Source organism: Mycobacterium sp. DL, assembly GCF_039729195.1.
GTDB classification, from domain to species: domain Bacteria; phylum Actinomycetota; class Actinomycetes; order Mycobacteriales; family Mycobacteriaceae; genus Mycobacterium; species Mycobacterium hippocampi_A.
Genome location: NZ_CP155796.1, coordinates 689016 through 803294, shown reverse-complemented (window position 1 = coordinate 803294; position 114279 = coordinate 689016). Strand labels below are relative to the sequence as shown.

Below are 114279 nucleotides of genomic sequence, written 5' to 3'. Positions count from 1 at the left end.
CGGCTCATGGGCGCCATCGACAGATCGGGTCAGCCGACGCCCGCGTAGGAGTGCAGGCCGACGGTGACCAAGTTGATGAAGAACAGGTTGAACACCATCGCCACAAAACCGGCGACGTTGATCCACGCGGCCTTCTTGTCGCGCCACCCCGCTGTCGAGCGCGCATGCAGGTAGGCGGCATAAATGACCCAGGCGATGAACGACACCGTCTCCTTGGGATCCCAGCCCCAGTACCGACCCCACGCCTCCTCGGCCCAGATGGCACCGAAGATCACTCCGAAACCGAACACCGGGAACGCAAAAATCGTTGTGCGATAGGCGATTCTGTCCAGCAGCTGCGCATCCGGAAGCTTCGCCGCGATGCGGCCCAGCGCATCGGTGCGGTCCGGATCGCCGAACCGTGACATCTTGAGCAGGAACAGGATGCTGGCCACGCCGGCGACCAGGAAAACCCCGGAACCGATGCTGACCACCGACACGTGGATCGGCAGCCAGTACGACTGCAGCGCGGGCATCACCGGTGCCGCATGCGAGTACAGCCAGCGACCCGAGACGGTCAGCAGGATCAGCACCGGGAGCAGGACGAACACCCACAGCGACCGGTACTGCGGTCGGCGCAACACCACGGCGGCGGCCACCAGACCGCAGAAACACGTGAGGTTGATGAACTCGTACATGTTGCCCCACGGCACCCGCGAGGTGGACAGCCCGCGCAACACGATGCACGCCAGCAACAGCACGATGCCGACATAGGCCAGCGCGAGTCCGGCCGCTCCGATGCGCTCGTCGAACGGGCGCCGCGGCGCGTCCACGACGACGCCCGGTGTCGCGCTGTTCACCGCAACCCTGTCCGGTGTCGCCGCTGCCGAGACCAGCTCGCGGGATTCGACCTTGCGGCTGCGGCTGTAGGCGAGCTCGATGGCGAGCAGCAGCAGCGCTCCCAGCAACACCAGCACCGACGACGTGAACGCCAGGTCCGAGTAGCGGGCCAGCCCGAGATCGATGTCGGTGTTCATGCGCGATCCGCTTTCTTGTCTTCTCTGCGATCCGATGCGGCAGCAGTGGTGTCCGATTCGGCGAGCAGCCGCGCCGTCAGCCGCTCGAACTCCTCGCCCCACCCCGAATTGTCGGTGCGGGCCAAGCCGCCCAGCTCGACGTTCACCGTACCCGCAGCGCCTGGCGTCAACCTCACCCAGACGCGGCGGCGCCGGACGATCAGCGACACCAGCAGGCCGGCCATCATCGTCATCGCGAACACCAGCACCCAGATCTGGGCGGGGTCGTGCGAGACCTGGAGGTTCACGAACGGCACGGCGCCGTCGAACCGCACCACGGTGCCGTCGTCGAGGCGGGTGTCCTCGCCGGCACGCAGGTTGACCCGCGTCTCCTTGGTCAGGCGGCCCTGGTCGATCATCCGGGTGTCCAGCGCGAACAGAGACTGCGGCCGACCCGTGTCCAGGCCGGTGTCGCCCTGGTAGATGTCGACCGCGACGGCCGGGTCGTTCAACTCGGGAAAGCTGGACGCCAGCAGGGTGCCGTCGAGCTCGGCGGTCGGCGCGAACAGGCCCTGGATCGCGATCTGGTTCTTGCGCCGTTCACCCTCGTCGGCGTAGGTGCCCCCGGGCGGATCGAACCGCATCACACCCGACGACAGGAACGTGATCTGGTCGTCGGGCCGCCACTGCAACGTCTGGGTGCGGGTCTGGCCGTCCGGGAACGTCACGGTGAAGGTCGGGGCGTACCCGTGGCCCTGCAGGTAGACCCGGTCACCACCGACGCGCAGTGGCTCGTTGACCTTGAGCAGGTACGGCTGCCAGGTGCCGGTCTCGAGATCCTCCCCCGCCTGGTAGTCGATATCGGCCTGGAATCCCACCGCCTGCCCGTTGGGCAGATACGTGGCTTCGAAGTCGTTGACGCGCACACACATCGGGTACAGCGAGGTCCCGTCGACGGTGTTGCCCGCCCGGAAGGAGTCGAACGCCGCCGGGGACGCCGAACAGAATCCGGGTCCGCCGTTGGCGACGACGATGACGTTGCCCTCGTAGCTGAACAGCTTTCCGGCGGCGATGGCCACCAGCAGACCGAGAAGCGAGAAGTGGAAGACGATGTTGCCGAACTCGCGCAGGTAGCCCTTCTCCGCGGAAATCTCGGCAGTTTCGGTGGTCTCACCGTCGCCGTCGTGGCGGGTGGCGCGCCGCCAGCCACGGAACCGTTCGTCGACCACCGCGGCCACTGCGCCGACACTGTCCGCGCGCACCTCGGCGCTGTGATGTTTGGGCAGTCGGCCCAGGTTGCGGGGCGCCGGCACCGGCGTGGCGCGCAGACTGCGGAAGTGCTCGAACAGTCGCGGGGTCAGACAGCCCACCAGCGAGATGAACAGCAGAACGTAGATCGCGGTGAACCAGAAACTGGAGAACACGTCGAATGCCTGGAGGCGGTCCAGCCACGGCCCGATGGTCGGATAGGCGGCGATGTACTCGGCGACCTTGGACTCGTTGAGATTCCGCTGCGGCAGCAATGCGCCGGGAATCGCCGCCAGCGCGAGCAGGAACAGCAGCACCAGCGCGGTTCCCATGGACGTCAGGGTGCGCCAGGTGTTACGCACCAGGGCCAGCGCGCGCATCAGATCGGCAGCCTCACGTCGCTGACGAACGCGTCGCGAATCCACGACACGAACTCATTCCACAATCCGGTGACCAGGGCCGTACCCACCAGGATCAGCAGTACGCCGCCGATGATCTGGATGGTCCGGGTGTGGCGCCGCAGCCAGCCGAGGCCGGCCACCGCCCGCGCCGAGCCGAAAGCCAGCAGCACGAACGGGATTCCCAGCCCGAGGCAGTAGGCGACGACGAGCACGACACCGCGTACGACGTTGCTGCCCTCGGTCGCCGAAGCCACGGCGATGACACCGGTCAACGTCGGCCCCAGGCACGGTGTCCACCCCAATGCGAACACCGCACCCAGCAGCGGGGCACCCGCCAGCGTGGAGATCCGCTTCGGAGTGAACCGGGTATCGCGCTGCAGCACCGGGACCAGACCGATGAAGACCAGGCCCATCAGGATGGTGACCACGCCGCCGATACGTTGCAGCAGGAGCTGATTGGTGATCAGCGAGGTCGTCATTCCCAGCACTGCGACGGTGCCCAGCACGAAGACCACGGTGAAGCCCGCGACGAAGAGTGCGGCTGCCCCCGCGACTCGCAGACGCGCACCACGAACCGCCAGCTGTCCGGGCTGATCGTGCCCTCCGGGCTGATCCTGCACACCGACCACCGCTGCCAGATAGGACAGGTAGCCGGGCACCAGCGGCACCACACACGGGGAGGCGAAGGACACCACCCCGGCCGCCGCGCTGAGCAGCATGGCCAGCAGCAGTGGACCGCTGGCGGTCAATTGGTCGACCTGGTCGAGGTTCATGACTCGGCGGCCAGCCGCTCGACCACCGGTTGCAGGTCCTCGGCGAGGAGTTCACGCAGGAACACCGCAGCGACCCGGTGCTCGCGGTCGAGCACCACCGTCGACGGGATGACGGTCGTCGGATAGCGGCCGCCGAACGCGATCATGGTGCGCATCGACGGGTCATAGATCGACGGGAATGTGATCCCGCGGTCGATGATGAAGTCGCGCGGGGCATCGATGTTGTTGTCCCGCACATCGATTCCCAGAAATGCCACGCCCTGGTCGCGGGTCGCGTCGTACACCTTCTGCAGCTGGGTGATCTCGGTGCGGCAGGGACCACACCACTGACCCCAGACGTTGATCACCACGACCTCGCCCGCGAAGTTCGTCAGCGCGACTGTCTTGTCGGTGTCCATCAGGTCCGGGCCTGCCAGCGGTCCGGGACGGCCGCGACTCTCCGGCGGGTCGTAGAAGATGTCGGTCTTCCCGCCCGGTGCGACGAACTCGAAGGTGCCGCCCTGGGCGACCGCATCGTCACCGGTGGAGCATCCGGTCAGTCCGATCATCGCCACGCACGTGATGAGCGCGACGAGTCGACCGCTGCGTCGGATGCGTTGGCGGACCGAACGTTTCACTGCCCGGCCAACTCCGCGTACCCCCAACCCACGCAGACGTCATCGTGGAAGTAGAACGAGGTGACGGAAGCCAGGTTGCACATCCGATGGGTCGGGAAATGGTGCAGCTTCTTGTCGGTCATCGCGCGGCGCAGCGTCTCGACAGGCAACTGGTGGCTGACGCACACACCTTCGTGCCCGGTGGCCTGCGCTCTGGCGCGGTGCAGCGCACCCTTCATCCGGCCGGCGATCTCGGCGTAGGGCTCACCCCAGGACGGGGTGCGTGGGTTGCGCAGGTGCCACCAGTTGCGCGGGTCACGCAGCGCCCCGTCTCCCGGTGAAACCCGTTCTCCCTGAAACACATTGGTCGACTCGATCAACTCGCCATCGGTGTCGACGGCGAGGCCGTGTCGGGCCGCGATCGGCGCGGCGGTCTCCTGGGCTCGCTCCAGCGGCGAGGCGACCACGTAGGTGATGTCCCTTTGGGCGAGCCAATCGGCCACCGCCCGGGCCTGCGCCTGTCCCCGCTCGGAGAGGTGGAAGTCGGGCAGTCGGCCGTAGAGGATCTTGTCCGGGTTGTGCACCTCACCGTGCCGCATCACGTGCACGATGGTCGTCTCGGCGCCCGCAGTGTCGGTCATGCCGGCTCCGTGGCCTCAGCCGCCGCGCGCGCCGCACCGGGCAGCGCAGCGGCGATGCTGCCGAAGGCGTCGTCGTCGAGCGCGGTCGAGACGAACCAGGACTCGTAGGCACTCGGCGGCGGGTACACCCCCGCGTCGAGCAGGCTGTGGAAGAACGCCGGGTAGCGCCATGTCTCGGTGGCCCGCGCCGCGGCGAAGTCGGTGACCGGCTCCTCGCCGAAGAACACGCTGAACATGTTGCCTGCCCGCGAAATCTGATGTGCGACACCGGCATCGGTGAGTGCGTCACCGATGAGACCGGTCAACCGGTCGGCGTTGGCGTCCAGCGATGCATAGGCGGCGTCGTCTGCAGCGCGCAGCGTGGCCAGGCCGGCGGCCATCGCCACCGGGTTTCCCGACAGCGTGCCCGCCTGATACACCGGGCCCAGCGGCGCCAACCGACCCATCACCTCGGCGTTGCCACCGAATGCCGCGGCGGGTAGTCCGCCGCTCATCACCTTGCCGAACGCGAAGAGGTCGGCGTCCACCGGATCCAGCCCGTACCAACCTGATCGGCTGACGCGGAAACCCGTCATCACCTCGTCGCTGATGAGCAGCGCGCCGTGCTCGGCGGTGATACGGCGCAGCGCGGCGTTGAACCCGGGAAGCGGTGGCACCACCCCCATGTTGCCCGGGCTGGCTTCGGTGATCACGCAGGCGATCTCGTCACCGAAGCGGGCGAAGACCTCCTCGACCGCGGGAACGTTGTTGTAGGGCAGCACGATCGTGTCGGCCGCGGCGGCGCCCGTCACACCGGGCGACGACGGCAACCCCAGCGTCGCGACGCCCGACCCGGCGTCGGCCAACAGCGCGTCGCTGTGCCCGTGGTAACACCCCGAGAACTTGATGATCTTCGCCCTGCCGGTGTAGCCGCGCGCCAACCGGATCGCGCTCATGGTGGCCTCGGTGCCGGAGTTCACCAGCCTCAGCAGTTCGACCGGGGCGACCCGGCCGACGATCTCGCGGGCGAGTTCGGACTCCGACGGGGTCGGAGCGCCGAACGACAGCCCGTCGGAGGCGGCCCGCTGCACTGCTTCGACCACCGCGGGGTGGGCGTGACCGAGGATCATCGGCCCCCACGAGCACACCAGGTCGACGTAACGGTTCCCGTCGGCGTCGGTCAGTCGGCAACCCTGGGCGGAGGTGATGAACCGCGGGGTGCCCCCGACCGCGGAGAATGCCCGCACCGGCGAGTTCACTCCACCGGGAATCACGGTGCACGCGTCGGCGAACAGCTTCGCGGACATGTCGGTACTGCTCATGGCACCAGTGTCCCAGCCGGACCCGCCGCGTCAACTACAGGGTGTAGTGGTCAGGCCAGGGGGGTCAGCGCGAACACCGGATGATCGGCGTCGTCGGGCAGCTTGCGCCAGTAGCCCTCGACCACCCTGCCGGCCTTCGGCTTGTAGGCAGCCAGGATCGGCGCCCGCTGGTCGACAGGAACTTCGGTGGCGAGGTACCTCACCGCGCCGACGCTGACCCGCGGTTCGGCCCGCACGTTTTTCACCCACTGCGACTCGCCACGGGTCGAGACCAGGTACTTCACGCCGTCGACCTCCGGTATGACCACCGGGATGTGCTGCGGTTGCCCGCTGCCCCGCTTCGTCACCGTCAGCGTCTCGCTGTTGCCGACGCCGGTGGCCATCGCGAACCTGTTGAACACCGTCGCCACAAACCAGGGGGGCTTGAGATAGGCCATGGGGTGAGAGTGTGATGGCTCACATGCAACTCCCGCAATGGCTGGCCCGGTTCAACCGCCACGTGACCAATCCGATCCAACGCATGTGGGCGGGCTGGGCTCCCACGATGGGGATCCTCGAGCACGTCGGGCGCAGATCAGGCACCCGGTACCGGACCCCGTTGACGGTGTTCGGCACCCGCGACGGGGTGGCGGTGCTGCTGACCTACGGACCCGACCGCGACTGGCTGAAGAATGTCACCGCGGCCGGTGAGGGCACCATGCGCCGATACGGCAGGTCTTTCCGGGTGATCGATCCACAGGTTCTGCCCAAGGCCGAGGCGGCGGCGTCGGTGACGGGTCCGATGCGGGTCCTCTTCACGCTCCTGCCGTTCGAATCCGCGGTGCTCTTCCGACGGGGCTGAAACCGGTCAGCGTCGCGGCGTGACGCGGGCCCTGATCGGCCCCCGCGCAACCGTGGTGAACGGCACATCGACGGGGAAGTCGTCGTCGCGCGATCTGATCTCGAGACTGCGCACGATCGTCGCCAGCGCGAGCGTGGTCTCCAGCCGTGCGAAGTGTTCGCCGATGCAGGAGCGCGCTCCGCCGGCGAACGGGACGAAGTGCCAGCGATCGCGAGCGGCGGACCTCTCCGGGCTGAACCGGTCGGGGTCGAATGCCTGCGGGTCGTCCCAGATCGCCGGATCGCGATGCAGCGCGTAGATGCCGACTGCCAGCAGACTGCCCGCTTCGACGCGATAACCGCCGACCGCGATGTCACGCACCGCCAGCCGTCCGACACCGGCGGCCGGCGGGCACAGCCGCAACGCCTCGTTGAGCACCTGGACCGTGTAACCCAGCTGCGACACGTCCCCCGGGACCAGCGCCCGGTCACCGATCTGGCGCGCCTCCGCAGCGACACGGTCCTGGATGTCGGGATGGTGTCCCAGAGCCCACAGCGCGTAGGTGAGCGCCGTGGCGGTCGTGTCATGGCCGGCCAGCATGAAGATCAGCAGATCGTTGCAGATGTCCTCGTCGGAGAGCGGTCGGTCCGTCTCCGGATCGGTGGCCCTGATCAGCGCGTGCACCAGGGGTGCGTCGCGGCTGGGATCGGTCCGACAGGCGCGCAGGATGTCGCCGGTGACCTTCTGCATCGCCGCGACCGCGGCCCTCGCGCGCCGCCGCGCCGGCGTGGGCAGCCATCGCGGGGCGCGGACCGGTCGCAGGGCACGATCGGCGGTGTAGGACGACGCGACGTGCATGTGTTCGGCGATCACGTCGGCCTGCTCGTTGAGATCGACGCCGAGCACCGAACGCCCCAGCGACTGCATGGTGATCCGCCGGCACTCCAGGTTCAGGTCGACGTCGCCGCCGCGACACCAGGTGTCGACGAACAACCGAGCGGCCCGAGACATGTGGCCGCCGAACAATCGGACGTTCTGGCGGGTGAACACGGGTTGCAGGGCCCGCTTGCGCGGCCGCCACGGCTCGTTGGGCAGCACGAACAGGCTGTCCCCGGCCATGTCCCGGACTTCCTCGTGGACGATGCACCGTTCAGCGAAGGCGTCGTTGCGGCCGAGCACGTCGCGGATGGCCTCCGCCGAGAACACCGCGACCAGCGGCGGGAACAGCCGTTTGGGGCCTAGTTGCACCCGGGTGACGGGACCTCCGGCATCGCGGATCAGTTCCTGACCGGTGTCCAGCGTCCGGACCAGCTTGACCAGACGTCGATAGGGCAGGGGATTTCTAGGGGCCAACGGCAGCAGCGTGACGTCTGTCGTACTCGTTGTCATGATGCGTGCCAGCCCAGCACCTCACCGCGCCCCTCGGTCATCATCGTCCCGGGCATGACGCGCAGTCGATAGGGCGACAGCCGGAGTACGGCGAACTCCTCGGAGGTGGGGCCGTCCCGCCACATCGGGATGATGCGGGGGTCGTAGCCGACCGGTTCGGGCCCGGTCGCGAACTTCTCCCACACCGCCGCACGGGTCTCGTCGTCGGTGTACCACTCGACCAGGCAATCGGCGCTGCACGTGTCCTGCGTGGTGGTCCAGTAGCTCACCGAGACATCCGGGTGCACCGCGAGGTGCGCGCGCTTGAGTGGTGTCGGCACCGTCGCGATCCACCCGAGCAGGTCGGTTCCGTCCCACTCCCAGATCGGGTGCAGGATGCGTGAGCGTGGTTTGCTGTCGGCGTCGACGGTGGCCACCGACGCCCACACGATCGAATGCGCCATGCGCACGAAGGCCGGGGCGATCTGATCGAGTGGGGTCACAAGATCAGAGCCTAGGTGTCGGCGACCGCCCGCGAGCAGCGTCTCACCCCTCGAGTTTTTTGCGGAACTCCTCGGTGTTGCGGTATTCGACGTTGCCCTCGTCCGCGGACGTCTCGATCTTGCCTTTGTCCTTGTCGTCGACCCAGTCGGTGACCGAGGTGCCGGACACGGTGCCGTTGCTACCGGGCAGGGTCGTGGTCTCGAGTTCCTCGTTGTAGGACTTCGCCATCTCCTTGGCCTGCGCTTTGTGCTCGTCGGTGATCTCGGGCTTCTCGGTGAGTTGCTGGCTGCTGGTCTCTTCGTTCTGGTCCATGGCTGTCGGGCTGCCCGAAAGTGTGACCTGCGAAACACCCGACCCGTCAGGCCGGCACCGTCCGCAGCGCCGCGGGCAGGCTCGGCAGGAAGTGGCGACGCGCGAACTCGCGGATGTCGTCGGCGCTGTCCAGCGGCTGCGCGCTGGGCAGCAGCAACACCATGGCGGCGTACCGCAGAATGCAATCTGCGAGTTCGTCGACGGCATCTGGGCCGATGCGCTCGGCGAAGCCCGGCGGGAAGATGATCCGCAGCGCGTCGGCCATGCGGTCGATCGCCGCCCGGTGATATCGGCCCGCGAGCTCGAGAACCAAGCCGGGCTCATCGGTGATCATCTGGTGCAGCACCCGGTGTCTGCGGAATTTCAGGATCGACAGGGTGAACGCTTCGACGTAGTAATTCGACTGCGGGCCAGACTGTTTGAGCTCGCTGGCGATGTCGGCGAAGAGGCCGACGTTCTCCCGTTCGATGACCGCACCGACCAGCTCGTCCTTGTTCGCGAAGCGCCGGTAGATCGTCGTCCGGCTGACGCCCGCACGGCGGGCCACGTCGTCGAGGGCGACTCGCCGGAAACCGTGTCGCTCGAACTCGACGACGGCGGCGTCGAGGATCTGTTGGGTGGCCGTCGCAGGGTCAGGCGCGGGCATAACCCTTGACCGCGTAACCGCTGTAGCGCACCCGCATCGGCAACCGGTCCCAGATCCAGTTCACCGGGCGCGATCGGCACAGCGCGGCGAATCGCTGGTAGCGCCGCTCCTGCTTCTCGGTCCACGGCAGCTGCAGCAGGTCCCGGGCGCGCGGCGGCAGGCCGCCGGTGGTCAGGAATGCGGCCAGCGGGTTGAAGACGGGCGCGACGAGCCGCCACACCAGGGGATGGACCGCCTTGGGTCGCGGGAAGCCCTTGGTGACGTAGCCGACGCCGTACCTCGCGGTGGGGTGCGCGACGACAACCCGGTCCATCATGCGGTCCCAGTACTGCTCGAAGTCGGCGTAGGTCGCCGGCATCGGACGGTCGCTGACGCCGTAGCGCCGGTACCACGTCTTGGACTCCAGGTAGATCCGCTCTCGGTCCGCAGGCGTCAACCTGGTGACGAATGTGTCGGCGAAGTAGAAGACCTGCTCGACGAAGGTGGCGTGCGCCCAGAAGTAGGTGTCGGGGTCCAGCGCGTGGTAGCGACCACCTTCGGTGCCCGGCATGTCGCCCTTGACGTGGTGGTGGAAGTCGCGGACCGCAAGGCCGGCGTTGTCGGCCTCGGAGCCGTAGACGGTGTTGAAGATCGGCGGGATGGTCCGCCGCAACCGCTCCGCGGTGTCGGCGAAGAACGTGGAGTGGTCGTAGACGCCCTGACCGAGCTCGGCCAGCATGTTCTGCAGCACTGCGGGCCGCGGACCGATCAGGTACATCCGGTTGTCGCCGAAGTACCGCCAGACCAATGACTGCGGCCCGAGCGGCAGCGCGTCGAGGTGCGTGCCGCCGAGATGTTCGTCCTTGTCCGCCAACTCCGTCATGGGGAACAGTGTTACAGATTTTGCACTTTGTACCAAGGGCCGTGTGGCGACGGTTACAGCGGCGGGTGCCGCGAGAGTGAACTCAGGGCTGTGGATCAGCCGTCGACAGCAGCCCGGAATGCTGTTCCGCGGCGGCGGTGCCGCGGCGCAGACGGGTCACGCCCAGCACTACGAGCACCCCGGCCGCGGTCGCGAGCAGCAGTGACAACGTCATCATGGGTGGGTAGTAGACCAGCGAGATGGTCGTCGGCTCCCCCTCGGTCACGGGTGCGACGGTCACCGGGGAACTGGCGGCCAGCCAACTCAGCACACAGCCCACCGCGGCGCATCCGGCCAGCACCAACAAGACCACCGCCCTCCGCGACGTCACGGCGTCGGCTCCGGCGGAATGCGCTCCTCCACCAGGTTCGTCAGCGCGGCCCGCAACCGCTCATGCTTGCGCGCCCAGGCCTGCGCCGTGCGGTCGTTGGTCAACCGCACGCCGATCCCGGTGCGGCCCCGCGGGACCCCGGTGAGCTCGCCGAGCGCCCGCGCGTACTGCCACTTCGGCGTCTCCCTACCGGCGGCCTCCGGATAGATCCGGATGATGTCGTCCGTCCGGATCGTCTCGGCGCCCTGCCGCAACGTGTCGACGGTCAACTCGACCGAGGTGTGGATCCTCGCGGCCTTGACCTGGATCGCCAGGAAACCGGAGACGAGCACGAAGAAGATGCCCGGCACCACCAGCTGAATCCCGTACCCGGCCGAGAGCTGGATCATCGCCATCGCCACCCCCGCTGCGGGGCCGGCCAGCAGCCACAGCCAGCTGGCGCCCGGTTCGGAGAAGATCACCTCGGGCGTCGCCACCGGGCGCTGGACAGGCTCGGTCACAGGTGCCCCTCCGACTCGAACCAGGTGCGCGCCGCCGGCATGGTGAGCAGGGCCGACCCGACGAGAACGGGAAGCAGCGACAGCAGCACCACCGGCTGTGCGACTCCGAACCCGAGCGCCAGCATCACGACCACCACGAACGTCGCGAACACCAGTCCGAGCAACGCGAGTCGGAACCGACCGTCCCCCCGGCGAGTGCGACCAGCCAGGAACGCGAGGGCAACTCCGGCCACCGCGGAACCGATCCCGCTCGCGCGATACAGGGTCAGATAGTTCTGCACCTGGTCATCGGAGAAAGTGCTGGGCAGAACGGCGCGGGCGGTGTCGTAGTCCGTGGCCCCGGCCATCAACCCGCCGACGATCATGATGACCGCGCCGACGATGAAGCACCAGAACGCGATGTCGACCAGACGCGGCCGCCGTGACGGCGCGGCTTGTGGGTCGGTCATGGTCGGGTCAGCCTAGCGAATCAGCGGGTGAAGAATTCGTGGGCGTCCTTGCGGTGCAGCAGGAACACGCCACCGGCGATGGCAACGGAGCCGACGATCACCGCGACGGCATAGCCGACGGCCGCGGCCGCGTGACGTTCGGCGGTGAACAGACCGGAGGCCGAGAACACCAGCGCCGCGATCGCGCCACCGGTCAGCAGCGTGCGCACCCAGCGGTACCCCTGCCTCATCAACACCAGGAAGGTGGCGACGACGATCACGACGACCACCAGGAACACGATGGAGATGGCCAGCATCGGGCCGGTCGGGCGCAGCGGGCTGGTGATCAGGTCGATGACGTAACCGATCGCCATCAACGGAAGTGCCGCCACCCACAACCAGAATCCGGTGTCGACGTCAGGGGGCCGGGCGGGGGGCGACCCGTCTGGGCCTGTCGCGTCGGGTTCTGTCACGACAGCCAGCCGGCCGCATCAACTGCCCAGTAGGTGAGCACGATGTCGGCGCCGGCACGCCGGATCCCGATCAGCGTCTCCAACGCCACGGTCCGCAGATCGATCCAGCCGTTGGCCGCCGCCGCGCTGATCATCGAGTACTCGCCGGAAACCTGGTATGCGGCAACCGGAACGGGCGAGATGTCGGCGGCGGCGCGCACCACGTCGAGGTAGGACATCGCCGGCTTCACCATCACGATGTCGGCGCCCTCGTCGATGTCGAGCTGCACTTCGTGCAACGCCTCGCGCGCGTTGCCGGCATCCTGCTGGTAGGTGCGACGGTCCCCGTTGAGACTGGAGCCCACTGCCTCCCGGAAGGGTCCGTAGAAACCCGACGCGAACTTCGCGGCGTAAGCCAGGATCGCGATGTCGGAATGACCGGCGGTGTCGAGGCCGTCGCGGATCGCGGCCACCTGACCGTCCATCATGCCGCTGGGCCCGACCACATGTGCACCCGAATTCGCCTGCGCCACAGCAAGATCGACATAGCGTCGGTTGGTGGCATCGTTGTCGACGCGACCACGGTCGTCCAGCACCCCACAGTGACCGTGGTCGGTGAACTCGTCGAGGCAGGTGTCGGCCATCAGCACGGTGTCGTCGCCGAGATCGCCGGACAGATCCCGCAACGCGACGTTGAGGATGCCGTCTGGATCCGTGCCGGCTGTACCGACGGGATCCTTGTGCTCGTCACCGGGCACCCCGAACAGCATCAGCCCACCGACGCCGGCCCGCACCGCATCCGCGGCAGCGCGGCGCAGCGAGTCCCGGGTGTGCTGAACGACACCGGGCATGGAAGAAATCGGTCGTGGTTCGTCGATGCCGTCGGCGACGAACATCGGCAGCACCAGATGCCTTGGCTCCAAAGAGGTCTGCGCGACCAACCGACGCATGGCCGGGGTGGATCGAAGCCTTCGCGGCCGGTGGCTCGGATAAGGCATGTAAAGCCATTCCTCCCGGACTACCGGCGTCGACTCTTCTTCCGCGGCGGCGGCAGCGCACCCTCGGCCCGCAACCGGGCGGCGTGCTCGGCCAGTGCCTCCACCAGCGGACCGACAGCAGCCACTTCCGGCTGCACGTCGACACGAAGGCCGAATTCGGCTGCGGTCTCAGCGGTCTTGGGCCCGATGCAGGCGACGATCGTGCGGGCGTGCGGCTTCCCGGCGATCCCGACGAGGTTGCGCACCGTCGAGCTCGACGTGAAGCACACCGCGTCGAAGCCACCGGTCTTGATCATCTCGCGGGTGTGCGCCGGGGGCGGAGCCGCGCGGACCGTGCGGTAGGCGGTGACATCCTCGATCTCCCAACCGCGGTCGCGAAGACCTTCGGCCAGCGTCTCGGTGGCGATGTCGGCCCGAGGCAGCAGAACCCGGTTGACCGGGTCGAAAACGTCGTCGTAGGGCGGGAACTCGTCGAGCAGTCCGAGCGACGACTGCTCGCCGGTCGGAACCAACTCGGGGTTGATGCCGAAGGCGCGCACCCGGTCGGCCGTGGCCTGCCCGACGCACGCGATCTTCACCCCGGAGAACGCACGGGCATCCAGACCGAACTCGTTGAACTTCTCCCACACCGCGCGCACCGCGTTGGTGGAGGTGAACACCACCCACTGGAAGCGGCCGTCCACCAAACCCTTGACCGCCCTTTCCATCTGGGCGGGGCTTCGCGGAGGCTCGACAGCGATTGTCGGCACCTCGATGGGCAACGCGCCGTGGCCGACGAGCCGATCGCTCATCTCGCCCGCCTGATCCTTGGTGCGCGGCACGAGCACGGTCCAGCCGTACAGCGCGCGACTCTCCCACCAGTTCAGCTTGGCGCGGTTGGTCACGGTCCGGCCGATCGTCACGACCAGCGGGCCTGCCAACGGTCCCGCGGGGTCGGTTCCGGCAAGGGTGGACTTGTCGAGCAGACCCGCCAGCGTCGTCTCGACGGAGCGCTGCTGGCAGGTGGTGCCGTTGGCGGTCACCACCGTGGGCGTGGATTCGGCCAGGCCGTACTCGACGAGGGTGCGCGCCGCATCGGGCAGATGCGACACCGTCGCGTGCAGGATCAGCGGCCCCGGCGCGGCGGCCAGCGCCGCCCAGTCGACATCACCGCGGACGTCGGCGACCGTGTGGGCCGAACCCAGCGGGAGTCCGGCGTAGGTGGGCACCGCCGTGGTGTCGGGCAGTCCGGGCACGATCTCGAAAGTCAGTTGGGTGCGCGCAAGCGCATTCACCTCGGTGATCACCGCGTCGATCGACAACGGATCGCCGGCGACCAGGCGCACGACGTCGACGCCTGTGCGGGCTTCGGCGGCCAGCGTCTTGGCGACCTCGGCCGGGTCGCCCAGTGCGGGACGCACATCGGGGCCACCGGGGATGACGGGGGCCGGTTCGGGAGCGTCGGCCGGCTTGGCTGCGTCACCGGCCGGGTCGACGCCCTCGGGGGTGGCCGACTTGGCCGCATCGGTCTTCGGAGCCGCGTCGGCGGCGACGAACGGCAGCGGTCCCGACGGCGGCGGCAGCTCACACCCCACGAGGGCGAGCACCGCCTGAGGAACGTCCGGGTCGGTGAACACCAGGGCGGCGTTCGCCAACACGGTGCGGGCACGTGTCGTCAGCAGGCCTGGATCACCGGGCCCGGAGCCGACGAACGTGATGTGGCCGGGCTTGTTCTTGCGTCCTCGCAAGCTCATGCATCTCTCCCGCGTTCGTCCAACAGATCCCGCGCTCCCAGCTCGAACAACTCCGCGGCCACCGAGAGCCCAAGCTCTCGTGCCCGACCGGGTGTCCCGATACCGGACGCACGGATCACGTCGGATCCGTCTAGCGTCGCCACGCAGCCGCGCAGCGACAGCTCTTCGAAGATCCGGCCGTCCTCATCGATCGACTCGACCACTTCTGCGATCGCGCCCACCGGTGCGGAGCAGCCCGCCTCCAGTTCGGCCAGCAGGGCTCGCTCTGCGGTGACCGATGCCCGGGTGTCGGCGTCGTCGAACTCCGCCAACAGTTCCGCGAGCGCCGTATCACCGGCACGACACTCGACTGCCAATGCCCCCTGAGCCGGCGCCGGCAACATCTGTACCGGTTCCAGCGTCTCGGTGACAGCGTCGAGGCGACCGATGCGGGCCAATCCCGCCCGGGCCACGACGACGGCGTCGAGATCACCGCTGCTTACCCTGTTCAACCTGGTGTCTAGGTTGCCTCGTAGGGGGCGGATTTCCAAACCGAGACCCAGTGCTCTAAGCTGCGCGGCCCGCCGCGGGGCCGATGTGCCGATCGTCGACCCGTTCGGCAGCTCCCCGAGCACCAGTCCGTCGCGGGCGACCAGCGCGTCGCGGGCGTCCGCGCGCGTCGGGATCGCGGCGATCACGAACCGCGGGTCCGCGGCAGTGGGCAGATCCTTGTAGGAGTGCACCGCCATGTCGACGGTGTTGTCGGCGATCGCCTCACGCAGCGCCGCGGTGAACACCCCGACACCGATCTCGGCGATCGGCGCGTCCGAGCGATCCCCGGCCGTGGACACGATCACCAGTTCGGCGGACTGTCCGCGGTCGATCAGGGCATCTCTGATGACGCCGGCCTGGGTTGTCGCCAGCAGGCTTCCCCGGGTCCCTATACGGATCACTTGGTGTCTTTCATGGAGCTGGGGCACCTCCCGCGTGCGGGGAGTCGAGTTACTCGGTCTTGTCGAGATCGGTTGTCATGAGAGGTAACTCACCCGCGGCCACCGCGTCGACGGCTTGCTGATCGAGTTCGAAGAGCTCACGCAGAGCCTCGGCGTAGCTGTCTCCGCCGGGCGCGCTGGCCAACTGCTTCACCCGCACCGTCGGCGCGTGCAGCAGCTTGTCGACGACGCGGCGCACGGTCTTGGCCACCTCGTCGCGGTGAGCGGTGTCCAGGCCGGGCAGTCGATTGTCCAGCCTCAGCAACTCGGCTTCGACCACGTCCGCGGCCCGTTGGCGCAGCGCGGTGACGGTCGGCGTGACCTCCGCCATGCGCTGTCCGGCCAGATAGTTGGCGACCTCGGCAGCGACGATCGCGCGGGCCGCTTCGGCGTCGGAGGCGGCCGCGCGCGCCGACGGCTCCCGTTGGATCCGCTCCATGTCGACCAGGGTGACGCCGGGCAGGCCGGCGACGGCCTGGTCGACGTCACGGGGCATCCCGAGATCACACACCACCAGATGCCGAGGTTCCTGGCCGTGAGCGAGGCCGCGGTGCACGTCGGCGAGCGACACCACGGGTCGCACAGCGCCGGTGCACGAGACGACGACGTCTGCGTCGGCGAGCACCGGCGGCAGATGGTCGAACGGGAACGCGTGGGCGTCGACGCCCTGAGCCCGCAGGTTCTGCACCAGCCGCTCGGCGCGCGGCAGCGTGCGGTTCACCACGTGGATGCGGCCGATGCCCGCCCGGACGAGGTGCGCGGCCGACAGCGCGCCCATCGATCCCGCGCCGATCACCGTCGCAGATCGTCCGGCCAGGCCGCCGTCGAACTTGGTCTCGGCCAGGTCGAGCGCCACAGAGACCACCGAGGCGCCCGCGGCGTCGATACCGGTCTCGGAGTGCACGCGCTTGCCCACCGACAGGGCCCGCTGTGACAGCTCGTGCAGGGTGCGGCCGACGGTGTGGTTCGACTCGGCCGAGGCGTAGGCACGCCGGAGCTGCCCGAGTACCTGCTGCTCACCGATCACCGCGGAGTCCAGGCCACTGGCGACCGCGAACATGTGCTCCACAGCGGCCTCGGCATAGCGGACATAGGCGTACTTGGTCAGATCCTGCAGCGACATCCCACAGTGCTCGGAAAGCGCCTGACCGATCACGGAGAGCCCGCCGTGGAATGCGTCGACAACGGCGTAGATCTCCACGCGGTTGCAGGTGGACAGCACCATGGCTTCTGTGACCAGCGAAGATCGGAGCACGTCGTCGACGATCTTTGCCTGATCGGACTCATCGGTGCTCAGTTGCTCGAGGACTGACACCGGCGCACTGCGGTGCGAAACCCCGAAAAGCAATACGCTCATGGCCTCGTCACCACGTCGTCCAAGGTAGTCGTTAACCAGCTGGCCTACCAAATTTGCCCGCGTCGCCCCGGAATCGCATTCCCGCCGTCGGCTACTCGCGCTTTCGCTGCTGGAACCCAGTCCGGCGGCTCATCCGCCGAGGTCGGCGCGCAACCTGACTTCGTCGACCTCCCAGTAACTGTGCTCGACACCGTCGAGCAGCACCACCGGCAGCCGATCGCCGAACTCCGCTCGCAGGGCGGGTTCGCCGGCGTCGGCAGCCACATCGACGTCGCTGACCTGCAGTATGAAGCCGAGTTCGTCGGCCAACTCGGCCAATTGTGTCGCCGCGGCCAGACACATCGGGCATCCCTCGCGGGTGAGCAACTTCACCTGTCGGTCCACCCCGCCAGTATCGCCGTGGGGTGTCCTAATGTTGTCAACGTGTCCGGTAGCGGAGAGGGCGACGTCGGCAGCAGCGCCGACAGCCCGGCCCAGCAGCTCGCCGGGGAGGCCAGCGCCGAGGTCGCCGCCGACGGTCTGTTGGAGCCTGAGCCCACATCGAGTCCTGCCCCGCCGCCCGACCTGACCGCAGCGGCGTTCTTCGACGTCGACAACACCCTGGTGCACGGCTCCTCGCTGGTGCACTTCGCCCGCGGCCTGGCTGCGCGCGAGTACTTCACCTACAAGGACCTGGCACGATTCGCGCTCGCCCAGGCCAAGTTCCAGCTCACCGGCCGGGAGAACAGCCAGGACGTCGCAGCGGGCCGCACCAAGGCACTGGCTTTCATCGAGGGACGCTCCACAGCCGAGCTCGTCGCGCTGGGCGAGGAGATCTACGACGAGATCATCGCCGACAAGATCTGGCCCGGCACCCAGGTGCTTGCCCAGATGCACCTCGATGCGGGCCAGCAGGTGTGGCTGGTCACCGCGACGCCCTACGAACTGGCGGCGACGATCGCGCGGCGGCTCGGGTTGACGGGTGCGCTGGGAACGGTGGCCGAATCGGTCGACGGCGTGTTCACCGGCAGGCTGGTCGGCGACATCCTGCACGGCAGCGGTAAGGCCCACGCCGTGCGCTCGCTGGCCATCCGCGAGGGCCTGAACCTGCGCCGCTGTACCGCCTATTCGGACAGTTTCAACGACGTGCCGATGCTGTCGCTGGTCGGCACCCCGGTGGCCATCAATCCCGATGCCGACCTGCGCGATCTGGCCCGTCAGCGGGGATGGGAGATCCGCGACTTCCGCACCGCCCGCAAGGCCGCGCGGATCGGGGTCCCGTCCGCCCTGGCACTGGGTGCCGCCGGCGGTGCCCTGGCCGCCGCTGTGTCGCGCCGCGAGAAACGCTGACCCCGAACCGCGGATCCCGCGCTGATAGGCTCGCGCCGCTACCCGAGGGAACGGAAGACAATCGCCATGGGCATCAGCGAGGAGCGAAGGATCGCGCATGGGCATCGCTGACGACATCATCGGAACCCACTACCGGTATCCGGACCACTTCGAGGTCGACCGCGAGAAGATCCGCGAGTTCGCCCGCGCCGTGAAGGACGACCATCCGGCTCACTTCACCGAGGAGGCGGCCGGCGAGTGTGGCCAGGACGCCCTCATCGCGTCGGTGACATTCCTCGCCGTGGCGGGACGGCGCGTGCAGGCGGAGATCTTCAACCAGTTCGATCTGCCGTTCAACATGGAGCGCATCCTGCACCGCGATCAGAAGCTGGTCTTCCACCGGCCGATCCTGGCCGGCGACAAGTTGTTCTTCGACTCCTACCTCGACTCGGTGACCGAGTCCCACGGCGCGGTGCTCACCGAGATCCGCGGTGAAGTGACCGATGCCGAGGGCAAGCCGGTGATCACCAGCATCGTCACCGTGATGGGTGAAGCCGCGTCCGACGTCGAAGCCGACGAGATCACCGACAAGGTCGCTGCCGGACGCGAGGCCGCCCTGTCAAAATTTGTTGCTGGGCAAAAGTAGCGCCGCTACCCCAGGAACATGTTGCGGCGATTCGCCAGCAGCTGATAGAGCGTCTGCTGGATGGTCTCGCGCACCTGGTCGGTCAACTCGAAGGTGACCATCGGATCGTCGGCAGCGGACTCGTCGTAGCCGGCGGTGTCGATGGGCTCGCCGAACTGGATGTGCCACTTCGACGGCAGCGGTACCAGACCGAGCGGACCTGTCAGCGGGAAAAGCGGAGTGATCGGGAAGTAGGGCAGACCCAGCAGGCGCGCCAACAACTTGACGTCGGCGACCATCGGGTAGATCTCCTCGGAACCGACGATGGAACACGGCACGATCGGCGCCTTCGTCCGCAACGCCGCCGACACGAACCCGCCGCGGCCGAAACGCTGCAGCTTGTAGCGGTCTTTGAAGTGTTTACCGAGACCTTTGTAGCCCTCGGGGAAGACGGCGGTGAGCTCACCGGCGGCCAGCAGGCGGTGCGCGTCGTCGGTGCACGCCATCGTGTGGCCGGCCTTGCGGGCGGCCTGTCCGACCATCGGCATGTCGAACACCATGTCGGCGGCCAGCAGGCGCAGATCCCGGTGCGCGGGGTGCTTGTCGCGGACCGCGACCGACGTCATCAGCCCATCGAACGGCAGGACCCCGGCGTGGTTGGCCACCACCAGTCCGGCGCCGGACTCCGGCAGGTTCTCGATGCCGCTGACCTCGACCCGGAACCAGGAGTTGAAGAAGACTCTCAGCAAAGGCAGGAAGATAGCGTCGTTGAGGTGCGGATCGAAGCCGAACTCGTCGACGTTGTAGTCGCCCGTCATCCGTTTACGCACAAAATCGGCGACGGCGGCGATGCGCTGGGCGAGCTCGTTAGGAGTTTCGTCCTCTGCGGGCGCTCCGGCAGCGGTAGTGCGATGTTGGTCGATCTCACGGACGACGGCCGCGATCTGTTCGGCCGATGCGTGGTTGCCAGGGTCGCCCAGGAGCGAGGGATGACGACGCGAACTGTCCACCCGCTGCGCGGCCGCGCGACGTTGAGCCGCGCTGCGTCCCGAATTGGAATGCAGCGGAATCACTTTCGCTCTTGGTTCACCCGCCACCGGCACATCCTCTCCCCACCCCGCCCTAAGTAGTGAAGTCTAGCGCCCCCAGCGCTGCGCCGCCGCCACCGCGCGACCCTCCGCCGCCTGGACCCACCGTGGGTCGACGATCGGCGTCAGGCCGCGGCCGCGCACATAATCGTCGAAAGCCTCCGCGGTCGTCCATTTTGTGGCGAACCCGAGTTCGCTGCGCATCCTCGTGGTGTCCATGACGCGGCCATAACTCAGATAGTCGAGTTGCTCGCGATCGAGTTCCGAGTTGCGGGCGGCCCGCCACAGCGAATCCACGGCCACCAGCGCGGGGCGCGGCACCGGCAGCGCCAGCCGTCCCGACCTGCGGATGGCCTGGCTCATCATGATGATCCCCGACGCCCCGACGTTGAAGGTGCCCGCTTTGCCGGCCATCGTCGCGCGTTCGAGCGCACCGAGCGCGTCCTGCTCGTGCAGGAGTTGCAGACGCGAGTCGTGCCCGATCACCGTCGGCACCACCGGGCCGGCGAGGTACCGGGACAACGCGGTGTCCATGGCCGGGCCGATCATGTTGGCCAAGCGCAGAATGGTCACCGCGATGTCAGGCCGGCGCCGTCCGAGGCCGCGCGCATAACCTTCGATGTCGATGCTGTCGCGGGCGAAACCCTCACCTGGCGGCCTGCGGCGGCTGCTGCTCTCGGCGAACAGCACCGGGTCACGTGCACTGGAGCCGTACACCTCGGAGGTGGACTTGAGGATGACGCGACGCACCGACGGCGCCTTCTGGCAGGCGGCGAACAGCTGGATCGCGCCCATCACGTTCAGTTCCTTGAGCGTGGCCCGCCCACCGGAACGAGGCGAGTACGACGCGGCGGCCGCGTGCACCACGGTGTCCACGTCGCCGTTTCGGATGACCTTGGCGATGAAGGGGTTGCGGATGTCGGCGCGGACGAACTCGGCCCGGCCCATCCTGCGCAGCAGATCCTTGCTGGGCGCGATCGCGTCCACCGCGATCACGCGGTTGATCAGCGGGTTTTGCGCCAATCGTGCAATCAGGTAGCCGCCCAGGAACCGGCACGCGCCGGTGACCAGTACGACTTTCGGATAGTCCAAGCCGCCACGGGAATCAGACCCGTCGAAGTTGCCCCCGGAATGACCCGCAGAGTCCATCGGGACAGCCTAGCGACCGGGCAGCAGTACTACTTGCCCAGTTTTCTGCGCTGCACCCGGGTGCGACGAAGCAGCTTGCGGTGCTTCTTCTTCGACATGCGCTTGCGCCGCTTCTTGATGACAGAACCCATGAACTCCGCTACCTAAAGTTGTCTTGAAGATCTTTCGGACACCGAACGCGGTCGGCGTCAGCCTCGACCGATCACCTTACCTGGGCGGCGCAGCACGTCGAAATCGACCTTGGGCAGGCCAACTGCGAGAGCATGCCTGCGTACGTTCGGGTGAGCGCTCGCGCGAAGAGCACTCAGCCTGCGTCGAAGTACGAACTCTCGAGCATGTCGTGGACTGCCTTGGCGTGCACCCGGAACGAGCGGCCCACCCGCACTGCGGGCAGCTCACCGTTGTGCACCAGCCGGTACACGGTCATCTTGCTGACCCGCATGAGGCTTGCCACCTCCGCCACGGTGAGAAACTGAGCTCGAGGCTGTTGGCCTTCGGACTGTCCGGCGTCGCGCGCCGCCTTTCCGCTGGCCGCATCCCGCGCCGACGGGCCGTTCATAGACGTCATCGCAACCCAATCCATCAGGCACGGGCAGTTCCAGCGGCTTCCCCACCGCTGGCACCAAACCCGTGCTTACCACTGGGAGAATAGCGTGGCAGGTGGGGTTACTGCGACGGGTGTGGGCTAATCAGTTTGAAATTGGTTAACTACTCCGTTGTAATTCCGAGCTGCTCAGAGCGTATTTTTGCGGCCGCCACCGCGTTGGCGACCGCCGACCGCAACCCACCCCGTTCGAGTTCGCGCAGACCAGCAGCGGTGGTGCCGCCCGGCGAGGTGACCGTGGCCCGCAGTTGCGCGGGCGAGGTGTCCACTGTCAGCCCCAAGCCCGAGTCGCCGTTCGGTGAGGCGTCGTCGAGCCGCTCGAGCAGCATTGCCGCCGACCCCGCCATCGTCTGCACCGCCAGTTCGGTGGCCGTCGACCGCGCCAGGCCCGCGTCCACGGCGGCGTCGACGAGCGCTTCGACCATCAGGAAGAAGTACGCGGGACCGGAACCGGACACCGCGGTGACGGCGTCGAGTTGGGACTCGGCGACGGTGAGCACGCCGCCGACGGCGTCGAACAGCGCAGAGACCTCCTTGAGGTGTTCGGCGGTGGCGAACCGACCCGGCGCGAGCGCGCTCACTGCACCGCCGACCAGCATCGGCGCATTGGGCATGACCCGCACGACCGGTGATCCTGCCGGCAGCTTGGCCTCGTAGTAGGCCGAGGTGACCCCCGCGGCGACGGTCACAAAAACCTGTTCGGCCGCATTGCTTTCCGCCTTGGCCGCGGTGTCGGCGATGTCACCGATGACATGCTGCACGTCGGCGGGTTTGACCGCGACGATGACGTAGGTGGCGGCGTCGACAGCGTCCGCGACCGTCGTCACCCTCACCGCGTACTTGTCGGCGACGTACTTGGCACGCTTGACATCCCGCTCGGCGACGACGAGGTCCTTGACCTGCTTTCCCGAGCGCAGCAGCCCCGCCAAGAGCGCCTCGCCGATACTTCCACCGCCGATGATCGCGATTCTGGGCATGCCGGAAAGCATCCCACGGCGCCGGGATCGGACGCTCGGCGGCGTCACTGCTCCGGCGGCTACTCGGCGGGCACCATCGCCAACTGTCGGCTCTGCACGATGATCCGGCCTTCACAATCGACCACGATGTGGTCCTCGTCGAACCAGTCCTGCCCGATCTGGGTCGCCGTACACATCACCCGCAGCCAGCCGTCGGCCGGCCGCGCCCGCAGATAGGCCGTCAGCTGCACCGTCGGCGCCCAGCCGAACCTGTTGACGCCGAAGGTCACCGGTGCCGACACATCGCCGCACAGCAGCGCGAACAACACGTCGGGGGCGACTCCCTTGGGTCGCACCCAGTACTCGATGACGGGCATCCCGCCGTCGCCCCGAGGCGTGAACGACGTCAGCGACGGCCGGATGTCACAGCCGTGCGCAAGGTGGACGACGTCGGCCATCGAATGGCCCGGGCCGATCGGTTCCAGACCGGGAGGCGGTTCGGGCGTCATGAGCGGCACCACCGGATTGACCGACAGCAACGGCGGTACATGGTGCTCAGGGGTTCCCATCGTGATGACGGCGCGCAGCGCGGTTCGCTCCCCCTGCTTCAGCTCGACGTCGACCAGGCTGACCCGGCGTCCCCGCTTCCGCACCGTGGTGACCACCTGCATGGGGCCCGGATCGGGCGCCCACAGAAAGCTTCCCGACACCGCGATCGGTTCGACTCCGTCGAGCTCCGTGCGGGCGGCGTTGGCGCACAGCGCCAGCATCGCACCACCGTGGACCTTGGGCCCGATCGTCCAGTGTTCGTTCAGCACACCGTCGTACACGCCGTCACCGGAGGCGGTCAGCAACATGGCGTCGGTGAACAGGGTGGAACTGGTCATGGGCGTCCTGAGTTGTCAGCGCAGCAGGTGCGCGCGGGCGTACTGCAGCGATTCGGAGAGCAGCGCCTCGCGTTCGGCAGCGGTGCGCGCACCGGAAGTGGTCACCTCGAGGATGACATGGCCGGCGAAGTCGCTCGCGGCCAGTGCCTCGCAGATCTCCGCCGTCGGCTGGGTGCCGCGGCCGGGCACCAGATGTTCGTCGGCTGACGCGCCACTGCCGTCGCACAGGTGCAGATGCACCAGCCCCTCACCCATCCGGCGGGCCATGTCGATGGCATCGGTGCCGGCTGTGGCGGTGTGCGACAGGTCGAGGGTGTAGTGCGCATGGCCGCCGTCGAGGGGATCGTAGGAGGGCGCGAACGCCGAGATCCCCGGACCCGGGTTGCCGCCGCGCTTGCGCATCCGCTCGATCGACGTCTGCCCCGCTCCGAAGAATCTGTCGGCACGGAACGGGAACATGTTCTCCACCGCGACCAGGATGTCGCTGGTGGCTTCGAGTTCGGCCACCTGATCGGCGAACCCGTCGGCGTAGCGACGCTGCCAGCGAAACGGTGGGTGGACCACCACCGTCTGCGCCCCGAGTTGCTCAGCGGCCCGCACGCTGCGTTCCAGCTTCGGGATCGGGTTGGCGCCCCAGACGCGCTGCGAGATCAGCAGGCATGGAGCGTGCACCGACAGCACGGGCACCTGGTAGCGCTCGACCAGCTCGGCAACGGCGTCAACATCTTGGCTGACCGCCTCCGCCCAGACCATCAGCTCGACGCCGTCGTAGCCCAGACGGGCGGCGTACTCGAATGCGGCCTCGGTCCTCAGCGGGTAAACCGAAGCCGTCGACAGGCCGACCTTGATGGCGGGGCGCACAGTCCGTGGGCCGTCAGCCCGATTGCAGCAACGCCAGCGGGCCGAGTGTCACCAGCGCGCCGACCGCCACCGCGATCAGGGTGCTGCCGATGTCCTCGGTCTTGCGGACCACCCGAACGCCGACCACCAACCCGAGGATCACCAGGACCGACAACACCAACGCGACGATGTTGTTCCACTTCCAGAGCTGGTCGAAGGCCACGAACAGGCCTGCGCCGAGCACCACCGCGATGACGCTCTGGCCCACGATCCACAGGCCGTGCACAAACGTCGACATCTGACGAGGTTCAGCGGTCTCGGTGTCGTCCTCGTCGTCGAGATCCTCGTCGAGATCGGCCTCGTCACCCAGGTTGATGTCTTCCGGTGACGGCCGGGTCCCCCGCCTGGCGAGGTCGTCGGCGACGGTCTGCCCGCCGAACAGCGGGTCCTGGGTCGAGCGCAGGTAGGACGGTAACTCCTCGCTGTCGTCGGTGTCGAGCGCGGCTTCGTCGTCCAGATCCTCGATGTCGTCCGGCACCTCCAGATCGAGAGACGAGTCGACCAGATCGGTCTTGTCGCCGTCGTCGAGGGGGTCCGGGCTCATGAGCTCGGCGTCGACTGCCGCAGACTCGTCGGTCTTCGTCGCGGACTGACGTCCGAAGCCGAATCGGCGCGGCGGCGGCGCCACGAAGCCGACCGGGTCCGGATCCGTATCGCGGTGCTCGAGATGTGCGGCGTACTCGGCGACCGCGTCGGCGTAGTCGTCGTCGGTGCTGTCCGGGTCGGCGCCCGATTCGACGTCGGTGGCCTCTGCGGGCTCTACATCCTCGGCGACCGCGTCCTCGGCAATGTCGTCCCCGGCAACTTCGTCCTCGGCGACCGCGTCCTCGGCAACGTCGTCCTCGGCAACGTCGTCTTCGGCAACGTCGTCCTCGACGACCTCTGCCTCGGACTCAGGCTCGACCTCTGCCTCGACCTCTGCCTCGGGCTCGGGCTCGGGCTCTACAGCTTCAGGTTCGACAGCTTCAGGTTCGACAGTCTCGGGCTCGACCGCGGTGTCGTCGGGCTCGGCCTGCTCCTTCACTGCAGCAGCGGGAGCCTCGGCCGGATCGGTGTCCGTGGGCCGGATGATCGGGATCTCACCGGTGAGTTCGGCGACGGTGACGGCATCGGCGTTGCCGCGCCGGCGACGGCGCCTGCCGCCGACCGGGGGTGCGCCGATCGTGCCGTTCTTCGCCAGCAACTCGGCGACCGAGATCGGCCGGGTGTCGCTGTGGTTGTCATCTGATCGAGTCATCGCCTGTCGCCTTTGAGCGTCGTTGCTTCACCGTCCAGCATTACGTACGGACATCCTTCGTGAGACCGATTCTCCGGCGCCGCCGACGAGGGCTGTTCCGTCGGCTTCGCTGTCGAGTTTCCGCAGGATCAGCCCCTCTCGCAATGCCCAGGGACAGATATCGACGCTCTCGATACCCAGTGCCTTCATGCTCGCCTCCGCCACCAGAGCGCCTGCGACGATCTGCGGCGCGCGATCGGCGCTCACCCCTTCCAGTTCCGCACGGTCGGACGCGGTCATCCTAGAGATGAAATTTATGAGTTGGCGAAGACCGGGCGCTGTCAGCGTCCGTTTGACCCGCGGTCCGGCCCCCGACGGCGCCGCGCCGGTCAACCTGGCCAGGGAGCGGAACGTCTTCGACGTCGCCACGGCCAGGTCGGGACTGCCCGCCTCGGCGATCACCACCCCGGCCTCCGACAGTTCGTTGGCCAGCCAGTCGCGGAGCATCGCAACCCGCCGGCGGCCGGGCGGATCCTCGGGCAACCATTCGCGCGTCATCCGGCCCGCCCCGAGCGGCAGTGACAGCGCGACGTCGGGTTCCTCGTCGACGCCGCTGGACAGCTCGAGCGATCCGCCGCCGATGTCGATGTTGATGATGCGTCCGGCGCTCCAGCCGTACCAGCGGCGCACCGCCAGGAATGTCAACCGGGATTCGTCGACGCCGCTGAGGACGCGAAGCGCAACGCCGGTCTCGGACTTCACCCGGGCCAGCACATCCTCGGAATTCTTCGCGTCGCGCACCGCGGAGGTGGCGAACGCCATCAGCTCCGAACACCCAGAGCTGGTGGCGATCTTGGCCAGTTCGTCGATGGTACCCACCAACTTGTCGGCGCCGCGGCGGGTCAGCTTGCCCGAGTTGTCGATAGCCTCGGCGAGCCGAAGCGAGGCCTTGGTCGAACTCATCGGCGTCGGGTGGCCGCCGCGGCGTGCGTCGACCACAAGCAGATGGACAGTGTTGCTGCCCACGTCGAGCACGCCTAATCGCACTCACCCAACCTAATGGGTCTACCGTGGAAAACCGTGACCGGATCGCATCATGGTGAGGTCGAACCGGATTTCGCCCGTGAATGGGTGGAGTTCTATGACCCGGACAATCCCGAACATCTGATCGCCGCGGACATGACGTGGCTGCTGTCGCGCTGGACCTGTGTGTTCGGCACCCCTGCCTGCCAGGGGACCGTCGAGGGCAGACCTGACGACGGATGCTGTTCGCACGGCGCGTTTCTGTCCGACGACGACGACCGCGCGCAACTCGACGACGCCGTCAAGCTGCTCACCGACGAGGACTGGCAGTACCGCGAGAAGGGCCTGGGCCGGAAGGGCTATCTCGAAATGGACACCTACGACGACAAACCCAACCTGCGGACGCGAAAGTACAAGGGCGCCTGCATCTTTCTGAATCGCCCCGGCTGGCCCGGCGGAATCGGGTGTGCGCTGCACAGCAAGGCGCTCAAGATCGGCGTGGAGCCGCTGACCCTCAAACCCGAAGTGTGCTGGCAACTGCCGATCCGCCGCACCCAGGAGTGGATCACCCGGCCCGACGACACCCAGGTGCTCAAGACGACGATCACCGAGTACGACCGACGCGGCTGGGGTGAAGGGGGCGCCGATCTGCACTGGTACTGCACCGGCGACCCGGCCGCCCACGTCGGCGCCAAACAGGTCTGGCAGTCCTACGCACCGGAACTCACCGAACTTCTCGGCGAGAAGACCTATGCGGAGCTGGCGGCAATGTGCAAGCGCCGCAGCGGTTTGGGCCTCATCGCCATCCACCCCGCAACCCGGGCCGCCGAGTGATCTCGGAGGCGCTCAGCCTTCCAGCTTGTAGCCCAGACCGCGCACCGTCACCAGATGCACCGGGTTCGCCGGGTCGGCCTCGATCTTGCTGCGCAACCTCTTGACGTGCACGTCGAGGGTCTTGGTGTCGCCGACATAGTCGGCGCCCCACACCCGGTCGATCAACTGACCGCGGGTCAGGACCCGGCCGCTGTTGCGCATCAGGTACTCGAGTAGATCGAATTCCTTGAGCGGCAGCGTGATCGGGCTGCCGTTGACACTGACCACATGCCGCTCCACATCCATGCGGACCGGCCCCGCCTCGAGCACCCCGTCACCGATGCCGATGTCGTCGGCCTCGACACCGCGGCGCAGCACGGCCCGGATCCGGGCGATCAACTCACGAGCGGAGTACGGCTTGGTGACGTAGTCGTCGGCGCCGAGTTCGAGGCCCACCACCTTGTCGATCTCGCTGTCGCGGGCGGTCACCATGATGACCGGGACGCTCGAGCGTGACCGCAACTGCTTGCAGACATCAGTGCCGCTCATCCCGGGCAGCATCAGATCCAACAACACGATGTCAGCGCCTGCGCGCTCGAATTCAGCCAGGGCCGAGGGCCCGTCGGTCACCACGGTGGCCTCGAAGCCCTCCTTGCGGAGGAGAAAGGCCAGGGGATCGGCCAAGGACTCCTCGTCCTCCACGATCAGCACGCTGGTCATCTATGTACTAGTCCTCTCGGTCGTCTTGGTCGTCGGCATCGTCGCCGACATCACCGTCTAGGTAGGCGGGAATCGACAACGTGAACGTCGACCCCGTCCCGGGTTGGCTCCACAATCGAATGGAGCCATTGTGATTGGCGGCGACGTGCTTGACGATCGCCAGCCCCAGTCCCGTGCCTCCGGTGGCACGCGACCGCGCCTTGTCGACGCGGAAGAACCGTTCGAACACCCGCTCCTGATCGGGGCGGGCGATGCCGATACCGCGGTCGGTGACCGCGATCTCGATGTTGTCACCGCGTCGGCGACGACTGATCGACACCGAAGATCCGTTGGGCGAGTAGGCAATTGCATTGGACACCAGGTTGGCGATGGCAGTCACCAGCAAGGTCTGGTCTCCGAGCACCCGGAAGCCCGTCGGTGGGTCGGTGGTGATCGCGATGTCAGCGTTGTCCGCGGCGACCTTGTGCCGCGACAGCGCCTCGGCGACAACGCTGTCCACGTCGACGCCCTCCAGATCGGGTAGCCGTTCGGCGCCCTGCAATCGGGACAGTTCGATCAGCTCGCCCACCATGTCGGCCAACCGGTGGGACTCGGTGAGCATCTTGCCTGCGAAGTGCCGGATCGTCTCGGGTTCGTCGCCCGAGGCCAGGATCGCCTCGGCCAGCACCCCCATCGCGCCCACCGGCGTCTTGAGCTCGTGGCTGACGTTGGCCACGAAATCCCTGCGCGTGGCCTCCATCCGGGCGTGCTCGGACTGGTCGTCGACATAAACCACCGCGAACCGCTTGTCGTCTTCGGTCAGCAGTCGCACATGGCCACGCACCGAGAGCCCGGACCGTCCCGGTCTGCTGCGTTTGCGCGGCGACAGGTCGACCTCGCCGTCCTCACCGGTGATCAGCGTGCGCTCGGCAGCCAGCCAGGCCCGATCGTCGAGCAACCGGTCACGGACCAGGCCGAGTTCCTTGGCGCGTTCATTGGTGTAGACCACGTCACGGTAGGTGTCGACGACCACGATCCCCACAGGCGACTGCGCCACCACGTGCCGGAGCATCTGGGAGACGGTGATGCCTGACTGCTCGGCGGATCGCCGGTAACGGCGTTCGCGGAGACGGGGCACCACCACCAACCCGAACGCGACACCGATCGACAATGCGAGCAGTGCCACGATCGCTGCGAGCAGCAGCGCCGATACGACACTCACGCGAAAAGCGTACGCACTCGGTGAACGTCATCCCAGCAGCGTGCGGCCAAATCGGGACAAGTCACAGAGTCAGACACGGATGTTCGGGTCCGTGTCCGCCATTGTTCACCCGTTGTTCGCCCGGTGACGACGCGTGCGCTGATCGGCCCTCTACTTGGCGCCCTGGGCGGCGACCGCGGCGGCGCCGGCCGCTGCCGCCTCGGGGTCGAGGTAGAGCCCCCCGGGCCGGGTCGGCTTGAGGTCCGAGTCCAGGTCGTAGCGAAGCGGGATTCCGGTCGGGATGTTCAGACCCACGACATCCTCGTCGGACATTCCGTCCAGGTACTTGACCAGCGCTCGAAGCGAGTTGCCGTGGGCAGCGATGAGCACCGTCTTACCCGCCTCCAGGTCGGGGACGATCACCTCCGTGAAGTAGGGCACGAACCGGTCGACCACGTCCTTGAGACATTCGGTCAGCGGCGGACCGCCGTCGATGTCGGCGTAGCGCGGGTCGCTGTCCTGGCTGAACTCGCTGCCCGGTTCGATCGCCGGCGGCGGGGTGTCATAGCTACGCCGCCAGGCCATGAACTGCTCGTCGCCGTACTTGGCTTTCGTCTCGGCCTTGTCCAGCCCCTGCAACGCTCCGTAGTGACGCTCGTTGAGCCGCCAGTCGCGGTGCACCGGGATCCAGTGCCGATCGGCGTTGTCGAGCGCGACGTTGGCCGTGGTGATGGCGCGTCTCAGCAGCGAGGTGTAGAGCACGTCGGGAAGCCGGTCCTGCTCTTTGATCAGCTTGCCGGCGCGGACCGCTTCCGCCATCCCCTTTTCGGTGAGGTCGACGTCGACCCAGCCGGTGAACAAATTCAGCGCGTTCCACTCGCTCTCGCCGTGGCGGAGAAGGATCAGCGTCGCGGTATCTGCCATGCGCTCGATCCTCTCATGGCAGCGATCAGTCGTCGTCTTGATCGTCGATGAGATGTTCAAACGCCCGCAGATTGCTCAGCGACTCACCGCGCGACACCCGCCATTCCCACTCCCTCTGGATGGAAGTGCGAAATCCCAACTCCAACAACGTATTGAAGTCCGTGTCGACTGCCTCGAGCACCTGCCCGAGCACCCGGTCGATCTCGTCGGCGCACACCGACGCCAATGCCATCCGGCCGACGAGGTAGATGTCGCCGGTGTTGTCCAGCGTGTAGGCGACGCCGTAGAGCCTGCGGTTGCGCTTGAGCAGGAACTTGTAGACGCCCTGGTGGTTCTCGTCGGGCTGGCGGCACACGAATGCCTCGACGCGCACGGAGTGCTCGCCGATGGTCAGGATCGTGTTGGTCTTGAGTCTGCGCTCCCCCGGCAGTTCCACCACCAGCCCTGGCAGTCCACCGCGGGCTCCTGCGTGGCGGAGGTACGTCAGATCGTGTTCCTGCAGGGTTTTCTCGATCAGATCCTGGACCTGCTGCGGCTGATCGCTCATGCCCTCACCCCTCGCCGCATCGAGAACCTGCGCCCGCGACGGGGCGCAGGGGGACCCTGTTCACCGGCACGGTGATCGGCGATCGCGCGCCCGTAGCTGCTCAGCAGTGCATCGACGGTGTGCCCCCAGGAGAACTCGGCGGCATGCTCGACGGCGGCGCGTCGCATGCCCGCCGGGTCCCGCAAGAAGATGTCGCCGAGCGCTTTGGCCCAGTCGTCGGTGTCGTGCCCGTTCACCAGGGCACCGGTGACGCCGTCGCGGACCGCCACCGGGAGTCCGCCGACTGCGGCCGCGACCACCGGAGTGCCGCACGCCTGGGCTTCCACGGCCACCAGACCGAAGGACTCCGAGTAACTCGGGACCGCGACGACGTCGGCGGCCCGGTAGACCAGGACCAGGTCGTCGCGCGACTGCGGCGGTAGGAACGTCACCCGGTCGGTGATACCCAACTCGTCGGCAAGCTGAACAAGGCCGTCGGGGGTCGACATGCCATTGCCCGACGGACCGCCCGCGATCACGACGTGGATCCCCGGAAGTTCGGCGGCGGCGCGCAGCAGGACGTCGGGCGCCTTGAGCGGCTGGATGCGGCCGACAAAAGCCACGATCGAGGCATCGGGATCCAGCCCCAGCGCTGTGCGCGCGGCCTGGCGGTCACCGGGGGTGAAGGTGTCGAGGTCTACCCCCGGGTGCACCACATCGATGCGGGCCGGATCTGCCTGGTGCATCGAAATCAGCTGCTGCGCTTCATGTTCGGTGTTGACAATCAGCCGATCCGCCTCGTCGACCACCTGCTGTTCGCCGATCGACCGCATCGGCGGTTCCGGTGAATCCTCGGCGGCCAGCGCCGCGTTCTTCACCGCGGCGAGCGTGTGCGCAGTGTGCACCAGCGGCACCGCCCACCGATCCGCGGCCAGCCACCCGACCTGCCCGGAGAGCCAGTAGTGCGAGTGCACGACGTCGTAGTAACCGGGCTCGTGGGTGGCTTCGGCGCGCAGCACGCCCGCGGTGAACGCGCACAGCTGGGTGGGCAGATCGTTCTTGTCCAGCCCCTCGAAAGGGCCGGCCACCACGTTGCGCACCAGCACACCGGGCGCCACCGGGACGATCGGCTGATCGGTCGACGACGTGGCCCTGGTGAAGATCTCCACCTCCACGCCGCGCCGGGCCAGTTCCAGCGCGGTCTGCAGGACGTAGACGTTCATGCCGCCCGCGTCGCCGGTGCCGGGTTGCGCCAGCGGGGACGTGTGCACCGACAGCACCGCTACCCGGCGTGGCACGGGCAGTCGGGATGACGGGCCGGCCAGGTCGGTTGCTAGACGCACACCGTCATGTCTACACCGCGGCCCGACGGGCCTGCGCGCGGCGCATTGCACCGATCGGGTCGGCGTAGAGACCACTCAGCGACACCACGCCGGCTCCGGCCTCCTGGACCCGGTTGCCGAACGCCGTGACGCGCAGGTCCCGCCGCGGCAGCACCGATCGTCCGACGAATGCGGCCTCGACGGTGCCCATGGCCTCCGGGTACTCGGTGAACGCCTGGCCGCCGACCACAAGATCGTCCGGGTTGAGCATGTCCCGCAGCAGTGCGACGGCCTCGCCGAGGACCCGCGCCCGTTCGGTCACCAGCGCGACGGCCCGCTCGTCGCCCCGGCGCGCCGCCTTCAGTACGGCCGTCACCGTCGCCGCCGGACCCCCGGTGGGGATGAACCCGGCCGCGCGGGCCGCCGTCAGCACCGCCTCGTCACTGACCGTCGACTCCAGCGCCCCGGTGCCGCCCAGCAGGTCGGAGTGCGCGGGTAGGCCGGCGATCGTGCCGGGGCCGCTTGCCGGCGAGTGGACCTGGCCGCCGATGGACAGCGCGTAACCGACCGTCTCACGGGCGTAGACGTAGAGGCTGGTCGTTGTGCGGGTGGGTTGCCGGCGCACCCCGAGCAGCAGTTCGGCACCGGCCATGGCGTCGACGTGCGAGGCCAGCGACACCGGCAAGCCGAGAGACTCGGCCAGCACCGACCCGACGGGGGCGTCCGACCAGCCCAGTCGCGGATGGTCGAGGTAACCCGTGGTGCTGTCGACGACGCCACCCGACGCGACGCCGACCCACAGCGGGCGGCGCCGGTGCCAGCGCCTCAGGTACGTGCGGGCGCTGCCTGCGATCGCTGCCAGCGCGGCGGTCTGGCTGCCGTGCGGCGTCGGTGTCTCGACGACGTCGAGGGTTCGGCCGAGCAGGTCGGTGGCCACGATGCTGGTGGTGCGGGCACCGAGGTGGATACCCAGGGTCAGGTAGGGCTCGTGATCGACCTCGACCGGCACCCGAGGCCTGCCGATCGCCCCCGAGACCGCAAGGTCGGCGCGCTCGCGCAGCAATCCGGCGTCCAGCAGGGCGGTGACCTGACGGTTCACCGTGGCGATGCTGAGTCCGGTGGCCTGCGCGATGACGTCGCGGGCGATCGGACCCCGCAGCCTCGCCGCGCTGAACACCGCGGCGGCGGCGGCTTCCGGAATGCGCAACGGCGGCGCGACGATGTGGTGCAGAAGGGCCTGCGGGTAACGCCCGCCGGAGGTGCGGGGGCGCGTGCCGCGGGTGGTCGTGGCCGGCGTGAGAAGGGTGCTCATGGGATGTCCTCGGGAGGTCGGTCGGGTGGGGTCGAGGCCACACCAGGCGACTCAGCAGGACGTGATCAGTCCGGGTCGGTCAGGCGCGGCGGGGTGCGCAACAACAACACGCACGCCGCGCGGCAGCGCGGGCTGCCTGACCATTCGGGGACACGCGGCCAAATTAGCACGGCGACTAGGGTTGCGTACATGACGACTCCTTCAGACCCCCGCCGGGTCGCGGTGGTCACCGGAGCCAGCGCCGGAATCGGTGAAGCAATCGCGAGAACCCTTGCTGCACAAGGATTCCACGTGATCTGCGTCGCCCGGCGCGAGGCTCCGCTCATCGCTCTGGCCGCCGAGATCGACGGGACGCCGATTGTGGCGGACGTCACCGACAGCGAGGCGGTCGCGGCGTTCGCCGGCCGACTGGACCGGGTGGACGTGCTCGTCAACAACGCCGGCGGCGCCCGTGGGCTGGAGTCAGTGGCCGACGCCGACGTCGATCACTGGCGCTGGATGTGGGAGTCCAACGTGATGGGCACCCTGCATGTCACCCGGGCACTGCTGCCGAAGCTGATCGAGTCCGGTGACGGTCTGATCATCACGATCACCTCCATCGCAGCGCTGGAGACCTATGACAACGGCGCCGGCTACACCACGGCCAAGCACGCCCAGGGTGTCCTGCATCGCACGCTGCGTAGCGAGTTGCTCGGAAAACCGGTGCGGCTCACCGAGGTCGCGCCCGGCATGGTCCAGACCGACTTCTCGCTGCGCCGGTTCGACGGCGACTCAGAGCGCGCCGAGAAGGTCTACGAGGGTCTCACCCCGCTCGTGGCCGAGGACATCGCCGAGGTGGTCGGGTTCGTCGCGTCGCGCCCGTCGCACGTCGACCTGGACCTCATCGTGGTCCGGCCGCGCGATCAGGTCAGCGGCGCCATCGGGTCGCGCTTGAACCGGCGCACCTGACCCGCTAGCCGCCCGGGCTGCCCGCCGGTTGCGGCGCGCCCGAGGGGGTCACCGGCGCATTGCTGGGGATGTCGTTCGACACCTGCTGATCGGACAACGCCGACATCGAGGTCCATTCGTCCCACGGCACGGTCCAGTCCCAGATGTCACCGTCGCTGTAGGACAGCTGGATCCGGGTGCCGGTGACCTCGACCGGGTCGCCGTACATCGCGGTGTTGAAGTACTGCTGCGCATCCTCGGTGGACAGGTTGATGCAGCCGTTGGTGACGTTGCTGTTGCCCTGAGCGCCCGAACTGGCCGGGTTGGCGTGGATGAACTCGCCGTTGTTCGAGATCCGCACGGCGAACCGCTCGCGGACGTTGGCGTAGCCGGCCGCGGGGTTGGTCATGTAGAAGTCCTCGTACTTCTCGGTGACCACGTGGATGCCACTGCGGGTGACGTTGCGGTCCAGGTCGCCTTCGCCGTAGCTGCACGGCAGGGTCATGATGACGCCGGCGTCGGTGAGCACCTCGATCTGGTGCGACGATGCTTCGGCCCTGACGAGCTGGTAGCGCCCGACGGTGAAGTCCAGGGTCGAGTCGGCCGCACCGTACGCGCCGTCGCCGAAGGGGACACCGTAGAAGTTGGCGTCGACATGCACGGTGGTGCCCGCCGGGTAGTACTCGCGGGTGCGCCAGTGCACCCGGGAACCGCCGACTTCATCGGGCAGCCAGGCCCAGCCGCCCTCGACCTCCGGTGTCGTGGTGACGTTGAGCGCCTTCTCCACCGCGGCCCGGTCTTCCTCGGCGATCGCGGCATCGAACTGCATGATGATCGGCGCGGCGACGCCGACCGTCTGACCGTCGGCGAGCTGGAATCGGCCGTTGACCTGGTTCACCGGGTTCACCGTGGTGAACGATCCGGCGACCGGGACAGCCTTGCCGTCGTGCCCGACGACGGTGCCGCCCCAGGTGTAGGAGACCCCGTAGCCCAGCGGTTCGGTGACGGTGAAGGCGGTGCGGTCACGGTTGAGCGTGCCCGCGACGACCTTGCCGTCCGGGTTGGTCAGGTTGATCTTCTGGAACCACCCGTCGGAGACGTCGACGCCGACCCGCGCGGTGGGCATCACGTCGACCGACGAGTCGGAGGGTTCGAAGGCCAGCGATGGCTCAGCGGGTGCCTCCGCAGCCTCTCCGGCGGAGGTGCTGGTGTTGCGCATACAGGCCGCCAGGGCGCCTGGTGCGACAACGCCGACCGCCAGTGCGGTCAGGGCGCGACGTCGGGTGACCGACGGCACCGGGTGTCTAGGGCTCACGTTCACCCAGGGTACCTAGAGAAAACACCCGATCAGCACAGGCTCGGGTGTGAGTTCGATCCCGAATGCGGTTTCCACCCCGTCGCGTACCGCCCTGGCCAGCGCGAGGACGTCGGCGGTGGTCGCATGGCCGCGGTTGGTGAGCGCCAGAGCATGCTTGGTGGACAGGCGGGCGGGTGCCCCGGGGTCGGGATAACCCTTTCCGAAGCCGGCGCGCTCGACGAGCCAGCCCGCTGCCAACTTCACCCCGTCCGGCGCCGGATAGTTCGGCACCGGCCCCTCGACCGCGGCGGCGAGGCGGTCGAACTCGGCGTGCGTGACCACGGGGTTGGTGAAGAACGACCCCACGCTCCAGGTGTCGTGGTCGTGGTCGTCGAGCACCATGCCCTTGCCTGCTCGCAGCGACAGCACCGCCGCGCGCACCAGCGCCGGGTCCGCGCGCTGTCCCGGGGTGGTGTTCAGTGCGGCGGCCAGTTCGCCGTAGCGCAGCGGCGCGCTCAGTCCTGCCGGGTCCAGGGTGAACTCGACCTCCAACACCACCGAGGCCGACGAGTTCTTCAGAATGCTTGTGCGGTAACCGAACTGGAGATGATCCGGTGAGACCCAACGTTCGTCGCCGGTGCGCCGGTCCAACAGTCTGACCCGGCTGATGGTGTCGGCGACCTCGGCTCCGTAGGCGCCCACGTTCTGCACCGGAGTCGCACCCGTCGAACCCGGAATCCCCGACAGGCATTCCAGCCCGCCCAGGCCGTGCGCCAGCGACGCGACGACGACGTCATCCCATACCGCCCCGGCCTCGGCCCGCAGTACCGCGCCGTCGACGACGATCCCGGTGTTCGCCAACTTGACGACGGTCAGGCCGTCGAGGTCATCGGCGAGCAGCACGTTCGAACCGCCGGCCAGCACCAGTGCATCCGGACCGACGGCCCGCAGCACCTCGATGACCTGCTCGGTGGTCGTGCAGGTGAAGAGGCGACGGGCGACCGGCCCGACACGCAGGGTGGTCAACGGTGCCAGCGGCACGTTCTCGGCTACCGCCACGCCCCCTGTCGACGAAGAGACCACGGGCGGTAACGGTAGCGTGGTTTTTCATGCCGCGTTCATTCGACATGGCCGCCGAATACGACGGCACGGTCGAGCAGGTCCACCGCGCGTTCAGCGACGAGCAGTACTGGCTGGTGCGCCTGAGCGACTCCGGCACCGACCACGCCACGCTCGACGAACTCGCGGTCGGCACCGACGGCGGGATCCGCATCCGGACCACCCAGACGCTGCGCGCCGACAGGCTGCCCGCACTGGTGAGTCAATTCCACCGCGGCGACCTGAGTCTCGTGCGGGAGGAGACCTGGACGCCGTTGGTCGACGGGCGGGCGTCCGGGGTCGTCGTCGGCACCATCCCGGGGGCGCCGGCCAGCCTCAACGGCGATGCGGTGCTGGCGCCGACGGCCTCCCGGCCCGGTTCGCGGATGGATTTCTCCGCCACCGTGGAGGTCCGGGTTCCGCTCGTGGGCGGCAAGATCGAGAACTTCATCGGTGGCCAGCTGGTCGAGCTGCTCATCGCAGAGCAACGCTTCACCACGGTGTGGATCACGGAAAACTCCTGATCGGGAACTAGAATCAGGGCCCATGGCTCAGCGTGGGCAGGTCGCGCCGATCGGCGCGATCACCCGGGGCACCACGGGCCACAATCGGCTCCGGCGCAGCGATCGCTGGCTGGTGCACTCACCGCGGGTCCGCAACGCACTGCAGTCCGCTGCCGACCCGCTCGTCGTGGACCTCGGCTACGGCGCGCTCCCGGTGACGACGTTGGAGCTCGCGATGCGACTGCGGTGGGTCCGCTCCGACATCCGGGTGCTCGGACTCGAGATCGAACCGGACCGGGTGCGCGTCGGCCAGGCCGCCGTGCAGGACGGGTCGGTACCCGGGGTCGAATTCGCGCGGGGCGGTTTCGAGTTGGCCGGCCACCGACCGGCGCTGGTGCGCGCGTTCAACGTGCTGCGGCAGTACCCCGAGGACGCCGTGACCGAGGCATGGACGGCGATGCGGCGGGCCTTGGCGCCGGGCGGGCTGATCATCGACGGCACGTGCGACGAGCTCGGCCGGCGATGCTGCTGGGTGCTGCTCGACTCGACCTCGGTGGTGAGCCTGACGTTGGCGTGCGACCCGTTCGCCATCGAGCGGCCGTCGGATCTGGCCGAGCGGTTGCCCAAGGTCCTGATCCACCACAACGTCGCCGGCCGGCCGATCCACACACTGCTACAGGCCGCCGACCGGGCATGGGCCAGCGTCGCCGGCCACGGCGTGTTCGGACCCCGGGTGCGGTGGCGCGCGATGATGGAACTTCTTGTCGCCGAGGGATTCCCGGTGAAGTCACCGCGTCGGAGCCTTCGGGACGGCATCCTCACGGTGCCGTGGTCGGCCGTCGCCCCCGACTGAGCGGGATGGGCCGGCCGCCCTCGCACGTGCGCTACGTCGCTTCAGCCACGGCCTTGGCGGGAACGAGTGCGTCGTCCCCGTCCTTGCGGTCGACATCCTCAAGAGCGTCGTCGAGGTCCTGCGCCACTTGGATGTCGAGGCCGCGCAGATGCGCAGGCGGTGTCACCAGCGCCACGACGAGGTAGGTGATCAGCGACGCTCCAAATGCGATGAACGTCGGCCAACCGTCGAAGGACGGTCCGATCAGGTCGTTGGGGATGTAGAGGATGGTGTTGTCGACGCCGAACATCGTCGGGGTCATCACGAAGAGGACCAGCCTGACCGACAGACCCACCACGATCGCCGCCATCGCCGCCACACTGGTCCCCCGGCGCCACACCAGCCCGAGTACGAACGGCACGATCAGGCAGGCCAGCAAGAGGTCGAAAGCGAGTGTGAGCAGGATGCCGGTCTGCTTGACGTAGATCGCGAATCCCACCGAACCCAATGTCATCGGAATCATCATCAGTCGGGTGGCCCGCAGCAACGGATCGGCCTTGCCTTCGACATGCACCCGGCGCACCTGCCCGATGTTGCGGACGGCGACGGACGCGGTGGCCAGGATGGCGCCGTTGGCGGTGCTCATCGACGCCCCGACGATGCCGCAGAGCACGACGATGGTCAGCGCCACGGGCGCGTATTGATCGAGCAGGACGAACAGCACCGGTCCGTCGATCTCCGCCGGCAGGATCGCCGTCGAGGCCAATGCGATCAGTGCGAACGGAATGCCAATCGCGGCTGCGCCCCCGGCACCTACAAAGCATGCGCGCCTGGCGATCTCGGGACTACGGGCAGCAAAGATGCGCTGCATGAAGTCGATGGCCACGATGTCACCGATGCCCAGCGCGATCAGCGTCGCCCAGTTGATGGTGGCGCCCTGGGCCGGGTCTGTGAGTTGGCCGAAGTCGAACGGGTTCATACCCTGCGGGATGGTCAGACCGTAGGCGACGGTCACCCAGATCAGGGTGGCGACGGAGCCGACCAGGATCAGGGTCATCTGGATGATTGCGGTGTAGGCGTCGGCGATCATTCCGCCTGCACCGGTGTAGGCCACCACGATCAGGGCGATGGCGACGACACCCACCCAGTAGGGGATGCCGGCGAAGTAATTGAACAGGTAGCCACCGGCCACCAGGTTGCCCGCCACCAGGATGCAGAAAGCGGCGATCAGGAGGATCGACGACGAGATCTCCACCTTCCTGCCGAAGCGCAACCGGAAGTAGTCGGGAAAGGTCGTCAGCCCCATCCGGTTCATCGGCTTGGCGAAGAAGATGCCGGTCAGCACCAAGCACAGTGCCAGGCCGAGCGGTAGCGACGCCCCGGCCCAGAACCCGAATTCCGCTGCCAGATCAGTATTTCCAAGCGTGGCGTTGGTGTCGACGGCCTGACCCATCAACGCCGCGCCAACGAGCGGTAGCGGCAGCATGCGACCTGCCACCAGGAAGTTGGTGCTGTCGCCGCCGACCTTTCGGGCGACGTAGAAGCCGACAAATGCGACGAGGGCGATGCTGACGCCGATTCCGAAGAGAATCATCGAGGAGCCTCCTGCTAAATCGCCGGACGCAGAGCGCCCACACCCGGCAATGGAGCCTCCCGGGCTTTTATCCCGCCGTGGAACGGTCCGGCATCGCCGCCGGAGTCGCCTGCGTCTCTCGGACCAGACCCGCGAACGGCGGAACCCTAGACGCGCCCCACATGCCGATGTGAGTCCCGATCAGGAAAAACCCGCTTCGTTACGCCTTGTCGCGTGAGGTGTTAACGCCACGTTTCCGTTAGCGCTGGACAGCAATTCGCGACTGTGCCAACAATGAACCGCAGGGGGCCGCGTGAACCGGTTCCCCCGGACGAGGTGCGTCGTACCCGGTCAGCGACAAGACGGCGCGTGAAGGAGCGCTCGTGCCCGATTCTGGACATCCCGACCCGTCCCTGCCCAACGCCGAGGGGGCCTGGGCCCAGCAGGCGGAGGCGAATCTGTCGGACCGGCGACTCCGCGAGGAGATCGACCGCGGTCTGAGTTTCGGCCTGCAGGCCGCCCCCACGATCAACGACCGCACCATCTCGACGTTCGTCCGAGGCGAGAAACCGCACTTCGCCGGCGAGCGCGGCACCTTCCTCAAATGTCCGTTCATCGAGGACGTCAACGAGGTCGACGACGCCGAGGTCGCCATCTTCGGGGTGCCGCTCGACGCGGGTGCCACCTACCGCCCCGGAACACGGTTCGGACCGCAGGGCATCCGGCGCTCGACGAACCTGTTCGGCACCTACAACTACGAGTCCGGCGTCGACCTGCGCGAGCAACTCAACATGGTCGACATCGGTGACGTGTTCACCATCCCGGGCAACCTGGAGAAGTCGTTCGACCAGATCAGCCAGGCGATGGCACACGTCGCACAGAAGGGCGTGATGCCGATCGTGCTCGGTGGAGACCACTCCATCGGCTTCCCGACCATCCGCGGTCTGGCGCCCTACATGGACGGCAACATCGGCATCATCCATTTCGACCGCCATGTCGACACCCAGGAAACCGACCTCGACGAGCGGATGCACACCACGCCGTGGTTCCACGCGACCAACATCAAGAACGCTCCCGCGACGAACCTGGTGCAGATCGGCATCGGCGGGTGGCAGAGCCCGCGTGAGGGCGTCAAGGTGGGCCGCGACCGCAAGTCCACGGTGATCACCGTCGGCGACGTGGAGCGGGTCGGCATCGAAAAAATTGCGGAGACGGCCCTCGAGATCGCCTGGAAGGGCGCCAAGGCGGTGTACCTGTCGTTCGACATCGACGTCATCGACGCCGGCTTCGTGCCGGGAACGGGCTGGCCGGAACCGGGTGGTCTGCTGCCGCGGGAGGCGCTCAACCTGGTCAAGATGGTCTCCGAGCCGGGACTGGCCGGTATCGAGGTCGTCGAATGCTCGCCGCCCTACGACTGGGCCGAGCAGACCGCGCTGCTGAGTTCACGGGTGATCCTCGACAGCCTCGCCGCGCAGGTGCGTTCCGGCAAGCTCGGCAAGAAGTCGGCCGCTCTCAGCCGACCGGCCTGGGGACCGTAACGGTGCACTGACCTGTCGGCGGGTTCCTCTAGAATCGAACATGTGTTCGAAGTTCTACCTTTGGATCCCGCCGATCTCGCGGTGGCGTCTGATGCCGACGTGGTGGACGCCATCGCAGGGTGGGCGCGCGTGGCTACGCAAGCCGAGGCGTTCAAAGTGGCCGCGATCGGAGAGTGGCAGCACCGCAACTGTGCTGATCCCGTCGGCCCGAGATGGGCCTGTGATGACTGGGACAACGCGGCCGCCCAGATCGGGTCTGCGTTGAACATCAGCCCGGGACGCGCATCGGGGCAGATGGATCTGGCGGTCGCACTGCGCGATCGGTTCCCGAAGCTGGGGCGCCGGTTCATGGCCGGGCAGGTCCCTGTCTGGATGGTGTCGATGGTCGTATGGCGCACCGCCCTGGTCGTCGACGGACAGGCCCTGGCTCAGCTCGATTCCGCATTCACCGACGCGATCGACGGGTGGGGCGTGCTGTCGATGGCCAAACTCGAACACGCCATCGACATGTGGATCGACAAGTACGATCCCGACGCGGTTCGCCGAGTCCGCGATCGGATCCGCGGCCGCTCGTTCACAGTCGGCAAACGCGACGACGCCACGGGGACAACCAGCGTCTTCGGGCGGTTGTCTGCTGTGGATGCCGCACTTGTGGAAGAGCGACTGACCGCGATGGTGCGCGGGGTGTGTGACGACGATCCGCGCACCACCGCACAGCGCCGCGCCGACGCGGTGGGCGCGCTGGCGGCAGGGTCCCTGGTGCTGACCTGCCGCTGTGACAACCCCGACTGCGCGGCCGCCACGATCGACGACGGCCGCGCGTCGAGTCTGACCATCCACGCTGTGGCCGACAAGGCATCCCTCGACGCGCCACCCGACCCGGGCTTCAACGGACCCGAACCCGAGCATGCCGTGCCGACCACCGCCGAAGCCCGGGCCAAGCCTGCTGTCAAACTCACCCCAGGTGTCATCGCCGGGACGCGCGGCGCGATCCTGCCCGCGTCCTTGCTGGCCGAGTTGATCGCCCACGGCGCGAAAGTCCGCTTCGTCGGCGGGCCCGACACCATCACCGGCAGCGACGGGTATCGCCCCTCGGTCGCGCTGGCCGAATTCGTGCGCGCCCGCGATCTGACATGCCGCGCTCCCGGTTGTGACCGTCCAGCTGTACACGCCGAGATCGACCACACCCGACCCTGGCCGACTGGTCCGACACATCCGTCAAACCTCAAGTGCTACTGCAAATTTCATCACTTGATCAAAACTTTCTGGGACGGCTGGTCGGACATGCAGTTGCCCGACGGCACCGTGCAGGTGACCACGCCGACCGGTCGCACCTACGTCACCAAACCCTTTTCCAGACTGCTGTTCCCGGGCTGGGAGACCACCACCGCCCCCTCACCCGGGCACGACGAACCCTTGCCGCCGCGCATTCCGGGACGGGAGGTGATGATGCCCAGCCGCCGGTACCCTCGAGAACAGGCACGCCGCTACCGCATCACCGCCGAGCGACGCCTCAATGCCCTTCAACGTGAGCGCGACGTCCAAGCCGCCGCCGGAGCCGCCGCCCGTAAGGCCAAACGGAAGGCGGAAGAACGCCCCGCGCAGCCTGCGGACTACTCCGGGTACTTCGCCCACCCCCGCGATCACCAACCCGACTACGGCGACGACCCACCACCCTTCTGAGATCGGATGCTCGACCTATCCTGGTCGGCATGCGCCAGAACATGCGTGTGGCGTTGGCTCAGATCCGCGCCAGCACCGACCCGACGGCCAACCTCGGCCTGGTCGAGGAGTACACCCTGCGGGCCGCGGAGCAGGGTGCGTCGCTCGTGCTCTTCCCCGAGGCGACCATGTGCCGCTTCGGGATTCCGCTCGGCCCGGTCGCCGAACCGTTGGACGGACCGTGGGCCGGCGCGGTCCGGGGCCTCGCCCGGCGTGCAGGTGTGGCCGTCGTCGCGGGCATGTTCGTCCCGGCCGACGACGGCCGCGTCACCAATACGCTGCTCGCGACCGGTCCGGGGGTGGACGCCCACTACGACAAGATCCACCTCTACGACGCGTTCGGGTTCGCCGAATCCACGACGGTCGCACCCGGTCGGGAGCCCGTCGTGATCGAGGTCGACGGCGTGACGGTCGGCCTGACGCTGTGTTACGACATCCGCTTCCCCGAGCTGTACGTCGAGTTGGCCGAACGCGGCGCCGAGGTGATCACCGCCCACGCGTCGTGGGGCACCGGGCCGGGCAAGCTCGACCAGTGGACGCTGCTCGCCCGCGCCCGCGCCATCGACACGAACAGCATCGTCGCCGCGGTCGGCCAGGCCTATCCCGGCGACGAGATCGCCGCGCTCGGACCTACCGGTGTGGGCGGCAGCGTGGTGGCCTCGGCACTGGGCGAGGTGCTGGCATCCGCAGGTACCGACCCACAGTTGTTGGTCTGCGACGTCGACCTCGACGCGGCACGCAAGGCCCGCAAGACCGTCGCGGTGATGACCAACCGCTCAGGATTCGCTCATCGCAATAGGGCACAATCGCTGACGTGACCGATCCCTGGGCCCCTCGGCCACAGCAGCAACCCGGCCCACCGCAGCCGCAGTTCTCGCAGAACCCACCGCCCGGCTACGGCCCCGGGCCGACATCCGGCGTCCCCCCGGAGGAGGATTCCTCGTTGCCGGCAAAAATCAAGAGGATCTTCAGCGATCCGCTCTCGGTCGTCCTGGCCGTCGTGATCGTGCTGGCGCTGGTCTTCGCCGGCCTGCTCGGCGGTGAGCTCTATGCCCGCAACCGCGCCGACACGGTGGTCGCCTCGGTCGTCGAATGCGTCGTGCAGGACGACGCCACCGCATCGTTCGGGGTGCTGCCCCCCTTCCTGATGCAGCACGTGTCGGGTCACTACACGAACATCAGGATCGAAACCGCGGGCAACCAGCTTCGTGACGCGCAGGGGATGAAGCTCAATCTCGACATCAACGACGTCCGTCTCGAAGACACCCCCACATCGGGTGGCACGGTCGGCTCCCTGGTGGCCAACATCGACTGGTCCGCCGACGGCATCAAACAGACCATTCAGGGCGCGATCCCGCTGATCGGCAGCTTCGTCACCGGGGTGACCACCAACCCGACCGACGGGACGATCGAACTCGAAGGGGCGCTGGGCAGCATCACCACACGCCCCGAGGTCGTCGACGGCAACATCGCGCTGCAGGTCACCAATGTGACCGGGCTGGGCTTCACGCTGCCGCGTGAAGTGGTGCAGCCGGCGCTGGACGCGTTCACGTCCGAGCTGGTCCAGGACTACCCGATGAACATCCGCGCCGACTCGATCCAGGTCACCGATACCGGTGTGGTGAGCCAGTTCTCGACGAGCAACGCCTCGATCCCGAAGCAGAACGACGACCCCTGCTTCGCAGGCCTGTAGGCGTCAGCCGAGACCGTCGAGAACCGCGCGGGTCCCGGAAAGTCCCAACCGCGTCGCGCCCGCATCGAGCATCGCCGAAGCGTCCGCCGCCGTGCGGATTCCACCACTGGCCTTGATGCCGAGACGGCCTCCGACCGTGCCCGCCATCAGCTCGACCGCGCGGGGCGATGCGCCGCCGGCGGGATGAAAGCCGGTGGAGGTCTTGACGAAATCGGCCCCCGCATCCTCTGCGATCCGGCATACGTCGACCAGCAGCGGCGACCCGCTGAACTCCAGCAGCGCCGCCGATTCGACGATGACCTTCAGGACGGTGTCGCCGGGGATCGCCGCACGCACCGCCGCAATGTCGGCAAGCACAGCGTCGAGATCGCCGGCGAGGGCCGCACCAACGTCGATCACCATGTCGATCTCGGCCGCACCGGCGGCCACGGCCAACCGGGACTCCTCTGCCTTGATCGCCGAGAAGTGTTTACCTGACGGGAAACCCACGACCGACGCCACGGGACGATCGGTTGCCAGCGCGGCGGCAACCGACACCATCGTGGGCGACACGCAGAGGGCGAAGACCTCGAACTCGGCGGCCTCGGCGACCAGTCCGACGACATCCGCGTCGGTGGCCTCCGGTTTCAGCAGAGTGTGATCAACGAGCGCCGCGACGTGGTCGCGGGTGTAGGAACCCATCAGAAGGGCTCTTCGGTGCCACCCGGGTTGCATCCGGCAGCGACCATCTGGTCTTCACTGACCTCGGGACGCCACGGCTCGAGGTTCCAGCTGACCTTGCCGGGTTCGACCAGCTCGGCGAACTGCCAGTGGCACATGAACTGTTCTCGCATACCGGGAATCGCCGCGTCGGGCGACAGTGTCAGCACCTCGGCCCAGGCCACGTCGGCCTGCGGCGCAGTGCCCGGGCGCCCCGAGGTGTCCCGGCCGGACGCGGTCGGATAGACCCGCAGGCTGGACAGGTCGCCCCACTTGGCCCACTCGGCATGGTCGACGTACGGCGGCGGTGCGACGGCGGGCGCGGCAGACGCGACGGGAACGACCGCGAGGGGAAACACACACATCGCCGCGGCGGCCGCGAAGGCTCGTCGCACTACCGCGACTTCCCTTGGATCTCAAGGATCTTGGGCCGGACGTCGACGAGGTAGACACCGGATGCCACCGCGGCGATCGCCACACCCATGATGCCCAGCACCAGCGCCAGCAGCACCGCGACACCGAGGATCACCAACCACACCGGCTTGGTCAGCTTGTCGGCCGCGGTGTAGGCGTCGGGCCGCTGCATAGCGGCGTGCACGAATGCGTAGACCGCTGCCACCAGGACAGCGACCTGCAAAACGAAAAGGACGTAACCCACAAGGCCTTGAAGCTCCACGAGCTACAGACTATGCGGGTTACGTCCCTCGGTCGACTCACCCCGTGAGGGGTTCATCGAACTACTTCTGGGTGACCTTCTTGGCCGGAGCCTTCTTGGCCGGCGCCTTCTTGGCGGGGGCCTTCTTGGCTGGAGCCTTCTTCGCGGCCTTCTTCACCGGAGCGGCGGCCTCTTCGGTCTTCTTCGGCAGCTCGACACCGACCAGCTTGGCGGCACGCTCGCCGACCGCGCGGGTCTGCGTCGCGACGGTGCCCAACGCGTCCTGGGTCAGCTCGACGGCCTGATCGGTGTACCCCTCGACCCGGCTGGCAGCCTCCTCCAGCGCAGGCTGGCTGCGCAGGCGCTCCAGGGCGGCCTCGCCGCGCTCGATCAGGCTGTTGTAGGTCGTCTGCGCGGCCTCGGCGTAACCCTCGGCGAACTTACGCAGCTCGTCGGAGTTCAGCCGCTCACGGATGTCGCCGACCTGCGAGGGCAGCTCTTCCTGCAGCTTGTTGATGCGCGCACGGCGCTCGGCGACACGGGTCTCTGCGTCGCTGCGAACCTCGTCGGCACGCTCGCGCAGGGTCGCGACGATCTCGTTGACGCGCTCCAGCGCCAGGTCGGCAGCGCCGACTGCGGCGAGCAGCGGGGCCTTGAGGTCGTCGATCTCGATCTGATTCTTCTCAGCCATGATGATGTCCTTTCGTCTCACTGGGAGTCGGTTGTTGGTGATTGGGTGAGTTGCAGGGGGCTTTGGACGGGACTCGTGTCTGGTTCAGTCGTCGGCTCCTCATCTGCTTCGCTTACGTGGTCTGCCGGCGCCCCAGCGGCCAGTGCAGCTTCGAGAAGGGCGGCCTCGTTCTGCTGACAGAACGAGGTGTAGATGTCGAGCAGCACCTGCTTCTGCCGCTCGTTGATCGCGGTGTCGGTCACGATGGCGTCACGAATCTCGCTGCCCTCCGAAGGCTCGAGGATTCCGGCCCTGATGTAGAGAACCTCTGCGGACACCCGGAGCGCTTTCGCGATCTGGTTGAGCACGTCCGCCGAGGGTTTCCGCAATCCCCGCTCGATCTGACTGAGGTAGGGATTACTGACGCCGGCCTTCTCGGCCAGCTGGCGCACCGACACCTGCGCAGCCTCGCGCTGGGATCGGATGAAGCTCCCGATGTCCTGCGCAGCGTTGGTCACGACCGCGGCAAGATTTTCGTCTTGCGTCATGGCGTGGCCCCCTTCGATGCGATGGGTATCAGGTTGGTAGCGATTTCCACCGTACGACGGGGTGCTAACTTTTGCAAGCACTAGTTAGCGCAGGTCAGAAGAGTATCTGCGCCAGCGAGTAGATGACCAAGCCCGCCAGGGCGCCGACGACGGTGCCGTTGATGCGGATGAACTGCAGGTCGCGGCCCACATGGAGTTCGATTCGGCGGCTCGCCTCCTCGGCGTCCCAGCGCTCGATGGTCTCGGTGATGATCGCTGTGATCTCCGTCCCATACTGACCGACGAGGTGCTGCGCGGCCCGAACGATCCAGTTGTCGACCTTGGCCCGCAGTTCGGCGTCGTCGCGCAGCGATTCGCCGATGTTGACCACCGAGTCGGCGATGCGGGCCCGCAGCGTCGAACTCGGGTCGTCGACGGATTCCAGCAGGATGCGCTTGGCGGCGGTCCAGGCGGTCTCGGCCGCCTTGGTCACCTCGTCGCGGGCCATGATCTGCTCCTTGACGTTCTCGGCGCGCTGGATCGTCGCCTCGTCGTTCTGCAGGTCGGCGGCGAACTCGAACAGGAACTTGGTGGCCGAGCGGCGAAGCTCGTGATCGGGATTGCGACGGACCTTGTCGGTGAAGTCCATCAACTCGCGATGAATCCGATCGCCGATCAGGCCATCGACCCACCGGGGCGACCACGACGGTGAATCGCGTTCGATGACGCGCTCGATGACCTCACCGGAGTTCAGCGACCATTCGAACGCCCGGTCGGCGAGCAGTTGGATCAGCGCTTCCTGCCGCCCCTCCTCCAGCAGCGAGGCCAGCACCCGACCGATCGGCGGACCCCACTGCGGTTCGGCGACCCGCTTGACGATCATCCGGTCCAGCACCTGCTGGATGTCCTCGTCGCGCAGCATCTCCACCAGCACCCGCAGCGCCGTCGACGCCTCGGGCGCGACCCGTTCGGCATTGGTCGGGTGCGCCAGCCACCTGCCGAGCCGACTCGCGACCTCGGCGTCGCGCAGCTTCGTCGACACCACGTCCGGAGACATGAAGTTCTCCCGGACGAAGTCGCCCAGACCTTCGCCCAACTGGTCTTTCTTCCGGCGGATGATCGCCGTGTGCGGGATCGGGATGCCCAGCGGATGCTTGAACAGCGCAGTGACCGCGAACCAGTCCGCGAGTCCGCCGATCATGCCGGCCTCGGCGGCGGCTCGCACGTATCCGACCCAGGGCGCAGCACCGTGGGACTGCGCCCACGAGCAGACGAGGAAGACGATCGCGGCGCCGAGAAGGAAGCTCAGCGCCACGACTTTCATTCGCCGCAGGCCGCGAAGGCGTTCGGCGTCGGCGGCCGAGTCGGCCCCGGCGAGCGTTTCAGCGAAGCTGGGACGCTCTTTGACGTCAGGTCTGTGTGCCACGCCTACATCATCCGCTACGCCAGCAACTGCCCGTCGTGACGTTCCCGCCGTCGTCGTCCCGTGATCCTGCGCCCAGGGGCCGGCGCCGTATCATCGACACGGACTACGGAATGGACTACCGCGAACGTGGCACAACAATCCCCGCCGGTGGCGGTCAAGACCGATGGACGAAAGCGACGCTGGCATAAGCACAAGGTCGAGCGACGCAACGAGTTGGTCGACGGCACCCTGGAGGCGATCCGCCGCCTCGGCAGCAACGTCAGCATGGACGAGATCGCCGCGGAGATCGGCGTGTCCAAAACAGTCCTCTACCGCTACTTCGTCGACAAGAACGACCTCACCACCGCGGTGATGATGCGCTTCGCGCAGACCACCCTGATCCCGAACATGGCCGCAGCCCTGTCGTCGAACCTGGACGGCTACGACCTCACCCGCGAAATCATCCGGGTGTACGTCGAGACCGTCGCCAACGAACCGGAGCCGTACCGGTTCGTGATGGCCAACAACTCGGCCAGCAAGAGCAAGGCCGTCGCCGATTCCGAGCAGATCATCGCCCGGATGCTGGCCGTGATGTTCCGGCGGCGCATGGTCGAGGCCGGGATGGACACCGGCGGGATCGGGCCGTGGGCCTTCCAGATCGTCGGAGGCGTGCAACTGGCGACGCACTCGTGGATGTCGAATCCGCGGATGACCTCCGAGGAGCTGATCGACTACCTGACGATGCTGTCGTGGAGCGCGCTGTGCGGAATCGTCGAGGTGGGCGGGTCCCTGGAGAAATTCCGGCAGAAGCCTCATCCTTCGCCTGTTCTGCCGCCGCGACTGCTTGACTAGGAGCATGAGCGAGCTCTCCGATCTGCCGTCGCTGTGGTCCCACGATCCGCGCGAGGAGCTGATGTTCCGCCGCGGCGACAAGGTGAGCGACATCGACGCCGAAGCCACCCCCGGCTTCCGCGGCAACAAGGCCGATGCGCCCACGCTTCAGGAAGAGCGCAATGTGCGCTTCGCCGAACTGCAGGAGATGCTCTACGCCAACAGCCGCTCCGGCGACACCCGGTCGGTGTTGCTGGTGCTTCAGGGAATGGACACCGCGGGCAAGGGTGGAATCGTCAAACATGTTGTGGGCGGCGCCAATCCGCAGGGCATCAAATACACGAGCTTCGGCAAGCCGACGGCCGAGGAACTGTCACACCACTATCTGTGGCGCATCCGCAACGCCTTGCCGACCGCGGGACACATCGGCGTGTTCGACCGTTCGCACTACGAGGACGTGCTGATCGTGCGCGTGCACAACCTGGTGCCGCAGGACGTATGGGAGCCTCGTTACGACGAGATCAATGCGTTCGAACGCGAACTCGTCGACAGCGGCACCACATTGGTGAAGGTCGCGATGTTCGTCTCCCTCACCGAACAGAAGAAGCGCCTCGCCGCGCGACTCGACCGCCCGGACAAGTACTGGAAGTACAACCCCGCCGATATCGACGAACGGCTCAAATGGCCTCTCTACGAACAGGCTTACCAGGCGATGCTGGACCGGACGTCGACGGATTACGCGCCGTGGCACATCGTGCCGTGCAACCGGAAGTGGTACAGCCGACTGGCGGTCACCGAGTTGCTCATCGACGCCATGAAGCGCCTCAACATGTCCTGGCCGCCACCGGATTTCGACGTCGAAGCCGAGAAGAACCGTTTGGCGTCAGCCTGATCGCCGCGCCGTTCGCCGAGCGCACGGTTTGTGACGATTCTCGGCCGATTTTCATCAGAAACCGTACGTTCGGGTCCCGGTTCAGGCGGCGCCAGCCCAACCGCGCTGGCGTAGCCCGGTTTCAGCGCGCTGCGCTATGTCGTCTGGCCCGTAACGCAGATGGCGTGCGCTGACCCGGACGATGATCCACCCTCGGGCTGCGAGGAACTCCAGTCGAGTGATGTCCTCGGCATGGGCCTCCGGGTCGGTCCAGTGGTGCTCACCGTCGTACTCGACACCGACACAGTATTCGGGCCACCCCATGTCGATGCGGCGCACGACTCGGCCGTCCGCGTTCCTGATCGGGATCTGAGTCACGGGCCTCGGCAGTCCCTTACGTATCAGTAGCAGTCGCACTCGGGTCTCCTGCGGTGACTCAGCACCTCCGTCGACGAGGTCCAGAACCTTTCGCAGGCCGCGGACACCTCTCGCCCCGGGGTGACGCCTACTGATCGCCAGCACGTCAGACACCGGACATCGGGTAGCGTTCAGCAGCGCGTCGATGCGAATGATCGCTTCGTCAGCCGGATCTCGCCGACCCAGGTCGTAGGCCGTTCGAGCGGCCGTCGTGCAATCGATGCGTTGGACCAGACACACCTCGTCGTCAAACAGGTTTTCGCGATGAATCAGGATGCCCGGCACCGTCCCTGATCGGACGCGAATCAGCTCGGCCGGACCGTCTTTCGGCAGCCAGCGGGCACCGTGCATCGCCGCTGCCGAAACTCCGGCCAAAGTGGCCTTGCGCTGCGACCACAGCCACGCGGCCACCGCACGATCCCGCGCCGCCAACACCACGCCCTGTGGGGCGTAGACGTTGTGATGCACTTTGACGAATTGCCGCCGGAGGTCTTGTCGGGTCAACTCTCCGGCCGCGAGGGATTCCGACGCTACGACGAGTTCCTGCACATCGTGTTAGGCGCACTCGAGCGCCGAACGGTTCCCGAATGCACGGATTCTGATGGGAATCCGCGAAGATTCGTCAGAAACCGTGCGCTCGGCGGGAACTCAGTACGTGTAGAAGCCCCTGCCCGACTTCTTGCCGAGCTGGCCGGCCTCGACCATCCGCTGCAGCAGCGGTGGCGGCGCATAGTGTGCGTCCTTGTACTCGTCGTACATCGAGTCGGCGATCAGCTTCATGGTGTCCAGCCCGATGAGGTCGGACAGCCGCAGCGGGCCCATCGGATGCGACAGCCCGGCGACGACGGCCGTGTCGATGTCCTCGACTGTAGCCACCCCGGCCTCGGCCATCCGGATGGCCGACAGCAGGTAGGGAACCAGCAGCGCGTTAACGACGAAGCCGGAGCGGTCGCCGCAGCGCACCACCTTCTTGCCCAGCACCTCGCTCGCGAACTGCTCCACCCGCGCGATCGCGTCATCGGAGGTGACCAGCGTGTTGACCAGCTCCACCAGCGGCAGTACCGGCACCGGGTTGAAGAAGTGCAGCCCCAGCACCCTGCTCGGATTCTTGGTCGCCGCAGCGATTTTCATGATCGGAATGCTCGAGGTGTTCGATGCGAGCACAGCGTCGGGATCGGTGACGACCTCGTCGAGCTGAGCGAACACTTTGGCCTTGACGGCCTCGTCCTCGACGATCGCCTCGATCACCAGCTGGCGGTCGGCGAGGTCGGCGAGGTTCGTGGTGAACGTCAGCCGCGCGAGCGCGATCTCGAAGTCGTCGGCCGCAAGCTTGCCCTTCGCCTTGGCCCGCTCGAGCGAGGCCGTGATCCGCGTGCGACCAGCGTCCGCCAGCTCCTCGCTGGGTTCGTAGACGACGACTTCTGCGCCGGCCTTCGCGCACACCTCGGCGATTCCGCCGCCCATCTGTCCGGCGCCCACGATGCCTACTCGTTCGATGCCTACCCGTTCAATGCTCACTCAAAAGCTCCTCTACATAGCGTCAGACCCCGCTCAAGGTTTCTGAGCGGGGTCTGCGCTGTCAAGCGCGGCGAACGCGCGCGTTGTGTACGGCTTTCACGGCGTGCCGCTGTACAAACACGCGCGCTCGCGGTGCGACGGACGGCTTAGTGGAACTGGCCCTCTTCGGTCGAGCCCGCGAGCGCGGTGGTCGACGAGGTGGGATCCACGGTGGTGGCGATCCGATCGAAGTAGCCGGCGCCGACCTCACGCTGGTGCTTCGTCGCGGTGTAGCCCCGCTCCTCGGCGGCGAACTCGCGCTCCTGCAGCTCGACGTAGGCGCTCATCTGGTTGCGGGCGTATCCGTGGGCCAGATCGAACATCGAGTAGTTCAGGGCGTGGAAGCCAGCAAGGGTGATGAACTGGAACTTGAAGCCCATCGCGCCGAGCTCGTTCTGGAACTTCGCGATCGTCGCGTCGTCCAGGTGCTGCTTCCAGTTGAACGACGGCGAGCAGTTGTAGGCCAGCATCTGGTCCGGGAACTCGCTCTTGACGCCCTCGGCGAACTTCTTGGCCAGCTCCAGATCCGGGGTGCCGGTCTCCATCCAGATCAGGTCGGAGTACGGCGCGTAGGACTTGGCGCGGGCGATGCAGGGCTCGAGGCCGTTCTTGACGCGGTAGAAACCTTCCTTGGTCCGCTCACCGGTGATGAACGGCTGGTCGCGCTCGTCGACGTCGGAGGTGATCAGCGTGGCTGCCTCGGCGTCGGTGCGAGCGATGACGACCGTGGGGACGTCGGCGACGTCGGCCGCCAGGCGGGCCGAGGTGAGCGTGCGGATGTGCTGCTGGGTCGGGATCAGCACCTTGCCACCGAGGTGGCCGCACTTCTTCTCCGAGGCCAGCTGGTCCTCCCAGTGCGATCCGGCGACACCGGCGGCGATCATGGCCTTCTGCAGCTCGTAGACGTTGAGTGCGCCACCGAAGCCGGCTTCGCCGTCGGCGACGATCGGGGCCAGCCAGTTCTCCACGGACCGGTCGCCCTCCACCTTGGCGATCTGGTCGGCGCGCAGCAGCGCGTTGTTGATGCGACGGATCACCTGCGGCACCGAGTTGGCCGGGTACAGGCTCTGGTCTGGGTAGGTGTGGCCGGACAGGTTCGCGTCACCGGCGACCTGCCACCCGGACAGGTAGATGGCCTTGAGTCCGGCACGGACCTGCTGGACGGCCTGGTTGCCGGTCAGCGCGCCCAGCGAGTTGACGTACTCCATGTCGTGCAGTTGCTCCCAGAGCACCTCGGCGCCGCGGCGCGCCAGCGTGCTCTCCTCGACGACGTGGCCCTGGAGCGCGACGACGTCCTGCGGGGTGTAGGTACGGCTGATGCCCTTCCAGCGGGGGTTGTTGTCCCAGTCGTGCTGGATCTGCTCGGGGCTCTTCGGTGTGCCAACGGTCGACATTGACTGCTCCTTCGGTGTTGCAAGTCGCTGGAGACCCTGCGGGCCTCTGCGGTTTGTTAACGCTCCAGCTTCTTGTGCTGGTGTGCTTACACGAGCATGCACCAACCTATAACCGCAGGTCCACCGCTTTAGATTGCCAATTTTCGCCAACACGCCTCGACGATTTGCAAAGTTTGCGAAGGCCACTCGGCACTGAACCGGTTCAGTAGTTACTAGCCAGTAACCGAATTCGCGCAGGTCAGTACGCTCGTACTGTTTAACGGAAGGGGTTCAGAGGGAGAACAGCGAAGCGACCGCTTTGGTCTCTTCGCCGACCGCATATGTGAGCGTTGTAACAGTGCGATCGGCGAGCTCCGAGCCGAATCTGTCGGTCGAACCCGCCGGATACACGTGCCGGATGATCTCGAGCTTGTCACCCAGGGCGACCGGCAGGTCGTGCTCGATGGTCACCCGCAGCGGTCCGGCCATCAGCTCCGGCTGCACGGTGAGGTAGTCCTCGATGACGCTCCAGTACACGGAGTTGTTCATGTGGTCGAAGATGTCGATGTCGCTGACCCGCACGGGATAGGCACGCACATCAACGGCATCGTCGCGACTACCGGGCTTCAGGTAGGCCTTCCACCGCAACCGGTCGACGTCGGTGGTGCGCTGCAGTCCCTCGATGAAGTCGTCGGAGATGCGCGCGGGCCCCTGGGTCTCGCGGTTGATGTTGATCCAGAACGCCTCGGATTCCATCAGCCCGCCACGCCGGCCTTCTATGCGCACCCGCATGTCGCACCAACGGTTGGAGGTGCCCGAGCACCAGCGGCGCAACCGGAGCATGTCCTTGAACACGATGGGCTCGATCAGGTCGACCATCGTCCGGCGCACGATCCACAGCGGGTGGGTCTCCTCGAAGCCCATCTCGCGCAGCTGGTCCGAGCCGATGTCCTGAATGTGCCGGGTCGCCGCATCGAACTTGAGCCTGCCCGTGCGGTCGACGTCGGCCACCCGCAGCGGCCATTCCACGTCGAACACGTCCGGGTGCGGGTCCGGAACGGGCATCAGCGCCTTTCCCAGCCCGCTGACCTGACCGGTGGTACTCACGGATGCCGATACTGCCACACGCACCGGATTGCCAATGATGCAAATCGAACCTTCGCAACGGTGCTAGTCGCGGTTACGCTGGTGATCGTGGCCAAAACGTTCGTCGGTGCCCGCCTGCGGCAACTGCGAAGCGAACGCGGATTCAGCCAGGCCGCGCTGGCGCAGATGCTGGAGATCTCCCCCAGTTACCTCAATCAGATCGAGCACGACGTGCGCCCGCTGACCGTGGCCGTCCTGCTGCGCATCACCGAGGTTTTCGGCGTCGACGCGACGTTCTTCGCCTCCCAGGACGACACCCGACTGATCGCCGAACTGCGGGAGGTCCTCATGGACCGCGATCTCGACGTCGACGTCGACCCGACCGAGATCGCCGACATGGTCGGCGCGCACCCGTCGCTGGCCCGCGCCATGGTCAACCTGCACCGCCGCTACCAGCTCACCACCACTCAGTTGGCGGCCGCGACCGAGGACCGGTTCGGCGAGGGGCGCGGCGGCTTCAGCTCAGGGTCCGGAACCATCACCATGCCTCACGAAGAGGTGCGCGACTACTTCTACCAACGCCAGAACTACCTGCACGAACTCGACACCGCAGCCGAGGACCTGACCGCCGGCATGCGGATCCAGCGGGGCGATCTCGTCGGCGACCTCGCGGACCGTCTTCGAATCGTGCACGGCGTCAGGATCATTCGCCGTATCGACCTGGGCGAGGGCGTCCTGCACCGTTACGACCCGCCGTCGAAGACCCTCGAGATCAGTGCCCACCTGTCCTCCGGGCAGACGGTGTTCAGGATGGGCGCCGAACTGGCCTACCTCGAGTGCGGCGACCTGATCGACAGGCTGGTCGGCGACGGACACTTCACCAGCGAGGAGTCCCAGCGGCTGGCGCGACTGGGGCTGGCGAACTACTTCGCCGCCGCGACCGTGCTGCCGTACGGCCACTTCCACGAGGTGGCCGAGAAGTTCCGCTACGACGTCGAGCGTCTCTCCGCGTACTACTCGGTGAGCTACGAGACCGTCTGTCATCGGCTCTCGACGCTTCAGCGACCCTCGATGCGGGGCGTACCGTTCTCCTTCGTCCGCGTCGACCGCGCCGGCAACATGTCGAAACGCCAGTCCGCCACCGGTTTCCACTTCTCCTCCAGCGGCGGCACGTGCCCGCTGTGGAACGTCTACGAGACGTTCGCCAACCCCGGCAAGATCCTGGTGCAGCTCGCGGAGATGCCGGACGGACGAAGCTACATGTGGGTGGCGCGGACCGTGGAGCGCCGGGCGTCGCGCTATGGTCAGGCAGGTAAGACGTTCGCGATCGGCCTGGGCTGCGAACTGCGCCATGCGCAGCGGCTGGTCTACTCGGAGGGCGTGGATTTGTCCGGTGACCCCAGCGTTCGGGCGACCCCGATCGGCGCCGGCTGCCGGGTGTGCGAACGCGACAACTGTCCGCAGCGCGCTTTCCCTGCGCTGGGGCGTGCGCTGGACATCAACGAACACCGCTCGACGGTGTCCCCCTATCTGGTGAGGCAAATGTGAGTGCACCTGCCCGTGTCCCGCCCGGCGGGTTCAAGGAGCTGGGACCGATCAACTGGGCCATCGCGAAGATCGGCGCCCGTGGAATCCGCAGGCCGAGGTTCAGCCTGATGAACGTACTGGGCCAGCACCGGCTGCTGTTGCCGGTGTGGTTGCCGCTGTCGGCGTATCTGCTCTACGCGGGCAAGCTCTCGCGCCGCGACGCCGAGACGGTGATCCTGCGTGTCGGCCATCTGCGCGAATGCGAGTACGAACTGCAGCAGCACCGCAGGCTGGCCCGCAGCCGGGGGCTGACCGCGGACCTGCAGGCCAAGATCTTCGAGGGCCCCGATGCCGAGGGGCTCACCGACCGCGAGCGGGTGTTGATCACCGCCACCGACGAGTTCGTCGTCACCCGCGGGGTGTCGCCGCAGACCTGGCAGGCCCTGGCCGGCTTCTACACCAAGCCGCAGCTGATCGAATTCTGTTTGCTGGCAGCACAATACGACGGGCTTGCGGCCACCATCAGCACGCTCGGGGTGCCGCTGGACTTTCCCGACTGAGCTGCCGGTTCACAGATACGTCACGCCGAGCACGGCCAGGGACAGCAACACCGGGGACACCGGCAGCGCCCACAGGAACACCGCCCACGCTTCGGCCTTGCGGGTCTTGAGTTTCCACTTTCGCCAGCCCAGATATCCGGCGGCGATCCCGACGGCGATCGACACCGCGGACACAACCAGCACCCAGGTGGAGACCTCCGTCGACGCCATCGCCGCCGAGATGCCGACCAGCCACAGGATGTGACCGACCACCAGCCCGCCGATACCGGCGATCCAGATCGCTCTCAACTAGAAGTTGATCATGTGGCCGGCCAATCCGTGGAAGCACTCCTGCAGCGCCTCGGACATGGTCGGGTGGGTGTGCACGTTGCGGGACAGCTCGTTGACCGTCAGATCCCACTTCTGCGCCAGCGTCAGCTCGGGCAGCAGTTCGGAGACGTCGTGGCCGATCAGGTGCCCACCGAGCAGTTCGCCGTACTTGGCGTCGGCGATCAGCTTGACGAAGCCGCTGGGGTCCCCGAGGCCGTGCGCCTTGCCGTTGGCCGTGAACGGGAACTTCGCGACCTTGACGTCGTAACCTTCCTCGCGGGCCTGCTCCTCGGTGAGGCCGAAGCTGGCGACCTGGGGCTGGCAGAACGTGGCGCGCGGCATCATCCGGTAGTCGCCGAACGCCAAAGTCTCGGCGCCGGCGATGGTTTCGGCTGCGACCACGGCCATCGCCTCGGCCACGTGCGCCAGCTGCAGCTTGGCGGTCACGTCGCCGATCGCGTAGATGTGGCTCACGTTGGTGCGCATGTAGTCGTCGATGCCGATGGCCTTGCGATCGGTCAGCTCGACGCCGGCCTTGTCCAACCCGAAACCCTCGACGTTGGGGGCGAAGCCGATGGCCTGCATCACCTTGTCGGCCTTGAGCTCCTCGGACTTGCCGTCCTTGCTCACGGTGACGGTGACCTGCTTGCCGTCATCGTCGATCGATTCGACCTTGGTGCCGGTGAGGATCTTCACGCCCAGCTTCTTGTACTGCTTCTCGATCTCCTTGGAGACCTCGGCGTCCTCGTTGGGCAGTGCGCGGGGCAGGAACTCGACGATGGTGACGTCGACGCCGTAGTTCTTCAGCACGTACGCGAACTCCATGCCGATCGCACCGGCGCCGGCGATGATGATCGACCCCGGCAGCTCGCGGGTCATGATCTGCTTCTCGTAGGTGACGACGTTCTCCGACAGCGACGTGCCGGGCACCAGCCGGGTGCTCGAGCCGGTCGCGATGATCGCGTTGTCGAACTCGACTTTTTCGGTGCCGCCCTCGTTGAGGTCCACCTCGATGCTGTTGGCGCCGGTGAACTTGCCGTAGCCGTGGATCTCGGTGATCTTGTTCTTCTTCATCAGGAAGTGCACACCGGCGACTCGGCCGTCGGCCACCTTGCGGCTGCGGTCGAACGCGGCGCCGAAGTCGAAGTTCGCTTCGCCACTGATGCCGAACGATTTGGCTTCCTTGGTGAAGATGTGTGCGAGCTCGGCGTTGCGCAGCAACGCCTTCGACGGGATGCACCCGACGTTGAGGCACACCCCGCCCCAGTATTTGGGCTCGATGATGGCGGTGCTCAGCCCCAGTTGGGCGGCGCGAATGGCCGCGACGTATCCGCCGGGGCCGGCTCCGAGAACGACGACGTCATAGTGGGTCACGCTTACCTACCCTAATGGTCGCGGCAAGGCGAGCGCGTGGTCGGTCAGCGCCGAGATGAGCGCCGGGTCGTGACTGACCAGGACGACGACGGCACCGTCGTCGGCGATCTCCCGCAGCAGTGTCATCACAGACCCGGTGGCGATCGGGTCCAGCATCGCGGTCGGTTCGTCACAGAGCACCGTCGCCGCCCGCTGCGCGAGCACCCGGCCCAGGCACGCACGCTGCAGTTGCCCGTCGCTGACCTGCCCCGGATAGCGGTCGAGGAGCGTCGTGTCCAGACCGGCGCGGGCCGCCACGTCGGCGACGGCTACCCGCTCACCGCGGATCAGGGCCGGCTCGCTGATGGTCTGGCGCAGCGTCCACCGCGGATTGCACACCTGCCGCGGATGCTGCGCCAGCAGCGCCACAGACCCCTTCGGGGCCGTCGGAGCGCCGTGGTGGCGGACCACGCCGGCATCGGGGGTCTGCAGTCCTGCCAGCACCCGCAGCAGCGTGGTCTTGCCGCTGCCGGAGGCTCCGGTGATGCCGGTGATGGTCCCCGCCGGAGCACTGACGTCAACGCCGTCGAGCACGGTCGTCGCGCCGTAGGCAACCGTGACACCGGTCGCCTGCAACCCGGTCACACCGGCACCGTGCCGATCAGCGCCCGGGTGTACGGGTCGGTGCTGGCGGTGGCCTCGGTCATCGGCATCTGTCGGAGCACCGTGCCGCGTGCCATCAGGGCCACGTCGTTGCAGACACCGGCGCGCAGCAGTGACGGCAGGTCGTGGGTGATCACCAGCACGCCCGCACCGTCGGCGGCGGCGTCGCCGAGCAATCTCCAGACCACGGCGGCGTTGTCCGGATCCAGCGCGGACGTCGGCTCGTCGGCGAGCAGCAGACCGGGCCGCCCGGCCAGCGCGGCCGCGATCGCCACCCGCTGCGCCATGCCGCCGGACAGCTCGTGCGGATAGCGGGCCACCACGTCGGAGGGCAGCGCGACGGCCGCGCACAGCTGTTCGGGTGTCCGGTCGGCTCCGAGCCGGGCGCAGATCTCGGCGAGCTGGGACCCGACGGTGCGCACCGGGGTGAACGACGTCGCCGCCGACTGCGGCACCAGCCCGACGTGGCGGCCGCGCAGCTCACGCCATCCCCGCTCGTCGTCGGGGCGCATCTCGGTCTCCCCCACCAGCACCGCGCCCCGCACCCGCGACCCCGGGGGCATCAACCCGGCCAGAGCCGCCGCGACAAGCGATTTGCCGCAACCGGATTCGCCGACCAACGCGGTGACGGTGCCGCGCCCGACGTCGAGGTCGACGCCGTCGAGCACTCGGACCGCCGCGGAGTCGCGACCACTGCGGGTCGCGATGTCGACGGTGAGGCCGCGCAGTCGGGCGGCGGTCGCAGTCACCACACCTGCCCCACGGGTGGCCGGTGACGACGACGGGCCAGGGTGCCTGCGGCCGCGAACGCCAGCGCCGTCGCGATGAGCGCCGTGGCGGGAACCGCCAGCGTCCACCACGCACCGGCGAGGACGTTGCCGCGAGCCTCGCTGAGCAGTGTGCCCAGACTGGCCCGGTCCGGCGAGAGCCCGACGCCGAGGAACGACAGCGTCGATTCGTGCCAGACGGCGTGCGGCAGCAGCATCACCATCGCGACCAGTGCCTGCCCGGTGACCGCGGGCACCAGGTGTCTGCGCGCGACGAACCATCGCGACGCACCGGCCAACTGCGACGTCTGCACCCAGCCGGCACCGGCCACCGCGAGCAGTTCTGCACGGACCACCCGGGCCACCGCCGGCCAGTGCGTCAGCGCGATCGAGACGACGATCGCCAATGGCGCGCCACGCCACATGGCGGCGATGACGATTCCGACCACCAGGTGCGGCAGCGCGTTGAAGCCGTCGACCAACCGCATCACCACCGCGTCGACCCAACCGCCGACCAGCGCCGCCGCCACCCCGATCACCATGCCCAGCGCCGTCGCGGCGACCGCGCAGATCGCGGCGATCAGCAGCGACATCCGCAATCCCTCGGCGGTGCGGGCCAGCAGGTCGTAACCCGAATGGTCGGTACCCGCCAGATGTTCGCGACCCGGCGGCCGCAACGCCGCAGCGAAGTCGGCGACCTGTTCACCTGCCAGCAGCGGGATCCCGACAGCTGCCGCCACGATCACGCCGAGCACGGCCAGCGGCCACTCCCGCTTCACGCCGTCATCCTCACGCGCGGATCGATCGCGACCGCGGCGGCGTCAGACAGCGCAGAACCTGCCAGCACCGCCGCAGCCGAACCGACGGTCAGCGCGGCCAGCAATGGAAAGTCCAGGGCAGCAGCAGATTCCACGAGCACGGCAGCCATCCCGGGCCAGCCGAAGACGGTCTCGACGATTGCAGCTCCGGCGATCAGCTCGGGCAGCCGGGTACCCAGGAGCGCAAGGGTGGGCAGCACCGACACCGGAGCGATGTGCCCGCGCAGCAACGCCCACCCGTGCACGCCACGGGCCCGCGCCCCCCGCACCGCGTCGGAGTCACAACTCTCCGCGACCGCGGTCCTGGTGGTCAGCAGCAGCCACGGCACCATCGACACGGTGAGCGCGATCCACGGCAGGATCGCGTACCGCAGCACCCCTTCCACCGAGTACGCCGCGCCGGGCGCCGCAGCGCCGGACGCCGGGAGCCACCGCAGGCTGACGGCGACCACCATCACCAGCGCGAGCGACACCACAAAAGGCGGCACCGCGGCGAACGTCACCGAGAAGCCGCTGCACAGCCGGTCGATCAGCCCGCCGCGACGCATGCCCGCGACACAGCCGAGCAGGATCGCCACCGTCGCCGCGGTCAGCAGCGCCGCACCCGAGAGCACCAGCGTGAACGGCATCCGCTCGGCCAACACGGTGGTGACCGGCTGCGACTGGGTCGTCGAGAAGCCCAGGTCCCCCGAGGCCAGGCCCTGCACCCAGTGCCACCAGGCCTGCCACCAGGGCAGGTCGGTGTCGTAGGCGGCGCGCATGGCCTCGCGTTGTGAGGGTGTCGCCCGCTGGTAGTTGGCGCCGAGATAGGCGGCCAGCGGGTCGAACGGCGACAGCGACGCCACGGCGAACATCGCCGCCGAAATCGCGGCGATCAGCGGGACGGCGATCGCCGACCGGATGACCAGCAGTCGACCCGTAGGTGTCAGCGTGTCCACGCCGCGACATTCCACCATGGTCCCCACGACACACCGTGCGAGTGCGGTTCCATGATCGGTGCCGACTGCTGCCAGCCGAGGTCGCGATAGCCGTAGGTGTGGTCGAGGAACGCCAGGAACACGTGTGACGGTGCCGCCGCGTAGGTGGACTGGATCTGGCGGTAGAGCTCGTCTTTGGCCGGCCCCGGCGCCGACTGGGCGGCCCGTTCGAGCAACTCGTCGAGACCGGGCGCGGTGAAGTTTCCGGGGTTGGAGTACGGCGACGAATCGGGCACCCGAGTGTGCAGCGTGTCGTAGACCTGCGAGTCGATGCTGTAGGGCGTCGAACCGCCACCGAGCACCACCGCGGATTCCGCGAAGCTGGTGTCGATCTCGTCCCAACTCGTGCCGCGCGGTCGGACGTCGATGCCCAGCGGTTTCATCGCCGCCGCGTATGCCACCGCCAGGTCACGGCGCAACGTGTCCTGGGCGTTGTAGAGAAGCTCGAATGACGCTCGGGCACCGTCTTTTTCGCGGATGCCGTCGGGCCTCGTCCGCCAGCCGGCCTCGTTGAGGAGCGTCGCCGCCCGGTCGATGTCGAACGGGTACTCCGCGTCCGGGTTGTAGGCCGTGCCGTACACCGCGGCCACCGGGGTGCTCGCGGCCCGGCCGTACCCGACCAGTACGTCGCGCACCATCGCCTCGCGGTCGACGCCCAGGTTCATCGCGAGCCGGGCGCGGACATCGGCGGTGAACGGGTTGCCCGCGGGAAGTGAGATACCGCGCCAGTCGGCCGATTCGGCGGACACCGTGCTGATGTCGCCGCCGTCGATCGAATCGATCAGCCGCGGAGGCAGGTTCGTGCCGTCGGCGGCACCGGAGACCATGCTCTGCGCACGCGCGTTGTCGTCGGGCATGTAGGTGTAGACGATGCGCTCGACCTGTGCCGGTTCGCCCCAGTAGTCGTCGCGCGCCACCAGCACCGCCTGGTCGGGACGCAGGCTCTCGAGCCGGTAGGGGCCCGTGCCGACGGGCTCGGTGTTGACGGCCCAATCCGCGGCGGGAGCGGGCTCGACCTTCTCCGACGGAAGGATGCCGAGCAGCAGATAGGGGCGCGGGTCAGCGGCGGTGTTCATCTCGACGGTGACGGCGTCGGGGCCGTCGGCGGTGATGGTCACGATCGGGGCCACCGACGTCGAGATCTCCGATGCCACCGCGGGATCGCGCACCGCGGTGTACGTCGCAACGACGTCGGCGGAATCGAGCGTGCTGCCGTCGGAGAACATCACTGCGCTGCGCAGCGGCACCCGCCACCGGTTCGGGCCTGCCGGCTGCGGCTCGTCCTGTGCCAGCGCCGGAACCAGTTCGGGGACTGCGGTGTCGTCGGACGAACTCGGCCGGTAGAGGCCGTCGTAGAGCGGGGACACCCCGGATTCGGAATAACCGTTGACCGGGTTGTAGCCCCCGAGTTCGTAGCCCTCGGCGAGCACGATCTGCGCGGTGTCCTGATCCTCCGAGGGGGCGGCGCACCCCGCGAGCACCGCAGCGGTCACCGCGACGACAAGACAGCGCGCAGCACGCAGCGGGCGACCACCGGAGGGATTCATGTGTCTATCTGAACATATGAACGGTGGGGTGGGCGATCCGACCCCGTGCCGGCGATCCGACTACCGGGTGATCCACCCGAACACGTAGCCGCCGTAGAGGACCGCCGCAACGGCGGTGGACGCCAGCGGCGACGACATCAGCGCGATGGCCACCGCCGAGGACACCGGCTTGCCCTGAATCATGGCGGTGAGCAGGCTTCCGACGATGCACGCCACGACGTAGACCAGCACGACGAACACCGGCATGGTCTTGTCCGGGGAGTGGAACCACCAGTAGTACAGGCCGAGGCCGGCGGCCGCCGCGACGAGCCAGACACCTGCGACGACGAACACGAACGTCCACCGGCTGAGGTACTGGGCGACACCGGGAACGGCGACGGGCTGGGCCGGGTGCGGCGAGATCTCCACGGGTTCGGCCGGTGCCGGCTCGTCCATCAGTCCCTGCGCGGTGAAGGATCCGGTGAACTCGGGCCGGAACGGCTCGGTGTGCTCACCCGGGAGTGCGTTTCGGCCGGTGTCAGGCACCGGATGCCACCTGGACTGCGGCGAGAGCGCCGAACCAGCCGGGCCCGATGGCCAGGACCATCGCGCCGACCGCGGTGACCCAGCGTCGGCCCGACATCAGGATCGTCAGCATGCCGATCACGCTGGGGACCCCGACGACAAGTGCGATCACGACGTCCGGCCGGACGGTCGCGGTGACCTCGATGGCGGCGGCGAGCGCGGCCATCATGCCGAGAGCGACACCGACGATCATCACTCCGGCCAACACCGATGCACGCGGCAGCGGAATCACGTTTCTGACGATAACGCCGCACGGCCCGAAAACCCGGGCGGCGCGCCCTAGCCCAATCGCGGAATAGCGTTCCTGGTCGTGCCCGAGGCCAATTCCGCAGCCAGGAACGCTATTCCGCGGGTCTACTTCAGCATTCCGCGGGTCTACTTCAGCGGGATCGCGCAGGCGTCGACTCCTTCGGCCACGATGTGGGTGCCCGCCGAGGGGGGCCGCACGCCCCGTTCGTAATCCGCCCCGGTGACCGGCGCGGCCGCTTCCAGCGCGTCGTTCTCGTCCGCGGTGAACGCCCGGCCGCGGGACAGGAAGCGTTTGCCCTCGGGTGCCTCCAGGCTGAACCCGCCACCGCGGCCGGGCACCACGTCGATCACCAACTGGGTGTGCTTCCAGGCGTCGAACTGGGGACCGGAGATCCACACCGGCACGCCGTCGCCGACGTCGAGCACCGCCAGCAGGATGTCGCGGTCACCGACGATGAAGTCGCCGTCGGGGTAACACATCGGCGACGATCCGTCGCAGCAGCCACCCGACTGGTGGAACATCAGCGCGCCGTGGCGCTCCTGCAGACTCCGCAGCAGGTCGACGGCGGCTTCGGTGACCAGTGCGCGATTGGGGATGTCCACGTCAGCCATTGTCCTCCACGCGGTTCTGCGGCACGCCCCCCATTCGGACAGTCCTGACCGCCGGCGCCGTCGACGGCGGCAGCAGCATGCGGCGGTCGTCGGGATAGCGGATGTCGAGGTGCACCGATCCGCCGAAGCGGTACGGCTGCGCGGCGAGCAACCCGGCGAACTGCTTGCGCAGCCGCGACATCTCCGCACGCACCGTCACCACCCGCGACCGGTCTCCGTAGAGATCTTCGGCCAGTTGCGGTGCCGACCGCCCCTGCGGCGAAATCGCCAGGGCGAGAAGTATTTCGGCGTGCCGCAGCGACAGGTCATGTCGCCAGCTGCCGGACTCGCCGGTCACCCGCAGCGACGCCGTGTCGGGATTGCTGAAATCCAACATCACCTGCGACACGTGGTCGGAGTCCGCCCCGTCGTCCCCGATCGCAGGCCGCACCAGCCACCCGCCGGGCAGGGGTTCGACCGCACACAGCCCGAGCGTGGCCAACCGAACCCGGCCGGGCGTCAGCTGTTCGGGCAGCAGAATCCGGTTGTGCAGCGGCATCGCGTCGACGGCGGCGACCCAGCCGTCGGTGTCGACGGCCAACGCCGGGCTGCCCATCCGCGCGAGAATCGGCGCCGCGAACGCCCGCAGTCTGTTCAGCGTGCGGTCGTGCTCCTGACGCAGTTGCGACTCGGCGAGCCGGGCGACCGCGTCCACCAGCGCGATCGTTGTCGGGTGCACGGTCGGCGCCGGACCGGACACGTCGACGACGCCGATCACCTGCCCGGTTCTCGGATCCCGGATCGGCGCCCCCGCACAGGTCCACGAATGATGGCTGCGCAGGAAGTGCTCGGCGGAGAACACCTGCACCGCCCGCTGGGACACCAGCGCGGTGCCGATCGCGTTGGTGCCCACCGAACCCTCACCCCAGTTGGCACCTTCGACGAACCCCAGGCGGTCGGCGTTCATCAGCACCGCGGGAGAGCCTGAGCGCCACAGCACCCGGCCCTTCGCGTCGGCGACGACGAGGATGTTCGCACCCTCGGCGACCAACGACTCGAGGCCGTGGGAGATCTCGTCGAGCACCTCCATCAGCCCGGACGCACGCCGCAGCATCTCCAGCCCGGCCGTCTCCACCACCGGTTCGGTGCCGACGTCGGGGTCGATTCCGCGGGCGATCAGCCGCTGCCAGGAATCACCGATCACCTCGCGCGGCCGGGCGGGCGCCCGGTGGCCGGCCATCGTCGCGTCGTACACAGCCGACATCAACCGCGCGTAGCTGCGCGGATCCTCACCGACGGCCACTGCGGGTTCAGGCACGGGCGAACTGCCGATATTGCTGGGCATCACCGCCCAGTGTGCTCCGCATCTCAGCGGTAAACCAGGCCGCCGTCGATCAGGCCGGCCTGCCCGGTCATGTAGTCGGCGTCCGGGCCGGCCAGGTAGGACACGAAGCCCGCCACATCGTCGGGCGTCTCGGCGCGGCCCAGCGCGATGCCGCCGACGAACTTGTCGTAGGTCTCGCCCTCGGCGGCGCCGGTCAGTTCGGCGAAGCGCTTGTCGATCTCGACCCACATGTCGGTACCGACGACACCCGGGCAGTACGCGTTGACGGTGATGCCGTCGGCCGCGTGTTCCTTGGCGGCGGCCTGGGTGAGCGCTCGCACCGCGAACTTCGATGCGCTGTACACCCCCAGCATGGCGAAGCCGTCGTGCCCGGCGATCGACGACGCGTTAATGACCCGGCTGAGCTTTCCGGCCTCTTTGTTCCCCAGTTCCTTGAACTTCGCGACGGCGGCCTGGGTGCCCCACAGCACGCCGTTGACGTTGATCGACCAGACCCGGTTCACCTCCTCGGCCGTGACCTCCGCGATCGGCCCGACCAGGGCGATCCCGGCGTTGTTGACCATGATGTCCAGCCCGCCCAGCGCACCGGCGGCATGGTCGACTGCGGCGAACACCTGCTCGCGATCACTGACATCAGCGACAAAGGTGGTTGCCTTGCAACCGATCTCGCTGATCTCGTCGGCGACGGCGTTGATCCCCTCGGACCGGACGTCGACGAGCGCGATGTCGGCGCCGTCGCGCGCGAGTCGCAGCGCGATCCCGCGGCCGATCCCGCGGGCACCACCGGTCACCAACGCGACCTTTCCCGTCAGAGCCCCGTCTGCTGTCATGCCTACTCTCCGTTCGGGTCGACTCGGGCTGAATCGGTCGGGTCGACCAGCACCTTCATCTTCTTGCCGGCGTGCAGTGCCTCGAACCCCTCGTCGATCACGTCGTCGAGCGGGATCCGCGTGACCCAGCCGGTGGTGTCGTACTTGCCCTCGGCCATCAGACCGATCACCGCCTCGAAGTCCGCGCCGGTGTAGCACAGCGAGCCCTGGATCCGGGACTCGTTCATCACGAGGTTGAGAAGTGGTGTCTCCAAAGGCTTTTCGTAGATCGCCACGCTGATCATCGGTTTCCGTGAGCCGACGCAGGCCAGTGCCGTCACCACTGCGGGCGTCACGCCCGCCGCGTCGAACACCGCGTCGGCTCCGTTGCCCTCGGTGTGGTCGGTGATGAACGCCGGCACGTCGACGCCGGTGGGATCCAGGGTGCGGGCACCGAGCGCTTCGATGGCGGCCCGCCGGGTGGGCGAGGGCTCCACGACCAACACGTCCTCGAGCCCCTTGCCGCGCAACGCGAACCACAGTCCGATGCCGATCGGGCCGGCGCCGAACACCATCGCGGTGTCACCGGCGGACACATCACCCAGCGTCGCCGCGTGATAGGCCACCGACATCGGCTCCACCAGCGCACCGAGTTCCAGCGAGACGTTGTCGGGCAGCTTGTGCAGCATGCTCGTCGGAACGACGGTGTACTCGGCCATCCCGCCGTCGGACATCAGACCGTGGAAACCGATCTGCTGACAGACGTTGTAGTTGCCGGCACGGCACGGGCCGCAGTGGTCACACTTGTAGATCGGCTCGACGGCGACCCGATCGCCCTCGCTCCACCCGCTCACCCCGTCGCCGACTGCGGTGATGGTTCCCGAGAACTCGTGGCCCATCGTCAACGGAAGCTGCTGACCGGTCAGCGGGTGCGGCTGGGTGGGGACGAAGATCGGCCCGGCGTAGTACTCGTGCAGGTCGGTGCCGCAGATCCCGTTGAAGCCCACCTCGAGCTTCACGGTGCCGGGCTTGACCTGCGGTTCGGCGACGTCGTCGATCTCGAGCTTGTTCGGTCCGTAGTACACAGCTGCTCTCATGTCCGCATGTCTATGTGACGGCGACCACACACCGAAAGAGTTGCAGGGGGTTGCACGCCCGGTTGCAACGCCTTGCAACTCTTGCTTCGACGTCGCACCACGGTGTGTTCTGGCTCACATGACTTCCACCCTTGACCCTCAAACCACCACAGAGGTGACGCCCCAGCAGCGCGTCGACGCCTGGCTCGCCGACTTCGAGGCGGCGCTGGCCGTCCGGGATATCGAACGTGCCGTCGGGATGTTCGCCGTCGACAGCTTCTGGCGTGATCTGGTGTCGTTCACCTGGAACCTCAAGACCCTCGAGGGCCGCGACCAGATCGCCGACATGCTCGGCGAACGGCTCATCGGCACCGATCCGTCGGGCTTCCGCACGCGGGAGGAACCGGTCCAGGACGGCTCCGGCGACGACGCAGTCACGTCGGCGTTCATCGAGTTCGAGACCGGAGCCGGCCGCGGCGTCGGCCACCTGCGGCTCAAGGGAGATCAGGCCTGGACGCTGCTGACCGCGTTGCAGGAGATCAAGGGGCACGAGGAGCGCAAGGGCCCGAGCCGGGTGCTGGGCGCAGTCCACGGCGACGACCCGGATCCGCGGTCGTGGGCGGAGAAGCGCGCCGCCGAGGACGCCGAGCTGGGCCGGACCACCCAGCCCTACGTCCTGGTGATCGGCGGCGGTCAGGGCGGCATCGCGCTCGGCGCCCGGTTGCGTCAGCTCAACGTGCCGGCGATCGTCGTCGACAAACACGAACGCCCCGGCGACCAGTGGCGCAAGCGCTACAAGTCACTGTGCCTGCACGACCCGGTCTGGTACGACCACCTGCCGTACATGCCGTTCCCGGCGAACTGGCCGGTGTTCGCGCCGAAGGACAAGATCGGTGACTGGCTGGAGTTCTACACCCGCGTGATGGAGGTGCCGTACTGGTCGAAGACCACGTGTCTGTCCGCCGAGTTCGACGAACAGGCTCAGCAGTGGACGGTCGAGGTCGATCGCGACGGGGAACGACTCACCCTGCATCCCACCCAGTTGGTGCTCGCGACCGGCATGTCCGGCAAGCCGAACGTGCCCACGCTGCCGGGTCAGGACGTGTTCCGCGGCGACCAGCACCACTCCAGCGCGCACCCCGGGCCCGACGGCTACGTCGGTAGGAAGGCCGTGGTGATCGGCTCGAACAACTCCGCCCACGACATCTGCAAGGCGCTCTACGAGAACGGCGTCGACGTGACGATGGTGCAGCGGTCCTCGACCCACATCGTCAAATCGGACTCCCTGATGGACATCGGCCTCGGAGCGCTCTATTCGGAGCAGGCGGTCGAGTCCGGCATGACCACCGAGAAGGCCGACCTGACGTTCGCATCGCTGCCGTACCGGATCATGCACGAGTTCCAGATCCCGCTGTATGACCAGATGCGGGAACGCGACCGCGACTTCTACGACCGGCTCGAGGCCGCCGGGTTCGAATTGGATTGGGGCGCCGACGGTTCCGGGCTGTTCATGAAGTACCTGCGGCGCGGGTCCGGCTACTACATCGACGTCGGCGCCTGCGACATGGTCGCCGACGGCCGGATCAAGCTGGCCCACGGACAGGTCGAGCGTCTCACCGAGGACTCGGTGCTGCTGACCGACGGCACCGAACTTCCTGCCGATGTCGTGGTCTACGCCACCGGGTACGGCTCGATGAACGGCTGGGCCGCCGATCTGATCGGTCAGGACGTCGCCGACAGGGTGGGCAAGGTGTGGGGCCTGGGCAGCGACACCCCCAAGGATCCCGGGCCGTGGGAGGGCGAACAGCGCAACATGTGGAAGCCCACCCAGCAGCCCAACCTGTGGTTCCACGGCGGCAACCTGCACCAGTCGCGGCACTACTCGCTCTACCTCGCGCTGCAGCTCAAAGCGCGCCACGAAGGCATGGCGACACCGGTCTACGGGCTGGCCGAGGTGCACCACCTGAGCTGACCGGCGGCCCGTTGCGCAGAATGGTGGGGTGACCGACGCCCTCGCCCAGACCGACACCGACCCGTACCTGTGGCTCGAGGAGGTCAGCGGCGACGACGCGTTGACCTGGGTGCGCGAGCACAACGAACCCACCGTGACCGAGCTCGGCGGCGAGCGCTTCGAGCAGATGCGCGCCGAAGCGCTGGAGGTGCTCGACACCGACGCCCGGATTCCCTACGTGCGACGGCGCGGCGAGTACCTCTACAACTTCTGGCGCGATGCGGACAATCCGCGCGGTCTGTGGCGGCGCACCACTCTGACGAGCTATCGATCGGAGAAGCCCGACTGGGACGTCGTCGTCGATGTGGACCGGCTGGCCGCCGAGGACGACGCCAAGTGGGTGTGGGCCGGCGCCGACGTCATCGAACCGGACCATGCGCGGGCGCTGATCAGCCTGTCTCCCGGCGGCTCGGACGCCGCGGTGGTACGCGAGTTCGACATGGCCACCCGTGAGTTCGTCGACGGCGGTTTCCAGCTCCCCGAGGCCAAATCACAGGTCAGCTGGGAGGACGAGGACACCGTGCTGGTCGGCACCGACTTCGGGGAGGGCTCGCTGACCGACTCGGGATACCCCCGCGTGGTCAAGCGCTGGCGGCGCGGTCAACCACTCGCCGACGCCGAAACGGTGTTCAGCGGAGCCTCGACCGACGTCGTCGTCGCGGCGTCGGTCGATCGCACCGCCGGTTTCGAACGCACCCTGGTGAGCCGAGCGCTGGATTTCTTCAACGAAGAGGTCTACGAGTTGCGCGGCAGCGAGATGATCCGGATCGACACCCCCACCGACTCGAGCATCTCGCTGCACCGCGACTGGCTGCTGATCGAACTGCGCACCGATTGGTACCGCGGCGACGGCAACTACCCGGCCGGCTCGCTGCTGGCCGCGGACTACGACGAATTCCTGGCGGGCACCGCTGAGTTGCGGGTGGTCTTCGCTCCCGACGAGCACACCTGCCTGCACCACTACGCATGGACCCGCGACCGCCTGGTCGTCGTCACGCTCGCCGACGTGGCAAGCCACGTCGCAGTCGTCACCCCCGGCGCCTGGACATCCGAGCCGGTGGCCGGCCTGCCGCAGAACACCAACGCCACGATCGTGGCCGCCGACAGCCTCGGCGACGAGATCTTCATCGACGCAGCAGGTTTCGACACGCCATCGCGTCTGCTGTACGGGACCGCAGGTGGTGAGCTGAGCGAGATCAAGCGTGCGCCGTCGTTCTTCGACGCCGCCGACATCGAGGTGACACAGCACTTCGCCACCTCCGACGACGGCACCGCAATCCCCTACTTCGTGGTCGGCCACCGGCACACCCGGGGCCCGGGTCCGACACTGCTCGGCGGCTACGGCGGCTTCGAGGTGGCCCGCACCCCGGGCTACGACGGGGTGCTGGGCCGGTTGTGGCTGTCCCGCGGAGGCACCTACGTGCTGGCCAACATCCGCGGCGGGGGCGAGTACGGCCCCACCTGGCACACCCAGGCCATGCGTGAGGGCCGACATCTGGTGGCCGAGGATTTTGCGGCGGTGGCAAGGGATCTGGTGGCGCGCGGGATCACGACGGTCGAGCAGTTGGGCGCCCAAGGCGGCAGCAACGGCGGCCTGCTGATGGGCATCATGCTGACCCAGTACCCGGAACTGTTCGGCGGCCTGGTGTGCAGCGTTCCGTTGCTGGACATGCGGCGCTTCCACCTGCTGTTGGCGGGCGCCTCGTGGGTCGCCGAATACGGAGATCCCGACGTTCCCGGCGACTGGGAGTTCATCTCGAAATACTCTCCCTACCAGAACATCTCGACAGAGCGCAGCTACCCGCCGGTGCTGATCACCACCTCCACCCGGGACGACCGGGTGCACCCCGGCCACGCACGCAAGATGACCGCGGCACTGGAAGCGGCGGGCAAACCGGTCCGCTACTACGAGAACATCGAGGGCGGCCACGCCGGTGCGGCCGACAATGCGCAGACGGCGTTCCGCGCCGCGCTGGTCTACGAGTTCCTGCTGCGAACACTCCAAGGAGCCTGACATGCCCGTGATCCTCAGATCGCTTCTCGTGGTGCTGGTGTCGACGCTGCTGCTGACCGGTTGCTCGCGCGACGTCCCGGGCACCGCCGTGATGGCAGCCGGTACCGGACCAGAGGCCTCGACGAGCGCGGACGGTGAATGCGCGACGGTCGCTGCGCCCCTGTCCGACATCCCCACCGTCGACGACGACGAGCCACAGATGCGCATCCCCGTTCCGCAGGGCTGGGAACGCAATTCGATGATGGACAGCCGGATCATCCGCTATGCCATCGTCGCCCAGGACCTGATCTCCGACGGGTTCGCGCCCAACGCCGTCGTGACCCTAGAGTCGGTGCGCGGCACCCCGGACCCCGACATCGTGTTCGGCGAGAACCGGAACAACCTCGTCACGATGATGGGCGCATCCGACCTCGAGACCGAGAGCAATTCGACCTGCGGATTCCCCTCGGAGACAACAAGTTACATCGCACCCCCGATGGGTCCGGCGCCCGAGCGCCCGATCATCATGCATGCGGTCGTCGCCGACGCCGGCAACACCACCTACCTGGCGACGTTGACGCTGCAGACCGCCGAGGGTGGCAACCCGACCTATCTTCGCGATGCGCAGGAGATCGTCGACGGGTTCCAGTTGCTGCTGCCCACCTCGTGACGACGGTCTCGGTGCTGCTGCTGGCCGCGGGCGCACTGGCGCTGATCCTCGCCGTCGCGGTCCCCGGGCGGGACACCGCGCGCCTGCCCAAACGGGCCGTGAAGCGACGCATCTACTGGACAGGGTCGGCCGTCGGCGCGGTGCTGCTGTTCCTCGGCGGCCTCCCGGACGTGCAGAGTTCGATCGCATTCGTGATGGCCACCGCGATCCTGATGATCGGGTCGGCGTACTTCCGCACCCCTTACATCAAGATCGGTGGACGGATCCGGTCGGCCTACGCCCCGCACCGGGAGCCCGATCCGCCGCACGGCCCCGTGTAACGCCCGGGGTTCCTTCCGGCACTACGCCCTCGGAGGCCACGCTGTCAGCGGCGGGGCCCGTCCGAGAGGATCACCATGACCAGTGACACGAAAGAGGTCGGCAACGCCCTCGACCGGCTCCGTGAGTCCCGGTCGCAGCACCTCGGCGCATTCCTGGCCCGCTACGGTCTCGTTGTTGTCATCGCCTGGATCGGCGTGCTGAAGTTCACCGACTTCGAGGCCCAGGGCATCGCGCCGCTGGTGTCGTCCAGCCCGTTCATGAGCTGGGTGTACGACGTGTTCTCCGTCGGAACCTTCTCCGCACTGCTGGGTGTCCTGGAGATCGGCGCCGCGTTACTCATCGCGGTCAAACCGTGGTGGCCAACGGTGTCGATGGCGGGAAGCGTCATCGCCATCGGGCTGTTCACCGCAACCCTGAGCTTCCTGTTCACCGCCCCGGGAGTCTTCGAGGCCTCTGCCGGCGGGTTCCCGGTCCTGTCGTCGTCGGGCCAGTTCCTGATCAAGGACGTCGCCCTGCTGGGTGTCGCGGTGTGGACGTTGACCGACTCGGCCCGCAGTGCGCGCACTTGACCAGCCGCTACCATCGTTCCGAGATGACCACCACGTCCGCTGACGAGGCAGATCTCATCGCAGCGTTGCGGGCGCGCGATGAGGCGGTTTTCGCGGAGTTGGTCGACAGGCACGCGCCGGCGATGCTGCGGGTGGCGCGTGGATACGTCGCATCCCGCGAGATCGCCGAAGAGGTTGTCCAGGAGGCGTGGATCGCGCTCTTGAAGGGCATCGATGCGTTCGAGGGCCGGTCCTCGCTACGCACCTGGCTGTTCACCGTGCTGATCAACATCGCCAAGAAGCGTGGCATGCGGGAGCGCAAGGACGTGGACGTGCAGATCGCCGCGTACACCGGCGGCACGGTCGACCCGGCCCGGTTCCGCGACTCCGACGACCGGTGGCCGGGCCACTGGAAGGACGACGAGGCGCCGTCGCCGTTCCCCGACTCGCCCGAGGGGTCGGTGCTCGGCGGAGAGCTGATGGCTGTGACCCGGCGTGAGCTCGACAAGCTGCCGGAACGCCAACGGGTGGTCGTGACGCTGCGCGACGTGCTGGACATGGACTCCGCGGAGGTCTGCGAGCTGCTCGACATCAGCGTCGCCAACCAGCGGGTGCTGTTGCACCGGGGCCGGGCCGCCATCCGGCAGGGGCTCGAGGACTACCTGAAGGACGCGATGTGAGCGAAAACGACATGGACTGCGACGAATTCGTCGAATTGGTCACCGCGTATCTGGACGGATCGTTGACGCCGACCGACCGGGCACGTTTCGACGAACACCTCCTCGAATGCGACGGCTGCGAGAACTATCTGCAGCAGTTCCGCGCGACGATGGCCACCCTCGGAACCATCGGCGACGAGCAGATCGAGCCGACCTTCCGCGCCCGGTTGCTCGACTCGTTCCGCAACTGGCGTTAGGCCGTCGAGCCCGGACCCGTTTCGCCGGAATTGCATTCCGGCAGGTCAGCACCGGGTCAACCGCTGCTGGAACGCAATTCCGGCGAGCTATATTTACGTTACGGTGCCGTTCCGTTACTGTATTCGAATGGACGAGACCGACGTTGTGGTGGTGGGGGCGGGGCCGACGGGCCTGACACTGGCCTGCAGCCTGCGGTTGCACGGAGTGTCCGTACGCGTCGTCGACCGGGCCGGCGGCCCGGCGACGACATCTCGGGCGAACTTCGTGCACGCCCGCGGCTCCGAAGTGCTCGGCCGCATCGGAGCACTGGGGACCCTGCCCGACGAGTCGCTGCGCGCCATGCGCATCACCAGCTACCTGGGTGACCGTCCGTTGATGACCCTGGAGTTCGGCGACCCCCGGATGCACACTGCGGCACCACCGATGGTCGTATCGCAGGCCAAGGTCGAGGCGACGCTGCGCGCACGCCTCGCCGAACTCGGCGCCGCCCCGGAATGGGGCGCAGGACTGGTCGCCCTGCAGCAGGACAACACCGGCGTCGTCACCGAATTCGACGATGGGACGCGGATCCGGTCCCAGTGGGTCGTGGGCTGCGACGGCACCTCCAGCACCACCCGCCGACTGGTCGACATCGACTTTCCGGGGGTGAAGCTCACCGAACGATGGCTGCTGGCCGATGTGCACCTCGACTGGGACCTCGACCGCAGCGGAACCACGGGATGGATTCACCCCACCGGCCTCGTCGGGGTGATGCCGATGCCGGACGACACGGGCCGCGACGATCTGTGGCGACTGTTCGCCTACGATCCCGGACAGAGCGAAAAGCCCAGCGGGAGTGCCATTCTGGAGAGGGTCCGGCAGATCATCCCCGAGCGCACGGGACACCACCCGCGCATCGGTGACGCCGACTGGCTGTCGGTGTTCACCGTCCATCGCAGGCTCGCCGACACCTACCGGCGCGGGCGGGTGCTGCTCGCCGGCGATGCGGCCCACGCGCATGCGCCCTTCGGCGGACAGGGCATGCTGACCGGAATCGGCGACGCCGAGAACCTGGCCTTCAAACTCGCCCTGGTGCTGAAGGAGAAGGCCGCAGATCCCCTGATCGACACCTATGAGGCGGAGCGTCGGCCGTTGGCCACCGAGGTGCTGCGCGGCACCAGCGCGGTCACCCGGATCAACGTCGCCCACAATCCGGTGCTGCGATTTTTCCGCGACCATGTCGCGCCGCGAATCTTCAGTCCGGCCCCCGTGCAGCGCTGGATCACCTATACCGCGTCGCAGCTGTGGGTGAGCTACCACAAGGGACCCCTCGGTGGGCGGGGACGCAAGCCACGGCCGGGAGACCGGGTGCCTGACATGGGTTGTCACCGGGCGGACGGCACGGAGTCGACGTTGCATCACGAACTGGGCGGGCGGTGGGCGCTGATGCTTCCCGCCGGGGCGCCGGCAACCCGCAGCGTCGACGCGGCCCGCGGTCGCCTCGGCGAGCTGGTCGGCGTACTGACCCACGATGGTGACGAGGTGATGCTGGTCCGTCCCGACGGGCACCTGGCATGGCGGGGGGCCACCGGCGACGACGCGGGCCTGAGCGATTGGCTCACCGGCGCGCTGCGGAGTGGGTCGACCCGATGACCACCCCGGCCGGTCGCGGCCGGCCGCGAGACGCCGCCGTCGACCTGGCGATCCTGCAGGCCGGTCTCGACCTGTTCATCGAGCGTGGCGTCGAGGGCACCAGCATGGAGCAGATCGCCAAGAAGGCCGGTGTCGGCAAGCCCGCGATCTATCGGCGTTGGGCCGGCAAGGAAGATCTGATCGCCGCCGCGATGGAGACGTTGATCGCCCAGGACGCGGGGTGGGCGTCGCCGGAGGCGATCGCCGCCGAATCCCCGTACGAGCTCGTCGAGGCAGCCATCGCACGGGCGGCCCGCACCGCAACAACAGTCCAGTACCGCGCTCTGGTCGCCAGGGTGTTCGGCTCGGCGGTCAGTCACCCGCAGCTGATGGCCACCTACTGGGAGCGCTACATCCTGCCGCGCCGCGTCCTTGCGGCGGCGTTGATCGACCGGGCCAAGCAGCTGGGCACAGTCCCCGCGGATGTCGACGTCGACGTCGCCATCGACATGATGGTGGGCGCGATCACCTACCGCGTTCTGCAGCCGAACCCGCCTGACGTCAACGAGATGCGCCACTACCTGCGGGCGGTGTACCGGCAGATCGGGTTGCTACCCGGATGACACAGCCGCTGCCCGACGCTCATCGCTGTTCGGCGCGCACCCTGGTGCGGCGCATCCGCGAGACGACGAACCAGCCGCCGAAGACCGCGATCGCCACCAGAACGACGTACTGCAGGGTGGCCGTGTAGGGCTCGACGAGGTGCCAGTTGGCCCCGAGGCTGTATCCCGCGTAGACGAACACGCTGTTCCAGATCAGGCTGCCCAGCAACGTGAGCACGGTGAAGACCAGGAAGTTCATCCGCTCGATGCCCGCCGGGACGGAGATGAAGCTGCGGAAGAACGGCAGCATCCTGCCGAAGAACACACCTTTGGTGCCGTGGCGTTCGAACCATGTCACGGACTTGTCGATGTCCTCGGTGTCGACCAGGGGGACCTTCGTCACGAGCCTGCGCATCCGGTCGTGGCCCAGCCATGCGCCGAGCAGATAGAGGACCCATGCGCCGAGCACCGAGCCCAGAGTGGTCCACATCACGGCTTCCACCGCCGAGAGCCGACCGAGCCGCGCGGCGAAACCCGCCATGGGCAGGATCACTTCGCTGGGCAGAGGCGGAAACACGTTCTCGAGGAAGATCGCCAGCCCGGCGCCGGGACCTCCCAGGCGTTCCATCAGGTCAACGGTCCAACCGGCAAGGCCGTCGATCTCGGCGGTCTCAGGTGTAGACAACAAGCAGCCTTTCCGGTGAACCTGCGATGGGAGTCACAACAGCCCACGACCGCGGGTCAAGTCCTCGATCGGCGTGAGCTCGACATCCAACGTACCGGTTGCTCAGCGGCCGACGTCGCCTCGTTGCTCATGCCACCGATCCACCAACGCCGGGATCTCGGCCATCAGAAAGCCGTAGAAGTCCCGCATCTCGGCCAGGCGCCGGCGGGCCGGGCCGTGCTCGTCGGTCGCTCCGATACCCGCGTCAGCAGCCTCCAGCATCTCGCGCATCGTCTCGTTCTTGCTGGTGAACAGCACCGACCAGGCATTGTCCGGAAGCCGGAAGTGCTCGCGGCGATTTCCCGGGACGGGCACCCGTTCGGCGAGTCCGACAGACGTGAGCATCTTCAGTGCACCGGAGATCGATCCGGCGCTGGCCTGCAGCACCTCGGCCAGATCGGCCATCGTCATGCTGGGCTGCTCGGTGAACAGCAGGGTCGCGAGCACCCTCGCGGTCATCCGCTGCAGCCCGTGGCCGGTCAGGACGAGCGCCAACCGCTCGGCGGCGTGCTGCGACTCAGACAGGGCAGCCAACGGCGGAACCTCCTCCCCGAGAACGGTCTTCAATAATTTCTGAAAGTCTAGTACAGTCCTCTTCGGTGCTCCGGGAAGTCTGGTCGGAACGTGGATTCTTCCTACCCGCGAAAGGCGATCTGGAATCCGATGCCCACCTCAACGGACGTCATCGACGTCAAGCAGCTGACCTACACCTATCCCAAGACCACTGACCCTGCAGTCCGCGGAATGGATTTCACCATCGGACGGGGCGAGATCTTCGGTTTCCTGGGCCCCAGCGGGGCCGGTAAATCCACGACCCAGAAGCTGCTCATCGGTCTGTTGCGCGGCCACGGCGGCCAGGCACTGGTGTGGGGAAAGGATCCCCGCGCCTGGGGGCCGGATTACTACCAGCGCATCGGAGTCTCCTTCGAACTGCCCAATCACTACCTGAAACTGACCGGCGCCGAGAACCTGCGGTTCTTCGCATCCCTGTACCAGGGCAACACCCTCGACCCCCGCCGGCTGCTTGACGCGGTGGGCCTGTCCGATGCCGCCGACACCCGGGTGGGCAGGTACTCCAAGGGAATGCAGATGCGGTTGACATTTGCACGGTCGTTGCTCAACGACCCCGAACTGTTGTTCCTCGACGAGCCGACGTCGGGTCTGGACCCGGTCAACGCCCGCACCGTCAAGGACATGATCCTCGATCTCAAGGCCCGCGGACGCACCATCTTTCTCACCACCCACCACATGGCCACCGCCGACGAACTGTGCGACCGGGTCGCATTCGTCGTCGACGGACGCATCGTCGCCCTCGACAAACCCGCCGAGCTCAAGATCGCCCGCAGTCGACGCCTGGTCCGGGTGGAATACCGCGGCCCGCAGGACATCCTGCAGACCGCCGACTTCCCGATGCAGGGCCTCGCCGACAACCAGGAATTCCACGGCGTGCTGCGCGATCACCACGTGGAGACGATCCACAGCACCGAGGCCAGCCTCGACGACGTGTTCGTCGACGTCACCGGAAGGCCGCTATTGTGAGGACACTGTCATGAGGTGGCGCAGTGCGTTGCGCCTGGAAGCGACCACCCAGTGGCGGCAGAAGTTCGTCCACGCCGCGGTGATCTCAGGCCTGCTGTGGCTCGCCGTGCTCCTGCCGACGCCCGTTCAGATCCGCCCGATCCTCGAACCGTACGTGCTGTTCGGCGACATCACCATCATCGGGTTCTTCTTCATCGGCGGTTCGGTTTTCTTCGAGAAGCAGGAACGGACCCTGGGCGCGGTGATCTGCAGCCCGCTGCGGTTCTGGGAGTACCTGTCGGTGAAAGTCACCTTGCTGATGGCGATTTCGGTGTTCGTGGCACTGGTTGTGGTCGGTGTGACCCACGGTGTCGGCGTCCATCTTCTGCCGGTGGTAGCCGGAATCGTGTTGGGAACACTGGTGATGTTGATCGCCGGGTTCGTGTCGTCACTGCCGTTCTCCTCGGTCAGCGACTGGTTCCTGGCGACGACGGTGCCGCTGATGATCCTGTCGCTGCCGGCGCTGCACCTGTCAGGCGTGTGGCCGCACCCGGTGCTGTACCTCGTGCCGACGCAGGGCCCGCTCCTGCTGTTCGGGGCGGCGTTCGACCAGGTGGACCTCGCGCCGTGGCAGGTCGTCTACGCGCTGGGGTATCCCCTTCTGTGCGCAGGCCTGCTCTATATCCTGGCGCGACAACTGTTCAGCCGCTTTGTGATCGAACGTTCTGGGGTGCTGTGATGAGCGCCTCGACGGCTGGGATTTCGGGCGTCTGGGTCGCTTTCGGCCGCAACGATGTTCGTGGTACCTACCGCGATCCGCTGCTGGTCATGTTGGTGCTCGCACCGGTGATCTGGACCGTGGCGGCGGTCGTGCTGATCCCACCGCTGACCGAAACACTGCTCCGGCGCTACGCTTTCGACCTTGTCCCCTACTACCCTGTGGTCGTCACCGGTCTCCTGCTGTTGACCAGCATCATCATCGTGGGTGGACTCGGCGCCTTTCTCGTCCTCGACGAGATCGACGCCGGGACGTTGGCTGCGATTCGCGTCACCCCGGTGTCGCTGTCGACCTTCTTCGCCTACCGCGCCGCCACCGTCGTGGCCGTCACCACCGGGTACGTGGTGATCACGATGACGTTCAGCGGACTCGTACGACCCGGGCTGACACCGGCGCTCATCCCGATCGGCATCGTGGCGGGCCTGTCGTCGGTGGTGACGCTGCTGCTCATCGTCGCGGTGGCCGGCAACAAGATCCAGGGCATCGCGATGCTGCGTCTGCTGGGCATCATCATCGCCGGGTTGCCCTGCCTGCCCTGGTTCATCGACTCCGCATGGAACCTCGCGTTCGGCGTGCTTCCCCCCTACTGGGCCGCCAAGGCCTTCTGGGTGGCCTCCGACCACGGCATCTGGTGGCCATATCTCCTCGGAGGTGTCGTCTGCAACATCGTGATGGGCTGGCCGCTGTTCCGCCGCTTCATCAACAAGAACACCGCCTGACGTAGCTGAGCACCTGCGGGCCATGGGTTCCCACGACGACAGGGCCACTGCTGCGCGCGAATCCGATCAGCCGGGGAGCCTCCTCGGACCCGCCACATGCAGGTATGCCAGTTCCAGGTGCCCCAGCGACGAATATGCTCGGACAACGCTGCGCGGTAGGCGAATCGACAAGCATGTGGCCATGGTTGCTGTGCCTGCACTCGCCCATCTCTGCAGTGCGCTACCGATGTTCGGAGATCGGGCAAGATCAGCCAATTCCTCGAATTGCCACCGTTGCGCTCCTACTGTTGGAGGGTGCGGTTGACATGGCCGCTGACCGGCCGGTCGAGGGAAACACGGCTCATCGAAGCCGCGTTGGTCGATCCTGACTCCGCAGGCATCGTCGTCAGCGGTGCCGCCGGGGTCGGTAAGAGCCGGATCGCGCGGGAATCACTGACCCGGTTCTCAGACCGACGGTGGGAGATCCGCTGGGTGGTGGGCACCTCGGCCGCCCGCAATCTTCCGCTGGGCGCACTGACCCCATGGGCGCGATTCACCAGCGACGACAACATCGAACTCATACAGGATGTCATCGCCGCGCTGACATCGGCGCCCGACGGCGAGCCAGTCGCGCTGGGCGTTGACGACGTCCCGCTGCTCGACGAGCTGTCGATCATTGTTGTGCAGCAGATCGTTCAGCGCCGGCTCGCAAAGATCGTGCTGACGCTTCGCGACGGCGAACCTGTGCCGACCGCGACGCGGGAACTCTGGAAGAACGGTGATTTCGACCGTTTGGACGTCCTGCCGCTCAGCCAGGACGCCACCGCGACGCTGGTGTCGAATGCTCTGGGCGGTCGTGTCGATCATGAAGCCTTGCAACGTCTGTGGAACCTGACCGAGGGAAACCCGCTGTATCTGCGCCTCATCGTCGAGCACGAGGTCGCCGACGGACGGCTCGCGTGCCGCGATGGTGTCTGGGTGTGGAGCGGCAATCCGGTGATCCCCCCTGATCTCGTCGAGTTGATCGAGTCCCGTATCGGCGGCCTGTCCGCAGCCGTCAGCAATGTGGTCGACGTCGTCGCAGTCGGTGAACCCGTCGAGATTCGGTCGCTGGGCCGCATCGCCGGGCCGGCCGCTGTGGAGGAGGCCGACCGGCGCGGCCTGATCAGCTTGGAGCACACCGGCGGCGCCGTGGACGTCCGCCTGGCACACCCGCTCTACGGAGAGGTGCGCCGGCGTCGCGCCGCACAGACCACTCTGCGACGCCTGCGCGGCCTCGTCGCCACCGAACTCGCCGCCTCCGACCGCCACGACGACGTTCACGTCGTCGTGCGCCGCGCCGCCCTGTGTCTGGAATCGGATCTCGAACCGGACATCGAGTTGCTCCTGAACGCGGCCCGCGGGGCGGCCTGGATGCTCGATCTGGCGATGGCGGACCGGCTCGCCGAGGCCGCAATCGAGGCCGGCGAGAAGATCGAGGCCAGTCTCATCCGGGCATTCGTGCTGTCCTGGCTCGGCCACGGCAGAGAGGCGGAATCGGTACTCGCCGAGGTCGACACAGGTCCGCTCGCAGCCGTCGACCACGCGCGGCTGACCTTCTTGCGTGCGGTGAACCTGTTCTTCAGCCTCGCCGACCCCGAGGGCGCGAAGAACCTGATCGACCACGCAACCGCCGCCACGGCGCCGGAACGCCGTTGCATCGACGCGTTCCGGTGCGTCTACTGGGCCGCGATGGGCAACCCCGAAGCCGCCAGGAAGGTGGCGCAGGGCTTCGATCGAGATCAGTTGCCCGACCACCTCCAGCGTCGTCTGACAACCTGGGCGGTGACGGTGGCGTGCGGCGAAGCCGGGGATGCGGCCGAAGCCGCCACCACAGCGGAGTCGGGTTACTCGATACCCGCCCGCGCGTTCATCGTCATCGCCGACGCACATATCAACGCCCTGTTGCTGGCAGGTCGGACGGCGGAGGCGCAAGATGCCGCGACGATGATGCGACGCCGTGCCACGGCATCACAGGGAGCGCCCTTCGGACAGATCGCGCTGGCCGTCACCGGGCAGACCGAACTCGGCGCGGGTTGTGTCGAACAGGCGTGTGGTCATCTCACAACCGCCCTGGACCGCGTCACCGCCTGGAACACCGCGACCGGATTCCGCTACCGCTATCGCATTCTGCTCACCACCGCGCTGGCCATGCGCGGCCTGATCGACGAGGCTGCCGCGGCACAGAAGCAGATGGGAGCCGACTGGCATCCGAGTTGGCGCTACTTGGACTATGCCCGTGCCATCGCCGACGGCTGGGTTGCCGGCTCCCAAGGCGCCATCAGCGAAGCGATCGCGATGGTGCAGGCGGCGGCCGAGATAGCCAGGCAGCGAGGGCAATACGCGGCCGAGGTGATGTGTCTTCAGACGGCGACCCAGTTCGGCGACACATCCACGGCCTGCCGTCTGCACGATCTACTGGACCTCGTCGAGGGTCCACGCGCGGCAACCGCGGCACGGTTCGCTGAATCACTGCGATCAGGTGATGGGGACGAACTCGTGGCCGTCTCTGAGCAATTCGAGTCGATCGGTGACCTCATCGGTGCTGTCGATGCGGCCGCGCACGCCTCGATCTGCTTCCGCAGGAAGAACCTCCGCGGGTCGGCGCTGCGCTGCTCGACCCGCGCGCAAGCGCTGGCGGGAATCTGCGGCGGCGCGAGCACACCGGCGCTTCGGCAGTCCGCCCAGAAGTTGCCGCTGACCGATCGTGAGCGCGAGATCGTGATGCTCCTCAGCACGTCGGTGTCCAACAGGGACATCGCACTTCGGTTGAATCTGTCGGTGCGTACGGTGGAGAGCCACATCTACAACGCAATGGCCAAAACCGGAACCGACAGCCGAGCGGAACTCGCGGCTCTGCTCGACCATCTCGGCGTCAGCGCGAGTCATACGTAGCGCACCCACAAAACATCAGTACTGCGCTACTGACGTCGTGCACGCCGACGGGGGCGACGATCTTCCGAGGACACCAAGACATACCGGAGAACATCATGACGACTTCCCTGCCCCAGAGAGTCAGTGCGGTGGTGCATTGGAGGACTCACCATCCGAAGCGAATCAAGTCGGATTGGGATCTGCACAACCACCCGCACCACTACGTCTTCATCGAGAGTGCGGCGATGTGCCGGGAGATGGATCGGTTGTAGTCCGCCGCAGTACTCCGCCGAGCGCGGCGGCGATCGCGCCGAGGACCACCAACCCGCCGCCCGCGGCCAACGTGATGTTGAGCCACACATGCAGGCTGTTCTCGGCATGGGCCACCATCACCTCGGCGACGGTCCGGATGTCGCCGGTCGTGCGGTTCAGGGCCGCATCAAGAGACCGGCGGCCCACCTCGATGCCGGCCCACCCGGCTGCGCCGACGAGCAGGGCCGAAACACCAAGAGCGGTCAGCGCTTTACCCTTCGAGCGGGCCGCGGCAAGTGTCAGCAGCGCGAACGCGGCAGCCAACACCGCGGCGCCGATGCTGGCCCACGGACCCCACGTCGCCAGCCACCGCAGCTTGCCTGGCTGCAGTTCTGGTGAGTCCACGGTGATGGGCACGGTCAGTGACTGCGGAACCTGGAGGTCGAGGGTTCCCAGCGTCGCCTGAAAGGACGGGTCCGAGATCATCGGTGCGACGTCGATGAGCCATTGTTCGGTGGAGTTGCCGCTGGGGACCGCACCGGTGAACATCCACCGGTGTGCGATCCGGTTCGCCTGCGCGAACTGGCCGGGGAAGCCGCTGTTGCGGGTATAGGTGATCGCGACCTGGCGGACCAGTTCCGGATTGAGGGTGTAGCCGTTGTCGGCACCCAGCGAGACGACCTGGGTGGTGAGCTCGGCGGCCATCGCGTCCTGCAGCCGGGGATCCTCGGCCGCCGATGCCGCAAGCTCGGCGTAACCGCTCTCCCCGACGAGGTTGACCTGCGCCCAGACCGCAGGCACCGCGACCAGCAGCGCCGCGGTCGTCAGCAGCCACAGCAGAAGGGCAGCCAGGAACCGCACGGCATCCTCCTTGTCCGGGACGCCGGGCGGTCAGTCGGCCAGGGCGCGTCCCACGATGAGGGGGTCGGCTTCGGCGACCACCTCGCGGTCCTTGTTGTCGTAGTCGAACTTACCGAGCACGTAGCGCATCGCGTTGATCCGGGCGCGCTTCTTGTCGTTGCTCTTGACCACCGTCCACGGCGCGATGTCGGTGTCGGTGAGCGCGAACATGTCCTCTTTGGCCGCGGTGTAGGCGTCCCACTTGTCCAGCGACGCCAGGTCCGTCGGCGAGAGTTTCCACTGCCGGACCGGATCGACCTGGCGGATGGTGAAGCGGGTGCGCTGCTCGGACTGCGTCACCGAGAACCACAGCTTGGTCAGGGTGATGCCGTCGTTGACCAGCATCTGCTCGAACAGCGGCGCCTGCCGGATGAACTCCTCGTGCTGGTCGGGCGTGCAGAACCCCATCACCCGCTCGACCCCGGCCCGGTTGTACCAGGACCGGTCGAACATCACGATCTCCCCGGCCGCAGGCAGGTGCGTGACGTAGCGCTGGAAGTACCACTGGGTGCGTTCGCGTTCGGTGGGTTTCTCCAGGGCGACGACGCGGGCGCCGCGGGGGTTGAGGTGCTCCATGAACCGTTTGATGGTGCCGCCCTTGCCGGCTGCGTCGCGGCCCTCGAACACGATGACGTGGCGCAGGCCGTTGGCCTTGCTCCAGTTCTGGAGCTTCAGCAGTTCGATCTGCAGAAGTCGCTTCTGCTCCTCGTACTCCGGGCGCCCCATCCGCTCGTCGTACGGGTAGCCCTCGCGCCAGGTGTCGATCTCCGCGCCGCTCGGGTGGTGCACCAGCACTGGATCGTCGTCGTCGTCATCGCGGACGGTGTAGAACTCGGCACCTTTGAGCATGGTCACCGGCCGAAGTTATCGACCCTCGCGTACGCCCCGGTGACGTGCACGTGAACGGCAGGTGGACGATTTCACGGCCGTCTGGCCCCGCGCGCCGAATGTACGGGTTCTGATGAAATCCCGGTCAGATCCGTCAGAAACCGTACAGTCGCGGGCTCAGGGCCGACTATTTCGCCGAGCGCCGAGGACCCATCAGGGCGAGCTTGGTCATCAGCGTGTTCATCCGCTTGAGCGCCTTGGGCGAGTTGTTGTAGTAGTTGCCGCCGGCGCCGACGTTGGTGCGGGGCGCGACCACGGCCTCCTGACGGCAGAACTTGCGCAGCCCCTCCGCCCCGCCGAACCGCACGCCCATGCCGGAGGTCTTCCAGCCACCCATCGGAGCCGTCGTGCACATCAGGTTGGAGATCACGTCGTTGATGTTCACGGCACCACAATCCAACTGCAGGGCAACGGCTTTCGCGCGTTCCACGTCACCGGAGAACACCGCCGCAGACAGGCCGTACGGGCTGTCGTTGGCCAACCGGATGGCCTCGTCGACGCTGGTGACCTTCATGATCGGCAGCGTCGGGCCGAAGGTCTCCTCGGTCATGCACGCCATCGAATGGTCCACGTCGACCAGCACGGTGGGGGGATAGAAACTTCCCGCGCCGGCGGTGCGCTCCCCGCCGGTCAACGCCCTGGCACCGGCGGCCAACGCGTCGCGGACGTGGCGCTCGGTCACCGCGACCTGGCTCTCGTCGATCATCGCGCCGAAGTCGTATCCCTCGCCGGCGCCGGTTTTGAGCTTCTGGACGTCACGCACCACTGCCGCGACGAACTGGTCGTACACCGACTCGAGCACGTAGACCCGTTCCACCGACACACACGTCTGCCCGGCGTTGAACATCGCACCCCACACCGCGGCGTGCGCGGCCAGTTCGATATCGGCGTCCTCCAGCACGATCATCGGGTCCTTGCCGCCGAGTTCCAGACTCACCGGGGTGAGCGTGCGCGCGGCGCGTTCCATCACCTTGGCGCCGGTCGCACTCGATCCGGTGAACTGGATGTAGTCGCTCGCGTCGACGACGGCCTCGACGGCCCCCCGAGCGCCCTGGACGATCGCCAACACCTCGGGGGCACCCGAATCCAGCCAGCCGCGCAGCAACAGTTCGGCGGTCAGCGGGGTGCGCTCGGACGGCTTCAGAAGCACTGCACAGCCTGCGGCGAGCGCGGCGATCGAATCCATCAGGAGGTTGGCGACGGGGTAATTCCACGGCGCGATGACGCCGACGACCGGGCGCGGCCGGTAATGCACGGTGACCTTCTTGATCGCCAGGAAGGGCAGCGACGCCGGACGGGACTCGGGCGCCAGCGCCTTCTCCATCGTCTTGATGTAGTACGACGCGATCATGATGATCAGCGGCACCTCTTGGGCGGCGTCCACGGCGGACTTGCCGGTCTCGGCGATCAGCAGCTTCTCGATCTCGCCGCGATGCTCACCGAGCCACACCGCGTACCGGGCCAGCACCTTCGCCCGCCCCTTCGGCCCGCGGGCCTCCCACTCCTTCTGGGCGGCTCGCAGACCTGCCGCGATGCGTGGCACGTCGTCAGGATCGGTCCAGCGCACCTCGCCTGCGACCACGCCGGTCGCCGGGTTGTTGATGGTGCCGGTGCCGGTGAACGGATTGGGCAGGTCCACATCGGGCGTCGCAGTCATGACCTCATGCTAGCTACTGCTGTGATCCAGGTCGCAGCGGGGTTGACACCTGTCAAGTCCACCGGCCCACGCGGCGGCACACACCAGCGCGGTACCGAGGAATATCGCGCCGATCGCATCGGTGAAGTAGTGGTAGGTGACAGCCTGCCCCAGCACGCCGAGCAGCGCGGCCAGCAGCGCCGCGACCACGGACCACATCGCCGCCCCGGCAATCACGACGCACAGGCCCAGCACCACCACCGCGAGGGTGGTGTGCCCGCTCGGGTAGGCCAGCGAGTCGCCCTTGAACCTGCCGAACACGCTCTTGGCGAACCGGGCCGAGAAGACCGCGACGACCGGTGCCACCGCGACGACCGCCGCGGGCCGCCAGCGGCGCCGGATCAGCACGGTCGCCAGCACGACTGCCCAGAGCGCCAGGATCACGCGGCCGTCGGTGAACACCAACAGCCGCCCCAGCCACGGGTACCTCTCACCGACGGCGAAGAACCAGTCGTCCAGCGGAGTCGACCCCTTACCCACGGCTAGCCCCAGCAGGATCAGTCCCGTCAACCCGATGGGCGGCCAGCCTCGGATCACCCACGTCAGCCTCAGCCGGCGATCCCCCTGATGTAGGCGGCCTGGCCGAGATGCTGTGCGGCGTCGTCGATGATGCTGACCAGTCTCGCGCTGGCGGTCACCGGCGGGGTCCACTGCTCGTCGACGATCCGGGCGAGGTCGTCGGCCGACACCGACGCGACGTACTCCAGCGACACCTTGTGCACTGCGTGGTAATAGCCGGCGAGCAACTGCGGGGACGCGCGCACCTTGGCCACCTCCTCGGGGGTGTGGCCGTACCCGTGTGCGTCCCGAGGCAGATCCAGCGCGAACCGGTCGACCCAGCCGTCGCGCAGCCACACCTGCTCGATGCCCGCGATATCGCACAGTTGCGCATCCTGGATGCGAGCGCTGTGCCAGATCAACCACACGATCGTGTTGGCCTCCGGCGTCGGACGGTGGTACGCGACGGCGTCGGTCAGCCCGTCGGTCAACTCGTCGACGTGCTCGATCAGCCGAGTGAAGGCGTCGCGGAGCAGTTCACGGGCCGCGTCGGTGTCAGCCATGAGCGGCACCGTGGAAAACGGCCTCGACGTTGTTGCCGTCGGGGTCGCGAACGAATGCACCGAAGTAACCCGGGTGATATTCCGGCCACAGCCGCGGTGCGTGCAGCGACTCGGCTCCCGCTTCGAGGGCGGCGTCATAGAACGCCTGCACAGCGTCCGCGTCCGCCGCCTGGAACGCAAAGTGCACCTCGCGGTTCGGACCTACTGCATCGCCGGTGCTCATGTCGGCGATCCAGAAATCGGGCTTACCGTCGACGCCGTACCCGATGGCGACCTGGTAGTCCATCTGCCGGGTGAACCCCAGCACGCCGAGGACCTTGTCGTAGAAGGCCTTCGACTTCTCCCAATCCGCGCAGTTGATTCCGAAGTGGTCGATCATGGGCCCACCGTACATTCGGGGTATGACATACGACCTGATCATCCGAGGCGGCACCATCGTCGACGGTCTCGGCGGCGACCCGTTCGTCGGCGACGTCGGGGTCCGCGATGGCGTCATCACCGCGATCGGCGTCGTCGACGAATCCGGGGCCCGCGAGATCGACGCCACCGGCCTGCTCGTGACTCCAGGCTTCGTCGACCTGCACACCCACTACGACGGCCAGGCGATCTGGTCGGACCGGCTGACCCCGTCGTCGGCGCACGGCGTGACGACGGTGGTGATGGGCAACTGCGGTGTCGGTTTCGCCCCGTGCCGCCCAGAAGACCACAACACGCTCGTCGATCTGATGGCGGGCGTCGAGGACATCCCCGGCGTCGTCATGGTCGACGGCCTGCCGTGGACGTGGGAGACGTTCCCGGAGTTCCTCGACGCCATCGAGTCGCGAAGCCGGGACATCGACGTGGCCGCCTTCCTGCCGCATTCCCCACTGCGGGTGTACGTGATGGGCCGGCGGGGAGTGGACCGCGAACCCGCCACCGAGGAAGACCTGGCCCTGATGCGCAAGCTCGCCGCCGAAGCGGTCCAGGTGGGTGCCCTGGGTTTCGCGTCGTCGCGGCTCACGCTGCACAAGTCCGAAAGTGGCCAGCCGATACCGAGTTTTGATGCCGGCCACGCCGAGATCGAGGCGATCGCCCGCGGCGTCAAAGATGCCGGCGGCGGGCTGATCCAGTTCGTGCCCGACCTCATCGCCGGGGACTACGGTCCTGCGCTGCAGACGGTCTTCGACGTCGCCGATGACGTGGGTCTGCCGGTGACATTCACCCTCGCGATCGGCAACGCGGGCGATCCGTTCTTCATCGACGGCCTGAACCTGGTCGAGAAGGCCAACGCCGCCGGCGGAGAGGTCAGTGCCCAGATCTTCCCGCGACCCATCGGCCTGGTGCTGGGCCTCGAGCTGTCCGGCAATCCCTTCGTGCTGTATCCGTCCTACCGCGAGATCGCCGGTTTGCCGCTGCCGGAACGGGTTGCCGAGATGCGTAAACCCGAAGTACGGCAACGGATTCTGAACGACAAGCCGGCATCGGACGGACACCCGCTGATGTTCGCCGCCCAGGCCTGGGACTACATGTTCCCCCTCGACGACCCGCCGAACTACGAGCCCTCACCGTCGGATTCCATTGGCGCCCAGGCGCGCACACGTGGGATGAACCCGCTCGAGGTGGCCTATGACCATCTCCTGCAGGACGACGGACAGGCGATGCTGCTGGTCACGCTGGCGAACTTCCGCGACGGCAGCCTGGACACCGTGGCCGAGCTGATCCGCCGCGACGATGTCGTACTCGGACTCGGCGACGGCGGTGCCCACTACGGGATGATCTGCGACGCATCGTTTCCCACCTACATGCTGACGCACTGGGTGCGCGATCGCGCATCCGGCCGACTGCCCGTCGCCGAGGCGGTGCGGGAGCTGACGTCGACCCCGGCACGGGTTGCGGGGTTGGCCGACCGAGGCCGAATCTCCCTGGGATACAAGGCCGATCTCAACGTCATCGATGCCATGGGGCTGCGGCTGCGCAAGCCCGTCGTCGTCAGCGATCTGCCGGCAGGCGGACGCCGACTCGACCAGGCCGCCGAGGGCTACATCACCACCATCGTCTCCGGCGAGGTGATCGCCGAGAACGGGGTCCCGACGGACTCCCGGCCGGGCAGGCTGGTGCGCGGCCGCCAGCCGGCACCCGCCATCTGACGGCAGACCTCACAACGCCGATCTGATTGAGATCCCCGGGGGGCCGGGTACCCCCCGTGTCCATCCACGACGCCGAGAGAGAATCCTCAATGAGCCGCACCGAGGGGTGCCACCACCACCCCGTCCCGGGGGTGCCGGCAACCCGGCCCTTCGCACCCAGCGCCGGTCAACTGCCCATCGAAGACCACGCCCTGATCGGGGACGGCGCCACGTGCGCGCTGGTTCGCCGCGACGGCGCGGTCCCGTGGCTGTGCCTGCCGCAGTTCGACTCCGCCCCGTTCTTCGTGTCGCTGCTCGACGCCGAACGCGGCGGTGAGTGGTCCATCACCCCCGCGGGCCTGCGCGGCGGCGAACAGCGCTATGCCGACGACACCGCAGTTCTGACAACAACGTTGGCGGGCGACGGCGGCGTGGTCGAGGTGACCGACTTCCTCGCGCTGCGTTCCGGCGCCGACCTGACCGAGATCGCCGCATCAGGGCGCAGTCAGTTCGTCCGGTTGGCGCGCGTCGTCGCCGGCACCGTCACACTGACGATCCGGTTCGCCCCGCGTGCGCAGTGCACCTTCGACCAACTCGGGGGCGCCTGGGTGATCGACTCGCCTGACCATCCCGACCTGCCATTGCATCTACGCTCCTCACACCCGCTACAACCGGACACCCACGGCGCGCTCACCGCGACGATCACGCTGCGGGCGGGCCAGACCTACGAGTCGTCGCTGGGGTGGTCCCCGGAACGGCAGATCAGCGTCGGCACCTCCGCGGTCACGCTGTGCGCCCGGACCACCGAGGCCTGGCGGCGCTGGACCGACCGGATCACCTACGAGGGCCCCCAGCGCGCCCTGGTCCGCCGGTCCGCACTCACCCTGAAACTGCTCGACCACTCCTCGACCGGCGCGATCATGGCGGCCGCGACTTCTTCGCTACCGGAAAATGTTGGTGGCGAGCGTAATTGGGATTACCGATACACCTGGGTCCGGGACGCGGCGTTCTCCACCTACGCGCTTCGCCGGATCGGCCTGACCAGTGACGCCAATGCCTTCCTGTCATGGACTCTGAACTGCGCCGAACGCGACGGGGGCCCGTCGATCATGTACGCCCTCGACGGTGGCCAGCCGCCCGAGGAATGGACCGACCCGAATCTCCGCGGATGGCGCGACTCGGCACCTGTGCGGTGGGGCAATGCCGCTGCCGGGCAGACCCAGCACGACGTCTACGGCGAGCTTCTCGACGTCGCCTACCAGTGGGTGCGCGCCGGTGGCGCGGTCAACGACCATCTGTGGTCGGCGCTGTCGACGCTGGCCGACGCGGCCGCCGAGAACTGGCGGACCCCCGATCACGGCATCTGGGAGATCCGCGCTGCCGGAAGACCTTTCACCTACTCGGTGGCACTGTGCGAGGTCGCCCTCGACAGGGCGCTACGCATCGCCGAAATGACCGGCCGCACCTGCCCGACCGAAGCGTGGCGCACCGCGCGCGACGAGATTCGCGCGACACTGCTCGACGGGGCGTGGGATCCGGACAGGCAGACGTTCACCGAACAGCTCTCCTTCGACGGGTCCTCACGCGGCGGCCTGGACGGATCGCTGCTCGCCCTTCCGTTGCGCCGCGTCGTCGAGTTCACCGACCCGCGCATGGTTTCCACGGTGGAAGCGGTCCGGCGCGAGCTCGACGCCGGTGATGGGTTGCTCTACCGCTACCGCCACGATGTGTCCTCCGACGGCCTGCACGGTGGCGAGGGGGCGTTTCTGCTGTGTTCGTTCTGGCTCGTCGACAACCTCACCGAACAGGGCCGACTCGACGAGGCGCTCGAGCTCTACGACTCGCTGTGCGCCCGCGCCAACCATGTGGGTCTGCTCAGCGAGGAGATCGATCCGCGCGACGGATCGTTCCTGGGGAACTTCCCGCAGGCCTTCAGCCATATCGGCGTGATCGCCAGCGGCTTCCGGCTCTCCCGTGCGATCGAGGCCCGGCGATGAGCCCGCGGCCACTGATCCTCCTCGGCGGTACCGGCGACCTGACCGGCCGGCTGCTGCTGCCCTCGCTGGCCCACCTGGTGGCCGCCGGAGCCACCGCACCGCCGGTGATCGCCGTCGCGACCGACGACCTCGACGAGGACGGCTACCGCACCTGGGCGGTTGAGCGGCTCGAAGCCCATGCGCCAGAAGCAGATCGGGCCTGTCGAGAGGCTGTCGCCGAGAGGCTGGGCTATCAGCGCGGCGACGCCACCGACCCCGGGGCGCTGCGCACGGCCCTGGACCGTGCCGTCGGATTCGACGCCGGCGCACCGGTGATCTACCTGGCGTTGCCCAACGGCATTCTCGGCGACGTGCTGACCGCCCTGGAGCAGGCAGGTGTTCCGGACGGCACGATGATCGCCGTCGAGAAGCCATTCGGCGTGGACGGCGCAGACGCTCGCCGCCTCAACCGCCAGCTGCACCGGCTGATCCCCGAACCCGCCGCCTTCCGGATCGACCATTTCATCGCCAAGCGCACCGTCCTCAACATCCTGGGGCTGCGGTTCGCCAACCGACTGTTCGAGCCGCTGTGGAACAACCAGCATGTCGAGAAGGTCGAGATCGTCTACGACGAGATCCTCGGTCTGGAAGGTCGAGCCGGGTACTACGACAAGGCCGGTGCCCTGCGCGACATGCTGCAGAACCATCTGCTGCAGTTGCTGGCACTGGTGGTGATGGATCCGCCGCAGGCGCTGGACTCGACGACGCTGCCGTCCCGCAAGGCGGACGCGCTGCGCGCGGTTCGTGTGGTCGACCCCGTGGACGCCGTGCGCGGCCGCTACGGCCGCGGGCACCTCGACGGGCGCGAGCTGCGCAGCTACCTCGACGAGGCCGGCGTCGACCCGGACCGCTCGACCGAAACCTACGCCGAGTTCGTCGTGCACGTCGACAGCTGGCGCTGGGCCGGCGTGCCGTTCCGGCTGCGCACCGGCAAAGCGCTTGCCACCAAGCGGAAGGAGATCTGCGTGCATTTCCGACCGGTTCCGCACTCGCCGTTCTCCGGTGCCGCCCCAGAGCCGAACGTGCTGCGGATCAAGCTCGACACCGACGGCATGGTGCTCGAACTCGACCTCAACGGCGAGGACGACCCGTTCGACCTCGAACGGCGCCGGTTCGAAACCGACCCGGCCCCGCCTCCGGTACCGGCCTACGCCACGGTTCTGGAGTCGATGCTGGCGGGCGAATCGACGTTGTCCATCAGCGATGTCGAGGCCGAGGAGAGTTGGCGCATCGTCGAGGGAGTGCTGGCGGCATGGGATGCCGACAGCAGCTCACTCGTCGAATACCCGGCCGGTTCGGATGGTCCGGTGCCGCCCGCTTCGTGGCGGTGACCCACTCGGGCAGGACGGAATCAGTGCCCACGCTTGCGCAGGGCGGGGTGCTGACTGGTCAGTAGCGGCAACAACATCCGGCGGGGCATCAGTTCGAACATCTTGGTGCTGATCTTGTTCGGGATCCCGGGGATCACGCCGCCGCGATCATGCTCGAGCGCCTCGATCCCCTGCCGCGCCACTTCGCGCGACTCCACCCACATGAACTTCGGGAAGGCTGCGGCGAAGGTGCGCTCGTCCATGCCGGCGACCTGCAGGAACTCGGTGCGCACCGGCCCGGGATGCAGCGCGGCGACGGTGACGCCGGTGCCGGCAAGCTCGGCACGCAACCCGTCGGTGTAGGACCGGACGAACGCCTTGGTCGCAGCGTATCCGGACTGACCGGGGAAGGGCTGGAAGCCGGCGGTCGATCCGACGTTGAGGATCGCGCCGCGTCCGCGCGGCACCATCTGTTGCACCGCCCGGGTGGCCAGATCGATCACGGCCTCGACGTTGACGCGCACCTGCGCGATCTCGGCTGCCGGCGACGAATCCACCACCGGCCCGATGGTTCCGTGGCCGGCGTTGTTGATCAGCACGTCGGCGGTCAGGCCGCGGCGCTCGACCTCGGCGAGCAGGTCGGCGCGGGCGGCGGGATCGGCGACGTCGCAGGCGATCACCTCGACGCGGACCGCGTCACCGAGTTCGGCCGCGAGGTCGCGCAGCCGTTCCTCCCGGCGGGCGACCAGCGTGACGCCGTGCCCTCGGCCGACGAGTTCGCGGGCAAGGTCGGCGCCGATGCCCGAGGACGCTCCGGTGATGACGGCGGTGCTGGCGGGCGACGGTGAGGGCAACGGCATAGGACACGGTATCCATGGCCCCCTGTGAGTGGCTGATGCGCGGTGCCGCTGTCTGCACCACCGCTGTTTGCGACACACCGCCACTTTCCATAGAATATTTTCTATAGAGATAGGGAGGTGACGGCATGGCGCTGTCAAGTGAAGAGAGGTCGCTCCTCGACTCGGTGCACGACTTCGTCGAAAAGCAGGTGAAGCCGGTCGTCCGGGAACTCGAGCATGCCAACACCTATCCCGAGGAACTCATCGAGACGATGAAGGAGATCGGGATCTTCGGCCTCGCGATCCCCGAACCGTACGGCTTCGGCCAGGTGTCGATGCCCTGCTACGTCCAGGTGACCGAAGAACTGTCCCGCGGCTGGATGAGCCTGGCAGGGGCCATGGGCGGGCACACGGTGGTGGCCAAACTGATCATGATGTTCGGCACCGAGGAGCAGAAGCAGCGTTACCTGCCGCGGATGGCCACGGGCGAACTGCGCACCACGATGGCGCTGACCGAACCCGGCGGCGGTTCCGACCTGCAGGCGATGCGGACCTCGGCGCGCCGCGACGGCGACGAGTACGTCATCAACGGCAGCAAGACCTGGATCACCAACGCGCGTCGCGCCGGATTGATCGCACTGATGTGCAAGACCGATCCCTCCGCCGAACCGGCCCACCGCGGCGTGTCCATCCTGCTGGTCGAGAAGGTGCCGGGCTTCACGGTGTCCAAGGATCTACCCAAGCTCGGTTACAAAGGTGTCGAGAGCTGCGAGCTGAACTTCTCCGACTGCCGGGTTCCCGCCGACGCGCTGCTCGGCAGCAGTGAGGGCGCCGGGTTCGCTCAGATGATGAAGGGCCTGGAGGTCGGCCGACTGCAGGTCGCGGCCCGTGCCACCGGTGTCGCCAAAGCGGCGTTCGAGGACGCCCTGCGATACGCCCAGGAGCGGGAGAGCTTCGGCAAACCGATCTGGCAGCATCAATCCGTGGGAAACATGCTCGCCGACATGGGCACCAAGCTGTCGGCGGCGCGGGCGCTGCTGCTCAGTGCCGCAGAGAAATTCGACTCCGGCGCGCGCTGCGACATGGAGGCCGGCATGGCGAAACTCTTCGCCTCCGAGATCGGCATGGAGATCGCGCTGGACGCCGTGCGGGTGCACGGCGGCTACGGCTACTCCACCGAATACGACGTGGAACGCTACTTCCGGGACGCCCCTTTGATGATCGTCGGTGAAGGCACCAACGAGATCCAGCGCGGGGTGATCGCCAAGCAACTCGTCAAACGAGGCGGTCTGGACCAGTGACACTCCCCGGAACCGCTGCGGGAGCTGCACTTCCGTTGCACGGCATCACGGTGCTCTCACTCGAGCATGCAGTGGCGGCACCGTTCGCGACCCGCCAACTCGCCGACCTCGGCGCCCGGGTGATCAAGGTGGAACGGCCGGGCAGCGGGGACTTCGCCCGGCAGTACGACGATTCGGTCAACGGCGAGTCGAGCTATTTCGTCTGGCTCAACCGCTCGAAAGAGTCGATCGCGCTCGACGTCAAGAGCGAGGACGGACGAAAGGTTCTGCACGAGTTGGCCGATCAGGCCGACGTCATCCTGCAGAACCTCGGTCCGGGCGCGGCCGCCCGTCTGGGTCTGTCGGCCGAGGAGGTGCGTGCGCGCGACCCCAAAAAGATCGTCGTGTCGGTGACCGGATGGGGCAGCACCGGTCCGTGGGCCGACCGCAAGGCCTACGACCTACTGGTCCAGTGCGAGACCGGACTGGTGTCACTGACCGGAACCCCCGACGATGTCGCCAAGGTGGGGGTGTCCATCGCCGACATCGCCGCGGGGATGTATGCGTTCAGCGGAACTCTGGCCGCGCTGTACCGCCGGCAGGTCACCGGTGAGGGCGCAACGATCGAGGTTTCGCTGTTCGAGTCCCTGGCCGAATGGGTGGGCCAGCCGGCACATTTCACCGCGGGCGCGGGTCGGCAACCCGGAAGGTTCGGGGCGCAGCACGCAACGATCGCGCCGTACGGCCCCTTCGCTGCCGGCGACGGTCACACCGTGTTGATCGCCATCCAGAACGAACCCGAATGGTCCCGGTTCTGCAGCGAGGTGCTCCAGCGACCCGACATCGCCGAGGATCCGCGATTCGCCTCGAGCACCCAGCGGGTCGCGCATCGAAACGAGGTGAACGACACCATCACAAAGGTTTTCGCCACCCTGCCCACACCCGAACTGCAGGCGCGTCTGACCGCCGCACGGATCGCCTTCGCCGGTGTCAACACGATCGGCGAGTTCCTCGAGCATCCGATTCTGCAGGCGCGGGACCGCTGGCGCACAGTCGAGACCGAGCACGGCCCGGTGCGCGCGCTGCTCCCACCGATCGATCTCGGAGTCGAAGCACAGATGGGCCCGGTGCCGGCACTCGGCGAGCACACCGCCGACATCCTGACCGAACTCGGTCATGATCCACTGGCATTCGCCGGTGAATCAGAGCAACGAAGCGAGGAGCTGACATGACAGTGCACCAGTCCAGTGCAGGATTGGAACAGTACGTGAGCGACTGGACGCCCGAACCCTCCACCATCACCGAGACTCTCACCACAACGCGGGCTGCCGAGCTGGCGGCCACCCTGGATCTCGACATGTCCCCCAGTGCCGGCGATTCGTTGCCCGCGATGTGGCACTGGGTCTACTTCACCGAGTGGCCCGCCACCGCCGATCTGGGTGCTGACGGTCACCCACGCGACGGACATTTCCTGCCCCCCATCCCCAACCGCCGCAGGATGTTCGCCGGCGGCCGACTGACCATCCATACGCCGTTGACACTCGGGCAACCGGCCACCCGGGACGCTGCGGTGGTCTCGGCGAACGTCAAGCGTGGCAAGAGTGGCGAACTGCTCTTCGTCACCGTGCGTTACGAGTTCAGTCAGGACGGGCAGGCCCGGATGACCGAGGAGCAGGATCTGGTCTACCGCAGCGACGCCGGTTCGAGCACGTCCTTCGAGAAGGTGGCCGAACCGCTGCCGCCCCCGAGCAGTCCGTGGGCGATCGAACCGATCACCCACCCGGTTCTGCTGTTCCGTTTCAGCGCCCTGACCTCCAACGGCCACCGAATCCACTACGACGAGCAGTACACCACTCAGGTCGAAGGCTTTCCCGGGCTGGTGGTCCACGGTCCGCTGCTGGCGATGTACATGTCCGAGTTGGCGCGCACGAACAGCGAACGGCCGCTGCACACCTTCGAATTCCGCTTGATGAGGCCGGTTTTTGTCGGTGACCGGATCCGGGCCCAGGGCAGCCCTTCTGCTGACGGCGCCTCCGCGGAACTCTCGCTGGTTTCCGGCGCAGCCAACGTCCATGCCAGCGCGCGGGCCGTCTACCTGTGACGGCGGGACCCGATCTCGACACCGTCCGGTCAGCCCGGTCATTCCTGTTCGTCCCTGGGGACCGGCCGGACCGGTTCGCCAAAGCAGTTGCAGCACAGCCTGATATCGTCCTCATCGATCTCGAGGATGCTGTTGCCGCCGACGACAAGGCGACCGCACGAGCGCATACCTCGGACTGGCTTCGTGCGGGCAATCGGGCGGTGGTCCGCATCAATGCCGCCGACACGCCCTGGCATGACGACGATCTCGCGATGGTTGCCGAACACCGCCCGGCGGTGATGCTGGCGAAGGCCGAGCATCGCGATCAGATCGGCCGGATCGTTGCGCTGGCGCCGGAGGCAGCGGTGCTCCCGCTGGTCGAGACGGCGATCGGCGTCCTGGCGGTCAGAGAGCTGTGTGCGGCCCCGGGGGTGGCCCGGGTGGCCTTCGGCAGCATCGATCTGGCGAATCAACTCGGTGTGGGCCCCGACGATCGCGAGGCGCTGCTGAGCTACCGGACGATGCTGGTACTCGCTTCAGCGGCCGCCGGGCTGGCGTCTCCGATCGACGGTGTGACGACATCGTTCACCGAAACCGGTGTCGTGACATCAGATTTTGTATACGCGCTCAGGCTGGGGCTGGGGGCGAAGTTGTGCATCCACCCGAGGCAGGTTGCCGCAGTGCACGCAGCGGCGCTGCCGTCGGGTGCGGACGTGGAGTGGGCGAACAGGATCGTGGCGGCCGTCGCCGCCGGTGACTCCGCGGTGGCGGTCGACGGTGAGATGGTCGATGTACCGGTGGTCGCACGTGCCCGTCAGATCCTCGCTGCCGCCGCTCGAGGCTGACAGCGTCGGATCACCCGAGTGTCCCGCTGGCGCCGAGGTGCTCGGCGAGCAGGGCACCGGCTTTGCGGACGTGGTGGGCCATCGCCGCCCTGGCGGCCTCCTCGTCGCCGGAGCGCAGATGCTCGATGATCGCGCGGTGATCCTGCGCGGAGGCTTCCGGCCAGCCCTCGACGGCGGCGAAGAACTTGCGGGGCGCGTACGCCAACGTGGTCTTGATCAGCCAGCGGATCTTGCGGGCGCCGGCCAATCGGTAGATGGTCTCGTGGAATCGGTGATTGAGCCGCTCGACGGATTCGTAGTCCTTGTCGGACGCCGCCTGCTCGAGCTCAGCTTGTATCCCTTCGAGCTGGTCGACCAACTCGGGGCTGATCACCCGCGCTGCACGCGCGGTCAACTCACCACCCAGCATCGCCTGGGCGTCGTAGATGTCCCGAATGTCTTCACTGGACAAGGCCGTCACCGAGAAACCCCGCCGCGGCTCGATCGTCAGGAAACCCTCCGTCTGCAGCAGGAGGAGTCCTTCTCTGGCCGGTGTGGCGCTGATACCCAGATCGTCGGCGACGGTTTCCGGGCGGATGTACTCGCCGGCAGGCAACTGACCCGAGACGATCAGCTCGCGGACGTGCGCGGCGGCGAGATCGCTGAGCCGCAGGGGACCCCGCTTGCGGTCAGCGGAAGCCTGCGGTTTCACTGCTCAAATATAGACAATATTCTTCTGAGGGCGGTGGCACACGCCGCGCACCGGCCTGCGGAATCGCGTCAATGTATGTACAAAGCGTGTGACTGATTCCTGCCAGAGTGAACCCGGCGTCCCCGGCCTAACCCCTGCTCCGGCGCGTATGAACGGGACTGCAACGCACGCGGGTCTCGCTTCGCGCCTCGGCGAACGTTGACATTTGGCCCTGAGAATGCGTACATATCGCCATCAGCTCTGGACGAAACGCGCTGCCGCAGGGGGAGGTGCTCTGGTCGGATGACCGCCGAATCGACCGCGGGACCGGCCTATCGGCGAATCGCCGAGGCATTACGACTGACGGTGCTGCGCTCCCCCGACGCCGAACTTCGGCTGCCCACCGAAGCGGAACTTGCCGAACAACACGGGGTGAGTCGCCAGACGGTCCGGCGGGCGTACCAGGAACTGGTGTCCGACGGCCTGGTGACCCGCACGCCGGGTCGCGGCACCTTCGCCGCACGTGGCGGCTCGCAGTATCTGCGGCGGTTCGGGACGGTGGAAGATCTGCTGAGCCTGTCGATCGACACCGAGATGGAGGTGCTGACGCCGCTCACCCGGCGGGTCGAGATCGAGGCCGCCGGCCGTCTCGGGTTGTCCGGAGACGCCATCAGCACGGTGTCCTTCCGCCGCCTCCACCTCGGAGTTCCGTTCTGTGTCACCGACGTGTACCTGCCGCCGGAGATCGGCGCGTTGATCGCCGAGGCCCCTGAGGTGCAACGGGGTGCCCGCAGTTCGCGGACGATCATCGGGTTGCTCGACCCGGTCCTGCCGGACCCGATCGGCGGGGCGGACCAGACGATCACCGTCGCGCTGGCAGATGCCCGGGTCGCGGCGGCCACCGAATGTGAGCCCGGGGAGCCGATGCTCAGGATCGACCGGATGTATCGAACGATGGCGGGTGACGCGGTAGAACTGGCGGTTTCCAGGTTCGTCACCTCGCTGTACAGCTACCGGTCCAGCCTGCGACGCGCACGCAGTTGAGCAAGGGGATTTCGATGCCGCCAGCCGCCGATGATTCGGGAGACCCGGCGTTCGCGCCTCAGAGTGGGATCGCCGCCGTGGACCGCGCCGTGGCCGTGTTGGACGTATTCACCCGTGGCACGCTGCGACTCGGTGTCAGCGACATCGCCCGGGCGACGGGATTGAGCACCAGCACCGCGCACCGGGTATTGGCCTCGTTGTGCACTCACGGCCTGGTGACGAAGGTGGGGCCGAATTACGCACTGGGACCGCGGATTCTGCAACTGGCCGCCGCCGCCCGGGACACCGGGAACCTCACCGCGGTGGCCCGACCGGTGATGACACGACTGCGTGATGCCACCGGCGAGACGGTGGGATTGCATGTGATCAAAGGCAGTGGCCGGTTCGTCATCGACCAGGTCGAAAGCACTCAACCGCTCCGGCGCACGTACACCGAGTGGGGCCAGGCGATCCCGCTGTATCAGGGTGCCCCCGGCCGGGTGCTGCTCGCCTATGCCGACGAGCCGACCATTGCCGCCGTGCTGTCCGGGCCACTCGAGAGCGTCACCTCCAGCACGGTGGTGGACCGCGAGGAACTGCTGCATCAGATCGACCTGGTACGGCGCAACGGCTACACCTTCTCCTTCGAGGAACGGGTGGCCGGAATCCGGTCGATAGCGGTGCCGCTGTGGGACTACACCGGTTCGGTCATCGCCGCGATGAGCGTGACGGGACCCGCCATGCGGGTGACCGAGGACTGGATGTATCGCAATCTGCCCGCGATTCTGCAAGCCGCTGCCGATATCTCGTCGGAGCTGGGGTACTCCACCCCGGTGTGAGCCACAGCGTGAAGCCGATCCGTCGTGACGGTTGACACATCGGGTCGACCCGGCCTAACGTTCCCGCTGTACGGATTACCTTTCCGCTAGACGGGAAGCATCCGCTCGAGGTTGAATCCCACCGACGCGGGGCAGCGGTGCGACTGCGATATGGCCGCATGATTTTACGCAGTCGCCGCGGTGCTCGTTGCGGTCAATTGACCTTTGAACAGCACTGATACCACTTCCATCAATTTCGCCGTGAGGGTTGACTCTCAAATGTACGGCCATATGGTGGAGGTTGACCCAGATCACAGAAGATCGGATTGAGCATGAAACGTCACACCACCCGCACGATCCTCGCCGGCACCGCAACGGTCGCGCTGGCGCTGTCGGGATGCGCCTCCGACTCCGAGGGCACCGACTTCGCCAACACCCCGCTGCGCTGGGTCGTGTCCAGCGCGCCCGGCGGCGGGTTCGACACCACCACCCGCCAATTGGAGCCCGCCTTCACCGAGGCGCTCGGCACCACCGCGACCGTCGAGAACCACGAAGGTGGCGGCTACGCCATCGGCGCCCAGACGATGCTGACCAACGGAGCCGATTGCACCAGCATCGTCACCCACGGGATCCCCCACCTGAACTTCTCGTACATGACCCAGGACGTCGACTACGACCTCGCCAGCTTCGCTCCGGTCGGTGGCATCAGCATCGAACCCGGTGTCATCCGGGTACGCAACGACTCACAGTGGCCGGACATCCAGGCGTTCGTCGACGATGCCAAGGCCCGGCCCGGCCAGATCAAGATCAGCGTCTCGGACCTGCAGAGCAACAACTACATCGCGTTGCTGCAGATGGAGCGTGACCTCGGAATCGATCTGAACATCATCGGCTACGACGGGGGCGGGCCCTCGCGTACCGCACTGGTCAGCGGCGAGGTCGACGCCACCCACGCGGGTGTGTTCAACAGCCTGGCGATCGCCGACGACACCCGGGTGATCGCCGTGAGCCAGCCGGAGAACAAATGGCCCGACGTGACCGACAACGCACCCCCGATCAACGAGGCGCTCGGTGTCGACCTTCCTGCCAACGCTTCGAACTACGTGCTGTTCGCGTCCGCCGAGTGCCGTGACAACAACCCCGAGCGCTACCAGGCACTCGTCGACGCGCTGCAGACGTCGTTGGAGAACGAGGAATACCTGGCGAACCTGGAGCAGCTCGGCGAGCAGTCGAAGGTGTCGTACCTGACACCCGACGAACTGGAAGCTCTTGCCCAAGAGTCCCAGGACAACATCGAGCAGCTCCTCGAGGCGAATCCGAATGCATTCGCCGGCTGAGCCTGTGACAACAACCGACCAGCACACGGGCAGTGTGGCGGCGAGGATCCTCCTCGTCGCCACCCCGGGCGGCATGGCGATCCTGACCGGGGTTCTCGCCTGGATGATGTCGATGGACCTCAACCCGGCGGACAAGGGTTATCCGCGGGTACTCGCCACCCTGCTTGCGCTGATCGGCATCTGGAACGTCATCACAGATCTGCGGGAACGCGCCGACCATGACGAACCGGACGCCGAGTACGGCAGATTGGTCGCCTGGCGGGTCGTCGCGTTCATCGTGTTGGTGGCCCTCAGCGTGTGGCTGGTCACCCCGATCGGCTTCTACCCGGCCGCCGGCGTGATGATCCTCGGGGGCCTGTGGATCCTGGGTATACGAAAGCCGTTGGTGCTCATCGGCTTTCCCCTCGTTCTCGTGGGCCTGGGCTATGTGTTGTTCAGCATTCTGCTCGGGCTGCCCCTACCACTTGCCAGAGGATTCTGATGCTCGACAACATAACCTCCGGTCTCGATCTGTTGTTGCAGCCGGCACCGATGATGTGGTTGGTCGTCGGCGTGTCGGTCGGCTTTGTCGTCGGCGTACTGCCGGGACTGAGCACCTCCAACACCGCCGCGCTGCTACTGCCGTTTGCCATCACGCTGCCGCTGGAGAACTCGCTGGTCTTGATCGTGAGCATCTATGCCGGAGCACAATTCGGCGGTGCCGTGCCGGCCATCCTGTTCAACGTGCCCGGTGAAGCCGGATCTGCGGTCACGGCGCTGGACGGTTATCCGCTGGCGAAGAAGGGTCAGGCGGGACTGGCCATCGGTATCGCCCGCATGGCCTCGGTGCTCGGCGGTGTGATCAGTGGGCTGTTCGTGCTGTTCCTGCTCGAACCGCTCGGTGCGCTGTCGCTGAAATTCGGTGCCCGCGAGATGTTCGCCATCATCGTGCTCGGTCTTGTCGTCGCGTCCTCACTCATGGGCGGCTCGGCGCGCAAGGGCGTGATGGTGGGCCTGCTCGGGCTGCTGCTCGCCGTGGTGGGGGTCAGCCCCGGGACCGCCGAAACCCGGTTCACCTTCGGCGAACTCCAGCTCTACGACGGAGTTCCGTTCCTCGCGGCGCTGATCGGTGTGTTCGCGATCAGCGAGATGCTGATGCTGGTCGGTTCCGATCAGATGCAGAAGAACCAGAAGGAACAGGGCATCAAGCCCGGCGGACTACGCAAGGAGACCCGGGACGCCATCGACGGTGTCAAGGCGACCCTGAAACAACCCGGGGCCGTGGGACGGGCAAGCGGTGTCGGCATCATCCTCGGCATCATCCCGGGCCTCGGCGCCGCGGTCGCCAACTTCATCAGCTACTCGTTCGAGAAGCGACGCTCCAAGACCCCGGAGGAGTTCGGCAAGGGCAGCCACAAGGGCATCATCGCCTCGGAAGCCTGCGACAACGCGGTCGCGAGTTCGAGCCTGATTCCCACGTTCACCCTCGGCATTCCGGGCAGCGCCACCATGGCCGTCGTGTTGGCCGCGTTCTACCTGCAGGGCATCCAGCCCGGGCCGCGGGTGCTGCAGACCAACAGCGCCGAGGTGTTCGCGGTGGCGCTCGCGCTGATCGTGGCCAGTGTCCTGATCCTGCCGCTCGGCGTGCTGCTGGCCGGTCCGCTGGCCTCGGTCACGAAGGTGCCGCTGTCCCTGCTGGTTCCGACGGTGCTGTTCATGTCGATGGTCGGTGTGTACGCGATCCGCAACTCGATCTTCGACGTGGGATTGGCTCTGTTCTTCGGTGTGGTCGGGCTTCTGTTGCGACTCAACGGATATCCGGTGATCCCGCTCATCCTCGGCATCATCCTCGGGCCTCTCGCGGAGGAGTACCTGCTGCGCAGTCTGCAGTTGGCCGACGGCCCGTCGTACTTCTTCGGTTCGATCGTCGTCAACATCCTGTGGGCGATCCTGGTCGCCGCTCTGGCTGCGATGGCGTTCTCCAGCGTGCGGAAGCGTCGCAACGAGCGCGCCGCCGCGGCCGAGACGGTCGATCAGCACAACTAGAAGGGAGGCCCCGTGCGGGCCGCAATCGTCACCGGCGCAAGCCGGAACATCGGGCTGGCGATCGCCCGTCGGCTGCTCGCCGACGGCTGGAACGTCTGCCTCACCGGCCGCGACCAGGCCGGCGTCGTCGCCGCGGCCGCTGCGTTGGCCGACGACGGCGCGGGTGACGCGGTTCGCTGGTTCGCCGGTGACATCAGCGTCGAAGCGGACGTGGACCGCCTTGTCCGCGAGGTGGAAAACGCCTGGGGGGCAATCGATGCAGTGGTCAACAACGCCGGCATCCGGGCACACGGACCGATCGAGTCGATTCAGCTCGAGCACTGGGATGCGGTGCTGGCCACGGTTCTCACCGGCGCGTTCCTGACATCGAAGGCGGTGCTGCCCGGCATGCGGGAACGTCGCTGGGGGCGGATCGTCAACATCGCCGGAATGTCGGGCCAGTCGGGCGCGGCAGGCCGGGCACCGGTGATCGCCGCCAAAGCCGGGCTGATCGGCCTGACCAAAGCCTGCGCGCACGAGGCCGGTGGTTCGGGCGTCACGGTCAATGCCATCTCCCCCGGACTGATCGACACCGAGCGCCGACCCGGCCTCGGGGATTCCGGTGTTGCCGAAAAGCACTATCAACATCTGGGTGAGCAGAGCAATCCCGTGGGCCGCATCGGAACGGTGGACGACGTCGCGGGCACGGTGTCCTACCTCTGCGGTGAGGACGCCGGATACGTCACAGGACAGGTGATTTCGGTGAACGGTGGTGCCTACATGTGAGGTCGACCCGCCGGGCGCAGGCCCGAATGAACACCGGTACTTCGAGAAAGGTCTTTTGATGGTTGTTGAGGTCAGTGAGCAGACACGGCGGTTGGCGGAGTATCTGGCAGGTGTGCCGGACACGTCCTTGCCCGCGGAGGTGATCCACAAAACCAAACACCACGTCATCGACACCGTCGCGGCGATGGTCTCCGGTGCGCAACTACCCGCCGGAATCCGCGGGTTGGCCTACGTCGGCGACACCGCCGAGGGCCCCAGCGCACTGATCGGCGGCGGCCGCGCCGGAGTGGTCGAGGCGGCCCTGGCCAACGGCATGTCCGCTCACGCCGACGAAACCGACGACTCCCACGCCCGCTCCATCAGCCACCCCGGATGCGCCGTCGTACCCGCCGCCCTGGCCATCGGCGACCTGCGCCACAGCAGCGGCGAAGAACTCCTGCGCGCGGTGGCCGCGGGCTACGACACCGGCACCCGGGTCGTACTCAGCCTCGGAAAACCGGTACTGAACACCGAATCTCACGGCCGCAGCACCCACGCCTACTGCGGCCTGTTCGGCGCCGCCGCAACCGCCGCGGCCCTCTACCGATTCACCGAAGAACAGAACCGCCACACCCTGTCCTACGCCGCCCAGAGCGCCGCCGGAGTCACCAGCTGGGTCCGCGACCCCAACCACATCGAGAAAGCCTTCGTCTTCGCCGGCATGCCCGCCTCCAACGGAGTCCGCTCCGCGGCCATGGTCGCCTCCGGCTGCGACGGCGTCGCCGACGTCTTCGCCGGCACCCCCAACTTCCTCGACGCCCTGTCCGCCGACGTACGCCGCGACGAACTCGCCGACAAACTCGGGCAGCGCTACGAAATCATGGCCACCAACATCAAGAAATTCGCCGTCGGCTCCCCAGCCCAAGCCGCCGTCCAAGCCATCCTCGAACTCGTCGAAGAACACCCCATCGACCCCGCACAGGTCACCAACATCCGCATCGTGCTACCGCACGACCTGTGCCGCGTCGTCGACAACCGGAGCATGCCCGACATCTGCTGCCAATACCTCGTCGCCGGCACGCTGGTCGACAGAGCCTTCAGCTTCGCCATGGCCCACGACGACGACCGCATGACCGACCCACTGATCAGCGCGCTCCGCCAGAAAACCGACCTGATCCCCGACCCCGACAAAGCCGGCGTCCGCACCGCCGAGGTCACCGTCACCCTCACCGACGGCACCACCCGCCACCGCTACATCGGCGCGGTCCGCGGCACCGTCGACGACCCCATGACCGACGACGAGATCACCGCCAAAGCGGTCGACCTCATCGAACCCATCCTTGGCACCACACAGACCACCGACCTCATCCACCAACTCTGGACCCTCGACACCTGCCCCGACATCACCACCATCACCAACACACTCACCGCCGAAGTGCTCTCGGCAGCCAAACGATGACGGCCCCGATGCCGACCGAGGTGCGCAGCACCGCCGAGTCGTTGGCCCAGTGGGCACACGACGCGGTACCGGGACCCGCCGATCTCGAGCTTGCGCAGACGGCTCTGATCGACACCGTCGCCGTCGCCATGGCTGGGGCCGGCCATCCGCTGACCGCCCTGGTCTCCGAACTGCCGCCCGCTGCGCGCTGGGCGGCCCAGGCCCACGTCCTGGACTACGACGATCTGCACCTGCCGTCCACCACCCACATCAGCACCGTGTGTGTACCTGCGGCCGCAGCCGTCGGCGGTGACGCAGCCGCCTATCTGGCCGGTGCGGGGGTGATGGCGCGGTTGGGGGCCGCCCTGGGTTGGAACCACTACTCGCGCGGCTGGCACGCCACCTCGACGACGGCGCCCATGGGTGCCGCCGCCGTCGCTGCCAGCGCCCTCGGTCTCGACGTCGAGCGCACCGCCACCGCGATAGCCCTGGCGGTGTCCAGTGCCGGAGGCGTGCAACGCGCATTCGGCAGCGACGGCAAGGCAATCCAGGTCGGGCTGGCGGTCGACGCCGGAATCCGGGCGGCCCGGTTGGCCGCAAGCGGTGCCACAGCTGATCTCCGGGTGGTCGACGCGTGGCTGGCTCTGGTGTCGGAGCCGCCGTTCGACCTCGCACTGGATTCGGCCGAGATGGTGCCCGGCGGACTGGCTGTCAAGGTCTACCCCTGTTGTTACGCACTGCAACGACCCATCGCGTGTGCGGCCGAACTGGCTCGCGACGTCGCTCCCGGCGACGTCGACCGGATCGACGTGTGGCTGACCGAATCGGCGGTGCAGCCGTTGGTGCACCACCAGCCGACCTCGGGTCTGGAAGCCAAGTTCTGTCTCGAGCACGCCCTGGCCGTCGGCGTCCTGGACGGATTCCCCGGATTCGACAGCTTCTCGGATGACTCGGTGCACCGACCCGAGGTCGCCCGCCTGACCCGTAGCGTCGCCGTCCATCTGTCACCCGGCGGCAGCGGGCTGCTCGAAGACGTTGTGCGGGTGGGCTTGACGACTGCCGACGGCCGGACCCACTCGGGTGAGATCGACATTCCCCCCGGCGCTCCGGGCCGGCCCGTCACCCGGGACCAGCTGGCGCAGAAGGTGCGCGATTGTGTGGGCGACCGCGCCGACACCGTGCTCGGCGCCGACTGGCAGGACATCGCGGCCCTCTTCGAGGGCGGCTCAACTCAGAAGGATGCGTCATGATCGATCTGACCGAACTGGCCGGGCAGGCCCTCGCCGTCGCGGACCGGGTCGAAGGCCCGGTACGCACCGAGGCGGTGCGCAGTCTGCTCAACGTGGTGGGCACCACCATCGGGGCGGCGACCACCACCGAGACCGACATCGTCGCCGCCGGGATGCGGCGGGCCGGTGCGCCCGGGACGGTGCCGGTACCGGGTCGCGCGGACACCTTCGATCCTCCCTCCGCGGCGGTGCTCACCGGGTTCGCCGCGCACCTCGACGATTTCGACGACACCCACCTCGCCACCGTCGTGCACCCTGGCGCCGCCACCCTCGGCGCCGCGCTCGGGGCGAGCTGGTTGCAGGACCGGACGGGCGACGAACTGCTGCGCGCCTTTGCAATCGGCATCGAACTACAGCTTCGGGTGGCGGTGGCGATGTCACCGTCGCACTACGACGAGGGCTGGCACATCACCGGCACTGTCGGACCGTTCGGGGCGGCCACCGCGGCAGCGATGCTGATGGGCCTGGACGCCGAAACCACCGGTCGCGCACTCGGTATCGCCTCCAGCATGACGATCGGGCATCGCGAGGGCTTCGGCACGATGAACAAGCCGCTGCACCCGGGCAAGGCCGCCGCGAACGGTCTGGTCGCTGCGGTCGTCGCCGCACGTGGCCTCACCGCTTCGCCGTCGGCGCTGGACGGTCCCCGAGGGTACTTCCGGGTGATGGCACCGGAACTCGACGAGACCAAGCTGGTCGACGGCTGGGGCGAGCGGTGGGAGTTGCTCGACAACACCTACAAGCCCTATCCGTGTGGCATCGTCAGCCATCCCGCCATCGAGGCGGCCGAGGCGCTGCATCAGGCGGTGGCCGGTCGTGAGGTCGAGCGTGTCGAGGTGCGCTGCCATCCCCTGGTGGTGGAACTGACCGGGAATCCCGATCCACACGACGGGTTGGCGGCGCGGTTCTCCACGATCCACGGTGTCGCGTGCGGTGTCCTCAACGGTCCCGTGGACCTCAAGTCCTATGAGGACGCCCATGTGCGCTCCGCTCCGGTCATCGATATGCGCGCCAAGGTACGACTGCTGCCGGACGCTGAGATCCCCAGGGCAACTGCCCATCTCACCGCTTTCCTGACCGACGGCAGCTCTGAGAGCCGAACCGTGCAGCACGCCCGGGGAAGCCTCGAGATGCCCCTGACCGACGATCAGCTCGACCGCAAGGTCCTCGCCCTGGTGGAACGGACACTGCCAGGGCGGGAGAAGGAGATCGTCGACGCCGCCCGCACCGTCGCGACCGCACCCTCCGCTCAGGGCTGGTTCTCCGCACTGGCCGACACCGACGCCCACAAGATTGGCACTTCCGCATGAGCAATGACATCACGCCACGCATCAGTTCATTTGTCGCTCAGCTGAACTGGGACGACGTTCCCGAATCTGCCCGGGTCGCCGCGCGCCGCACCGCCGCCAATGTGATCGGGCTGTCGGTGGGCGCCGCCCACGATCCGGCCGCCGAGGCGGTGCTGGCGGCTGCGGCGGACCTCGGCCAGACAGGCCCGGCACAGGTGCTCGGCCGCACTGAGCAACTCACCGCGCCGTGGGCCGCTCTGGTGAACGGACTGACCGCCCACGTCGAGGATTTCGACGACACCTACCTGTCCTGCATCCTGCATCCCGGGGCGCCGATCGTGCCCGCGGCGCTGGCCGTCGCCCAGCTCGCGGGCGCCGACGGCGCAACGTTGATGACCGGGGTGGTGGCCGGCGTCGAGGTGGCCAGCAGGCTCGGTGACTGCCTGTGGCCCAGCCACTTCGACCGCGGCTGGCATGTCACCGCGACCACCGGTCCGATCGGGGCGGCGTGTGCGGCAGCCCGGATTCTCGGGCTCGACGCGCAGCGCACCGCGGACGCAATCGCCATCGCCGCGACCCAGGCTGCCGGACACACCGAGCAACTCGGGTCGATGACGAAGTCCTTCCAGGTGGGGCGTGCCGCATCCATCGGAGTCGAGGCCGCACTGCTGGCCGAGCAGGGATTCACCGGGCCGGTGGAACCGTTGGCCGGCCGACGCGGGATGGCAGCGCTGATGGCCGCCGACGTCGACTGGTCCCCGATGTCGGATCTGGGGTCACGGTGGCTGGTCGAGAGCAACGCCCTCAAACCGTACAGCTGCGGAATAGTCAGCCACCCGGTCATCGACGCCGGCAGGCAGCTCCGCGCCGACGGTGTCGATCCCACTCAACTGGAGTCGGTGACGCTCGAGGTGCATCCGCGGGTTCTCGACGTGATGGGTGTCGCCGATCCCAAAACCGGCCTGCAGAGCAAGTTCTCGGTGTACCACTGCTTTGCCGTCGGCCTGGTGCGCGGGGCCGGCGGGCCACCGGAGTTCAGCGACGAAACCGCCACGGATCCGCAGATCCAGCAGGTGCGCAAGCTGGTCACGGTGACGTTGGATCCTTCGCTGGCCGCCGACTCCTGCCGGATGACCGCGACGTTGGTCGGCGGCAGGACAGTCGATCTCACGGTCGAGCACGCGACCGGTAGCACCTCGGCACCGATGACCGACGAGGAACTGCAGGACAAAGTGGTCCGGCTCGCCGGGCACCTCGACAATCCCGGCAGCCTCTGGAACGTCGCCTGGCGACTGGATGAAATGACCTCTGCGACAGATCTCTTCGCGGTGGCCAGGTAACTGCGGCGGTGGCGTCCGCCATAGGTCGCTGGCTGCTGCTGCTTGTAGTCGTCTCCGCGGTCTCGCTGGGTTTCATCCTGATCGCACTGCCGACGCCGTTGCTGTTCGGCGGCCTCGTCGGCGCACTGATCTATGCGCTGGCGCGGCCGTCGGCGCCGCTGCGACTGCCCGGGTCGTGGTTTCAGGGCGGCCAGGCGGTGGTCGGCGCGATCGTCGGTTCGGCCATCGAGTGGGAGACCCTGGCCGGCCTGGGTACCCGATGGCTGATCGTCATCGGGATCTCCTGTTTCGCGCTGGTGGTCAGCGTGCTCGTCGGCAGCCTGCTGACCCGCAAGGGTGCCAGCCCGGCGACCGCCGCGTTCTCCTCGATCGCCGGTGGCGCAATCGGTCTGACGGCGATGGCCGATGACCTCGGGGCGGACTCGCGTGTCATCGCCGTGCTGCAGTATTTGCGGCTGCTGATCGTGCTGCTGACGATGCCGGTGGTGGTGACGCTGCTGTTCGGCGCCTACGACGAAGGTGGCGGGCTGTCCATCGCAGCCGGTGACTGGCGGGTCGATCTGCCGTTCGTCGCGCTGGCCATCGCCGGCGGTCTGGCCGTGGGCAAGCTGCTGCGCATGCCGTCGCCTGCGCTGCTCGGGCCGCTGCTGGTGTCCGCGCCGCTGACCCTGGTGCCGTATTTCGCCGAGGCGCAGGTCCCGGTGATCATCGCGGGTCTCGGGTATCTGGCGATCGGTGTCCAGGTCGGTCTGAAATTCACTGTGGGAAGCCTGAAGTCGATCGGCCGAATGGTGCCGACGGCCATGCTGACCATCGTGGTGACGCTCGTGGCGTGTGCGGGCCTGGGTTGGGTCCTGACGCTCACCACCGATGCCACCCCGCTGGATGCCTATCTCGCGACCACACCCGGCGGGATCTATGCGGTCATGGGTACCGCCGCCTCCACCGGTTCGGACGTCACGTTCGTCGCCGCAGCCCAGATCTCGCGAATGCTCATCGTGCTGGCGATCGCGCCCTTCGTGGCGGCCTACTTCCGGCGCGCGGCGGGCCCCGACCCGTAGTCTCGCCACATGAGCGTCAAGGTGGATCTCGACCGGTTGTCCGGCACGCTCGCCGACTTCACGTTCGCCTACCTCGTGACGGTCGGTGACGACTTCCGCGCCCACACCGTGGCGGTTTCGCCGGTGCTGTCCGGCGGCACCTTCGACGTGGGGCCCGTCGGCAACGGCACCCGGCGCAACACTTCTGCACATCCGGACGTGACCCTGGTGTGGCCGCCACACGATCCGGGCGGCCACAGCCTGATCGTCGACGGCCGGGGCCGCGTCGACGGGGACGCGGTGACCGTGACGCCCGTCGGCGCAGTCCTGCATCGCCCGGCCCCGACCTGAGCCGACGAAAAAGCCCGGCTCGCTTGGATGTTTCAGCGAGCCGGGCTTTTCTCGTACAGGGACTAGAAGTCCATGCCGCCCATGCCACCGGTCGGGTCGCCCGCAGGTGCGGACGCCTTCTCCGGCTTGTCGGCGACGACGGCCTCGGTGGTGAGGAACAGCGCCGCGATGGACGCTGCGTTCTGCAGCGCCGAGCGGGTGACCTTCACCGGGTCGGCGACGCCGGCCTTGAGCAGGTCCTCGTACTCACCGGTCGCGGCGTTCAGGCCGTGACCCGCGGGAAGGTTCGAGACCTTCTCCGCGACGACACCCGGCTCCAGGCCACCGTTGAAGGCGATCTGCTTGAGCGGGGCCGACAGCGAGACCCGGACGATGTTGGCACCAGTGGCCTCGTCGCCGGTCAGGTCCAGCTCGTCCAGCGACGGAGCCGACTGCAGCAGCGCCACGCCGCCACCGGCGACGATGCCCTCTTCGACGGCAGCCTTCGCGTTGCGAACGGCGTCCTCGATGCGGTGCTTGCGCTCCTTGAGCTCCACCTCGGTGGCAGCTCCGGCCTTGATCACCGCAACGCCGCCGGCCAGCTTGGCCAGACGTTCCTGCAGCTTCTCGCGGTCGTAGTCGGAATCGCTGTTCTCGATCTCGGCGCGGATCTGAGACACCCGGCCGGCGATGGCGTCGGAGTCACCGGCGCCCTCGACGATGGTGGTCTCGTCCTTGGTCACGACGACCTTGCGGGCGGTACCGAGCAGCGCGACGTCGGCGGTCTCCAGGGACAGACCGACCTCTTCGCTGACAACCTGGCCACCGGTCAGGATCGCGATGTCCTGCAGCATGGCCTTGCGGCGGTCACCGAAGCCCGGAGCCTTGACGGCGACGGACTTGAAGGTGCCGCGGATCTTGTTGACCACCAGGGTCGACAGGGCTTCGCCCTCGACGTCCTCGGCGATGATCAGCAGCGGCTTGCCGGCCTGGATGACCTTCTCCAGCAGCGGGAGCAGGTCCTTGACGGTCGACACCTTGGAGCTGACCAGCAGGATGTAGGGATCCTCCAGGACGGCTTCCTGGCGCTCGGCGTCGGTCACGAAGTAACCCGAGATGTATCCCTTGTCGAAGCGCATACCCTCGGTCAGCTCGAGCTGCAGACCGAAGGTGTTGGACTCCTCGACGGTGATGACACCCTCGTTGCCGACCTTGTCCATGGCCTCGGCGATGAGCTCGCCGATCTGGACGTCGCCGGCGGAGATCGCAGCGGTGGCAGCGATCTGCTCCTTGGTCTCGACCTCCTTGGCCGACTTCAGCAGCGTCTCGGTGACCTTCGCGACGGCCTTCTCGATGCCGCGCTTGAGGCCGAGCGGGTTGGCGCCGGCGGCGACGTTGCGCAGACCCTCGCGAACGAGTGCCTGGGCCAGCACGGTGGCGGTGGTGGTGCCGTCACCTGCGACGTCGTCGGTCTTCTTGGCGACTTCCTTGACCAGCTCTGCGCCGATCTTCTCGTACGGGTCCTCCAGCTCGATCTCCTTGGCGATGGAAACCCCATCGTTGGTGATCGTGGGAGCGCCCCACTTCTTCTCCAGGACGACGTTGCGACCCTTGGGGCCCAACGTCACCTTGACCGCGTCGGCGAGGGCGTTGAGGCCCCGCTCGAGGCCGCGGCGGGCCTCTTCGTCATACGCAATTATCTTGGACATTGCGAAGTGTTTCCTCCGGATTGGGGATGCACGTCTTGCTGGCCGGGCGCAGTGCCCGCGACGGACGACAGGGGATGTGCTCCGCGTGTGCGGCGCCCCCGTCTCACCGTCCCGACCTAGCACTCACCGGTCGTGAGTGCCAACTGCATTCTTAGCACTCGACCTGGTCGAGTGCAAGGTCCGGGGGGGTCCGTCGGCGGGATCTACGCCTTCGCCCCCAGGCCCCCGAGCACCACGTCGATCAGTCGGCCCGCGGCGTCGCCGTTGTACCCCTGCATCGCCTGCAATCCGACCAGCAATGCCTTCACGTCGGCGACATCGACATCGCCGCGCACGGCCCCGGCGTCCTGCCCGGCTCGCAGCAGCATGCCGA

The 114279-nt window shown here is 67.5% G+C and carries 121 protein-coding genes and 2 riboswitches (1 of these 123 cut by a window edge); of the genes, 47 read left to right on the top strand and 74 right to left on the bottom strand.

Annotated features, from left to right (window positions below):
* Positions 1-29: 29 nt before the first annotated feature.
* The 7 genes from ccsB to ABDC78_RS03855 all read right to left on the bottom strand — a co-directional run bounded on the left by ccsB (position 30) and on the right by ABDC78_RS03855 (position 6392).
* Complete coding sequence (ccsB, locus tag ABDC78_RS03885) at positions 30-1016, bottom strand: c-type cytochrome biogenesis protein CcsB (protein ID WP_178361431.1); 987 nt, start codon at positions 1014-1016, stop codon at positions 30-32.
* Entirely contained in the window at positions 1013-2623 is a 1611-nt protein-coding gene (locus ABDC78_RS03880) for a cytochrome c biogenesis protein ResB (RefSeq protein WP_178361531.1), read from the bottom strand. The genes ccsB and ABDC78_RS03880 overlap by 4 nt, the downstream gene beginning before the upstream one ends.
* Positions 2623-3417, bottom strand: a complete 795-nt coding sequence (locus ABDC78_RS03875; protein ID WP_178361430.1) for a cytochrome c biogenesis CcdA family protein — start codon at positions 3415-3417, stop codon at positions 2623-2625. The genes ABDC78_RS03880 and ABDC78_RS03875 overlap by 1 nt, the downstream gene beginning before the upstream one ends.
* Positions 3414-3965, bottom strand: a complete 552-nt coding sequence (locus tag ABDC78_RS03870) for a TlpA disulfide reductase family protein (RefSeq protein ID WP_178361530.1) — start codon at positions 3963-3965, stop codon at positions 3414-3416. The genes ABDC78_RS03875 and ABDC78_RS03870 overlap by 4 nt, the downstream gene beginning before the upstream one ends.
* A 65-nt stretch (positions 3966-4030) precedes the next feature.
* The gene (locus ABDC78_RS03865; protein ID WP_178361429.1) at positions 4031-4654 is read right to left on the bottom strand and encodes a histidine phosphatase family protein; all 624 of its coding nucleotides are present in this window, start codon (positions 4652-4654) and stop codon (positions 4031-4033) included.
* Positions 4651-5955, bottom strand: a complete 1305-nt coding sequence (gene hemL, locus ABDC78_RS03860; RefSeq protein WP_178361428.1) for a glutamate-1-semialdehyde 2,1-aminomutase — start codon at positions 5953-5955, stop codon at positions 4651-4653. Before hemL ends, ABDC78_RS03865 begins: the two co-directional genes overlap by 4 nt.
* Before the next feature lie 50 nt (positions 5956-6005).
* Entirely contained in the window at positions 6006-6392 is a 387-nt protein-coding gene (locus ABDC78_RS03855; protein ID WP_178361427.1) for a nitroreductase/quinone reductase family protein, read from the bottom strand.
* A gap of 23 nt (positions 6393-6415) precedes the next feature.
* Here ABDC78_RS03855 and ABDC78_RS03850 point away from each other — a divergent pair, with 23 nt between their 5' ends.
* Positions 6416-6796, top strand: coding sequence for a nitroreductase family deazaflavin-dependent oxidoreductase (locus ABDC78_RS03850; protein ID WP_178361426.1), 381 nt, complete (start codon positions 6416-6418; stop codon positions 6794-6796).
* A gap of 6 nt (positions 6797-6802) precedes the next feature.
* Here ABDC78_RS03850 and ABDC78_RS03845 read toward each other — a convergent pair whose 3' ends face one another.
* The 14 genes from ABDC78_RS03845 to ABDC78_RS03780 all read right to left on the bottom strand — a co-directional run bounded on the left by ABDC78_RS03845 (position 6803) and on the right by ABDC78_RS03780 (position 17660).
* Positions 6803-8164 carry a cytochrome P450 gene (locus ABDC78_RS03845; protein WP_178361425.1) on the bottom strand — a complete coding sequence of 454 codons (1362 nt, stop codon included), beginning with the start codon at positions 8162-8164 and terminating at the stop codon, positions 6803-6805.
* On the bottom strand, positions 8161-8646 hold the full coding sequence (locus ABDC78_RS03840) for a pyridoxamine 5'-phosphate oxidase family protein (protein ID WP_178361424.1): 486 nt from the start codon (positions 8644-8646) through the stop codon (positions 8161-8163). Before ABDC78_RS03840 ends, ABDC78_RS03845 begins: the two co-directional genes overlap by 4 nt.
* Positions 8647-8689: 43 nt before the next feature.
* Entirely contained in the window at positions 8690-8959 is a 270-nt protein-coding gene (locus ABDC78_RS03835) for a hypothetical protein (protein WP_178361423.1), read from the bottom strand.
* Between the two features lie 46 nt (positions 8960-9005).
* Entirely contained in the window at positions 9006-9605 is a 600-nt protein-coding gene (locus tag ABDC78_RS03830) for a TetR/AcrR family transcriptional regulator (RefSeq protein WP_178361422.1), read from the bottom strand.
* Positions 9592-10467 (bottom strand): oxygenase MpaB family protein, encoded by an 876-nt coding sequence (locus tag ABDC78_RS03825; protein WP_178361421.1) that lies wholly within the window; start codon positions 10465-10467, stop codon positions 9592-9594. The genes ABDC78_RS03830 and ABDC78_RS03825 overlap by 14 nt, the downstream gene beginning before the upstream one ends.
* Before the next feature lie 82 nt (positions 10468-10549).
* Positions 10550-10837: a hypothetical protein gene (locus tag ABDC78_RS03820; RefSeq protein ID WP_178361420.1), complete on the bottom strand. Its 288-nt coding sequence runs from the start codon at positions 10835-10837 to the stop codon at positions 10550-10552.
* Positions 10834-11337, bottom strand: a complete 504-nt coding sequence (locus ABDC78_RS03815; protein ID WP_178361419.1) for a DUF3093 domain-containing protein — start codon at positions 11335-11337, stop codon at positions 10834-10836. The genes ABDC78_RS03820 and ABDC78_RS03815 overlap by 4 nt, the downstream gene beginning before the upstream one ends.
* On the bottom strand, positions 11334-11786 hold the full coding sequence (locus ABDC78_RS03810; RefSeq protein WP_178361418.1) for a hypothetical protein: 453 nt from the start codon (positions 11784-11786) through the stop codon (positions 11334-11336). The genes ABDC78_RS03815 and ABDC78_RS03810 overlap by 4 nt, the downstream gene beginning before the upstream one ends.
* 20 nt (positions 11787-11806) lie before the next feature.
* Entirely contained in the window at positions 11807-12238 is a 432-nt protein-coding gene (locus ABDC78_RS03805) for a hypothetical protein (protein WP_178361417.1), read from the bottom strand.
* Positions 12235-13215: a porphobilinogen synthase gene (gene hemB / locus ABDC78_RS03800; RefSeq protein ID WP_178361416.1), complete on the bottom strand. Its 981-nt coding sequence runs from the start codon at positions 13213-13215 to the stop codon at positions 12235-12237. The genes ABDC78_RS03805 and hemB overlap by 4 nt, the downstream gene beginning before the upstream one ends.
* Before the next feature lie 20 nt (positions 13216-13235).
* The gene (locus ABDC78_RS03795) at positions 13236-14948 is read right to left on the bottom strand and encodes a bifunctional uroporphyrinogen-III C-methyltransferase/uroporphyrinogen-III synthase (RefSeq protein WP_178361415.1); all 1713 of its coding nucleotides are present in this window, start codon (positions 14946-14948) and stop codon (positions 13236-13238) included.
* Entirely contained in the window at positions 14945-15880 is a 936-nt protein-coding gene (gene hemC, locus ABDC78_RS03790) for a hydroxymethylbilane synthase (RefSeq protein WP_178361414.1), read from the bottom strand. The genes ABDC78_RS03795 and hemC overlap by 4 nt, the downstream gene beginning before the upstream one ends.
* 49 nt (positions 15881-15929) lie before the next feature.
* Entirely contained in the window at positions 15930-17276 is a 1347-nt protein-coding gene (locus ABDC78_RS03785; RefSeq protein WP_178361413.1) for a glutamyl-tRNA reductase, read from the bottom strand.
* A gap of 129 nt (positions 17277-17405) precedes the next feature.
* Positions 17406-17660 (bottom strand): glutaredoxin family protein, encoded by a 255-nt coding sequence (locus ABDC78_RS03780; RefSeq protein ID WP_178361412.1) that lies wholly within the window; start codon positions 17658-17660, stop codon positions 17406-17408.
* Between the two features lie 39 nt (positions 17661-17699).
* Here ABDC78_RS03780 and ABDC78_RS03775 point away from each other — a divergent pair, with 39 nt between their 5' ends.
* Positions 17700-18605: an HAD-IB family hydrolase gene (locus tag ABDC78_RS03775; protein ID WP_178361411.1), complete on the top strand. Its 906-nt coding sequence runs from the start codon at positions 17700-17702 to the stop codon at positions 18603-18605.
* Positions 18606-18702: 97 nt separating this feature from the next.
* Positions 18703-19230 (top strand): MaoC family dehydratase N-terminal domain-containing protein, encoded by a 528-nt coding sequence (locus tag ABDC78_RS03770; RefSeq protein ID WP_178361410.1) that lies wholly within the window; start codon positions 18703-18705, stop codon positions 19228-19230.
* A gap of 5 nt (positions 19231-19235) precedes the next feature.
* Here the strand turns inward: ABDC78_RS03770 and ABDC78_RS03765 are convergent, their stop codons facing one another.
* From ABDC78_RS03765 to ABDC78_RS03725, 9 genes are all read right to left on the bottom strand, one after another.
* Entirely contained in the window at positions 19236-20306 is a 1071-nt protein-coding gene (locus ABDC78_RS03765) for a lysophospholipid acyltransferase family protein (protein ID WP_178361409.1), read from the bottom strand.
* Between the two features lie 39 nt (positions 20307-20345).
* Entirely contained in the window at positions 20346-21446 is a 1101-nt protein-coding gene (locus ABDC78_RS03760; RefSeq protein ID WP_178361408.1) for an SDR family oxidoreductase, read from the bottom strand.
* A 29-nt stretch (positions 21447-21475) separates the two neighbouring features.
* Entirely contained in the window at positions 21476-21577 is a 102-nt protein-coding gene (locus ABDC78_RS03755) for an AURKAIP1/COX24 domain-containing protein (RefSeq protein ID WP_003402602.1), read from the bottom strand.
* Positions 21578-21750: 173 nt separating this feature from the next.
* On the bottom strand, positions 21751-22014 hold the full coding sequence (locus ABDC78_RS03750; protein ID WP_178361407.1) for a helix-turn-helix domain-containing protein: 264 nt from the start codon (positions 22012-22014) through the stop codon (positions 21751-21753).
* 140 nt (positions 22015-22154) lie between these two features.
* Positions 22155-23027, bottom strand: coding sequence for a pyrroline-5-carboxylate reductase (gene proC / locus ABDC78_RS03745; protein ID WP_178361406.1), 873 nt, complete (start codon positions 23025-23027; stop codon positions 22155-22157).
* Between the two features lie 59 nt (positions 23028-23086).
* Positions 23087-23893: a thioesterase family protein gene (locus tag ABDC78_RS03740; protein ID WP_178361405.1), complete on the bottom strand. Its 807-nt coding sequence runs from the start codon at positions 23891-23893 to the stop codon at positions 23087-23089.
* 15 nt (positions 23894-23908) lie between these two features.
* Complete coding sequence (locus ABDC78_RS03735; protein ID WP_178361404.1) at positions 23909-24754, bottom strand: sugar phosphate isomerase/epimerase; 846 nt, start codon at positions 24752-24754, stop codon at positions 23909-23911.
* Between the two features lie 13 nt (positions 24755-24767).
* A complete protein-coding gene (locus tag ABDC78_RS03730) occupies positions 24768-26030 on the bottom strand; it encodes a hypothetical protein (protein WP_178361403.1) in 1263 nt (420 codons plus the stop codon).
* A 27-nt stretch (positions 26031-26057) separates the two neighbouring features.
* A complete protein-coding gene (locus tag ABDC78_RS03725) occupies positions 26058-27056 on the bottom strand; it encodes a Ppx/GppA phosphatase family protein (protein WP_178361402.1) in 999 nt (332 codons plus the stop codon).
* A 12-nt stretch (positions 27057-27068) separates the two neighbouring features.
* Between ABDC78_RS03725 and ABDC78_RS03720 the strand changes: the two genes are divergently transcribed.
* On the top strand, positions 27069-27866 hold the full coding sequence (locus ABDC78_RS03720; protein ID WP_178361401.1) for a hypothetical protein: 798 nt from the start codon (positions 27069-27071) through the stop codon (positions 27864-27866).
* A 12-nt stretch (positions 27867-27878) separates the two neighbouring features.
* Here the strand turns inward: ABDC78_RS03720 and regX are convergent, their stop codons facing one another.
* The 6 genes from regX to ABDC78_RS03690 all read right to left on the bottom strand — a co-directional run bounded on the left by regX (position 27879) and on the right by ABDC78_RS03690 (position 33829).
* Positions 27879-28565, bottom strand: a complete 687-nt coding sequence (gene regX, locus ABDC78_RS03715; RefSeq protein WP_178361400.1) for a two-component sensory transduction protein RegX — start codon at positions 28563-28565, stop codon at positions 27879-27881.
* Between the two features lie 7 nt (positions 28566-28572).
* Positions 28573-29766 carry an ATP-binding protein gene (locus tag ABDC78_RS03710; protein WP_347133317.1) on the bottom strand — a complete coding sequence of 398 codons (1194 nt, stop codon included), beginning with the start codon at positions 29764-29766 and terminating at the stop codon, positions 28573-28575.
* Between the two features lie 150 nt (positions 29767-29916).
* Positions 29917-30669, bottom strand: coding sequence for a phosphoglyceromutase (locus tag ABDC78_RS03705; RefSeq protein WP_178361399.1), 753 nt, complete (start codon positions 30667-30669; stop codon positions 29917-29919).
* Positions 30670-30694: 25 nt separating this feature from the next.
* On the bottom strand, positions 30695-31216 hold the full coding sequence (locus ABDC78_RS03700) for a YbjN domain-containing protein (protein WP_178361398.1): 522 nt from the start codon (positions 31214-31216) through the stop codon (positions 30695-30697).
* A complete protein-coding gene (mshA, locus tag ABDC78_RS03695; protein ID WP_178361397.1) occupies positions 31213-32538 on the bottom strand; it encodes a D-inositol-3-phosphate glycosyltransferase in 1326 nt (441 codons plus the stop codon). Before mshA ends, ABDC78_RS03700 begins: the two co-directional genes overlap by 4 nt.
* Positions 32539-32548: 10 nt before the next feature.
* On the bottom strand, positions 32549-33829 hold the full coding sequence (locus ABDC78_RS03690; protein WP_178361396.1) for an ROK family transcriptional regulator: 1281 nt from the start codon (positions 33827-33829) through the stop codon (positions 32549-32551).
* A gap of 189 nt (positions 33830-34018) precedes the next feature.
* Here ABDC78_RS03690 and ABDC78_RS03685 point away from each other — a divergent pair, with 189 nt between their 5' ends.
* Complete coding sequence (locus ABDC78_RS03685; protein ID WP_178361395.1) at positions 34019-34777, top strand: SDR family oxidoreductase; 759 nt, start codon at positions 34019-34021, stop codon at positions 34775-34777.
* A gap of 4 nt (positions 34778-34781) precedes the next feature.
* On the opposite strand, the gene ABDC78_RS03680 is transcribed toward ABDC78_RS03685, so the two are convergent.
* Together ABDC78_RS03680 and ABDC78_RS03675 are read right to left on the bottom strand one after the other, a co-directional pair.
* Positions 34782-36071, bottom strand: coding sequence for an Ig-like domain-containing protein (locus tag ABDC78_RS03680; protein ID WP_178361394.1), 1290 nt, complete (start codon positions 36069-36071; stop codon positions 34782-34784).
* Between the two features lie 15 nt (positions 36072-36086).
* Positions 36087-37136, bottom strand: coding sequence for a UDP-N-acetylmuramate dehydrogenase (locus ABDC78_RS03675; RefSeq protein ID WP_178361393.1), 1050 nt, complete (start codon positions 37134-37136; stop codon positions 36087-36089).
* Positions 37137-37162: 26 nt separating this feature from the next.
* On the opposite strand from ABDC78_RS03675, the gene ABDC78_RS03670 reads away from it, so the two are divergent.
* Positions 37163-37675 (top strand): DUF2505 domain-containing protein, encoded by a 513-nt coding sequence (locus ABDC78_RS03670; RefSeq protein ID WP_178361392.1) that lies wholly within the window; start codon positions 37163-37165, stop codon positions 37673-37675.
* Positions 37676-37697: 22 nt separating this feature from the next.
* Positions 37698-38507, top strand: coding sequence for a class I SAM-dependent methyltransferase (locus ABDC78_RS03665; protein WP_178361391.1), 810 nt, complete (start codon positions 37698-37700; stop codon positions 38505-38507).
* Positions 38508-38538: 31 nt separating this feature from the next.
* On the opposite strand, the gene ABDC78_RS03660 is transcribed toward ABDC78_RS03665, so the two are convergent.
* Positions 38539-40080 (bottom strand): sodium:solute symporter family protein, encoded by a 1542-nt coding sequence (locus ABDC78_RS03660; protein WP_178361390.1) that lies wholly within the window; start codon positions 40078-40080, stop codon positions 38539-38541.
* Positions 40081-40134: 54 nt separating this feature from the next.
* Positions 40135-40241: riboswitch (guanidine-I (ykkC/yxkD leader) on the bottom strand.
* Between the two features lie 119 nt (positions 40242-40360).
* Positions 40361-40431, top strand: a riboswitch (guanidine-III (ykkC-III) riboswitch).
* Between the two features lie 11 nt (positions 40432-40442).
* Between ABDC78_RS03660 and ABDC78_RS03655 the strand changes: the two genes are divergently transcribed.
* From ABDC78_RS03655 to ABDC78_RS03640, 4 genes are read left to right on the top strand one after another with little or no spacing between them, the layout of a single operon-like run.
* Positions 40443-41597: an agmatinase family protein gene (locus ABDC78_RS03655; protein WP_347133316.1), complete on the top strand. Its 1155-nt coding sequence runs from the start codon at positions 40443-40445 to the stop codon at positions 41595-41597.
* A gap of 42 nt (positions 41598-41639) precedes the next feature.
* Complete coding sequence (locus ABDC78_RS03650; RefSeq protein WP_178361389.1) at positions 41640-43280, top strand: HNH endonuclease signature motif containing protein; 1641 nt, start codon at positions 41640-41642, stop codon at positions 43278-43280.
* Positions 43281-43321: 41 nt separating this feature from the next.
* Positions 43322-44137 carry a carbon-nitrogen hydrolase family protein gene (locus tag ABDC78_RS03645; RefSeq protein ID WP_178361527.1) on the top strand — a complete coding sequence of 272 codons (816 nt, stop codon included), beginning with the start codon at positions 43322-43324 and terminating at the stop codon, positions 44135-44137.
* Entirely contained in the window at positions 44134-45012 is an 879-nt protein-coding gene (locus tag ABDC78_RS03640; protein ID WP_178361388.1) for a DUF2993 domain-containing protein, read from the top strand. Before ABDC78_RS03645 ends, ABDC78_RS03640 begins: the two co-directional genes overlap by 4 nt.
* 3 nt (positions 45013-45015) lie before the next feature.
* Here ABDC78_RS03640 and deoC read toward each other — a convergent pair whose 3' ends face one another.
* From deoC to ABDC78_RS03610, 6 genes are all read right to left on the bottom strand, one after another.
* Positions 45016-45696: a deoxyribose-phosphate aldolase gene (deoC, locus tag ABDC78_RS03635; protein WP_178361525.1), complete on the bottom strand. Its 681-nt coding sequence runs from the start codon at positions 45694-45696 to the stop codon at positions 45016-45018.
* Positions 45693-46076, bottom strand: a complete 384-nt coding sequence (locus ABDC78_RS03630) for a DUF2599 domain-containing protein (RefSeq protein WP_178361526.1) — start codon at positions 46074-46076, stop codon at positions 45693-45695. The genes deoC and ABDC78_RS03630 overlap by 4 nt, the downstream gene beginning before the upstream one ends.
* A 29-nt stretch (positions 46077-46105) precedes the next feature.
* Positions 46106-46387, bottom strand: a complete 282-nt coding sequence (locus tag ABDC78_RS03625; RefSeq protein ID WP_178361387.1) for a DUF2516 family protein — start codon at positions 46385-46387, stop codon at positions 46106-46108.
* Between the two features lie 61 nt (positions 46388-46448).
* Positions 46449-47057 carry a heparin-binding hemagglutinin gene (locus ABDC78_RS03620; RefSeq protein WP_178361386.1) on the bottom strand — a complete coding sequence of 203 codons (609 nt, stop codon included), beginning with the start codon at positions 47055-47057 and terminating at the stop codon, positions 46449-46451.
* A gap of 17 nt (positions 47058-47074) precedes the next feature.
* Positions 47075-47584, bottom strand: a complete 510-nt coding sequence (locus ABDC78_RS03615) for a helix-turn-helix transcriptional regulator (protein ID WP_178361385.1) — start codon at positions 47582-47584, stop codon at positions 47075-47077.
* Between the two features lie 94 nt (positions 47585-47678).
* Positions 47679-48989 carry a DUF445 domain-containing protein gene (locus tag ABDC78_RS03610; RefSeq protein WP_347133315.1) on the bottom strand — a complete coding sequence of 437 codons (1311 nt, stop codon included), beginning with the start codon at positions 48987-48989 and terminating at the stop codon, positions 47679-47681.
* Between the two features lie 126 nt (positions 48990-49115).
* Between ABDC78_RS03610 and ABDC78_RS03605 the strand changes: the two genes are divergently transcribed.
* Entirely contained in the window at positions 49116-49820 is a 705-nt protein-coding gene (locus tag ABDC78_RS03605; protein WP_178361383.1) for a TetR/AcrR family transcriptional regulator, read from the top strand.
* A gap of 4 nt (positions 49821-49824) precedes the next feature.
* On the top strand, positions 49825-50691 hold the full coding sequence (locus ABDC78_RS03600) for a polyphosphate kinase 2 family protein (protein WP_178361382.1): 867 nt from the start codon (positions 49825-49827) through the stop codon (positions 50689-50691).
* An 81-nt stretch (positions 50692-50772) separates the two neighbouring features.
* Here the strand turns inward: ABDC78_RS03600 and ABDC78_RS03595 are convergent, their stop codons facing one another.
* The 4 genes from ABDC78_RS03595 to ABDC78_RS03580 form a co-directional block, all read right to left on the bottom strand.
* The gene (locus ABDC78_RS03595; protein ID WP_178361381.1) at positions 50773-51636 is read right to left on the bottom strand and encodes a hypothetical protein; all 864 of its coding nucleotides are present in this window, start codon (positions 51634-51636) and stop codon (positions 50773-50775) included.
* Positions 51637-51735: 99 nt separating this feature from the next.
* Entirely contained in the window at positions 51736-52551 is an 816-nt protein-coding gene (locus ABDC78_RS03590) for a 3-hydroxybutyryl-CoA dehydrogenase (RefSeq protein ID WP_178361524.1), read from the bottom strand.
* A 200-nt stretch (positions 52552-52751) separates the two neighbouring features.
* On the bottom strand, positions 52752-54038 hold the full coding sequence (aceA, locus tag ABDC78_RS03585) for an isocitrate lyase (RefSeq protein ID WP_178361380.1): 1287 nt from the start codon (positions 54036-54038) through the stop codon (positions 52752-52754).
* 270 nt (positions 54039-54308) lie between these two features.
* Complete coding sequence (locus ABDC78_RS03580) at positions 54309-55082, bottom strand: acyl-[acyl-carrier-protein] thioesterase (protein ID WP_178361523.1); 774 nt, start codon at positions 55080-55082, stop codon at positions 54309-54311.
* Between the two features lie 129 nt (positions 55083-55211).
* Between ABDC78_RS03580 and ramB the strand changes: the two genes are divergently transcribed.
* Positions 55212-56651, top strand: coding sequence for an acetate metabolism transcriptional regulator RamB (gene ramB / locus ABDC78_RS03575; RefSeq protein ID WP_178361379.1), 1440 nt, complete (start codon positions 55212-55214; stop codon positions 56649-56651).
* Complete coding sequence (locus ABDC78_RS03570; RefSeq protein WP_178361378.1) at positions 56648-57190, top strand: carboxymuconolactone decarboxylase family protein; 543 nt, start codon at positions 56648-56650, stop codon at positions 57188-57190. The genes ramB and ABDC78_RS03570 overlap by 4 nt, the downstream gene beginning before the upstream one ends.
* A 9-nt stretch (positions 57191-57199) precedes the next feature.
* On the opposite strand, the gene ABDC78_RS03565 is transcribed toward ABDC78_RS03570, so the two are convergent.
* The 13 genes from ABDC78_RS03565 to ABDC78_RS03505 form a co-directional block, all read right to left on the bottom strand.
* On the bottom strand, positions 57200-57478 hold the full coding sequence (locus ABDC78_RS03565) for a hypothetical protein (RefSeq protein WP_178361377.1): 279 nt from the start codon (positions 57476-57478) through the stop codon (positions 57200-57202).
* A complete protein-coding gene (gene lpdA, locus ABDC78_RS03560; RefSeq protein ID WP_178361376.1) occupies positions 57479-58873 on the bottom strand; it encodes a dihydrolipoyl dehydrogenase in 1395 nt (464 codons plus the stop codon).
* 6 nt (positions 58874-58879) lie between these two features.
* Positions 58880-59497 carry an ATP-binding cassette domain-containing protein gene (locus ABDC78_RS03555; protein ID WP_178361375.1) on the bottom strand — a complete coding sequence of 206 codons (618 nt, stop codon included), beginning with the start codon at positions 59495-59497 and terminating at the stop codon, positions 58880-58882.
* On the bottom strand, positions 59494-60264 hold the full coding sequence (locus tag ABDC78_RS03550) for an ATP-binding cassette domain-containing protein (RefSeq protein WP_347133314.1): 771 nt from the start codon (positions 60262-60264) through the stop codon (positions 59494-59496). Before ABDC78_RS03550 ends, ABDC78_RS03555 begins: the two co-directional genes overlap by 4 nt.
* On the bottom strand, positions 60261-61061 hold the full coding sequence (locus tag ABDC78_RS03545; protein WP_347133313.1) for an ABC transporter permease: 801 nt from the start codon (positions 61059-61061) through the stop codon (positions 60261-60263). Before ABDC78_RS03545 ends, ABDC78_RS03550 begins: the two co-directional genes overlap by 4 nt.
* Positions 61058-62056 (bottom strand): ABC transporter permease, encoded by a 999-nt coding sequence (locus ABDC78_RS03540; protein WP_178361522.1) that lies wholly within the window; start codon positions 62054-62056, stop codon positions 61058-61060. The genes ABDC78_RS03545 and ABDC78_RS03540 overlap by 4 nt, the downstream gene beginning before the upstream one ends.
* The gene (locus tag ABDC78_RS03535; RefSeq protein ID WP_178361373.1) at positions 62026-63624 is read right to left on the bottom strand and encodes an ABC transporter substrate-binding protein; all 1599 of its coding nucleotides are present in this window, start codon (positions 63622-63624) and stop codon (positions 62026-62028) included. Before ABDC78_RS03535 ends, ABDC78_RS03540 begins: the two co-directional genes overlap by 31 nt.
* Positions 63625-63684: 60 nt before the next feature.
* Positions 63685-64149 (bottom strand): hypothetical protein, encoded by a 465-nt coding sequence (locus ABDC78_RS03530; RefSeq protein ID WP_178361372.1) that lies wholly within the window; start codon positions 64147-64149, stop codon positions 63685-63687.
* A complete protein-coding gene (locus tag ABDC78_RS03525) occupies positions 64142-64420 on the bottom strand; it encodes a putative holin (RefSeq protein WP_178361371.1) in 279 nt (92 codons plus the stop codon). The genes ABDC78_RS03530 and ABDC78_RS03525 overlap by 8 nt, the downstream gene beginning before the upstream one ends.
* A 143-nt stretch (positions 64421-64563) precedes the next feature.
* Positions 64564-65040, bottom strand: a complete 477-nt coding sequence (locus ABDC78_RS03520; RefSeq protein WP_178361370.1) for a DUF779 domain-containing protein — start codon at positions 65038-65040, stop codon at positions 64564-64566.
* A 1-nt stretch (position 65041) separates the two neighbouring features.
* Entirely contained in the window at positions 65042-66373 is a 1332-nt protein-coding gene (locus ABDC78_RS03515; RefSeq protein WP_178361369.1) for a GAF domain-containing protein, read from the bottom strand.
* Between the two features lie 23 nt (positions 66374-66396).
* Positions 66397-67203, bottom strand: coding sequence for an acetoin reductase (locus tag ABDC78_RS03510; RefSeq protein ID WP_178361368.1), 807 nt, complete (start codon positions 67201-67203; stop codon positions 66397-66399).
* A 2-nt stretch (positions 67204-67205) separates the two neighbouring features.
* Positions 67206-68279: a 2,3-butanediol dehydrogenase gene (locus ABDC78_RS03505; protein ID WP_178361367.1), complete on the bottom strand. Its 1074-nt coding sequence runs from the start codon at positions 68277-68279 to the stop codon at positions 67206-67208.
* Between the two features lie 118 nt (positions 68280-68397).
* On the opposite strand from ABDC78_RS03505, the gene ABDC78_RS03500 reads away from it, so the two are divergent.
* From ABDC78_RS03500 to ABDC78_RS03460, 9 genes are all read left to right on the top strand, one after another.
* Complete coding sequence (locus ABDC78_RS03500) at positions 68398-70230, top strand: NAD(P)/FAD-dependent oxidoreductase (protein WP_178361366.1); 1833 nt, start codon at positions 68398-68400, stop codon at positions 70228-70230.
* A 28-nt stretch (positions 70231-70258) separates the two neighbouring features.
* Positions 70259-72283: a prolyl oligopeptidase family serine peptidase gene (locus tag ABDC78_RS03495; RefSeq protein ID WP_178361365.1), complete on the top strand. Its 2025-nt coding sequence runs from the start codon at positions 70259-70261 to the stop codon at positions 72281-72283.
* 1 nt (position 72284) lies between these two features.
* On the top strand, positions 72285-72932 hold the full coding sequence (locus ABDC78_RS03490; RefSeq protein ID WP_178361364.1) for an LpqN/LpqT family lipoprotein: 648 nt from the start codon (positions 72285-72287) through the stop codon (positions 72930-72932).
* Positions 72929-73252 (top strand): hypothetical protein, encoded by a 324-nt coding sequence (locus ABDC78_RS03485; RefSeq protein WP_178361363.1) that lies wholly within the window; start codon positions 72929-72931, stop codon positions 73250-73252. The genes ABDC78_RS03490 and ABDC78_RS03485 overlap by 4 nt, the downstream gene beginning before the upstream one ends.
* A 75-nt stretch (positions 73253-73327) precedes the next feature.
* Positions 73328-73822 carry a DUF417 family protein gene (locus tag ABDC78_RS03480; RefSeq protein WP_178361362.1) on the top strand — a complete coding sequence of 165 codons (495 nt, stop codon included), beginning with the start codon at positions 73328-73330 and terminating at the stop codon, positions 73820-73822.
* 23 nt (positions 73823-73845) lie between these two features.
* Positions 73846-74481 carry a sigma-70 family RNA polymerase sigma factor gene (locus ABDC78_RS03475; protein WP_178361361.1) on the top strand — a complete coding sequence of 212 codons (636 nt, stop codon included), beginning with the start codon at positions 73846-73848 and terminating at the stop codon, positions 74479-74481.
* The gene (locus ABDC78_RS03470) at positions 74478-74717 is read left to right on the top strand and encodes a zf-HC2 domain-containing protein (protein ID WP_347133312.1); all 240 of its coding nucleotides are present in this window, start codon (positions 74478-74480) and stop codon (positions 74715-74717) included. Before ABDC78_RS03475 ends, ABDC78_RS03470 begins: the two co-directional genes overlap by 4 nt.
* A gap of 127 nt (positions 74718-74844) precedes the next feature.
* Positions 74845-76350, top strand: a complete 1506-nt coding sequence (locus ABDC78_RS03465) for an FAD-dependent oxidoreductase (protein ID WP_178361360.1) — start codon at positions 74845-74847, stop codon at positions 76348-76350.
* The gene (locus ABDC78_RS03460; RefSeq protein ID WP_178361359.1) at positions 76347-76952 is read left to right on the top strand and encodes a TetR/AcrR family transcriptional regulator; all 606 of its coding nucleotides are present in this window, start codon (positions 76347-76349) and stop codon (positions 76950-76952) included. The genes ABDC78_RS03465 and ABDC78_RS03460 overlap by 4 nt, the downstream gene beginning before the upstream one ends.
* A 19-nt stretch (positions 76953-76971) precedes the next feature.
* Here ABDC78_RS03460 and ABDC78_RS03455 read toward each other — a convergent pair whose 3' ends face one another.
* Both ABDC78_RS03455 and ABDC78_RS03450 read right to left on the bottom strand, forming a co-directional pair.
* A complete protein-coding gene (locus tag ABDC78_RS03455) occupies positions 76972-77616 on the bottom strand; it encodes a DedA family protein (RefSeq protein ID WP_256736376.1) in 645 nt (214 codons plus the stop codon).
* A 102-nt stretch (positions 77617-77718) separates the two neighbouring features.
* Entirely contained in the window at positions 77719-78114 is a 396-nt protein-coding gene (locus ABDC78_RS03450; RefSeq protein ID WP_178361519.1) for a MarR family transcriptional regulator, read from the bottom strand.
* Between the two features lie 204 nt (positions 78115-78318).
* On the opposite strand from ABDC78_RS03450, the gene ABDC78_RS03445 reads away from it, so the two are divergent.
* The 4 genes from ABDC78_RS03445 (at position 78319) to ABDC78_RS03430 (ending at position 83583) form a co-directional block, all read left to right on the top strand.
* The gene (locus ABDC78_RS03445) at positions 78319-79194 is read left to right on the top strand and encodes an ABC transporter ATP-binding protein (RefSeq protein ID WP_178361358.1); all 876 of its coding nucleotides are present in this window, start codon (positions 78319-78321) and stop codon (positions 79192-79194) included.
* Positions 79195-79204: 10 nt separating this feature from the next.
* Entirely contained in the window at positions 79205-79912 is a 708-nt protein-coding gene (locus tag ABDC78_RS03440; protein ID WP_178361357.1) for a fluoroquinolone transporter permease, read from the top strand.
* Positions 79912-80670, top strand: a complete 759-nt coding sequence (locus ABDC78_RS03435; RefSeq protein ID WP_178361356.1) for an ABC transporter permease — start codon at positions 79912-79914, stop codon at positions 80668-80670. Before ABDC78_RS03440 ends, ABDC78_RS03435 begins: the two co-directional genes overlap by 1 nt.
* Before the next feature lie 294 nt (positions 80671-80964).
* Positions 80965-83583, top strand: a complete 2619-nt coding sequence (locus ABDC78_RS03430; RefSeq protein WP_178361355.1) for a LuxR family transcriptional regulator — start codon at positions 80965-80967, stop codon at positions 83581-83583.
* Positions 83584-83790: 207 nt separating this feature from the next.
* Here ABDC78_RS03430 and ABDC78_RS03425 read toward each other — a convergent pair whose 3' ends face one another.
* The 6 genes from ABDC78_RS03425 to ABDC78_RS03400 all read right to left on the bottom strand — a co-directional run bounded on the left by ABDC78_RS03425 (position 83791) and on the right by ABDC78_RS03400 (position 88738).
* Entirely contained in the window at positions 83791-84675 is an 885-nt protein-coding gene (locus tag ABDC78_RS03425; RefSeq protein ID WP_178361354.1) for a hypothetical protein, read from the bottom strand.
* 30 nt (positions 84676-84705) lie between these two features.
* Positions 84706-85563, bottom strand: coding sequence for a polyphosphate kinase 2 (gene ppk2, locus ABDC78_RS03420; protein WP_178361518.1), 858 nt, complete (start codon positions 85561-85563; stop codon positions 84706-84708).
* Positions 85564-85729: 166 nt separating this feature from the next.
* Entirely contained in the window at positions 85730-87259 is a 1530-nt protein-coding gene (locus tag ABDC78_RS03415) for an aldehyde dehydrogenase family protein (RefSeq protein WP_178361353.1), read from the bottom strand.
* Between the two features lie 9 nt (positions 87260-87268).
* Positions 87269-87835: a PA-phosphatase gene (locus ABDC78_RS03410; RefSeq protein WP_347133311.1), complete on the bottom strand. Its 567-nt coding sequence runs from the start codon at positions 87833-87835 to the stop codon at positions 87269-87271.
* A gap of 11 nt (positions 87836-87846) precedes the next feature.
* A complete protein-coding gene (locus ABDC78_RS03405) occupies positions 87847-88359 on the bottom strand; it encodes a mycothiol transferase (RefSeq protein WP_178361352.1) in 513 nt (170 codons plus the stop codon).
* Positions 88352-88738 carry a VOC family protein gene (locus ABDC78_RS03400; RefSeq protein WP_178361351.1) on the bottom strand — a complete coding sequence of 129 codons (387 nt, stop codon included), beginning with the start codon at positions 88736-88738 and terminating at the stop codon, positions 88352-88354. Before ABDC78_RS03400 ends, ABDC78_RS03405 begins: the two co-directional genes overlap by 8 nt.
* A 22-nt stretch (positions 88739-88760) precedes the next feature.
* Between ABDC78_RS03400 and ABDC78_RS03395 the strand changes: the two genes are divergently transcribed.
* From ABDC78_RS03395 to ABDC78_RS03385, 3 genes are all read left to right on the top strand, one after another.
* Positions 88761-90485 carry an amidohydrolase family protein gene (locus ABDC78_RS03395; RefSeq protein WP_178361350.1) on the top strand — a complete coding sequence of 575 codons (1725 nt, stop codon included), beginning with the start codon at positions 88761-88763 and terminating at the stop codon, positions 90483-90485.
* An 89-nt stretch (positions 90486-90574) separates the two neighbouring features.
* Positions 90575-92461, top strand: coding sequence for a glycoside hydrolase family 15 protein (locus tag ABDC78_RS03390; RefSeq protein WP_178361349.1), 1887 nt, complete (start codon positions 90575-90577; stop codon positions 92459-92461).
* Positions 92458-93831 (top strand): glucose-6-phosphate dehydrogenase, encoded by a 1374-nt coding sequence (locus tag ABDC78_RS03385; RefSeq protein ID WP_178361348.1) that lies wholly within the window; start codon positions 92458-92460, stop codon positions 93829-93831. Before ABDC78_RS03390 ends, ABDC78_RS03385 begins: the two co-directional genes overlap by 4 nt.
* A gap of 20 nt (positions 93832-93851) precedes the next feature.
* Here ABDC78_RS03385 and ABDC78_RS03380 read toward each other — a convergent pair whose 3' ends face one another.
* On the bottom strand, positions 93852-94670 hold the full coding sequence (locus ABDC78_RS03380; RefSeq protein ID WP_178361347.1) for an SDR family oxidoreductase: 819 nt from the start codon (positions 94668-94670) through the stop codon (positions 93852-93854).
* Positions 94671-94795: 125 nt separating this feature from the next.
* Here ABDC78_RS03380 and ABDC78_RS03375 point away from each other — a divergent pair, with 125 nt between their 5' ends.
* From ABDC78_RS03375 to ABDC78_RS03360, 4 genes are read left to right on the top strand one after another with little or no spacing between them, the layout of a single operon-like run.
* Positions 94796-95950 carry an acyl-CoA dehydrogenase family protein gene (locus tag ABDC78_RS03375; protein ID WP_178361346.1) on the top strand — a complete coding sequence of 385 codons (1155 nt, stop codon included), beginning with the start codon at positions 94796-94798 and terminating at the stop codon, positions 95948-95950.
* A complete protein-coding gene (locus tag ABDC78_RS03370; RefSeq protein ID WP_178361345.1) occupies positions 95947-97161 on the top strand; it encodes a CaiB/BaiF CoA-transferase family protein in 1215 nt (404 codons plus the stop codon). The genes ABDC78_RS03375 and ABDC78_RS03370 overlap by 4 nt, the downstream gene beginning before the upstream one ends.
* On the top strand, positions 97158-98030 hold the full coding sequence (locus ABDC78_RS03365) for a MaoC/PaaZ C-terminal domain-containing protein (protein WP_178361344.1): 873 nt from the start codon (positions 97158-97160) through the stop codon (positions 98028-98030). The genes ABDC78_RS03370 and ABDC78_RS03365 overlap by 4 nt, the downstream gene beginning before the upstream one ends.
* The gene (locus ABDC78_RS03360; protein WP_178361343.1) at positions 98027-98854 is read left to right on the top strand and encodes a CoA ester lyase; all 828 of its coding nucleotides are present in this window, start codon (positions 98027-98029) and stop codon (positions 98852-98854) included. The genes ABDC78_RS03365 and ABDC78_RS03360 overlap by 4 nt, the downstream gene beginning before the upstream one ends.
* Before the next feature lie 10 nt (positions 98855-98864).
* Here ABDC78_RS03360 and ABDC78_RS03355 read toward each other — a convergent pair whose 3' ends face one another.
* Complete coding sequence (locus tag ABDC78_RS03355) at positions 98865-99545, bottom strand: GntR family transcriptional regulator (RefSeq protein WP_178361342.1); 681 nt, start codon at positions 99543-99545, stop codon at positions 98865-98867.
* Positions 99546-99827: 282 nt separating this feature from the next.
* On the opposite strand from ABDC78_RS03355, the gene ABDC78_RS03350 reads away from it, so the two are divergent.
* The 12 genes from ABDC78_RS03350 to ABDC78_RS03295 all read left to right on the top strand — a co-directional run bounded on the left by ABDC78_RS03350 (position 99828) and on the right by ABDC78_RS03295 (position 112218).
* Positions 99828-100568, top strand: coding sequence for a GntR family transcriptional regulator (locus ABDC78_RS03350; RefSeq protein ID WP_178361341.1), 741 nt, complete (start codon positions 99828-99830; stop codon positions 100566-100568).
* Positions 100569-100582: 14 nt separating this feature from the next.
* Positions 100583-101386, top strand: coding sequence for an IclR family transcriptional regulator (locus ABDC78_RS03345; RefSeq protein WP_178361340.1), 804 nt, complete (start codon positions 100583-100585; stop codon positions 101384-101386).
* 311 nt (positions 101387-101697) lie between these two features.
* On the top strand, positions 101698-102702 hold the full coding sequence (locus ABDC78_RS03340; protein ID WP_178361339.1) for a tripartite tricarboxylate transporter substrate binding protein: 1005 nt from the start codon (positions 101698-101700) through the stop codon (positions 102700-102702).
* Between the two features lie 4 nt (positions 102703-102706).
* Positions 102707-103183, top strand: a complete 477-nt coding sequence (locus tag ABDC78_RS03335; RefSeq protein WP_178361338.1) for a tripartite tricarboxylate transporter TctB family protein — start codon at positions 102707-102709, stop codon at positions 103181-103183.
* Entirely contained in the window at positions 103183-104727 is a 1545-nt protein-coding gene (locus ABDC78_RS03330) for a tripartite tricarboxylate transporter permease (RefSeq protein ID WP_178361337.1), read from the top strand. Before ABDC78_RS03335 ends, ABDC78_RS03330 begins: the two co-directional genes overlap by 1 nt.
* Before the next feature lie 12 nt (positions 104728-104739).
* On the top strand, positions 104740-105492 hold the full coding sequence (locus ABDC78_RS03325; RefSeq protein ID WP_178361336.1) for an SDR family NAD(P)-dependent oxidoreductase: 753 nt from the start codon (positions 104740-104742) through the stop codon (positions 105490-105492).
* A 58-nt stretch (positions 105493-105550) separates the two neighbouring features.
* Positions 105551-106930, top strand: a complete 1380-nt coding sequence (locus ABDC78_RS03320) for an MmgE/PrpD family protein (RefSeq protein WP_178361335.1) — start codon at positions 105551-105553, stop codon at positions 106928-106930.
* Positions 106927-108159 carry an MmgE/PrpD family protein gene (locus ABDC78_RS03315; RefSeq protein WP_178361334.1) on the top strand — a complete coding sequence of 411 codons (1233 nt, stop codon included), beginning with the start codon at positions 106927-106929 and terminating at the stop codon, positions 108157-108159. The genes ABDC78_RS03320 and ABDC78_RS03315 overlap by 4 nt, the downstream gene beginning before the upstream one ends.
* Positions 108156-109508: an MmgE/PrpD family protein gene (locus ABDC78_RS03310; protein WP_178361333.1), complete on the top strand. Its 1353-nt coding sequence runs from the start codon at positions 108156-108158 to the stop codon at positions 109506-109508. Before ABDC78_RS03315 ends, ABDC78_RS03310 begins: the two co-directional genes overlap by 4 nt.
* Positions 109505-110827 (top strand): MmgE/PrpD family protein, encoded by a 1323-nt coding sequence (locus ABDC78_RS03305; RefSeq protein ID WP_178361332.1) that lies wholly within the window; start codon positions 109505-109507, stop codon positions 110825-110827. The genes ABDC78_RS03310 and ABDC78_RS03305 overlap by 4 nt, the downstream gene beginning before the upstream one ends.
* Before the next feature lie 8 nt (positions 110828-110835).
* The gene (locus ABDC78_RS03300) at positions 110836-111888 is read left to right on the top strand and encodes an AbrB family transcriptional regulator (protein WP_347133310.1); all 1053 of its coding nucleotides are present in this window, start codon (positions 110836-110838) and stop codon (positions 111886-111888) included.
* A gap of 9 nt (positions 111889-111897) precedes the next feature.
* A complete protein-coding gene (locus ABDC78_RS03295; RefSeq protein ID WP_178361331.1) occupies positions 111898-112218 on the top strand; it encodes a pyridoxamine 5'-phosphate oxidase family protein in 321 nt (106 codons plus the stop codon).
* A 62-nt stretch (positions 112219-112280) separates the two neighbouring features.
* Here ABDC78_RS03295 and groL read toward each other — a convergent pair whose 3' ends face one another.
* The gene (gene groL / locus ABDC78_RS03290) at positions 112281-113906 is read right to left on the bottom strand and encodes a chaperonin GroEL (RefSeq protein WP_178361330.1); all 1626 of its coding nucleotides are present in this window, start codon (positions 113904-113906) and stop codon (positions 112281-112283) included.
* 203 nt (positions 113907-114109) lie between these two features.
* Positions 114110-114279, bottom strand: the end of a protein-coding gene (locus ABDC78_RS03285) for a TetR/AcrR family transcriptional regulator (protein ID WP_256736391.1). It continues 376 nt past the right edge of the window; 170 of the gene's 546 nt are visible here — the last part of the coding sequence; its start codon lies off the right edge, out of view; its stop codon occupies positions 114110-114112.

Bases quoted from the DNA above. Each gene is read 5' to 3' on its own strand.
- ABDC78_RS03630 (WP_178361526.1), bottom strand. From the start codon at position 46,076: ATGTGTGTGTTTCCCCTCGCGGTCGTTCCCGTCGCGTCTGCCGCGCCC.
- ABDC78_RS03345 (WP_178361340.1), top strand. From the start codon at position 100,583: ATGCCGCCAGCCGCCGATGATTCGGGAGACCCGGCGTTCGCGCCTCAG.
- ABDC78_RS03875 (WP_178361430.1), bottom strand. From the start codon at position 3,417: ATGAACCTCGACCAGGTCGACCAATTGACCGCCAGCGGTCCACTGCTG.
- ABDC78_RS03760 (WP_178361408.1), bottom strand. From the start codon at position 21,446: ATGGACTCTGCGGGTCATTCCGGGGGCAACTTCGACGGGTCTGATTCC.
- ABDC78_RS03580 (WP_178361523.1), bottom strand. From the start codon at position 55,082: ATGCCCGTTCCGGACCCGCACCCGGACGTGTTCGACGTGGAATGGCCG.
- ABDC78_RS03510 (WP_178361368.1), bottom strand. From the start codon at position 67,203: ATGACAGCAGACGGGGCTCTGACGGGAAAGGTCGCGTTGGTGACCGGT.
- ABDC78_RS03615 (WP_178361385.1), bottom strand. From the start codon at position 47,584: ATGACGCAAGACGAAAATCTTGCCGCGGTCGTGACCAACGCTGCGCAG.
- ABDC78_RS03330 (WP_178361337.1), top strand. From the start codon at position 103,183: ATGCTCGACAACATAACCTCCGGTCTCGATCTGTTGTTGCAGCCGGCA.
- ABDC78_RS03320 (WP_178361335.1), top strand. From the start codon at position 105,551: ATGGTTGTTGAGGTCAGTGAGCAGACACGGCGGTTGGCGGAGTATCTG.
- ABDC78_RS03305 (WP_178361332.1), top strand. From the start codon at position 109,505: ATGAGCAATGACATCACGCCACGCATCAGTTCATTTGTCGCTCAGCTG.
- ABDC78_RS03810 (WP_178361418.1), bottom strand. From the start codon at position 11,786: ATGACCGACCCACAAGCCGCGCCGTCACGGCGGCCGCGTCTGGTCGAC.
- ABDC78_RS03500 (WP_178361366.1), top strand. From the start codon at position 68,398: ATGACTTCCACCCTTGACCCTCAAACCACCACAGAGGTGACGCCCCAG.
- ABDC78_RS03350 (WP_178361341.1), top strand. From the start codon at position 99,828: ATGACCGCCGAATCGACCGCGGGACCGGCCTATCGGCGAATCGCCGAG.
- ABDC78_RS03690 (WP_178361396.1), bottom strand. From the start codon at position 33,829: ATGAGCACCCTTCTCACGCCGGCCACGACCACCCGCGGCACGCGCCCC.
- regX (WP_178361400.1), bottom strand. From the start codon at position 28,565: ATGACCAGCGTGCTGATCGTGGAGGACGAGGAGTCCTTGGCCGATCCC.
- groL (WP_178361330.1), bottom strand. From the start codon at position 113,906: ATGTCCAAGATAATTGCGTATGACGAAGAGGCCCGCCGCGGCCTCGAG.
- aceA (WP_178361380.1), bottom strand. From the start codon at position 54,038: ATGTCGACCGTTGGCACACCGAAGAGCCCCGAGCAGATCCAGCACGAC.
- ABDC78_RS03295 (WP_178361331.1), top strand. From the start codon at position 111,898: ATGAGCGTCAAGGTGGATCTCGACCGGTTGTCCGGCACGCTCGCCGAC.
- ABDC78_RS03415 (WP_178361353.1), bottom strand. From the start codon at position 87,259: ATGACTGCGACGCCCGATGTGGACCTGCCCAATCCGTTCACCGGCACC.
- ABDC78_RS03400 (WP_178361351.1), bottom strand. From the start codon at position 88,738: ATGATCGACCACTTCGGAATCAACTGCGCGGATTGGGAGAAGTCGAAG.
- ABDC78_RS03880 (WP_178361531.1), bottom strand. From the start codon at position 2,623: ATGCGCGCGCTGGCCCTGGTGCGTAACACCTGGCGCACCCTGACGTCC.
- ABDC78_RS03750 (WP_178361407.1), bottom strand. From the start codon at position 22,014: ATGACGTCTATGAACGGCCCGTCGGCGCGGGATGCGGCCAGCGGAAAG.
- hemL (WP_178361428.1), bottom strand. From the start codon at position 5,955: ATGAGCAGTACCGACATGTCCGCGAAGCTGTTCGCCGACGCGTGCACC.
- ABDC78_RS03490 (WP_178361364.1), top strand. From the start codon at position 72,285: ATGCCCGTGATCCTCAGATCGCTTCTCGTGGTGCTGGTGTCGACGCTG.
- ccsB (WP_178361431.1), bottom strand. From the start codon at position 1,016: ATGAACACCGACATCGATCTCGGGCTGGCCCGCTACTCGGACCTGGCG.
- ABDC78_RS03870 (WP_178361530.1), bottom strand. From the start codon at position 3,965: ATGATCGGACTGACCGGATGCTCCACCGGTGACGATGCGGTCGCCCAG.
- ABDC78_RS03540 (WP_178361522.1), bottom strand. From the start codon at position 62,056: ATGGTGGAATGTCGCGGCGTGGACACGCTGACACCTACGGGTCGACTG.
- ABDC78_RS03385 (WP_178361348.1), top strand. From the start codon at position 92,458: ATGAGCCCGCGGCCACTGATCCTCCTCGGCGGTACCGGCGACCTGACC.
- ABDC78_RS03315 (WP_178361334.1), top strand. From the start codon at position 106,927: ATGACGGCCCCGATGCCGACCGAGGTGCGCAGCACCGCCGAGTCGTTG.
- hemB (WP_178361416.1), bottom strand. From the start codon at position 13,215: ATGCCTTATCCGAGCCACCGGCCGCGAAGGCTTCGATCCACCCCGGCC.
- ABDC78_RS03535 (WP_178361373.1), bottom strand. From the start codon at position 63,624: ATGAATCCCTCCGGTGGTCGCCCGCTGCGTGCTGCGCGCTGTCTTGTC.
- ABDC78_RS03390 (WP_178361349.1), top strand. From the start codon at position 90,575: ATGAGCCGCACCGAGGGGTGCCACCACCACCCCGTCCCGGGGGTGCCG.
- ABDC78_RS03465 (WP_178361360.1), top strand. From the start codon at position 74,845: ATGGACGAGACCGACGTTGTGGTGGTGGGGGCGGGGCCGACGGGCCTG.
- ABDC78_RS03670 (WP_178361392.1), top strand. From the start codon at position 37,163: ATGCCGCGTTCATTCGACATGGCCGCCGAATACGACGGCACGGTCGAG.
- ABDC78_RS03480 (WP_178361362.1), top strand. From the start codon at position 73,328: ATGACCAGTGACACGAAAGAGGTCGGCAACGCCCTCGACCGGCTCCGT.
- ABDC78_RS03825 (WP_178361421.1), bottom strand. From the start codon at position 10,467: ATGACGGAGTTGGCGGACAAGGACGAACATCTCGGCGGCACGCACCTC.
- ABDC78_RS03405 (WP_178361352.1), bottom strand. From the start codon at position 88,359: ATGGCTGACACCGACGCGGCCCGTGAACTGCTCCGCGACGCCTTCACT.
- ppk2 (WP_178361518.1), bottom strand. From the start codon at position 85,563: ATGCTCAAAGGTGCCGAGTTCTACACCGTCCGCGATGACGACGACGAC.
- ABDC78_RS03620 (WP_178361386.1), bottom strand. From the start codon at position 47,057: ATGGCTGAGAAGAATCAGATCGAGATCGACGACCTCAAGGCCCCGCTG.
- ABDC78_RS03730 (WP_178361403.1), bottom strand. From the start codon at position 26,030: ATGACTCGATCAGATGACAACCACAGCGACACCCGGCCGATCTCGGTC.
- ABDC78_RS03310 (WP_178361333.1), top strand. From the start codon at position 108,156: ATGATCGATCTGACCGAACTGGCCGGGCAGGCCCTCGCCGTCGCGGAC.
- ABDC78_RS03515 (WP_178361369.1), bottom strand. From the start codon at position 66,373: ATGCCCAGCAATATCGGCAGTTCGCCCGTGCCTGAACCCGCAGTGGCC.
- ABDC78_RS03600 (WP_178361382.1), top strand. From the start codon at position 49,825: ATGAGCGAGCTCTCCGATCTGCCGTCGCTGTGGTCCCACGATCCGCGC.
- ABDC78_RS03475 (WP_178361361.1), top strand. From the start codon at position 73,846: ATGACCACCACGTCCGCTGACGAGGCAGATCTCATCGCAGCGTTGCGG.
- ABDC78_RS03435 (WP_178361356.1), top strand. From the start codon at position 79,912: ATGAGCGCCTCGACGGCTGGGATTTCGGGCGTCTGGGTCGCTTTCGGC.
- ABDC78_RS03380 (WP_178361347.1), bottom strand. From the start codon at position 94,670: ATGCCGTTGCCCTCACCGTCGCCCGCCAGCACCGCCGTCATCACCGGA.
- ABDC78_RS03665 (WP_178361391.1), top strand. From the start codon at position 37,698: ATGGCTCAGCGTGGGCAGGTCGCGCCGATCGGCGCGATCACCCGGGGC.
- ABDC78_RS03660 (WP_178361390.1), bottom strand. From the start codon at position 40,080: ATGATTCTCTTCGGAATCGGCGTCAGCATCGCCCTCGTCGCATTTGTC.
- ABDC78_RS03365 (WP_178361344.1), top strand. From the start codon at position 97,158: ATGACAGTGCACCAGTCCAGTGCAGGATTGGAACAGTACGTGAGCGAC.
- ABDC78_RS03685 (WP_178361395.1), top strand. From the start codon at position 34,019: ATGACGACTCCTTCAGACCCCCGCCGGGTCGCGGTGGTCACCGGAGCC.
- ABDC78_RS03645 (WP_178361527.1), top strand. From the start codon at position 43,322: ATGCGTGTGGCGTTGGCTCAGATCCGCGCCAGCACCGACCCGACGGCC.
- ABDC78_RS03845 (WP_178361425.1), bottom strand. From the start codon at position 8,164: ATGACAACGAGTACGACAGACGTCACGCTGCTGCCGTTGGCCCCTAGA.
- ABDC78_RS03755 (WP_003402602.1), bottom strand. From the start codon at position 21,577: ATGGGTTCTGTCATCAAGAAGCGGCGCAAGCGCATGTCGAAGAAGAAG.
- ABDC78_RS03505 (WP_178361367.1), bottom strand. From the start codon at position 68,279: ATGAGAGCAGCTGTGTACTACGGACCGAACAAGCTCGAGATCGACGAC.
- ABDC78_RS03740 (WP_178361405.1), bottom strand. From the start codon at position 23,893: ATGACCAGTTCCACCCTGTTCACCGACGCCATGTTGCTGACCGCCTCC.
- ABDC78_RS03460 (WP_178361359.1), top strand. From the start codon at position 76,347: ATGACCACCCCGGCCGGTCGCGGCCGGCCGCGAGACGCCGCCGTCGAC.
- ABDC78_RS03440 (WP_178361357.1), top strand. From the start codon at position 79,205: ATGAGGTGGCGCAGTGCGTTGCGCCTGGAAGCGACCACCCAGTGGCGG.
- ABDC78_RS03700 (WP_178361398.1), bottom strand. From the start codon at position 31,216: ATGAGCGATCAGCCGCAGCAGGTCCAGGATCTGATCGAGAAAACCCTG.
- ABDC78_RS03855 (WP_178361427.1), bottom strand. From the start codon at position 6,392: ATGGCCTATCTCAAGCCCCCCTGGTTTGTGGCGACGGTGTTCAACAGG.
- ABDC78_RS03795 (WP_178361415.1), bottom strand. From the start codon at position 14,948: ATGAGCTTGCGAGGACGCAAGAACAAGCCCGGCCACATCACGTTCGTC.
- ABDC78_RS03785 (WP_178361413.1), bottom strand. From the start codon at position 17,276: ATGAGCGTATTGCTTTTCGGGGTTTCGCACCGCAGTGCGCCGGTGTCA.
- ABDC78_RS03340 (WP_178361339.1), top strand. From the start codon at position 101,698: ATGAAACGTCACACCACCCGCACGATCCTCGCCGGCACCGCAACGGTC.
- proC (WP_178361406.1), bottom strand. From the start codon at position 23,027: ATGCCCAGAATCGCGATCATCGGCGGTGGAAGTATCGGCGAGGCGCTC.
- ABDC78_RS03835 (WP_178361423.1), bottom strand. From the start codon at position 8,959: ATGGACCAGAACGAAGAGACCAGCAGCCAGCAACTCACCGAGAAGCCC.
- ABDC78_RS03770 (WP_178361410.1), top strand. From the start codon at position 18,703: ATGGGCATCGCTGACGACATCATCGGAACCCACTACCGGTATCCGGAC.
- ABDC78_RS03720 (WP_178361401.1), top strand. From the start codon at position 27,069: ATGGGTCTACCGTGGAAAACCGTGACCGGATCGCATCATGGTGAGGTC.
- ABDC78_RS03705 (WP_178361399.1), bottom strand. From the start codon at position 30,669: ATGGCAGATACCGCGACGCTGATCCTTCTCCGCCACGGCGAGAGCGAG.
- ABDC78_RS03450 (WP_178361519.1), bottom strand. From the start codon at position 78,114: ATGACCGCGAGGGTGCTCGCGACCCTGCTGTTCACCGAGCAGCCCAGC.
- ABDC78_RS03445 (WP_178361358.1), top strand. From the start codon at position 78,319: ATGCCCACCTCAACGGACGTCATCGACGTCAAGCAGCTGACCTACACC.
- ABDC78_RS03375 (WP_178361346.1), top strand. From the start codon at position 94,796: ATGGCGCTGTCAAGTGAAGAGAGGTCGCTCCTCGACTCGGTGCACGAC.
- ABDC78_RS03590 (WP_178361524.1), bottom strand. From the start codon at position 52,551: ATGGGCGGCGGAATCGCCGAGGTGTGCGCGAAGGCCGGCGCAGAAGTC.
- ABDC78_RS03830 (WP_178361422.1), bottom strand. From the start codon at position 9,605: ATGCCCGCGCCTGACCCTGCGACGGCCACCCAACAGATCCTCGACGCC.
- ABDC78_RS03865 (WP_178361429.1), bottom strand. From the start codon at position 4,654: ATGACCGACACTGCGGGCGCCGAGACGACCATCGTGCACGTGATGCGG.
- ABDC78_RS03395 (WP_178361350.1), top strand. From the start codon at position 88,761: ATGACATACGACCTGATCATCCGAGGCGGCACCATCGTCGACGGTCTC.
- ABDC78_RS03850 (WP_178361426.1), top strand. From the start codon at position 6,416: ATGCAACTCCCGCAATGGCTGGCCCGGTTCAACCGCCACGTGACCAAT.